Source organism: Streptomyces rapamycinicus NRRL 5491 (assembly GCF_024298965.1).
Classification (GTDB): Bacteria; Actinomycetota; Actinomycetes; order Streptomycetales; family Streptomycetaceae; genus Streptomyces; species Streptomyces rapamycinicus.
Window position 1 is genome coordinate 8564972 of record NZ_CP085193.1, and the last position, 115343, is coordinate 8680314.

103 protein-coding genes and 2 riboswitches (2 of these 105 running past the window's edge) are annotated in these 115343 nt (G+C 72.3%); of the genes, 59 read left to right on the top strand and 44 right to left on the bottom strand.

Annotation, left to right across the window (positions count from 1 at the left end; translation table 11 throughout):
• Positions 1-69: the start of a lipoyl(octanoyl) transferase LipB gene (gene lipB, locus LIV37_RS35930; protein WP_020871974.1), read on the bottom strand. Its footprint begins 756 nt before the window's first position; 69 of the gene's 825 nt are visible here — the first part of the coding sequence; the start codon lies at positions 67-69; its stop codon lies off the left edge, out of view.
• A gap of 205 nt (positions 70-274) precedes the next feature.
• Here lipB and LIV37_RS35935 point away from each other — a divergent pair, with 205 nt between their 5' ends.
• On the top strand, positions 275-1942 hold the full coding sequence (locus LIV37_RS35935) for an NsdA family TPR-like regulatory protein (protein ID WP_121824103.1): 1668 nt from the start codon (positions 275-277) through the stop codon (positions 1940-1942).
• Positions 1943-1988: 46 nt separating this feature from the next.
• Here LIV37_RS35935 and LIV37_RS35940 read toward each other — a convergent pair whose 3' ends face one another.
• Positions 1989-2750 (bottom strand): ArsR/SmtB family transcription factor, encoded by a 762-nt coding sequence (locus tag LIV37_RS35940; protein WP_020871975.1) that lies wholly within the window; start codon positions 2748-2750, stop codon positions 1989-1991.
• Positions 2751-2896: 146 nt separating this feature from the next.
• On the opposite strand from LIV37_RS35940, the gene LIV37_RS35945 reads away from it, so the two are divergent.
• Positions 2897-4339 (top strand): MFS transporter, encoded by a 1443-nt coding sequence (locus LIV37_RS35945; protein ID WP_121824102.1) that lies wholly within the window; start codon positions 2897-2899, stop codon positions 4337-4339.
• A 487-nt stretch (positions 4340-4826) separates the two neighbouring features.
• Here LIV37_RS35945 and LIV37_RS35950 read toward each other — a convergent pair whose 3' ends face one another.
• A complete protein-coding gene (locus LIV37_RS35950; protein ID WP_020871976.1) occupies positions 4827-6158 on the bottom strand; it encodes an NAD(P)/FAD-dependent oxidoreductase in 1332 nt (443 codons plus the stop codon).
• 257 nt (positions 6159-6415) lie between these two features.
• A complete protein-coding gene (locus LIV37_RS35955) occupies positions 6416-7306 on the bottom strand; it encodes a TIGR01777 family oxidoreductase (protein WP_020871977.1) in 891 nt (296 codons plus the stop codon).
• 67 nt (positions 7307-7373) lie between these two features.
• On the opposite strand from LIV37_RS35955, the gene LIV37_RS35960 reads away from it, so the two are divergent.
• Positions 7374-7931: a GNAT family N-acetyltransferase gene (locus LIV37_RS35960; RefSeq protein ID WP_020871978.1), complete on the top strand. Its 558-nt coding sequence runs from the start codon at positions 7374-7376 to the stop codon at positions 7929-7931.
• A 27-nt stretch (positions 7932-7958) separates the two neighbouring features.
• Here the strand turns inward: LIV37_RS35960 and LIV37_RS35965 are convergent, their stop codons facing one another.
• A complete protein-coding gene (locus tag LIV37_RS35965; protein WP_020871979.1) occupies positions 7959-8480 on the bottom strand; it encodes a DUF4240 domain-containing protein in 522 nt (173 codons plus the stop codon).
• Between the two features lie 174 nt (positions 8481-8654).
• Here LIV37_RS35965 and LIV37_RS35970 point away from each other — a divergent pair, with 174 nt between their 5' ends.
• A complete protein-coding gene (locus LIV37_RS35970; RefSeq protein WP_020871980.1) occupies positions 8655-9575 on the top strand; it encodes an SDR family oxidoreductase in 921 nt (306 codons plus the stop codon).
• 19 nt (positions 9576-9594) lie between these two features.
• Here the strand turns inward: LIV37_RS35970 and LIV37_RS35975 are convergent, their stop codons facing one another.
• The 6 genes from LIV37_RS35975 to LIV37_RS36000 all read right to left on the bottom strand — a co-directional run bounded on the left by LIV37_RS35975 (position 9595) and on the right by LIV37_RS36000 (position 19633).
• Positions 9595-10560 carry a helix-turn-helix transcriptional regulator gene (locus LIV37_RS35975; RefSeq protein ID WP_020871981.1) on the bottom strand — a complete coding sequence of 322 codons (966 nt, stop codon included), beginning with the start codon at positions 10558-10560 and terminating at the stop codon, positions 9595-9597.
• Positions 10561-10840: 280 nt separating this feature from the next.
• Positions 10841-13516 (bottom strand): pyruvate dehydrogenase (acetyl-transferring), homodimeric type, encoded by a 2676-nt coding sequence (gene aceE / locus LIV37_RS35980; protein ID WP_020871982.1) that lies wholly within the window; start codon positions 13514-13516, stop codon positions 10841-10843.
• A 91-nt stretch (positions 13517-13607) separates the two neighbouring features.
• The gene (locus tag LIV37_RS35985; protein WP_020871983.1) at positions 13608-14231 is read right to left on the bottom strand and encodes a GntR family transcriptional regulator; all 624 of its coding nucleotides are present in this window, start codon (positions 14229-14231) and stop codon (positions 13608-13610) included.
• A 117-nt stretch (positions 14232-14348) separates the two neighbouring features.
• Entirely contained in the window at positions 14349-16100 is a 1752-nt protein-coding gene (gene sucB / locus LIV37_RS35990; RefSeq protein ID WP_121824101.1) for a 2-oxoglutarate dehydrogenase, E2 component, dihydrolipoamide succinyltransferase, read from the bottom strand.
• A gap of 51 nt (positions 16101-16151) precedes the next feature.
• On the bottom strand, positions 16152-17540 hold the full coding sequence (gene lpdA / locus LIV37_RS35995; protein WP_020871985.1) for a dihydrolipoyl dehydrogenase: 1389 nt from the start codon (positions 17538-17540) through the stop codon (positions 16152-16154).
• A 560-nt stretch (positions 17541-18100) separates the two neighbouring features.
• Positions 18101-19633, bottom strand: coding sequence for a leucyl aminopeptidase (locus LIV37_RS36000; RefSeq protein ID WP_020871986.1), 1533 nt, complete (start codon positions 19631-19633; stop codon positions 18101-18103).
• Between the two features lie 232 nt (positions 19634-19865).
• On the opposite strand from LIV37_RS36000, the gene LIV37_RS36005 reads away from it, so the two are divergent.
• A complete protein-coding gene (locus LIV37_RS36005; RefSeq protein WP_020871987.1) occupies positions 19866-20831 on the top strand; it encodes an adenosylcobinamide-GDP ribazoletransferase in 966 nt (321 codons plus the stop codon).
• Positions 20832-21084: 253 nt separating this feature from the next.
• On the opposite strand, the gene cobT is transcribed toward LIV37_RS36005, so the two are convergent.
• Both cobT and LIV37_RS36015 read right to left on the bottom strand, forming a co-directional pair.
• Positions 21085-22134, bottom strand: coding sequence for a nicotinate-nucleotide--dimethylbenzimidazole phosphoribosyltransferase (gene cobT / locus LIV37_RS36010; protein ID WP_020871988.1), 1050 nt, complete (start codon positions 22132-22134; stop codon positions 21085-21087).
• A gap of 893 nt (positions 22135-23027) precedes the next feature.
• Positions 23028-24227 carry a bifunctional adenosylcobinamide kinase/adenosylcobinamide-phosphate guanylyltransferase gene (locus LIV37_RS36015; protein ID WP_020871989.1) on the bottom strand — a complete coding sequence of 400 codons (1200 nt, stop codon included), beginning with the start codon at positions 24225-24227 and terminating at the stop codon, positions 23028-23030.
• A gap of 140 nt (positions 24228-24367) precedes the next feature.
• Here LIV37_RS36015 and LIV37_RS36020 point away from each other — a divergent pair, with 140 nt between their 5' ends.
• Positions 24368-24571, top strand: coding sequence for a hypothetical protein (locus tag LIV37_RS36020; protein WP_020871990.1), 204 nt, complete (start codon positions 24368-24370; stop codon positions 24569-24571).
• A 151-nt stretch (positions 24572-24722) separates the two neighbouring features.
• On the opposite strand, the gene LIV37_RS36025 is transcribed toward LIV37_RS36020, so the two are convergent.
• Both LIV37_RS36025 and LIV37_RS36030 read right to left on the bottom strand, forming a co-directional pair.
• The gene (locus tag LIV37_RS36025) at positions 24723-25457 is read right to left on the bottom strand and encodes a class I SAM-dependent methyltransferase (RefSeq protein ID WP_121825067.1); all 735 of its coding nucleotides are present in this window, start codon (positions 25455-25457) and stop codon (positions 24723-24725) included.
• 59 nt (positions 25458-25516) lie between these two features.
• The gene (locus LIV37_RS36030; RefSeq protein ID WP_121825066.1) at positions 25517-26113 is read right to left on the bottom strand and encodes a DUF3043 domain-containing protein; all 597 of its coding nucleotides are present in this window, start codon (positions 26111-26113) and stop codon (positions 25517-25519) included.
• A gap of 249 nt (positions 26114-26362) precedes the next feature.
• On the opposite strand from LIV37_RS36030, the gene LIV37_RS36035 reads away from it, so the two are divergent.
• From LIV37_RS36035 to LIV37_RS36050, 4 genes are all read left to right on the top strand, one after another.
• Complete coding sequence (locus LIV37_RS36035) at positions 26363-27148, top strand: PspA/IM30 family protein (RefSeq protein WP_185058022.1); 786 nt, start codon at positions 26363-26365, stop codon at positions 27146-27148.
• 40 nt (positions 27149-27188) lie between these two features.
• Positions 27189-27467 carry a PspA-associated protein PspAA gene (gene pspAA, locus LIV37_RS36040; RefSeq protein ID WP_020871994.1) on the top strand — a complete coding sequence of 93 codons (279 nt, stop codon included), beginning with the start codon at positions 27189-27191 and terminating at the stop codon, positions 27465-27467.
• Positions 27468-27571: 104 nt separating this feature from the next.
• Complete coding sequence (locus tag LIV37_RS36045; protein ID WP_121824100.1) at positions 27572-28864, top strand: sensor histidine kinase; 1293 nt, start codon at positions 27572-27574, stop codon at positions 28862-28864.
• A complete protein-coding gene (locus LIV37_RS36050) occupies positions 28861-29538 on the top strand; it encodes a response regulator transcription factor (protein ID WP_020871996.1) in 678 nt (225 codons plus the stop codon). Before LIV37_RS36045 ends, LIV37_RS36050 begins: the two co-directional genes overlap by 4 nt.
• A gap of 260 nt (positions 29539-29798) precedes the next feature.
• Here the strand turns inward: LIV37_RS36050 and nadA are convergent, their stop codons facing one another.
• Entirely contained in the window at positions 29799-30986 is a 1188-nt protein-coding gene (gene nadA / locus LIV37_RS36055; RefSeq protein WP_020871997.1) for a quinolinate synthase NadA, read from the bottom strand.
• A gap of 228 nt (positions 30987-31214) precedes the next feature.
• Here nadA and LIV37_RS36060 point away from each other — a divergent pair, with 228 nt between their 5' ends.
• Positions 31215-31568 (top strand): HesB/IscA family protein, encoded by a 354-nt coding sequence (locus LIV37_RS36060; RefSeq protein ID WP_020871998.1) that lies wholly within the window; start codon positions 31215-31217, stop codon positions 31566-31568.
• An 87-nt stretch (positions 31569-31655) separates the two neighbouring features.
• Here LIV37_RS36060 and LIV37_RS36065 read toward each other — a convergent pair whose 3' ends face one another.
• Together LIV37_RS36065 and LIV37_RS36070 are read right to left on the bottom strand one after the other, a co-directional pair.
• Positions 31656-33128, bottom strand: coding sequence for a hypothetical protein (locus tag LIV37_RS36065; RefSeq protein ID WP_020871999.1), 1473 nt, complete (start codon positions 33126-33128; stop codon positions 31656-31658).
• A 91-nt stretch (positions 33129-33219) separates the two neighbouring features.
• On the bottom strand, positions 33220-33447 hold the full coding sequence (locus tag LIV37_RS36070; RefSeq protein ID WP_020872000.1) for a hypothetical protein: 228 nt from the start codon (positions 33445-33447) through the stop codon (positions 33220-33222).
• Positions 33448-33618: 171 nt separating this feature from the next.
• Between LIV37_RS36070 and LIV37_RS36075 the strand changes: the two genes are divergently transcribed.
• Positions 33619-34593 carry a carbohydrate kinase family protein gene (locus LIV37_RS36075; protein WP_020872001.1) on the top strand — a complete coding sequence of 325 codons (975 nt, stop codon included), beginning with the start codon at positions 33619-33621 and terminating at the stop codon, positions 34591-34593.
• Positions 34594-34719: 126 nt separating this feature from the next.
• On the opposite strand, the gene LIV37_RS36080 is transcribed toward LIV37_RS36075, so the two are convergent.
• Entirely contained in the window at positions 34720-36123 is a 1404-nt protein-coding gene (locus LIV37_RS36080; RefSeq protein ID WP_020872002.1) for a cysteine desulfurase/sulfurtransferase TusA family protein, read from the bottom strand.
• Positions 36124-36507: 384 nt separating this feature from the next.
• Here LIV37_RS36080 and ctaC point away from each other — a divergent pair, with 384 nt between their 5' ends.
• The 4 genes from ctaC (at position 36508) to LIV37_RS36100 (ending at position 41012) form a co-directional block, all read left to right on the top strand.
• Positions 36508-37470, top strand: coding sequence for an aa3-type cytochrome oxidase subunit II (gene ctaC / locus LIV37_RS36085; RefSeq protein ID WP_020872003.1), 963 nt, complete (start codon positions 36508-36510; stop codon positions 37468-37470).
• A complete protein-coding gene (gene ctaD / locus LIV37_RS36090) occupies positions 37467-39206 on the top strand; it encodes an aa3-type cytochrome oxidase subunit I (RefSeq protein ID WP_020872004.1) in 1740 nt (579 codons plus the stop codon). Before ctaC ends, ctaD begins: the two co-directional genes overlap by 4 nt.
• Positions 39203-39601, top strand: coding sequence for a cytochrome c oxidase subunit 4 (locus LIV37_RS36095; protein ID WP_020872005.1), 399 nt, complete (start codon positions 39203-39205; stop codon positions 39599-39601). Before ctaD ends, LIV37_RS36095 begins: the two co-directional genes overlap by 4 nt.
• Before the next feature lie 163 nt (positions 39602-39764).
• Positions 39765-41012: a L,D-transpeptidase gene (locus LIV37_RS36100; protein ID WP_121824099.1), complete on the top strand. Its 1248-nt coding sequence runs from the start codon at positions 39765-39767 to the stop codon at positions 41010-41012.
• A 23-nt stretch (positions 41013-41035) separates the two neighbouring features.
• Here LIV37_RS36100 and LIV37_RS36105 read toward each other — a convergent pair whose 3' ends face one another.
• Entirely contained in the window at positions 41036-41437 is a 402-nt protein-coding gene (locus LIV37_RS36105) for a hypothetical protein (RefSeq protein WP_121825065.1), read from the bottom strand.
• Between the two features lie 211 nt (positions 41438-41648).
• Between LIV37_RS36105 and ctaE the strand changes: the two genes are divergently transcribed.
• From ctaE to LIV37_RS36135, 6 genes are all read left to right on the top strand, one after another.
• Positions 41649-42269 (top strand): aa3-type cytochrome oxidase subunit III, encoded by a 621-nt coding sequence (ctaE, locus tag LIV37_RS36110; protein WP_020872008.1) that lies wholly within the window; start codon positions 41649-41651, stop codon positions 42267-42269.
• Positions 42270-42338: 69 nt separating this feature from the next.
• On the top strand, positions 42339-43148 hold the full coding sequence (qcrC, locus tag LIV37_RS36115) for a cytochrome bc1 complex diheme cytochrome c subunit (RefSeq protein ID WP_020872009.1): 810 nt from the start codon (positions 42339-42341) through the stop codon (positions 43146-43148).
• Complete coding sequence (gene qcrA, locus LIV37_RS36120; RefSeq protein ID WP_020872010.1) at positions 43145-44200, top strand: cytochrome bc1 complex Rieske iron-sulfur subunit; 1056 nt, start codon at positions 43145-43147, stop codon at positions 44198-44200. The genes qcrC and qcrA overlap by 4 nt, the downstream gene beginning before the upstream one ends.
• Positions 44197-45834 (top strand): cytochrome bc1 complex cytochrome b subunit, encoded by a 1638-nt coding sequence (qcrB, locus tag LIV37_RS36125; RefSeq protein WP_020872011.1) that lies wholly within the window; start codon positions 44197-44199, stop codon positions 45832-45834. Before qcrA ends, qcrB begins: the two co-directional genes overlap by 4 nt.
• Positions 45835-46011: 177 nt before the next feature.
• The gene (gene trpD / locus LIV37_RS36130) at positions 46012-47085 is read left to right on the top strand and encodes an anthranilate phosphoribosyltransferase (RefSeq protein WP_020872012.1); all 1074 of its coding nucleotides are present in this window, start codon (positions 46012-46014) and stop codon (positions 47083-47085) included.
• Positions 47086-47260: 175 nt separating this feature from the next.
• Positions 47261-47379: riboswitch (SAM riboswitch) on the top strand.
• A 204-nt stretch (positions 47380-47583) separates the two neighbouring features.
• Positions 47584-48972: an aminotransferase class V-fold PLP-dependent enzyme gene (locus tag LIV37_RS36135; protein ID WP_020872013.1), complete on the top strand. Its 1389-nt coding sequence runs from the start codon at positions 47584-47586 to the stop codon at positions 48970-48972.
• A gap of 692 nt (positions 48973-49664) precedes the next feature.
• Here LIV37_RS36135 and LIV37_RS36140 read toward each other — a convergent pair.
• Together LIV37_RS36140 and LIV37_RS36145 are read right to left on the bottom strand one after the other, a co-directional pair.
• A complete protein-coding gene (locus LIV37_RS36140; protein WP_020872014.1) occupies positions 49665-49946 on the bottom strand; it encodes an Lrp/AsnC ligand binding domain-containing protein in 282 nt (93 codons plus the stop codon).
• Positions 49943-50677, bottom strand: a complete 735-nt coding sequence (locus tag LIV37_RS36145) for a rhomboid family intramembrane serine protease (RefSeq protein ID WP_020872015.1) — start codon at positions 50675-50677, stop codon at positions 49943-49945. The genes LIV37_RS36140 and LIV37_RS36145 overlap by 4 nt, the downstream gene beginning before the upstream one ends.
• A gap of 153 nt (positions 50678-50830) precedes the next feature.
• Between LIV37_RS36145 and LIV37_RS36150 the strand changes: the two genes are divergently transcribed.
• The 6 genes from LIV37_RS36150 (at position 50831) to LIV37_RS36175 (ending at position 57781) form a co-directional block, all read left to right on the top strand.
• On the top strand, positions 50831-51076 hold the full coding sequence (locus LIV37_RS36150; RefSeq protein WP_020872016.1) for a hypothetical protein: 246 nt from the start codon (positions 50831-50833) through the stop codon (positions 51074-51076).
• 17 nt (positions 51077-51093) lie between these two features.
• Positions 51094-52455, top strand: a complete 1362-nt coding sequence (locus LIV37_RS36155; protein WP_020872017.1) for an NYN domain-containing protein — start codon at positions 51094-51096, stop codon at positions 52453-52455.
• A 372-nt stretch (positions 52456-52827) separates the two neighbouring features.
• On the top strand, positions 52828-53853 hold the full coding sequence (locus LIV37_RS36160) for a C40 family peptidase (protein ID WP_020872018.1): 1026 nt from the start codon (positions 52828-52830) through the stop codon (positions 53851-53853).
• Positions 53854-54073: 220 nt separating this feature from the next.
• Positions 54074-55219, top strand: a complete 1146-nt coding sequence (locus tag LIV37_RS36165) for a C40 family peptidase (RefSeq protein ID WP_020872019.1) — start codon at positions 54074-54076, stop codon at positions 55217-55219.
• 70 nt (positions 55220-55289) lie between these two features.
• Positions 55290-56525: a hypothetical protein gene (locus LIV37_RS36170; protein WP_121825064.1), complete on the top strand. Its 1236-nt coding sequence runs from the start codon at positions 55290-55292 to the stop codon at positions 56523-56525.
• Positions 56526-56638: 113 nt separating this feature from the next.
• A complete protein-coding gene (locus tag LIV37_RS36175) occupies positions 56639-57781 on the top strand; it encodes a glycosyltransferase family 4 protein (protein ID WP_020872021.1) in 1143 nt (380 codons plus the stop codon).
• A 257-nt stretch (positions 57782-58038) separates the two neighbouring features.
• Here LIV37_RS36175 and LIV37_RS36180 read toward each other — a convergent pair whose 3' ends face one another.
• Positions 58039-59835, bottom strand: a complete 1797-nt coding sequence (locus LIV37_RS36180; protein WP_020872022.1) for an AMP-dependent synthetase/ligase — start codon at positions 59833-59835, stop codon at positions 58039-58041.
• Positions 59836-60087: 252 nt separating this feature from the next.
• Between LIV37_RS36180 and LIV37_RS36185 the strand changes: the two genes are divergently transcribed.
• From LIV37_RS36185 to LIV37_RS36210, 6 genes are all read left to right on the top strand, one after another.
• Entirely contained in the window at positions 60088-60849 is a 762-nt protein-coding gene (locus LIV37_RS36185) for a metallophosphoesterase family protein (protein ID WP_020872023.1), read from the top strand.
• A gap of 66 nt (positions 60850-60915) precedes the next feature.
• Positions 60916-61356 carry an SRPBCC family protein gene (locus LIV37_RS36190; protein ID WP_020872024.1) on the top strand — a complete coding sequence of 147 codons (441 nt, stop codon included), beginning with the start codon at positions 60916-60918 and terminating at the stop codon, positions 61354-61356.
• A 129-nt stretch (positions 61357-61485) separates the two neighbouring features.
• Positions 61486-62868, top strand: coding sequence for an ArsA family ATPase (locus tag LIV37_RS36195; protein WP_121824098.1), 1383 nt, complete (start codon positions 61486-61488; stop codon positions 62866-62868).
• Positions 62869-62989: 121 nt separating this feature from the next.
• Positions 62990-63457, top strand: coding sequence for a DUF5304 family protein (locus tag LIV37_RS36200; protein ID WP_020872027.1), 468 nt, complete (start codon positions 62990-62992; stop codon positions 63455-63457).
• Positions 63458-63514: 57 nt separating this feature from the next.
• Positions 63515-64456 (top strand): ROK family glucokinase, encoded by a 942-nt coding sequence (locus tag LIV37_RS36205; protein ID WP_020872028.1) that lies wholly within the window; start codon positions 63515-63517, stop codon positions 64454-64456.
• A 16-nt stretch (positions 64457-64472) separates the two neighbouring features.
• Positions 64473-65357 (top strand): endonuclease/exonuclease/phosphatase family protein, encoded by an 885-nt coding sequence (locus LIV37_RS36210; RefSeq protein ID WP_121824097.1) that lies wholly within the window; start codon positions 64473-64475, stop codon positions 65355-65357.
• A gap of 69 nt (positions 65358-65426) precedes the next feature.
• On the opposite strand, the gene LIV37_RS36215 is transcribed toward LIV37_RS36210, so the two are convergent.
• Positions 65427-66032, bottom strand: a complete 606-nt coding sequence (locus tag LIV37_RS36215; RefSeq protein ID WP_020872030.1) for a hypothetical protein — start codon at positions 66030-66032, stop codon at positions 65427-65429.
• Positions 66025-66843, bottom strand: coding sequence for an alpha/beta hydrolase (locus tag LIV37_RS36220; RefSeq protein WP_121824096.1), 819 nt, complete (start codon positions 66841-66843; stop codon positions 66025-66027). Before LIV37_RS36220 ends, LIV37_RS36215 begins: the two co-directional genes overlap by 8 nt.
• A 124-nt stretch (positions 66844-66967) precedes the next feature.
• Here LIV37_RS36220 and LIV37_RS36225 point away from each other — a divergent pair, with 124 nt between their 5' ends.
• The 4 genes from LIV37_RS36225 to LIV37_RS36240 all read left to right on the top strand — a co-directional run bounded on the left by LIV37_RS36225 (position 66968) and on the right by LIV37_RS36240 (position 70930).
• Positions 66968-67708 carry a lysophospholipid acyltransferase family protein gene (locus LIV37_RS36225; protein ID WP_020872032.1) on the top strand — a complete coding sequence of 247 codons (741 nt, stop codon included), beginning with the start codon at positions 66968-66970 and terminating at the stop codon, positions 67706-67708.
• Between the two features lie 90 nt (positions 67709-67798).
• Positions 67799-69043 (top strand): MacS family sensor histidine kinase, encoded by a 1245-nt coding sequence (macS, locus tag LIV37_RS36230; RefSeq protein WP_121825063.1) that lies wholly within the window; start codon positions 67799-67801, stop codon positions 69041-69043.
• Positions 69040-69720, top strand: coding sequence for a response regulator (locus LIV37_RS36235; protein WP_020872034.1), 681 nt, complete (start codon positions 69040-69042; stop codon positions 69718-69720). Before macS ends, LIV37_RS36235 begins: the two co-directional genes overlap by 4 nt.
• Before the next feature lie 181 nt (positions 69721-69901).
• Positions 69902-70930 (top strand): 6-phosphofructokinase, encoded by a 1029-nt coding sequence (locus LIV37_RS36240; protein WP_020872035.1) that lies wholly within the window; start codon positions 69902-69904, stop codon positions 70928-70930.
• Between the two features lie 88 nt (positions 70931-71018).
• Here LIV37_RS36240 and LIV37_RS36245 read toward each other — a convergent pair whose 3' ends face one another.
• The 3 genes from LIV37_RS36245 to LIV37_RS36250 all read right to left on the bottom strand — a co-directional run bounded on the left by LIV37_RS36245 (position 71019) and on the right by LIV37_RS36250 (position 73693).
• Positions 71019-72950 carry an anthranilate synthase family protein gene (locus LIV37_RS36245; protein WP_020872036.1) on the bottom strand — a complete coding sequence of 644 codons (1932 nt, stop codon included), beginning with the start codon at positions 72948-72950 and terminating at the stop codon, positions 71019-71021.
• Positions 72951-73042: 92 nt separating this feature from the next.
• Positions 73043-73099, bottom strand: a complete 57-nt coding sequence (locus LIV37_RS52690) for a trp operon leader peptide (protein ID WP_121825062.1) — start codon at positions 73097-73099, stop codon at positions 73043-73045.
• Between the two features lie 18 nt (positions 73100-73117).
• On the bottom strand, positions 73118-73693 hold the full coding sequence (locus LIV37_RS36250; protein WP_020872037.1) for a hypothetical protein: 576 nt from the start codon (positions 73691-73693) through the stop codon (positions 73118-73120).
• A gap of 261 nt (positions 73694-73954) precedes the next feature.
• On the opposite strand from LIV37_RS36250, the gene LIV37_RS36255 reads away from it, so the two are divergent.
• Together LIV37_RS36255 and LIV37_RS36260 are read left to right on the top strand one after the other, a co-directional pair.
• Positions 73955-75304 (top strand): class II 3-deoxy-7-phosphoheptulonate synthase, encoded by a 1350-nt coding sequence (locus LIV37_RS36255; protein WP_121825061.1) that lies wholly within the window; start codon positions 73955-73957, stop codon positions 75302-75304.
• A 150-nt stretch (positions 75305-75454) separates the two neighbouring features.
• The gene (locus LIV37_RS36260) at positions 75455-75718 is read left to right on the top strand and encodes a (2Fe-2S)-binding protein (protein ID WP_020872039.1); all 264 of its coding nucleotides are present in this window, start codon (positions 75455-75457) and stop codon (positions 75716-75718) included.
• Positions 75719-75761: 43 nt separating this feature from the next.
• Here LIV37_RS36260 and bfr read toward each other — a convergent pair whose 3' ends face one another.
• A complete protein-coding gene (gene bfr, locus LIV37_RS36265) occupies positions 75762-76277 on the bottom strand; it encodes a bacterioferritin (RefSeq protein WP_020872040.1) in 516 nt (171 codons plus the stop codon).
• Between the two features lie 158 nt (positions 76278-76435).
• Here bfr and LIV37_RS36270 point away from each other — a divergent pair, with 158 nt between their 5' ends.
• The gene (locus tag LIV37_RS36270; protein WP_020872041.1) at positions 76436-77059 is read left to right on the top strand and encodes a sulfite oxidase-like oxidoreductase; all 624 of its coding nucleotides are present in this window, start codon (positions 76436-76438) and stop codon (positions 77057-77059) included.
• A 33-nt stretch (positions 77060-77092) separates the two neighbouring features.
• Here LIV37_RS36270 and LIV37_RS36275 read toward each other — a convergent pair whose 3' ends face one another.
• Both LIV37_RS36275 and LIV37_RS36280 read right to left on the bottom strand, forming a co-directional pair.
• Positions 77093-77614, bottom strand: a complete 522-nt coding sequence (locus tag LIV37_RS36275; protein ID WP_185058023.1) for a DUF4396 domain-containing protein — start codon at positions 77612-77614, stop codon at positions 77093-77095.
• An 83-nt stretch (positions 77615-77697) separates the two neighbouring features.
• The gene (locus tag LIV37_RS36280) at positions 77698-78573 is read right to left on the bottom strand and encodes a deoxyribonuclease IV (RefSeq protein ID WP_020872044.1); all 876 of its coding nucleotides are present in this window, start codon (positions 78571-78573) and stop codon (positions 77698-77700) included.
• Positions 78574-78699: 126 nt separating this feature from the next.
• Here LIV37_RS36280 and LIV37_RS36285 point away from each other — a divergent pair, with 126 nt between their 5' ends.
• The gene (locus LIV37_RS36285; RefSeq protein WP_020872045.1) at positions 78700-79509 is read left to right on the top strand and encodes a maleylpyruvate isomerase family mycothiol-dependent enzyme; all 810 of its coding nucleotides are present in this window, start codon (positions 78700-78702) and stop codon (positions 79507-79509) included.
• A gap of 84 nt (positions 79510-79593) precedes the next feature.
• Here LIV37_RS36285 and pknB read toward each other — a convergent pair whose 3' ends face one another.
• The 5 genes from pknB to thiO all read right to left on the bottom strand — a co-directional run bounded on the left by pknB (position 79594) and on the right by thiO (position 84651).
• Positions 79594-81534, bottom strand: coding sequence for a Stk1 family PASTA domain-containing Ser/Thr kinase (gene pknB, locus LIV37_RS36290; protein ID WP_020872046.1), 1941 nt, complete (start codon positions 81532-81534; stop codon positions 79594-79596).
• A gap of 156 nt (positions 81535-81690) precedes the next feature.
• On the bottom strand, positions 81691-82149 hold the full coding sequence (locus tag LIV37_RS36295; RefSeq protein ID WP_121825059.1) for an SRPBCC domain-containing protein: 459 nt from the start codon (positions 82147-82149) through the stop codon (positions 81691-81693).
• A gap of 182 nt (positions 82150-82331) precedes the next feature.
• On the bottom strand, positions 82332-83213 hold the full coding sequence (locus LIV37_RS36300) for a thiazole synthase (protein ID WP_020872048.1): 882 nt from the start codon (positions 83211-83213) through the stop codon (positions 82332-82334).
• Between the two features lie 8 nt (positions 83214-83221).
• Positions 83222-83422, bottom strand: a complete 201-nt coding sequence (thiS, locus tag LIV37_RS36305) for a sulfur carrier protein ThiS (protein WP_020872049.1) — start codon at positions 83420-83422, stop codon at positions 83222-83224.
• Complete coding sequence (gene thiO / locus LIV37_RS36310; RefSeq protein ID WP_167525833.1) at positions 83419-84651, bottom strand: glycine oxidase ThiO; 1233 nt, start codon at positions 84649-84651, stop codon at positions 83419-83421. The genes thiS and thiO overlap by 4 nt, the downstream gene beginning before the upstream one ends.
• An 81-nt stretch (positions 84652-84732) precedes the next feature.
• A riboswitch (TPP riboswitch) is annotated at positions 84733-84846 on the bottom strand.
• A 560-nt stretch (positions 84847-85406) separates the two neighbouring features.
• On the opposite strand from thiO, the gene LIV37_RS36315 reads away from it, so the two are divergent.
• The 5 genes from LIV37_RS36315 to LIV37_RS36335 all read left to right on the top strand — a co-directional run bounded on the left by LIV37_RS36315 (position 85407) and on the right by LIV37_RS36335 (position 90258).
• On the top strand, positions 85407-86588 hold the full coding sequence (locus tag LIV37_RS36315) for an NAD(P)/FAD-dependent oxidoreductase (RefSeq protein WP_243146256.1): 1182 nt from the start codon (positions 85407-85409) through the stop codon (positions 86586-86588).
• Between the two features lie 114 nt (positions 86589-86702).
• Entirely contained in the window at positions 86703-87068 is a 366-nt protein-coding gene (locus LIV37_RS36320; protein ID WP_020872052.1) for an Rv2175c family DNA-binding protein, read from the top strand.
• A 264-nt stretch (positions 87069-87332) separates the two neighbouring features.
• A complete protein-coding gene (gene thiE / locus LIV37_RS36325) occupies positions 87333-88007 on the top strand; it encodes a thiamine phosphate synthase (protein WP_020872053.1) in 675 nt (224 codons plus the stop codon).
• A 252-nt stretch (positions 88008-88259) separates the two neighbouring features.
• On the top strand, positions 88260-89177 hold the full coding sequence (metF, locus tag LIV37_RS36330; protein WP_121824095.1) for a methylenetetrahydrofolate reductase [NAD(P)H]: 918 nt from the start codon (positions 88260-88262) through the stop codon (positions 89175-89177).
• Positions 89178-89217: 40 nt separating this feature from the next.
• On the top strand, positions 89218-90258 hold the full coding sequence (locus tag LIV37_RS36335) for a hypothetical protein (protein WP_020872055.1): 1041 nt from the start codon (positions 89218-89220) through the stop codon (positions 90256-90258).
• A gap of 116 nt (positions 90259-90374) precedes the next feature.
• On the opposite strand, the gene LIV37_RS36340 is transcribed toward LIV37_RS36335, so the two are convergent.
• The 4 genes from LIV37_RS36340 to LIV37_RS36355 form a co-directional block, all read right to left on the bottom strand.
• Entirely contained in the window at positions 90375-91934 is a 1560-nt protein-coding gene (locus LIV37_RS36340) for a phytoene desaturase family protein (RefSeq protein ID WP_020872056.1), read from the bottom strand.
• A gap of 344 nt (positions 91935-92278) precedes the next feature.
• Entirely contained in the window at positions 92279-92899 is a 621-nt protein-coding gene (locus tag LIV37_RS36345; RefSeq protein ID WP_020872057.1) for a TetR/AcrR family transcriptional regulator, read from the bottom strand.
• 35 nt (positions 92900-92934) lie between these two features.
• Positions 92935-95019, bottom strand: coding sequence for a YhgE/Pip family protein (locus LIV37_RS36350; RefSeq protein WP_020872058.1), 2085 nt, complete (start codon positions 95017-95019; stop codon positions 92935-92937).
• A complete protein-coding gene (locus LIV37_RS36355; RefSeq protein WP_020872059.1) occupies positions 94991-95845 on the bottom strand; it encodes an ATP-binding cassette domain-containing protein in 855 nt (284 codons plus the stop codon). Before LIV37_RS36355 ends, LIV37_RS36350 begins: the two co-directional genes overlap by 29 nt.
• 192 nt (positions 95846-96037) lie before the next feature.
• Here LIV37_RS36355 and LIV37_RS36360 point away from each other — a divergent pair, with 192 nt between their 5' ends.
• The 3 genes from LIV37_RS36360 to LIV37_RS36370 all read left to right on the top strand — a co-directional run bounded on the left by LIV37_RS36360 (position 96038) and on the right by LIV37_RS36370 (position 98362).
• Positions 96038-96568, top strand: coding sequence for an SAV_6107 family HEPN domain-containing protein (locus LIV37_RS36360; RefSeq protein WP_020872060.1), 531 nt, complete (start codon positions 96038-96040; stop codon positions 96566-96568).
• Between the two features lie 347 nt (positions 96569-96915).
• Positions 96916-97698, top strand: a complete 783-nt coding sequence (locus LIV37_RS36365) for a methyltransferase (protein ID WP_020872061.1) — start codon at positions 96916-96918, stop codon at positions 97696-97698.
• A 271-nt stretch (positions 97699-97969) separates the two neighbouring features.
• Positions 97970-98362 carry a DUF3040 domain-containing protein gene (locus LIV37_RS36370; RefSeq protein ID WP_020872062.1) on the top strand — a complete coding sequence of 131 codons (393 nt, stop codon included), beginning with the start codon at positions 97970-97972 and terminating at the stop codon, positions 98360-98362.
• 271 nt (positions 98363-98633) lie between these two features.
• Here LIV37_RS36370 and LIV37_RS36375 read toward each other — a convergent pair whose 3' ends face one another.
• From LIV37_RS36375 to LIV37_RS36390, 4 genes are all read right to left on the bottom strand, one after another.
• A complete protein-coding gene (locus tag LIV37_RS36375; protein ID WP_020872063.1) occupies positions 98634-101066 on the bottom strand; it encodes a transglutaminase TgpA family protein in 2433 nt (810 codons plus the stop codon).
• Positions 101063-102451, bottom strand: a complete 1389-nt coding sequence (locus tag LIV37_RS36380; protein ID WP_185058024.1) for a DUF58 domain-containing protein — start codon at positions 102449-102451, stop codon at positions 101063-101065. Before LIV37_RS36380 ends, LIV37_RS36375 begins: the two co-directional genes overlap by 4 nt.
• Positions 102451-103503 (bottom strand): AAA family ATPase, encoded by a 1053-nt coding sequence (locus LIV37_RS36385; protein ID WP_020872065.1) that lies wholly within the window; start codon positions 103501-103503, stop codon positions 102451-102453. Before LIV37_RS36385 ends, LIV37_RS36380 begins: the two co-directional genes overlap by 1 nt.
• Before the next feature lie 220 nt (positions 103504-103723).
• The gene (locus LIV37_RS36390) at positions 103724-104278 is read right to left on the bottom strand and encodes a beta-class carbonic anhydrase (protein WP_020872066.1); all 555 of its coding nucleotides are present in this window, start codon (positions 104276-104278) and stop codon (positions 103724-103726) included.
• A 409-nt stretch (positions 104279-104687) separates the two neighbouring features.
• On the opposite strand from LIV37_RS36390, the gene rsmH reads away from it, so the two are divergent.
• The 9 genes from rsmH to ftsW all read left to right on the top strand — a co-directional run.
• Entirely contained in the window at positions 104688-105650 is a 963-nt protein-coding gene (gene rsmH, locus LIV37_RS36395) for a 16S rRNA (cytosine(1402)-N(4))-methyltransferase RsmH (RefSeq protein WP_121824094.1), read from the top strand.
• Entirely contained in the window at positions 105647-106210 is a 564-nt protein-coding gene (ftsL, locus tag LIV37_RS36400; protein ID WP_121824093.1) for a cell division protein FtsL, read from the top strand. Before rsmH ends, ftsL begins: the two co-directional genes overlap by 4 nt.
• Before the next feature lie 8 nt (positions 106211-106218).
• On the top strand, positions 106219-106407 hold the full coding sequence (locus tag LIV37_RS36405) for a hypothetical protein (RefSeq protein ID WP_148717766.1): 189 nt from the start codon (positions 106219-106221) through the stop codon (positions 106405-106407).
• Positions 106404-108392, top strand: a complete 1989-nt coding sequence (locus tag LIV37_RS36410; protein ID WP_121824092.1) for a peptidoglycan D,D-transpeptidase FtsI family protein — start codon at positions 106404-106406, stop codon at positions 108390-108392. Before LIV37_RS36405 ends, LIV37_RS36410 begins: the two co-directional genes overlap by 4 nt.
• A 12-nt stretch (positions 108393-108404) precedes the next feature.
• A complete protein-coding gene (locus LIV37_RS36415) occupies positions 108405-110165 on the top strand; it encodes a UDP-N-acetylmuramoyl-L-alanyl-D-glutamate--2,6-diaminopimelate ligase (protein WP_121824091.1) in 1761 nt (586 codons plus the stop codon).
• A 62-nt stretch (positions 110166-110227) separates the two neighbouring features.
• The gene (locus LIV37_RS36420) at positions 110228-111658 is read left to right on the top strand and encodes a UDP-N-acetylmuramoyl-tripeptide--D-alanyl-D-alanine ligase (protein ID WP_020872070.1); all 1431 of its coding nucleotides are present in this window, start codon (positions 110228-110230) and stop codon (positions 111656-111658) included.
• A gap of 8 nt (positions 111659-111666) precedes the next feature.
• Positions 111667-112734 carry a phospho-N-acetylmuramoyl-pentapeptide-transferase gene (gene mraY / locus LIV37_RS36425; protein WP_044582076.1) on the top strand — a complete coding sequence of 356 codons (1068 nt, stop codon included), beginning with the start codon at positions 111667-111669 and terminating at the stop codon, positions 112732-112734.
• Positions 112719-114182: a UDP-N-acetylmuramoyl-L-alanine--D-glutamate ligase gene (gene murD / locus LIV37_RS36430; RefSeq protein WP_020872072.1), complete on the top strand. Its 1464-nt coding sequence runs from the start codon at positions 112719-112721 to the stop codon at positions 114180-114182. The genes mraY and murD overlap by 16 nt, the downstream gene beginning before the upstream one ends.
• A gap of 54 nt (positions 114183-114236) precedes the next feature.
• On the top strand, positions 114237-115343 hold the 5' portion of the coding sequence (gene ftsW, locus LIV37_RS36435; RefSeq protein WP_121824090.1) for a putative lipid II flippase FtsW. 345 nt of this gene lie beyond the right edge of the window; only the first 1107 of its 1452 coding nucleotides appear in the window; the start codon lies at positions 114237-114239; its stop codon lies off the right edge, out of view.

Below are 115343 nucleotides of genomic sequence, written 5' to 3' on the forward strand. Positions count from 1 at the left end.
CAGGTGGACGTAGGCAAGCGCCGATGAACCGGGGGCGCACCCCGGGGAAGACGTGGTCACGGCGGTCACGGCAAGCTCCTTCTCGACCCGCGTCGGATGGGGTGGCGGAGCCTCGCGGCGGCGCCCCCGCCACTGTACGACCGTGTCCCCTTACGTCCGCACCCGGCTCGTTCTCACACGATCGGATGAATGGAGCCGGAGGGCCGCGATCAGCCCTCGAGCGACGGTTACATTCGCGCCGTTCCACAGAGCGATCAGGGAGACCGGCAGGCTGATGACGGAACGACCCCCGCAGCGCATTCCCAATCGTCAGCTCGCCGCGCTCATCGCAGAGGCGGGCTTCTCCAACGCCGGGCTCGCCCGGCGGGTGGACCAGCTCGGACTGGAGCACGGCCTGGACCTGCGGTACGACAAGACATCGGTGACACGGTGGCTGCGCGGACAGCAGCCGCGCGGCACCACCCCGGCGCTGATCGCCGAGGTGTTCACCCGGCGGCTGGGACGCCGGCTGACCGCCCAGGACCTGGGCCTGGACGCGTGTGCGCCCGTCTACGCGGGGCTGGAGTTCGCCGCCACCCCGCAGGAGGCGGTGGACATCGTCAGCGGGCTGTGGCGCAAGGACTCCGGGAGCCATGCGGAGCTGCGGAAGATCGCGTTCACCCCGGCGGGTCTCGTCGTCCCCAGCCGCGACTGGCTGATCGGACGGCCCGACGACCGGGTGGCGCGCGGCGATCCACCGGCGGGGGCCGCTCCGGCGGGGGCGGCGGTGGGCGCCGGGGCCGGCCCGGGAGCCGGTGCCGCCGGGGCGGCCGGGGTCGGGCGGCTGCCCGCACAGGGCGGCCGGGCGGGCGGCCCGGTGGGCGGCCCCGCGGGGGCGGCAGTGGGGCGCGCCGTCGGTCAGGGCGCCCAGGGACCTCACGGTCCGCATGGCACCCATGGCACCCATGGCCCGCACGGCGCCCATGGCGCCCACGGCCCGCAAGGCCGGGCGCCGCTGCCCCGCCAGCGGCGCCACGACCGCGACCGGCGCGGGCCGGGCTACCGGGTGACCTCCGGCGACATCGCGGCCCTGTGCTCGGTCGGGGAGCTGTTCGCGGCGCTGGACCAGACGTACGGCGGCGGCCACGCCCGGCAGGCCCTGGTGCGCTATCTGGAGCACGAGGGCGAGCCCATGCTGCGCGGCTCGTACAACGAGGCGACCGGGCGGCGGCTGTTCGGCGCGATCGCCGATCTGACCCGGCTCGCCGGATGGACCTCGTTCGACATCGCCGCCCACGGCCTGGCGCAGCGCTACTTCGTCCAGGCGCTGCGGCTGGCGCAGGCGGCCGGGGACCGCACATACGGCAGCTATGTGCTGGTGACGATGAGCCGCCAGGCCGTCTACCTCGGCCATGGGCGGGAGGCCGTACAGCTGGCCCGGGTGGCCCAGCAGGGGGTCGGCGGCGGAGCCCCGCCGGTGCTCCAGTCGCTGCTGCACGCGATCGAGGCGCGCGGCCACGGCGTGCTGGGCGAGGTGCGCGCGTGCACCGCCTCGCTCGCCCGCGCCGAGCGGTCGCTGGAGGCGGCCCGGCCGGGGGACGAGGTGCCGTACTGGGCGCGGCTGTTCGACGAGGCACAGCTGGCCGACGAATTCGGCCACTGCCACCGCGATCTGCAGCAGTACCGCGCCGCCGCCCAGCACGCGGAGCGCTCGCTCCAGCTCCACGGCGCCGGTTTCGTGCGCAGCCGGCTGTTCTGCCGGGTGGTGCTGGCGACGGCGCGGCTGGGCCTCGGCGAGCTGGAGCAGGCGTGCCAGCTGGGCGCGGAGGCGGCGCAGCAGGCGTCGGAGATGCGGTCGGTGCGGGCGGCGGAGTACGTACGGGACTTCGAGCGCCGCCTGGAGCCGTACCGCGACGCGGCGCCGGTACGGAGCTACCGGGTGCGGGTGGCGGCGCTGGGATAGGGGGCCTGCCCGCCGCCGCTCGGGCGAGGGGCCTGCCCGCCGCCGCTCAGGCGTCCAGCACGACGCCGAAGGTGCGCTCCAGACCGGTGCGACCGGCATCGGTCAGGTTGATCACGCGGCGGCGGCTGCCACGGCGGATCCAGTCCAGCGCGAAGAGCCGGTCCGTCAGGGCGGCGCCCAGCGCCCCGGCGAGGTGGTGGCGCTGCTCGGTCCAGTCCACGCAGTAGCGGATCAGCTGGCGGCGCCCGGCGAGCTCGTCCGCGTCCACGCCGAACGCCGCCAGCTCCGCGCGCCCCGGGGCCGTCAGCCGGTACGTGGTGTCCTTGCCCGGGGCGGAGAGCCGGTCGCCCTCCGCCGCCTCCGGGTGGAAGCGCCCGTCGCCGCCCTCCAGCACCCCGCGCTCCAGCAGCGCCGCCATAAGGGTCACGCCGAGGGCGCCCGCGACATGGTCGTAGCAGGTGCGCGCCCGGCGCAGGGCGTGTGCGTGGGTGCTCTGCCGCAGCGAGGTGACGGGCAGCGGCGGGGCGATCCTGGCCAGCGCCTCGAGCGCCTCGCCGACGGCGGGACCGGTCAGCCGGTAGTACCGGTGCCGCCCGTGCCGCTCGACCCGCACCACCCCGGCCTCCAGCAATTTGGCCAGATGCCCACTCACCGTGGACGCGCTGACCCCGGCCTCACCGGCCAGCACGCTGGCGGGCAGCGCACGCCCCTCCAGCAGCGCCCGCAGGACGCGGGCACGGGACGGGTCGGCGATCGCGGCGGCCGCGCGGGCGATGTCGGCGTCACGGGCATCCGTGGTGGTGGCCATGGTTCCAGCGTAGGACGGGGTCGCTTCGGCGAGGGCCGAAGTGTGGCGGGGCGGCCACGTGCGCCCTCGGCGGGTGGCGCGGGCCGCGGTTCCGGGCACGCCATGGTTCGGTCCGTACCGAAGCGATCAGGAGTGAGGCTGGGGGCATGAGGACGTACCGCTCCACACACCGGCCGCCGCGATCCTCGGACCCGCCCGTGGCGGGCGCCGTGCGGAAGGGGCCGCTGCTCGCCATCTGCCTCGGCTACTTCCTGGTCATCCTCGACGTCACCGTCGTCAACGTGGCCGTGCCCCGCATCGGGGCCGGGCTGGGTGCCGGGCAGGGGGCGCTGCAGTGGATCGTGGACGGGTACACGCTCGTCTTCGCCGGGCTGTTGCTGCTCTGCGGGGGACTGGGGGACCGGCTGGGCCACCGGCGGGTGTTCCTCGCCGGGCTCGGGCTGTTCACGGTGGCCTCCGCCGCGTGCGCGCTCGCGCCGACCGCCGGCTTTCTGATCGGCGCGCGGCTGGCGCAGGGGGCCGGGGCGGCGACCATGGTGCCCGCCTCGCTCGCGCTGCTCGGGGCGCTGCATCCCGAACCCGGCGCGCGGGCGCGGGCGTTCGGGGTGTGGGGCGGGATCGCCGGGGTCGCCGCCGCGGCCGGTCCGGTGCTCGGCGGGGTGCTGGTGTGGGGTGTGGGCTGGCGGACCGTGTTCCTCGTCAACATCCCGCTGGGCGCGCTCGCCATCTGGCTCACCGTCCGCCATGTGCCCGCCACGCGGCCGCGCGCGGAGCGTCCGTCGCTGGACCTCGCCGCCCAGCTCACCGGCGTCGGCGCGGTGGCCGCCCTGACGGCCGGGCTGAACGAGGCGGGCGGGCGCGGCTGGACCGATCCGCTGGTGCTCGGCGCGCTGGCGGCGGCGCCGCTCGCGGGGGCGCTGTTCCTGTGGCTGGAGCGGCGCGCGGCGGCGCCCGCGCTGCCACCGCGGCTGCTGACCGGTTTCCGGTTCCCGGCCGCCCTGGCCGTCGGGGTGCTGCTCAACCTCGGCTTCTACGGGCTGCTCTTCCTCACCACCCTCTACTTCCAGCGCCACCGCGGCTGGGACCCGCTCGCCACCGGTCTGGCGCTGCTGCCGATGGGCGCGCTGGTGGCGGCCGCCTCGCCGCTGTCCGGCCGGGTCGCGGCGCGCGCCGGCACCCATGTCCCGGCCGTGGCAGGGCTGCTGACCGGGGCCGTGGGGCTGCTCGGCTGGGCGGCCGTGGGGCCGCATACGCCGTATGCGCTGCTGGTCGTGCCGCTGCTGCTGACCGGGTTCGGCACCTCGTTCACCATGCCGTCGGCGACGATCGCGGCGATGGAGGCCGCGCCGCACGAGGTGCGCGGCGCGGCGTCGGGCGCGTTCAACGCGGCGCGGCAACTGGGCAGCGCCATCGGCGTGGCCCTGTTCGGAACCCTCGCGGCGGCGTCCGCCAACTCCGCCTTCTACGCCGGGATGCGGCTGTCCGCCGTGATCGCGGCCGGATGCTTCGTATGCGGCGCGATCCTGGCGGCACTGTCGGGACCCGCTGCCCGCACCATGCCCAACCCCGCTGCCACGGACGGGTCTTGACGCACAGTCGCGCCGCACGCGGGCCCCAGTGGTCCTGCCGCCCCGCGGGCGCGCGCAGGCCACCACGGCGGCACGGGCCGGGGCTCGGGCCGGACCCGGCTCCTGGCGGGGCGCCCAAGCCGAACCAGCCGCGTGCCGCGAGTGGGCCAAGGGGTGTCCGGCGGATCTTGACGCCTGCGGCGCGCCACGCGGCGGAGCCGCATATCGATGCTGTCCCCTCCCCGCCCCTTTCCACAACTGGGGCTGAAGCCCCAGACCCCGGGGGCCCAGGGGCGAAGCCCCTGCCACGCGGTGGCCACCCCGTGAGCCCGGCCCGCGCTCCGCGTCGGCTCAGCCCATGGGCTTCGGGGCGATCAAGGCGAACGGCGCCCCTGCGGACCGCGCGGATGGCGCCGGTCGGGCCGCCGTGGCGCGGGTGCCGGTCTTCCCTGGCCGTGGGCCGTAACGGGAGCCTGGCCTCAGCGGTGAGCCCCCGCAGGGGCCCGGGTCAGGCCGCTGCGGCGGGCAAGGTGCCCGTATGTGTGTCGGAGCCCGAGTCCGGTGGGGCGCCGAAGTCGCTGAGGACTGCTCGGGCGGCTCGGCGGCCGGAGGCCAGGGCGCCTTGGACCGTGCTGGAGTCGCGGTGGTCGCCGCAGACGTACAGGCCGGACAGCAGTCGCACTGGGCGGCGTGGGTCGTGGGGTGCGGGCATGGCCGGGACGGCGTACGGGTCGTGGTGGGCGGCCAGCAGGTCCCAGCCCGCCGTCGGTGTTCCGTACACCGCCGCCAGTTGGGCCCGGACGGCCCGGTCGAGTTCGGCGGTCGGCAGTGCGGCGGAGGTGCCCAGCACCGTGGAGGTGATCAGTACCCGGCCGGGCGGGGTGCGCGAGGGGTCCACCTCGCTGGCCACCATGGTGTGGGCCACCGGGCCCGGCCCGCCCGCGGCGAGTATCAGCGCGGGCTCGCGCAGCGGCGGCCGGTCGGCGGTGTGGTGCACCACCGTGACCGGGTGGAAGGCCGGCACCCGCAGCCCGGGCAGCAGCCCGGCCGCGTCGTGCGCCCCGGTGGCCACCAGCACCGCTCGGCAGCCGAACTCGCCGTGTTCGGCGGTGGCCACGGCGGTGGTGGAGGCCGATACGGCCCGGACGCCCGTACGGACCGTCCCCGGCGGCAGCGCGGCCGCGAGCAGTTCGGGGACGGTGGACGCGCCGCCCGCCGGGAGGCAGAGGCGGCCGCGTGCGTAACCGCGCAGCGCGAGGTCCGCGCAGCGGCTCGAGGTGGTGAGGTCCGGGTCGCTCAGCAGTGAGACGAGCAGCGGACGCAGCACCCCCTCGACCGTACGAGCAGGTAGGCCCCGCCCCCCCAGGGTCTCGGAGACCGGCCGGTCGGGGCGGGCGAGCAGGCGGTCCGCGGGCAGGGCGGCGAGCCTGCCGAGCGCGGCACCGAGTCGGGCCTGGTCGAGCCCGCTGCCGAGCGGCGCGCGGGCGGCGTTCGCGAGGGCGCGTGCCGTGGTGAATGCGCCCCTCATGCTCCGGGGCGTGTCCACCCGGTGCGTACGGCCCTCGCTGTGGACCAGCACCCCCTGGGCGAAGGGGCGCAGGGCGAGGGCGCCGAGCCCCGGAGTGCGCCGCAACTCCGGGAACGAGGTGTTCATCAGATGGCCGGTGCGGTCCAGCCGGAAGCCGTCCACGGTCTCGGTGGTCATCCGTCCGCCCACGTGGGGCGCGGCCTCGAGCACCGTGACCGCGACTCCCGCGCCGGTCAGCCGATGGGCCGCGGCCAGTCCCGCGAGCCCGGCGCCGACGATGACGACGTCCGTGCGGTGCGCGCGCTTGAGCACGTGTCCTCCCCGAGGTCGGTGCGTCCGTCACGGGGGCTGCTGCCCCGACCGGCGGCCCGGATGCGTGGGTCCCGCGAGTCGGCTCGGCGAGACGGTCTTGACAGTACGGACAAAAACGGTCGATGCCAGACGCGCATCGACCGGGCACGGGCGCACACCGGTCGCACACCAGTCGCACACCGCCATCGAACGGTCCGCGGCCGGGGGAGGAGAGAGAGCGGGGGAGAGCGGGAGGGGGCGCGGAACGCCCAACTCCCTTACCTGAGCGCCGCCTTGATCGCCTCTTCCACATGCGGGCAGGCGAACGTGAAGCCGGAGTCCAGAAGGCGGCGCGGAACGGCCCGGACGCTGCCGAGGACGTCCCCGGACATCTCGCCCAGGGCGATCCGCAGCGCGGGCGCCGGGACCGAGAAGAGCGTGGGGCGGCCCAGCACCCGGCCCATGGCGGCCGTGATCTCGCGGTTGGTCACCGGCGTCGGCGCCGTGAGGTTGACCGGCCCGCTGAGCTCGGACGTGTCGAGGATGTGGCGCAGCGCGGCGATGTGGTCCCGCAGCGCGATGAAGCTCCAGTACTGCCGGCCGCTGCCCATCCGCCCGCCGAGCCCCAGCTTGAACAAGGGGAAGAGCTTCCCCCACGCCCCGCCCTCGGCGGAGACCACGAGACCGGTCCGGGCGAAGACCGTACGGACGCCCGCCTCCTGCGCCGCGGTCGCCGCCTCCTCCCAGTCCTGGCAGAGATCCGGAAGGAAACCGTGGCCGGGGGGCGCACTCTCGTCGACCGCGCGCTCCCCGGTGTCACCGTAGAACCCCACCGCGCTCCCGCTCACCAGCACCCGCGGCGGGGTGTCCAGCGAGGCGATCGCCTCGGCGATGGCGGCGGTGCCCAGCACCCGGCTGTCCCGGATCTCCTTCTTGTACGCGTCGGTCCAGCGCCGGTCGCCGACGCCCGCGCCCGCGAGATGGAACACGGCCTCACAGCCCATCAGCCCGGAGGCGTCGACCCACTGCCGCCGCGGGTCCCACTCCACCTCGTCCTCCGCACGCGGCGGGCGCCGCACCAGACGCACCACCTGGTGGCCGTCCTCGCGCAGCGAGCGGACGAGTGTCGTGCCGATGAGCCCGGAGGAGCCGGTGACCGCGATACGCATGGCCCCATCCTGCCCTCGATCACGGGAGGGATGTCGGACAACGGGCGGGCGTGGCACAGTGATCCGCATGCCCCAGCCCTGCGACCTGCCCCAACCGCCCCAACCGTCCCGGCGGCCCGAGCGGTCCGAGCGGCCCGGGCTGATCATCCGACCCGCCGTGCACGACGACGACACGGCGCTGGCCGAGCTCGACCGCCGCACCTGGTCGCCCCTGCACGCCGTACAGCCGAAGCCGCGGCCGCCGTACGACCCCTTCTTCACCCTCCACAACCGCGTCGAGCAGATCATCGTGGCCGAGCTCGCCGGGTCCCCCGTCGGCTACCTACGGCTCGTGCCGCCGACCCCGCTGGCCTGCAACGCCCATGTCCGCCAGATACAGGGGCTCGCGGTGGACGAGCGGATGCGGGGCAAGGGCGTGGCGCGGGCGCTGCTCGGCGCCGCGTACCAGGAGGCACGGCGGCAGGGCGCGACCCGCATGACCCTGCGGGTGCTGGGCCACAACACGCCCGCACGGCGGCTGTACGCGTCGGAGGGGTTCGTGGTGGAGGGCGTGCTGCCGGGGGAGTTCCTGCTGGAGGGGGAGTACGTGGACGATGTGCTGATGGGGCGCCCGCTGGACCGCTGAGGCGCTGCCGGGTGCCGGGCGGTCACATCAGGCCCTGAAGCGCTCCCACAGCCGCGGATACCGCTCCGCCAGCACCGCCTCGCTCTCGAAGTCGAGGGGCTCCCCGACCGGTTCCCGGGGCGTGGGCGGGAGCCCCAGCTCCGGCAGGGGCGCGCCGGTCAGCCGCTCGTACGCCTCGTCCGCCGCGTACCCCAGGTCCTCGCAGTCGCCGTCCACCTGCTCGTCGAAGTCCTCGAGCAGCTCGGCGAGCGCGTCCGGATCGTGCAGCGCGCCCTCGAAGATCTCCCGGCCCTGGCCGATCAGCCAGTAGCGGAACGCCTCGAAGGCGTCGTCGCTGACCCCGCCGAGCAGCACCCAGGCGGCGCCCCACACATCCCAGCGGTACGCCCGGTTGGAGCGGGCCTCGAAGTGCCGGGCGAAGTCCAGCACCGCGTCGGGGTCGAGCCGTGACAGCTGCTCGACGAGCAGGTCGGACTGGTCCTCGGGGTCGCCGTCCGCGGCCTCCCGAGCGCTGTCGACCAGCCCCCAGAACTCCGTCTCGTCCATCATCACGGGACCAGGATCGGCCCTCCCGCGCACCCCCGCACGCGGAACGGGCCGGATGCGGCCGCCCCGCAATACCGGACAGCAGGTGTCGGGTTTCCCTGCGAAGGTCGACCCGTGGCCGACCCGGGTCGGCCACGTCACCCAACACGGCATTCACACCGAGAGGACGTATTGGACGTGAGCACACAGGGCGCACTGGCGGGCCGGGTAGCGCTCGTCGCGGGGGCGACGCGCGGCGCGGGCCGGGCGATGGCCGTCGAGCTGGGGGCGGCCGGGGCCACCGTCTACGCGACGGGGCGCACCACCCGGGATCGGATCAGCGAGGTGGGGCGGGCCACCGAGACCATCGAGGAGACGGCGGAGCTGGTCACGGCCGCCGGAGGCACGGGCATCGCGGTGCCGACCGACCACCTCGAGCCCGAGCGGGTCCGGGCGCTGGTGGAGCGGATCGACCGGGAGCAGGGCCGGCTGGATGTCCTGGTCAATGACGTATGGGGCGGTGAGGCGCTGATCGAGTTCGGCAAGAAGAGCTGGGAGACGAGTCTGGCGGGCGGGCTGCGGATGCTCCGGCTCGGCGTCGAGACCCACCTCATCACCAGCTACTACGCGCTGCCGCTGCTGATCCGGCACCCGGGCGGGCTGGTGGTCGAGGTGACCGACGGCAACGCGGAGTTCAACAAGACCTACCGTGAGAACCTCTTCTACGACCTCGCCAAGAACGCCCCGATCCGCACCGCCTTCGGGCTCGCGGAGGAGCTGAAGGAGTTCGACGGCACGGCGGTCAGCGTCTCACCGGGCTTTCTGCGCTCCGAGCAGATGCTGGACCACTTCGGGGTGACGGAGGAGAACTGGCGGGACGCGGTGGCGAAGGAGCCGCACTTCGCCATCGCCGAGTCGCCGCACTTCGTCGGGCGCGCGGTCGCCGCGCTCGCCGCCGATCCGGACCGGGCGCGGTGGAACGGCAAGTCCGTCTTCAGCGGGGAGCTGGCCAAGGTCTACGGCTTCACCGATCTGGACGGCTCGCGGCCGGATGCCTTCGGCTACTTCCGGGACGTCGTCTTCGGCGGCAAGGAGGGCACGGCGGCCGACTACCGGTAACACCGCTGACGCCGCACGGTCACCGGTACAGCTCCGCCGTACGGCACGCCGCCTCCGCGAAGAGCGCCCGCAGCTCCGGCGGCCCCAGCACCTCCGCCTCCGGGCCGAGCCCGAGCAGCTGGGCGAGGGCGACCTCGTACGACTCGACGGGCAGGGTGACGGTGAGCCGCCCCTGTCCGTCGGGCTTCCCGGCCTCGCGTACGGCCTCCTCGGCCGCCACCCGGTCCGTGACATGCGGCAGCAGCCGGGCCCCGGCCGGGGTCAGCCGTACGACGGCCCGCTCCCGCAGGATCGAGCGGGCGAACTGCTCGGCCCGCTCCTCCCAGAAGGCGGGCAGGTCGAACCCCTCGTCCCGGATGAAGCGGGCGCCGGTCGGTTCGACGGCGGCGAAACGATCCACCCGGTACACCCGGAAGCCGCCCTCCGCGCGGGCCGCGAGATACCAGACGCCCGCCTTGAGCACGAGCCCGTACGGTTCCAGCTCCCGCCGGACCTCCGTGTCCCGGCGCCGGTAGCGGACGGCGATCCGCAGATCGTCCCAGACCGCGTCGGCGACGCCCGGCAGCAGCTCCGGCGCCTCCGGCTCGCGCCACCAGCCCGGGGCGTCGAGGTGGAACCGCTGGGCCACCGTGTGGGAGGCGTCCCGCAACTCGGGGAGCAGCGCGGCGGACACCTTCAGCCGGGCCGCGGAGGCGGCGTCCGCGAGCCCCATCTCGCGCAGCGCGGAGGGCACACCGGACAGGAACAGCGCCTCGGCCTCGGTCCGCCCGAGGCCGGTCAGCCGGGTGCGGTAGCCCCCGATGAGCCGATAGCCCCCGGCCCGGCCCCGGTCCGCGTAGACCGGGATCCCCGCCTCGGACAGCGCGGCCGCGTCCCGCGTCACGGTGCGCTCGGAGACCTCCAGCTCCCGCGCCAGCTCGGCCCCCGTGATCGAGGGCCGAGCCTGGAGCAGGAGCACCATCTTGATGAGCCGAGCAGCACGCACGGCCCCATGATGCCGTGCCCTCCGGGCGCGTGCCGGGCCATGGCCTGCGGCGGCTCTTTCCCCTACCCGCCCCTTCCCACAACCAGGGGCTCCGCCCCTGGACCCCGGACGGGCTGGAATCAGCCCCTCCAGGGGGCACCTCCCAGCGGTAGCTGGGGGAGCTTGAGGAGCGGGGTCTGGGGGGGGGAGCCCCAGTTGAGGGAAGGGGCGGGTAGGGGGAAGCATCGATGTGCGGCTCCGCCGCGTGGCCCGCCGCAGGCGTCACCGGGCGTCGGCGACGTCAGATGCCGTAGCGTTCCGCGGCCTCCTTGGGGGCCGTGGCGCGGACCGCGCCCTGGCGGGCGAGGCGGGACAGGGCGGCCACCACGATGGCCGGGGCGTCCACGCCGAAGTGGCGGCGGGCGGCCTCGCGGGTGTCGGAGAGGCCGAAGCCGTCCGTGCCCAGCGAGTACCAGTCCTGCTCGACCCACTGGCTGATCTGGTCGGGGACGGCACGCATCCAGTCGCTGACGGCGAGGACCGGGCCCGGTGCGCCTGCCAGGGCACGGGTGACGTACGGGACCCGGTCTTCGCCGTTGAGCTGCGCCGCGTCACAGGACAGGGCGTCGCGGCGCAGCTCGCTCCAGGAGGTGGCGGACCACACGTCGGCGGCCACGCCCCAGTCGTCGGCGAGGAGTTTCTGGGCCTCCAGCGTCCAGTGGACGGCGGTGCCGGAGGCGAGGAGCTGGATACGGGGGGAGTCCCCGGCCGGGGCCGTGGCCTCCTGGTAGCGGTAGAGGCCCTTGAGGATGCCCTCCTCGACGCCTTCGCCCGAAGGCATCGCCGGCTGGACCTTGGGCTCGTTGTAGACCGTCAGGTAGTAGAAGACGTCCTCGGCCTCGGGGCCGTACATCCGCCGCAGGCCCTCCCGCACGATCGCGCCCACCTCGTAGGCGAACGCCGGGTCGTAGGTGAGCGCCGCCGGGTTGGTGGAGGCGATCAGCGGGGAGTGGCCGTCGGCGTGCTGGAGGCCCTCGCCGGTCATCGTCGTACGGCCCGCCGTGGCGCCGACGAGGAAGCCGCGGCCGAGCTGGTCGGCCAGCGCCCACATCTGGTCGGCGGTGCGCTGCCAGCCGAACATCGAGTAGAAGATGTAGAAGGGGATCATCGGCTCGCCGTGGGTCGCGTACGACGTCGCGGCGGCGGTGAAGTCGGCCATCGAACCGGCCTCGGTGATCCCCTCGTTGAGGATCTGACCGTTCGCGGCCTCCTTGTAGTACAGGAGCTGATCGCGGTCGACCGGGTCGTAGGTCTGGCCGAGCGGGGAGTAGATCCCGGCGGTGGGGAAGAGCGACTCCATGCCGAAGGTCCGTGCCTCGTCCGGCACGATCGGCACCCAGCGCCTCCCGGTCTCCTTCTCCCGCATCAGGTCCTTGACCAGCCGGACGAAGGCCATGGTGGTGGCGATCTCCTGGCTGCCGGAGCCCTTGGCGAGCGCCTGGAACGGCTTCGCGGACGGCTCGGGCAGGGCCACCGGGTGGACCCGGCGGGCCGGGGCCGGGCCGCCGAGGGCCGCCCGGCGCTCCTGGAGGTAGCGCACCTCGGGGGAGTCGGGGCCGGGGTGGACGTACGGCACGAGGGCGTCGTCCAGCCTGCTGTCCGGGATGGGGAGTTCGAGGAGGTCCCGCATGGCGCGGAACTCCTTGCCGGTCAGCTTCTTCATCTGGTGGTTGGCGTTGCGCGACTCGAAGCCGGGGCCCAGCGTCCAGCCCTTGACGGTCTGGGCGAGGACGACGGTCGGGGCGCCCTTGTGCTCCACGGCCGCGCGGTACGCCGCGTACACCTTGCGGGGCTCGTGGCCCGCGCGCGAGGTGTGGAAGCACTCGGTGAGCTTGGCGTCGGTGAGCCCCTGGGCCAGCCGGGCCAGCTCGGGGTCGGCGCCGAAGAAGTGCTCGCGGATGTAGGCCGCGTCGCGGGTCGCGTACGTCTGGAACTGGCCGTCCGGGACCTCGCGCAGCCGGCGGGCCAGTGCGCCCGAGGCGTCCAGCGCGAACAGCTCGTCCCAGGCGGAGCCCCACAGCGACTTGATCACGTTCCAGCCCGCCGCGCGGAACTGGGCCTCCAGCTCCTGCACGATCTTGAAGTTGGCCCGCACCGGGCCGTCGAGGCGCTGGAGGTTGCAGTTGATGACGAAGGTGAGGTTGTCCAGGCCCTCGCGCCCGGCCAGGGCGAGCGCGGCCGTCGACTCCGGCTCGTCCATCTCGCCGTCCCCGAGGAACGCCCATACGTGGGAGTTCGCGGTGTCCTTGATGCCGCGCGCCGCCAGATAGCGGTTGAAGCGGGCCTGGTAGATCGCGGAGATCGGGCCGAGCCCCATCGAGACGGTGGGGAACTCCCACAGCCACGGCAGCCGGCGCGGATGCGGATAGGACGGCAGACCGTCGCCGCCCGCCTCGCGGCGGAAGTGGTCCAGGTGGTGCTCGGTCAGCCGCCCGTCGAGGAAGGCGCGGGCGTAGATGCCGGGGGAGGCGTGGCCCTGGATGTAGAGCTGGTCGCCGCTGCCGTCCGCCTCCTTGCCACGGAAGAAGTGCTGGAAGCCCGTCTCGTAGAGCCAGGCGGCGGAGGCGAAGGTGGCGATGTGGCCCCCGAGGCCGTCACGGCTGCCGCGGGTGACCATCGCCGCCGCGTTCCACCGGTTCCAGGCGGTGATGCGGCGCTCCATGGCCTCGTCGCCCGGGAACGCGGGCTCGGCGGCGGTCGGGATGGTGTTGAGGTAGTCCGACTCCAGCAGGGGCGGCAGCGCGAGCCCGGCGCTCTCGGCGCGCTCCAGGGTGCGGCGCATGAGGTACGAGGCGCGGTGCGACCCGGCCGCCCGGGTGACGGCGTCCAGGGAGGCGCCCCATTCGGCGGTCTCCTCGGGGTCACGGTCGGGAAGCTGGTCGAGCGCACTCGGCTGCGTGCGTGCGAGATCGGTCATGAGGCAACCGTAAGACTGATCGATGATCGATCAAAGACCCCTCAAGCAAAAACTGCTCCGCAGGCCGAAATTGGCATTCCGTGCCGCGAAACTAGGCACGCGGTGCACAGCCGAGGACATGTTCCTTGACCAGTTCGCCGACCCGCGGGTCCCGCCGCCTGAAGGCGTCCACCACGGCCTGGTGCTCCTCGGCGTACGACTGCTGGACGGTGCCCAGCCAGCGGATCGACAGCGTCGTCCAGATCTCGATGCCCAGCGACTCCCAGGTGTGCAGCAGCACGCTGTTGCCCGACGCCCGCACCAGCTCCCGGTGGAACGCCACGGTGTGCCGGACCTGCGCCTCCCCGTCGGCCGTGCGGTCCGCCTCGTACAGCGCCCGCACCTCGGGCTCCAGGGCGGAGGTGTCCTCGGCCAGCACGGGCGCGGCCAGCTCCGCCGCCATCTGTTCGAGCCCGGCCCGCACCGGATAGATCTCCTCCAGGTCGGCGGCGGTCAGGTTCCGCACCCGGACGCCCTTGTTCGGCGCCGACTCGATCAGCCGCAGCGACTCCAGCTCCCGCAGCGCCTCCCGTACGGGCGTCTGGCTGACCTCCAGCTCGGTGGCGATCCGGCGCTCCACGATCCGCTCGCCCGGCTTCCAGCGGCCGCTGACGATGCCCTCCACGATGTGCTCGCGGATCTGCTCGCGCAGCGAGTGGACGACGGGCGCGGCCATGGGGGACTCCTTAGAACCAGCGGTGAACAGCTGCCATTATCCCGGCTGTGCGGTAATGAAAACCGCGCCCCGCACGGGAAGCCCGTGCGGGGCGCGGCAGGGAAACCGAGGCGCGGATCAGAGCCCGAGGTCCACCTCGAACTCGCCGGCCTCCAGGATCTCCTTGACGGCCGTCAGGTAGCGGGCCGCGTCGGCACCGTCCACCAGGCGGTGGTCGTAGGAGAGCGCCACGTACGTCATGTCGCGCACCGCGATGGTCTCGCCCAGCTCCGGGTGGTCGATGACCACCGGGCGCTTGACGGTCGCGCCGATGCCCAGGATGGCGACCTGGTTCGGGGGCACGATGATCGTGTCGAACAGCGCACCGCGCGAGCCGGTGTTGCTGATCGTGAAGGTGGCGCCGGACACCTCGTCCGGGGTGATCTTGTTGGAGCGGACCTTGCCCGCCAGCTCCGCCGTCTTCTTGGACAGACCGGCGATGTTGAGGTCGCCGGCGTTCTTGATGACCGGGGTCATCAGGCCCTTCTCGGCGTCCACCGCGATCCCGACGTTCTCCACGTCGAAGTACGTGATGGTGTTGTCGTCCTCGTTGATCCGGGCGTTGATGGCCGGGTGGGCCTTCAGCGCCTGGACGGCGGCCTTCACGAAGAACGGCATCGGCGAGAGCTTGACGCCCTCGCGCTGGGCGAACGCCTCCTTGGCCCGGGCGCGCAGCCGCATGACCTTGGTGACGTCCACCTCGACCACGCTGGTGAGCTGGGCCTGGCTGTGCAGGGCCTTCATCATGTTGTCGCCGATGACCTTGCGCATCCGCGGCATCTTGATGGTCTGGCCGCGCAGCGGGGACACCTCCTGCGGGGCGGCCTTCGGCGCGGCGGCGGCCGGCGCCTGGGCCTGGGCGGCCTTGGCGGCCTCCGCGGCGGCGATGACGTCCTGCTTGCGGATGCGGCCGCCGACGCCGGTGCCCTTGACCGTGGACAGGTCCACGTTGTTCTCGGCGGCGAGCTTGCGCACCAGCGGGGTGACGTAGGCGCCCTCGGCCTCGGGGGCCGCGGGAGCCGGGATGGTGGCGGCCGGAGCCGGGGCGGGCACCGGAGCGGCCGGGGCCGGCTCGGGGGCGACCGGCTCCGGGGTGACGGCCTGCGGCGCCGGGGCGCTCGGGGCCTGCGGGGCCGGGGCGGGCGCCGGGGCCTCCTGGACCGGCTCGGGAGCCGGGGCGGGGGCGGCCGGGGCCTCGGCGGGCGCGGCGGCCGGAGCGGCACCGGCGGCGCCGATCACGGCCAGCTTGGCGCCGACCTCGGCGGTCTCGTCCTCGCCGACCAGGATCTCCAGCAGGGTGCCCGCGACCGGGGCCGGGATCTCGGTGTCGACCTTGTCGGTGGAGACCTCGAGCAGCGGCTCATCGGCCTCGACGGACTCGCCGACCTCCTTGAGCCAGCGGGTCACGGTGCCCTCGGTCACGCTCTCGCCGAGCGCGGGAAGGATCACATCGGTGCCCTCGGCGCCACCGGCCGGAGCCGCGGCGGCAGGAGCGGGGGCGGGGGCCTCGGCGGCGGGCGCCGGGGCGGGCTCGGGCTGAGCCGCCGGAGCGGGCTCGGCCGCGGGGGCGGGGGCTTCGGCCGGGGCCGCGCCGCCGTCGTCGATGACGGCCAGCTCGGCGCCGACCTCGACCGTCTCGTCCTCGGCCACCTTGATGGACGTCAGCACACCGGCCGAGGGGGCCGGGATCTCGGTGTCGACCTTGTCGGTCGACACCTCGAGCAGGGGCTCGTCGGCCTCGACGCGCTCACCTTCGGCCTTGAGCCAGCGGGTGACGGTGCCCTCGGTCACGCTCTCGCCGAGCGCCGGCAGGGTTACGGAAACCGCCATGGTGTTCGGTTGCTCCTTAACGATCTTTGGATGGTTCGCGCTCGGGATGAGTCAGTCGTGGGAGTGCAGCGGCTTGCCGGCCAGGGCCAGGTGGGCCTCGCCGAGCGCCTCGTTCTGGGTCGGGTGGGCGTGGACGAGCTGCGCGACCTCGGCAGGCAGCGCCTCCCAGTTGTAGATCAGCTGAGCCTCGCCGACCTGCTCGCCCATCCGGTCACCGACCATGTGGACGCCGACGACGGCACCGTCCCGTACCTGCACGAGCTTGATTTCGCCCGCGGTCTTGAGGATCTTGCTCTTGCCGTTGCCCGCGAGGTTGTACTTCAGGGCGACGACCTTGTCCGCACCGTACAGCTCCTTGGCCTTGGCCTCGGTGATGCCGACGGAGGCGACCTCGGGGTGGCAGTAGGTCACCCGCGGCACGCCGTCGTAGTCGACCGGCACCGGGCTCAGACCGGCCAGCCGCTCGGCCACCAGCATGCCCTCGGCGAAGCCGACGTGGGCCAGCTGGAGGGTGGGGACCAGGTCGCCGACGGCGGAGATGGTCGGCACGTTGGTCCGCATGTACTCGTCGACGAGGACATAGCCGCGGTCCATGGCGACCCCGGCCTCCTCGTAGCCCAGCCCCTGCGAGACCGGGCCGCGGCCCACGGCCACCAGCAGCAGCTCGGCCTCGAAGGTCTTGCCGTTCTCCAGCGAGACCTTGACGCCGTCGGCGGTGTACTCCACGCCCGAGAAGCGGGAGCCGAGGGAGAAGTTGATGCCGCGCTTGCGGAAGGCGCGCTCCAGCAGCTTGGAGCTGTTCTCGTCCTCGACCGGGACGAGGTGGGGAAGCGCCTCGACGATGGTGATGTCGGCCCCGAAGGACTTCCACGCGGAGGCGAACTCGACGCCGATGACGCCGCCGCCCAGCACGATCGCGGACTTCGGCACGCGGTCGAGCACCAGCGCGTGGTCGGAGGAGATGACGCGGTTGCCGTCGATCTCCAGGCCGGGCAGGGACTTCGGCACCGAACCGGTGGCCAGCAGGATGTGGCGGCCGGTGTAACGCTCGCCGTTCACATCGACGGAGGTCGGGGAGGACAGCCGGCCCTCACCCGTCACATAGGTGACCTTGCGGGACGCGATCAGGCCCTGCAGACCCTTGTACAGGCCCGAGACCACGCCGTCCTTGTACTTGTGCACACCCTCGATGTCGATGCCCTCGAAGGTGGTCTTCACACCGAATTCCGAGCCCTCGCGGGCCTGGTCGGCGAGTTCACCGGCGTGCAGCAGCGCCTTGGTGGGGATGCAGCCACGGTGCAGACAGGTGCCGCCCAGCTTGTCCTTCTCGATCAGGGCGACGTCCAGACCCAGCTGCGCCGCGCGCAGGGCAGCGGCGTAACCGCCGCTACCGCCTCCGAGGATCACTAGGTCGAAAACGGTGCTGGCGTCGTTCGCCACGTCACGTCCTCCATGCATGGTGCGCCGGGGCCGGCCGTTGGTCGGCCGGGCGGCGGCGTGTGTTCGGCCGCTTCTTACGTCGGCCCTGGTGTCGGGGGCCCTGTCCTGCCGGGACAACATCTTCGCACTTGTTGGGAGGAGGCGGGACGCGGGGCCGCTGTGTGAGAAATCTCCAGACCCCAGTTCAGGGGTTACCGCTGCGTATCCGGAACGCGAAGCCCCGTCGATTTCGTTGAGGGCGAAATCGACGGGACTTTCGGCCTATGGCGGCGGCGTCTCATACGGTCGCGATGCGTTGCCGCGACATGCCGCTGTGTCGCGGGCTCACGTGGGTGTCCGGCGGATCACGCGGCGGAGCCGCATATCGACGCTGTCCCCTCCCCGCCCCTTCCCGTGGCATCGAGATGCGGCTCCGCCGCGTGGCAGGGGCTTCGCCCCTGGACCTTGGGGTCTGGGGCGGAGCCCCAGTTGTGGGAAGGGGCGGGGAGGGGAGCAGCCCGCCGCAGGCGTACGCGTACCGCCGGACACTCCTCCGGGCCTCGCGGTTTCTGGGTCTGGGCTCAGCCGAGGTCGCCGTCGGCGGTGCGCTCGGCCAGCCGCACCAGGGTGCGGACCGCGGTGCCCGTGCCGCCCTTGGGGGTGTAGCCGAACGGACCGGACTCGTTGAAGGCCGGACCCGCGATGTCCAGGTGGCCCCAGGTGATCCCGTCCGCCACGAACTCCTTCAGGAAGATGCCGGCCACCAGACCGCCACCCATGCGCTCGCCCATGTTCGCCAGATCGGCGACCGGCGAGTCGATGCCCTTGCGGAGGTGGTCGGGCAGCGGCATCGGCCACGACGGCTCACCGGCCTCCTCCGCGACCTCGTGCAGCGCGGTGCGGAACGCCTCGTCGTTCGTCATGATCCCGAACGTGCGGTTGCCCAGCGCGAAGACCATCGCCCCGGTCAGCGTCGCCACGTCCACGATCGCGTCCGGCTTCTCCTCACCGGCCCGGGTGATCGCGTCGGCGAGCACCAGCCGGCCCTCGGCGTCGGTGTTCAGCACCTCGACGGTCTTGCCGCCGTACATCGACAGCACATCGCCGGGGCGGGTGGCCGAACCCGACGGCATGTTCTCGGCGAGCGCCAGCCAGCCAGTCAGATTGACCCGCAGGCCCAGCTTCGCGGCGGCGACGATCGCGGCGAACACGGCGGCGGCACCGCTCATGTCGCACTTCATCGTCTCGTTGTGACCGGCCGGCTTGAGGGAGATGCCGCCCGAGTCGTAGGTGATGCCCTTGCCCACCAGGGCGAGCGTCTTCTCGGCCTTGGGGTGGGTGTACGCGATCCGGACCAGCCGCGGCGGGGCATCCGAGCCCTGGCCGACGCCGAGGATGCCGCCGTACCCGCCCTTCTTGAGCGCCTTCTCGTCCAGCACCTCGGTCTTGAGGCCGTGCTCCTTGGCGGCCGCGACCGCCTCGGCCGCGAAGGCGGCCGGGTTGAGCAGGTTGGACGGGGTGTTGATCAGGTCACGGGCGCGGTTGACCTCCGCGACGACGGCGCCGGCGCGCTCCACGGCCGCCTTGTACGCCTTGTCGCGCGGCTTGCCGCCGACGAGGGCGACCTCGGCGAGCGGCCCGTTCTTCTTCTTGTCCTTGTCCTTGGCGTTACCGCCGTTGCCGTTGCCCTTGTCGTACGTGTACGCCCCGAGCAGCGCGCCCTCGGCCACGGCGGTGGCGGCGGCCGGGTCCTCGATCGGCAGCGCGAACGCGCCCTTCTTCGAACCGGACAGCGCGCGGGCGGCCGCGCCCGCGGCCCGGCGCAGCGTCTCGGCGTCATAACCGTCGCCCTTGGCCGGGACCTCGCCCAGCCCGACCGCCAGCACGACTGGGGCCTTGAGGCCGGACGCGGCGGGCAGTTTGGTCACCTCGCCCTCGGCGCCGGTCGCGCCGAGCGTCTCCAGGACGGCGGCCAGCTTCCCGCCGAACGCCTTGTCCACGGCCTCGGCGCCGACAGCGACGACAGGGCCCTTGGGCCCCTTCGCCACACCGACGACGACGGCGTCCGCGCGCAGTGCCGCGGCGGACGAGGTGCTGAGAGTCAGAGCAGTCACAGTGGTCGGGTCCCTCTTCCGGTATTTCGTCGGCCGTCATGGATTGGTAGGCCGCGCCCCTCCGCATCGTATGCCCAGGCCCTAATCAGGGCTCAGTTCTCCCCCGGCCACCGCCGGGAGGCGGCCCCGGCCGGAAGAGCCGGGCGCCGGGGCGCGCCTTGGCACTCAGGGCTCCACAGGGGCGTGCCCTGGGGCTTACCCGCTACGGGTGACCGGGATAGCCTTCCGCGCGATGGACACCACGCCGGAGCCGCCGCAGCCGCAATCGCAGCCGTCCGCACGCCCGCCGGAGGCCGAGCCCGGGCCCGAGCGGCCGGAGAGCCCTGAGCGCTCCGAGTCCTCTGAGGGCGCGGAGCGGCAGCCCGACCGGCCGGAGCATCCGCCGCGGCCCGACTACGACCCGCCGCCCGCGCACGCTCCGCGTGCCCCCTGGGGCGACGGGCTCCGCTTCGCGTTCGGCACGCTCACGGTGTTGCCCGTACGGGGCACGCGATGGGACCGGGAGGCGGCGCACACGGGGATGCTGTGCGCTCCGCTGGCCGGGCTGACCGTGGGGCTGTGCGCGGCCGCGGTGGGCGGGGTGCTGCTGTTCCTGGGCGGCGGCCCGCTGCTCGCGGCCGTGGCCACCGCCGCGATACCCGCCGTACTGACCCGCGGCCTCCACCTCGACGGGCTCGCCGACACCGCGGACGGGCTCGGCAGCGGCAAGCCCGCCGAGGACGCGCTGCGCGTGATGAAGCGGTCGGACATCGGGCCGTTCGGCGTGATCACGCTGCTGTTCGTCCTGCTCGGGCAGGTGGCGGCCCTGGCCGAGCTCTACGGGCAGGACTGGGCGCACGGCGCGGTCGGGGCGGCCGTGGCCGGTGTCGCCGCGCGCTGCGCCCTGACGCTCGCGGCCCGCGTGGGGGTTCCGGCGGCGCGCCCGGAGGGGCTGGGCGCGGCGGTCGCGGGCAGTGTGCCGTGGCGTTCCGCCGGTGTCGTGGCGGCGGTGACGGTGGTGGGCTGCGCGGTGGTGGCCGTCCCGTTCGGCCCGTACGCCGTCGTCCGTAACGCCTTCGCGGCCCTGGCCGCCCTGGCGGCCGCCGAACTCCTGCTGCACCACTGCCGCCGCCGGCTCGGCGGGGTGACCGGCGATGTCTTCGGCGCGCTGGCGGAAACGGCCGCCACCACCGCCCTGGTGGTCCTGACCTTCGGCTGATCGGCTGGTCGGCTGAGAGGTGTTCGGCGGGTCGTGGCGCCTGCGGCGGCCACGCGGCGGAGCCGCATATCGATGCTTCCCCCTCCCCGCCCCTTCCCGACACCTGACGATATGCGGCTCCGCCGCGCGGGGGGCTCCGCCCCAGACCCGGCTCCTCAATCGCCGGAGGGGCTGGAAGGCGGGGCTCCGCCTCAGACCCCGGGGCCGGGGGCGAAGCCCCTGCCACGCGGCGGGCACCCCGTAGGGCCGGCCCTTAGCCGTCGCGCTCCGGGAGTTCCGCGTGCAGGGCCGCGGCCGCCTGCACGAGCGGCAGGGCGAGCAGCGCGCCCGTGCCCTCGCCGATCGTGACGCCGTGGTCGAGCAGCGGGGTGAGGGCGATGCGGTCGAGGGCCTTCTCCTGGCCCGGTTCGCCGCTGGCCTGACCGGCCAGCCACCAGTCCGGGGCGCGGAACGCCACCCGCTGGGCGACCAGCGCGCAGGCAGCCGAGACGACGCCGTCGAGGATCACCGGAGTGTGACGTACGGCGCTCTGCAGCAGGAAGCCGGTGATCGCGGCGAGGTCGGCGCCGCCGACGGTGGCCAGCAGCTGGAGCTGATCGCCGAGCACGGGGCGGGCGCGGCGCAGCCCGTCGCGGATGGCGGCGCACTTGCGCATCCAGGCGAGGTCGTCGATGGCGGCCCCGCCGCGGCCGGTGACCACGGACGCGTCCGTACCGCACAGCGCGGCGATGAGCGTGGCCGCGGCGGTCGTGCCGCCGACGCTGAGGTCGCCGAGGACGAGGAGGTCCGTGCCGGAGTCCGCCTCCTCGTCGGCGATGGCCATCCCGGTGCGGAAGGCCCGCTCGGCCTCGTCCGGGGTGAGCGCGTCCTCGACGTCGATCCGGCCGGACCCGCGGCGTACGCGGTGGCGGGTGACGTCTTCGGGGAGGTCCTCGGGGTCGCAGTCCAGCGACATGTCGATGACGCGGACGGGCGTGCCGAGCCGGGCGGCGAGGATGGCGGCCGGGCTCTCGCCGTCGAGCACGGCGCGGACCAGACGGCGGGTGCTCCTGGCGGGGCGGGCGGAGACGCCGAGGTCGGAGACGCCGTGGTCGCCCGCGAAGAGGACGACGCGGGGCTGCTCGATGGGCTTGACCGGCACCCGCTGCTGAGCGGCGGCCAGCCACTCGCCCAATTCGTCCAGCCGCCCGAGCGCGCCCGGCGGCAACGCGAGCCGCTCGCGGCGCTCCTCGGCGTCACGCCGGATGCCCCCGTCGGGGCGCTCGATCAGGTCGACGAAGTCATCGAGATTGAGAGCACTCACCTGCCGAACCCTACCGGGCGCCCCGGGAACCGGTACGGCGTCCGCCCGTTGAGCCCTGCGCGGCCCCTGCGCGGCCCCTGCGCGGCCCCTGCGCGGCCCCTGCGCGGCCCCTGCGCGGCCCCTGCGCGGCCCCTGCGCGGCCCCTGCGCGGCCCCTGCGCGGGCAACGGGCCGGGGCACGGCCGGGGCACGGCCGGGGCACGGCCGGGGTCCGCGTCGGCCTACTCGGCTCGGCTGCCCGCGCCGCCGTCTCGCGCCTTCGGCGCAATTGAGCAGCGGGGGAGGGGGTGGGGGGCGAGGGCCGCGTCGCCGGGCGCCGGGCCGGTGGGTCGCGGGGACCGTAGCGGCTCGGGCCTACGGGGGCTGGGACCCTTGCCGGGCTGCGGGGCTGGCGGGGCTGCCGGACTGCCGGACTGCTGGGCTGCGGGGCTCCCGGGCTGCCGGGCGCTGGGCCGCCAGGTCGCCCGCCGCCGGGTCGCCGGGGGGCGGGGTATCCGCTGCGAAAACGTTTGACAAATTAGTTGCGCCAGATCAAGTGTTTTCGAGAGGGGTACCCGGAGGGGCCGCCCTGGGACCACCGGCCCGCAGTCCGGAGGGACCTCGGCCGCCGAAGCGGGAGGCCGCCACCGGCGCTCGCCTCCGCCGACCCGGCGCCCGGCGGCGGCGCCGCGCCCCCCACCCCCTGCCCCGCTGCTCAATTGCGCCGAAGGCGCGAGACGAAAGCCGCACCCAACCGAACCGAGCAACCCCGCACGCCCAGGCACGCCCCCGCACGCCCCCGCACACCCCCGCACGCCCAGGCACGCCAAGCGCCCAGGCGCGCCCAGCGTCCAGGCGCGCCCAGCGTCCAGGCGCGCCCAGCGTCCAGGCGCGCCCAGCGTCCAGGCCTCGCGATCAGCCGCGCAGCGGCAAGGGCTGACCCGCCACCACCAACAGCACCTGCTCGCACTCCTCGGCGAACGCCGCGTTCAGACGGCCCAGTTCGTCGCGGAAGCGGCGGCCGGAGGCGGTCGCGGGGACGATGCCCGCGCCGACCTCGTTGCTCACCGCGACGACCGTACGGGTCGTGGCGCGGACCGCCGTGACGAGGGCGGAGACCCGTTCGTGGAGGGCGCGTTCGCCGCCGTGTGCCCACTTCTCGTCGTCCCAGGCGCTCACGGAGTCCATCGCGTCGGTGAGCCACAGCGCCAGGCAGTCGATGAGCAGCGGTGGGCCGTCCTCGGCGAGCAACGGGGGCAGGTCGCAGCTCTCGGTGGTGCGCCAGGAGCCGGGGCGGCGGTCGCGGTGGGCGGCGACGCGGGCGGCCCACTCGGGGTCGCCCTCACGGGTGCCGCCCGTCGCGACGTACAGGACGTCGGGGAACGCGGCCAGCCGCCGTTCCGCCTCGAGGGACTTGCCGGACCGGGCGCCGCCCAGCACCAGCGTGCGGCGCGGCAGGTCCGGCACCGCGTGGTACTCGCCGACGATCAGCGTCTGCCCGTCCGGCACCGCCCGCGCGCCCACCGTGGCGAGGCGGCGGTGCAGCTCCCGGCCGGGCGGGGTGGTGTGGTCGAGATGGACGGCCAGGACATCGGTGGTGGCGCCCACGGCGCCCGAGGAGCGCAGGGCGGCCAGCGCGTCGGGGCGGCCCAGTACGTCGAGCAGCACCATGTCGTACGGCTCGGCCGGGTTCGGGAGTCCGGCGGCGGCCGCGCCCGGCGGGAGGTACAGCAGCCGGGTGCCGTCGGGCCCGGTGACCTCGTAGCCGGTACCGGGGGAGTCCAGCGCGACCGCCCGTACCCGGTGGCCGCTGATCAGGGACAGCGCGCGGCCGTCCGGCACCCGCCCCGGCGCCGGCAGCCCGGCCGGGAACTCGACGGCCGGACCCGCGTGCGGATGGGAGAGCAGCACCTGGCGGACGCCCACCAGCGAGTACCCGGCCCGCGCGGCGGCGAAGGCGGCCCCCGGGGTGAGATCGATCAGCAGCGCGCCGTCGATCAGCAGCGAGGTTGCGGCCCGTGCCTCCTCGCCGACGGCGGCGGCACAGGCGGCGCAGGGACAGCCGTGGCGCGGCAGCCCGTCGGGGGCCCCGGTGCCCAGAAGAGTGAGTTCCACGCCCCGATCGTCTCGCGTCCGTTCCCACGGGTCGCGCGGGGCCACCCCGTACGGAGTGATCAGTCACCTAGGCTGCGGGCAGACATCAGCTGTGGACCGGCGGGTATCACCCGTGGGTCGGCGGGATGGAGGAGGCTGGAATGGCGTGGACATGGCGGTTCGAGAAGTCCGACGGGGCGGAGACGAAGCCCGCGGTGCAGCCGGAGGAGTTCCCGACCCAGGGGGACGCGGAGTCGTGGATCGGCGAGGAGTGGCGGGAGCTCCTCGAGGGAGGCGCGGAGCAGGTGACGCTCTTCGAGGACGGTAAGAAGATCTACGGCCCGATGAGCCTGCGCGCCGAATAGGCAAAGGCCGAACAGGCAAAGGCCGAATAGGCAAAGGCCGAACAGGCAAAGCCGAACGGACAAGGCCGAACAGACAGAGCCGAACAGACAAAAGCGCGGGGTGGCGGTCCCGACCGTCACCCCACCCCGGCCCCGGATCAGCGGCCCCTGATCAGCCGCGCACCCCGCACAGGTGCAGCAGCGCCGCCACCGCCCGGTAGGGATCCGTGCGGCCGGCCCGCTCCTCGGCCGTCAGCAGCCGCTCCCACTCCGGGGAGCCCGGCGGCTCCGCGTCGTCCGGGGCGAGGTCGGTGAAGACCCGCACGCCGTACCAGGCGCGCAGCGGCGCGCCGATCGCGGTGAGGGTCTCGGTCAGCTCCTCGCGCCGGTCGGCGCGCACCGGCAGCCCGATCCGGTTGGTGTACGAGGGGGAGTCGAAGGCGGCCAGCGCGGTGTCGAAGTCCCCGGCCAGACCGGGCCGCATCGCCAGCGCGTCACCGTTGCGCACCAGCAGCGAGAGCAGACCGCCGGGGGCCAGCACCCGGGCCAGCCCGGCGAGCAGCGGATCCGGTTCGGGCACGTACATCAGCACGCCGTGGCACAGCACCACATCGAAGGTGCCCGGCAGGAAGTGTGCCCCGGTCTCCCGGCCGTCGCCCTCGAGCAGCCGCACACGTCTTCGGATGCCCTCGGGCTCGTCGGCGAGCGCGGTGCGGGCCGCCTCCAGCATGGTGGCGTCGGACTCCAGCCCGGTCACCTCATGGCCCGCGCGGGCCAGCCGCAGGGCCTGGGTGCCCTGGCCGACGCCCACGTCGAGGATCCGCAGCCGCTGCCCCACCGGGAAGCGCGCGGTGATCTGCTCATCGAGCTGATGGGCGACCAGCGCCTGCCGGACGGTGTTCCGCAGGCCCCCGAGGTGGCCCAGCCAGCCGGCCGCCCCGCCGGTGAAGCCGGAGGGTTGGCCGCTCAGGGCCGCTCTCCGCGCTTGACCTGCGGCTTGGGCAGCCGCAGTCGGCGCATCTGGAGGGTGCGCATCAGGGCGTACGCCACCGCGCCGCGCAGATTCTCGTCGGGGAAGCGCTTGCGCAGCTGCCGCTTGAGCTGGACGCCGAGGACGAGGGAGTTGACCACGATGAGGACGATGACCACCATCCACACCAGCAGCACATAGCTCTGCATGGCGCCGGCCCGGACCATGCTCAGGACCAGGATGACCACCGCGAGCGGCAGGAAGTACTCGGCGACGGAGAACCGCGAGTCCACGTAGTCACGGGCGAACCGCCGCACCGGACCCTTGTCACGGGCCGGCAGATACCGCTCGTCACCCCCGGCCAGCGCCTGGCGCTGCTTGGCCAGATCGGCGCGGCGGGCCTCGCGCGCACGCTTCGTGGCGTCCTTACGGTTGGCCGGCGTCTTCGCCAGGCTACGGCGCTGCGACTGGGCCTCGCTCCGCTTGGGAGTGGGGCGGCCCTTGGGCGCCTGCGGGTCACGGGTCTGCTGCGGCTGGTCCGCGGTCACCTTGGTGGTAGCGGCCTGCTCATCCTTGGAACGGCTTCGGAACACAAAGCCCAAGGGTACGGGTTGCGGGGTGTGCGCCCCAGCCTCTGGGGGAACGATCAGGCAACGGAGTCCCGCCCTAATCGGGACACAGGGGGCGCACTCCTCCTTGCGCCGGAGGCTCCGACCGTCTGATCGTCCCTGCGGAGGAGCGCGGGCGGGCTCGAACAGTGCGGTAATGGAAGCAGGCCCCGTAGGCTGGGTCTGTTGGAGTGCCGGAGTCACACGTCCGTCAGAAGGGGGCGCGCGAGGCCCATGAGCGGTGTCATGAAGCGTATGGGGATGATCTTCCGCGCGAAAGCCAACAAGGCCCTGGACCGGGCCGAGGACCCGCGCGAAACCCTTGACTACTCGTACCAGAAGCAGCTGGAGCTGCTCCAGAAGGTGCGCCGCGGTGTCGCCGACGTGGCGACCTCGCGCAAGCGCCTGGAGCTGCAGCTCAACCAGTTGCAGGGCCAGTCCACCAAGCTGGAGGACCAGGGCCGCAAGGCGCTCGCGCTCGGCCGGGAGGACCTGGCCCGCGAGGCGCTGTCCCGCCGCGCCGCGCTGCAGCAGCAGGTCACCGACCTGGAGACCCAGCACCAGACGCTCCAGGGCGAGGAGGAGAAGCTGACCCTGGCCGCCCAGCGGCTCCAGGCCAAGGTCGACGCCTTCCGTACGCGCAAGGAGACCATCAAGGCCACCTACACCGCGGCCCAGGCCCAGACCCGCATCGGCGAGGCGTTCTCCGGCATCTCCGAGGAGATGGGCGACGTCGGCATGGCGATCCAGCGTGCCGAGGACAAGACGGCGCAGCTCCAGGCGCGCGCGGGCGCGATCGACGAGCTGCTGGCCTCCGGCGCCCTGGACGACCAGTCCGGTATGGCCAAGGACGACATCGCGGCCGAGCTGGACCGGATCTCCGGCGGTACGGACGTGGAGCTGGAGCTTCAGCGGATGAAGGCCGAGCTGGCCGGCGGCAGCCCGCAGCAGGCGATCGAGGGCGGCAAGACGGACGAGTCCCAGCAGTCCCGGACCCAGCACAAGTTCGACAAGCAGTAGCCCGCGCCCCCGCCTGGGCGAGGTCTCCAAGGAGGTCGTCATGATCGTGCGGATCATGGGGGAGGGCCAGGTGCTGGTGGCCGAGAGCCATCTGCCCGGACTGAACAGGCTGGACGACGAGCTGCTCGCGGAGATCGAGGGCGGTGATCACGAGGGCTTCCGGAGGACCCTGGGCGCGCTGCTGGACGCGGTGCGCTCGGCCGGTGAGCCCCTGCCCGACGACGCGCTCCAGCCGTCCGAACTGATCCTCCCCGCCGCCGACGCGACCCTCGAGGAAGTCAAGGCCATGCTCAAGGACGACGGCCTCATTCCGGGCTAGTGCGGCGCGCTCCCGGATCCACACTCCAGCACAGGTCGTACCTCCCTTCACCGGCCGGGTACGGGCCGCCCGCGAAGCCGGGCGGCTCCCCGCGGCCCTTACCGTTGGATTCCGTGACTCCCCTCGCCGTCGGGCCGGGCCTGGCCCGTCCGCACCGCTGGCTGTGCGCCCACCCCCGTGCCCTGGACACCCTGGTGGCGCTGGGGGTCCTCGCGCTGATCCTGATCGGCGCGGTGGCCGGCCCGCGCATGCGCGACCAGTCGCTGGGCGCCTTCTTCGTGCTGCTGGCCGTCCTCGCGGCCGCCTCACTGGTGCTCCGCCGCGATCTGCCCCGCGGGGTGCTCGCCTTCAACGTCGCCCTCACCCTCACCGAGCTCGTCACCAATGACGTGGGCCCGCCGCGCACCTCGATCGTGTTCGGGGTCGTGGTGGCGCTCTACACCGTGGCGGCCCGCACCGACCGCCCCACCACCTGGCGGGTCGGCGCCGCCACGGCCGTGCTGCTCACCGGCGCCGGGATGCTCTTCGCGCTCAACCCCTGGTACTCACAGGAGAATTGGGGTCTGTTCGCGTGGACCGGGCTGGCCGCGGCCGCCGGCGACGCGGTGCGCAGCCGGCGCGCCTATGTGGCCGCCATCGAGGAGCGGGCGGTCCGCGCCGAGCGCACCCGCGAGGAGGAGGCGCGCCGCCGGGTCGCCGAGGAGCGGCTGCGGATCGCCCGTGAGCTGCACGATGTCGTGGCGCATCACATCGCGCTGGTCAACGTCCAGGCCGGGGTCGCCTCCCATGTCATGGACAACCGCCCGGACCAGGCCAAGGAGGCGCTCGCGCACGTACGGCAGGCGAGCCGCTCGGCGCTGGAGGAGCTGCGGGCCACGGTCGGCCTGCTGCGGCAGTACGGCGACCCGGCCGCCCCCACCGAACCGGCCCCCGGCCTCACCGTGCTGGACCAGCTCGTGGACGGCTTCGTACGGGCCGGGATGCGGGTCCGGGTCCGGGCGGAGCCACCGGAGGAGCTGGGTCCGCTGCCGGGCTCGGTGGACCTCACGGCCTACCGGGTGGTCCAGGAGGCGCTGACCAATGTGCACAAGCACGCCGGGCCCGGGGCCACGGCCGAGATCCGCATCGCCCGGGTCGCGGACGCGCTGGAGGTCACGGTCGAGGACGACGGGGCGGGGACGCGGACCGAGGGCCCCGAGGAGGCGCCGGACGGCGCGGACGGGTCCGGGCAACCCCGGGCGGACGGGACGGAGCCCGGCGGCGGACACGGCCTGCTGGGGATGCGCGAGCGGGTGACCGCGCTGCGCGGCAGCTGCGAGGCGGGAGCCCTGCCCGAGGGCGGTTTCCGGGTGCGGGTGAGACTTCCCCTGCAGCCGCGTAGGGGAGGGGACTCATGACGATCAGGGTGCTGCTGGCGGACGATCAGGCGCTGCTGCGCAGCGCGTTCCGCGTCCTGGTGGACTCCGAACCGGACATGGAGGTGGTGGGCGAGGCGTCCGACGGGGCGGAGGCGGTGGACATCGCCCGGGCCCGGGGCGCCGACGTCGTCCTGATGGACATCCGGATGCCCGGTACGGACGGGCTGGCCGCCACCCGCATGATCACCGAAGACCCGCAGCTCAAGGACGTCCGGGTGGTCATGCTGACGACCTTCGAGGTGGACGAGTACGTAGTGGACTCGCTGCGGGCGGGGGCCAGCGGCTTCCTCGGCAAGGGCGCCGAACCCGATGAACTGCTCGCGGCGATCCGTATCGCGGCGGCGGGCGAGGCGCTGCTGTCCCCGGCCGCGACCAAGGGGCTGATCGCCCGCTTCCTTGCCCAGGGCGACGGGAGCGGCGACCAGGGCGCCTATGACGCCTCACGGCTGGACGCCCTGACCGTGCGCGAGCGGGAGGTCCTGGTCCAGGTGGGCGGCGGGCTGTCCAACGACGAGATCGCCGCCCGGCTGGAGGTCAGCCCGCTCACGGTCAAGACGCATGTCAACCGCGCGATGGCCAAGCTGAGCGCCCGCGACCGCGCCCAGCTGGTGGTGATCGCCTACGAGACGGGGCTGGTCCGCGCGGGCGCGTAGGGCTGTCCGCCGGACCTTTCCCCTCCCCGCCCCTTCCCACAACTGGGGCTCCGCCCCAGCCCCCGAAGGGGCGCGGGGAACTGCGCGACCAGCCACGATGGTGCCGCAGATGATCGACGGCACTGGCCCCCGGGGTCTGGGGCGGAGCCCCCCACGCGGCGGAGCCGCATATCGTCAGGTGTCGGGAAGGGGCGGGTAGGGGACCAGCCCGCCGCAGGCGTCACGATCGTGCGCCCCGCCCCATCGCCGGACGACGCCGCCTATGGCAGCGCCAACATCCGCTCCAGCGCCAGCTTGGCGAAGTGCTCGGTCTCCTTGTCGACCTGGATGCGGTTGATCACCTTGCCGGCCACCAGCGACTCCAGCGCCCACACCAGATGCGGCAGGTCGATCCGGTTCATGGTCGAGCAGAAGCAGACCGTCTTGTCGAGGAAGACGATCTCCTTGTCCTGGTCGGCGAAACGATTGGCCAGGCGCCGTACGAGGTTCAGCTCGGTGCCGATCGCCCACTTCGAACCGGCGGGGGCGGCCTCCAGGGCCTTGATGATGTACTCGGTCGAGCCCACGTAGTCGGCCGCCGCCACGACCTCGTGCTTGCATTCGGGGTGCACCAGCACGTTCACACCCGGTATGCGCTCGCGCACATCGTTGACCGAGTCCAGTGAGAAGCGGCCGTGCACCGAGCAGTGGCCGCGCCAGAGGATCATCGTGGCGGCGCGCAGCTGCTCGGGGGTGAGCCCGCCGTTCGGCTTGTGCGGGTTGTAGACGACGCAGTCCTCCAGCGACATGCCCATGTCGCGGACCGCCGTATTGCGCCCCAGGTGCTGATCGGGCAGGAACAGCACCTTCTGGCCCTGCTGGAACGCCCACTCCAGCGCCCGCCGGGCATTGGAGGAGGTGCAGATGGTGCCGCCGTGGCGACCGGTGAACGCCTTGATGTCGGCGGAGGAGTTCATGTACGAGACGGGCACCGTCGCATCCGCCACACCGGCCTCGGTGAGCACCTCCCAGCACTCGGCGACCTGCTCGGCCGTGGCCATGTCGGCCATCGAGCAGCCGGCCGCCAGATCGGGGAGGACGACCTGCTGGGCGTCGCCTGTGAGGATGTCGGCGGACTCGGCCATGAAGTGCACACCGCAGAAGACGATGTACTCCGCGTCCGGCCGCGCGGCCGCGTCCCGGGCGAGCTTGAAGGAGTCTCCGGTGACATCAGCGAACTCGATGACCTCGTCGCGCTGGTAGTGGTGGCCGAGCACGAAGACCTTGTCCCCGAGCTTCTCCTTGGCCGCGCGGGCGCGTGCCACCAGATCCGGGTCGGAGGGCGCCGGGAGGTCTCCCGGACACTCCACGCCGCGCTCGCTCCGGGGGTCGGCCTCCCGGCCGAGAAGCAGCAGAGCGAGCGGGGTCGGCTGCACGTCGAGGGGCTGGGCGGTGGTCACGTCACGCACCCTTCTTTCTTCGCTGGGAACCCTAATCGTCAGAATGACGCTATCTATCATAGCCGCTTCACGTCACGTTGACGAGAGGCATTGTGTCTATGTGACGCATTCCAGTGTGTCCGCCCGTATGCGAGCATGAAGGGCAACAGGAGACAGGCGCTTGGGCCCGGAATGAATCCGGGACGCCGTTGGTTTGTGCCATCGGCAAGCAGTCCGTACGACCCGGGAGAGAAGCAGATGACCGTTCAGGACGAGACCACCGCGAGCGAGGGCATCATCCTGTCCGACGCCGCCGCGTCGAAGGTCAAGAGCCTGCTGGAGCAGGAGGGCCGCGACGACCTCGCGCTGCGCGTCGCCGTCCAGCCCGGCGGCTGCTCCGGCCTGCGCTACCAGCTCTTCTTCGACGAGCGCTCGCTCGACGGCGACGTCGTCAAGGACTTCGGCGGCGTGAAGGTCGTGACCGACCGCATGAGCGCCCCGTACCTGGGCGGTGCCTCGATCGACTTCGTCGACACCATCGAGAAGCAGGGCTTCACCATCGACAACCCGAACGCCACGGGCTCCTGCGCCTGCGGCGACTCCTTCAGCTGAGCCCCCGGGCGCGGCGGAGCAGACAGCGTGACGGAAGGGGGCGGGCCCAGTGGGCCCGCCCCCTTCCGGCTGTCCTGAGCTGTTCGCTCACTTCCGCAGCGGCACCGTCTCACCGGTGGACCCGTCCACGACCTTCCGGCCGTCCAGTGGCTCCTTCAGCGTCACCTTCCGCTCCAGCTGCTTGGCGATCAGGATGCAGGCCCGCCCCGGATGCTTCGGCTTGCTCTCGAGGTCCAGCGTCACCTTGTCGGAGGTCTCCTTCGCGGAGACCGAGTAGGTGTTGCAGACCCCGCCCCAGAAGCGCAGCGTCAGGGCCTTGCCGTCCACGCTGTACGAGGTGAGGTGATCCGGCTTGGAGGTGCCGTCCCCCTTGCCCGGCGAGGGGGAGTGGCCCGGCTCCTTCGCCTTCTTGATGAACTCCGGCTTCACCGCGGGGTAGGGGAGGGTGACCGCCACCCGGTTGGTCCCGGTCGGCTTGGTCTCGAAGATCCACGACGGCACCAGCGCCCGTCGGCCGTCCACCATGTGCGAGGCGAGGCCGAACGTCACCTTGCGCACGCTCACCTTGCCCGAGGGGCCGTCGCTCCTGCCCGACGTCGAGTTCAGCCGCTGCAGCGCCTGCTCCGCGCCGAGCACCGGATAGCTGTCGTCCTCCTTGGGCTTCGACAGTGTCCCGCTGCCGCCGACCAGCTGGCCGTCGGCGCCGACCTGCAGATTGGTGCCCCAGCCGTAGGTGGGCAGATCGCCCACCTTCGGGTCCGCGTTCACCATCCGCACGGCGCCGTAGAGGCCGCTCGCGTCCAGCTTGGCGTCCGACAGCCCGAGCGCCTTGAGCACCGGCTCGGCGGCGCTCTGGGCCTTCTCCTCGGAGACGGCCTTGTCGCGGCCCTCGGCGGCGCCGTTGTCACCGCGCTTGTCGCCGTCGCGGTAGGTGGGGCAGCTCTTGTCGGGCTTGTCCGCCCCGTCGCCCTTGTCGGTCCGGGTGCTCTGGGGCGCCTTCTTCCCGTCCGGGTGGACGCAGGAGGTGTCGCCCGGCGCCCCGTAACGGGAGTAGGACCAGCTGCCCGGCCCGGTCCGGCTCACCCGCAGCGTCGGGCCGCTCGCGTCCGGGGTGCCGCCCACCTTCCAGTACCCGTGGTCGGCGCGGGGGCTGCCGGAGACGTCCAGGGCCTTCGCCAGCCGTGCCACATCGGCCTTGGTGACCTTCGGGTCGGTCAGATAGACCGGGGCCTCGTCGGGCCCGTCCGGCAGCTTGCCCGTCACCACATAGCGGCCGCCGCGCGGGTCGGGCTCACCGGGCGCGATGCCCTCGTTCCCGCCCCGCTCTCCGCCCGGGGAGGCGTAGGCGTCCAATGCGAGGGGTTTCGGCGCTCCGTCCTCGCCCGACGCGCCCGGACCCCGGGTGCCGCCGTCCGCCGCGGTGGAGGCCCAGTAGGCGCCGCCACCACCGGCGACCAGCACCGCTGCCGCCACCGAAACGACGGCCAGCGGCGAACGCCGGCGTGCACGGGAAGTGTCGTCGTCGGGGGTCTGCGGGGTGTCGGTGTCCTCGGTGCTCACCGTTTCGCTCCTTCGGCTCCGCTCACGTTCTACGGTCCCATCCCTCGCGAGGAGATGCCGATGAGACGGAGCCGGGGCGCGGCCGGTTCCTTCAATCGCCGTAATCGGACATGCCGGCCAGCAGATCGGCCGAGGTGGCGGGCACTGTGATCCCCCGGATGCGGGAGGCGGCGACCGGGGAAACGGGCCTGGTGGGAGCGGCCGATACGGTGACCGTCCAGTGCGGCGCCATCCGCGCGCCGTCGCCGCGCAGCTCCTCCAGATATTCGGGCTCGATGGCCCCGGTGGCGGGAAACGCGGGGGTGAGGTGCTGGGGCATGATGCCTCCCGGTCCTTGTCTTTCGCCGACGCGTCCCCCGTGTCCACGCACCGTATTCAGCTGGTCTCGGCGAAAAAAGACCTACTATTGGGTAGTTTCTTCCGTTCGTATGGACCGGGCCGAACAGATAGCGTGAAGCGTCCGATCTCTCCGCCCCGCAGGAGCGACTCAGTGCGTATCGCCGTAACCGGCTCCATCGCCACCGACCATCTGATGTCCTTCCCCGGCCGTTTCGCCGATCAGCTGGTCGCCGATCAGCTGCATACGGTCTCACTCTCCTTCCTTGTCGACACCCTCGACGTCCGCCGCGGCGGAGTCGGCCCCAACATCTGTTTCGGCATGGGCGTGCTGGGTCTGCGCCCGATCCTGGTCGGCGCGGCCGGCGAGGACTTCGCCGACTACCGCGCCTGGCTGGACCGGCACGGTGTGGACACCGCGTCCGTCCATATCTCCGAGGTCCAGCACACCGCGCGGTTCGTCTGCACCACCGACGCCGACCACAACCAGATCGCGTCCTTCTACACCGGCGCCATGAGCGAGGCCCGCCAGATCGAGCTCCAGCCGGTCGCGGAGCGCGTCGGCGGCCTCGACCTGGTGCTGATCAGCGCGGACGACCCGGAAGCCATGGTCCGCCACACCGAGGAGTGCCGCTCGCGCGGCATCGCCTTCGCCGCCGACCCCTCCCAGCAGCTCGCCCGCATGGGCGGGGAGGACATCCGGCTGCTGATCGGCGGCGCGGAGTACCTCTTCACCAATGAGTACGAGGCCGCGCTGATCGAGACCAAGACCGGCTGGACCGCGGACCAGATCCTCGCCAAGGTCGGCACCCGCGTCACCACGCTCGGCGCGCAGGGCGTGCGGATCGACCGCGAGGGCGAGGAGCCCGTGGTCGTCGGCTGCCCGGAGGAGGAACAGAAGGCCGACCCGACCGGCGTCGGCGACGCCTTCCGCGCGGGCTTCCTCTCCGGCCTGTCCTGGAACCTCCCGCTGGAGCGGGCCGCCCAGGTGGGCTGCATGCTGGCGACGCTGGTGATCGAGACGGTCGGCACGCAGGAGTACGAGCTGCGCCGCGGCCACTTCATGGAGCGCTTCGCCAAGGCGTACGGCCATGACGCGGCGGGCGAGATCGCGGCCCACCTCCCCTGAACCCGCGGGACGCCCGGGGGGCCATTGCCCCCTGGGCGCCACCTTCCAGCCCCTCCGGCGTTTGAGGAGCGGGGTCTGGGGCGGAGCCCCAGCCCGCCGCAGGCGTCACAACCCGCCGGACAACGCCTACGCGCGGCGGCGCACCCGGTACGCCACGCCCCGCTCGGCCGGGCGCTCGCCCTCGTAGGTCTGGCCGCGCATCTCGCACCAGGCCGGGATGTCCAGCCGGGCCGCCTCGTCGTCGGCCAGGACCGTCACCACCCCGCCCACCGGCACCTCGCCGATCACCTTGGCCAGCTCGATCACCGGGATCGGGCACCGCTTGCCGAGCGAGTCGACCACCAGCTCGGGTTCGGGCTCGGGGGCCGGGCCGGCGGCGGCTTCGGCCGGTTTCGGCGCGCCCAGGCGCTCCCGTACGCCCGCCACCACCCCCGGCAGCGCCTCCAGGAACCGGTCCACGTCCGCCCCGGCCGTACCGCGTGGGAGCGAGACCCGCACATTGCCCTCGGACAGCACCCCCATGGCCCGCAGCACATGGCTCGGGGTCAGCGTGGAGGAGGTGCAGGAGGAGCCGGACGAGACCGAGAACTCCGCGCGGTCCAGCTCATGGAGGAGCGCCTCTCCGTCGACATAGAGACAGGAGAAGGTCACCAGATGCGGCAGCCGCCGCTCCGGGTCGCCGACCACCTCGACGTCCGGCACCAGCTCCGGCACCCGTGCCCGGATCCGCTCCACCAGCCCCCGCAGCCGCTCCGCCTCGGCGACGCCCTCCGCCCGGACGGCCCGCAGCGAGGCGGCCGCGGCGACGATGGCGGGGAGGTTCTCGAACCCGGGGGAGCGGCCCGACTCCCGCTCGTCGGCGGGCTGGACGGTACGGAAGCGCACCCCCTTGCGCACCGCGAGCAGCCCCACCCCCGCAGGGCCGCCCCATTTATGGGCACTTGCGGTCAGAAGCGACCAATTGCCCTCCGTGGGGCCCCAGCCGAGCGACTGCGCCGCGTCCACCAGCAGCGGTACGTCCGCCGCCGCGCACTCCTCGGCGGCCTCGGCCACCGGCTGAAGCGTGCCGACCTCATGGTTGGCGGACTGCAGACAGGCCAGCGCCACCCCGCCCGGGGCCTCCCGCAGGGCCGCCGCGTACGCACCCGGCGCGACCCGTCCCGTACGGTCCACCGGGACCTCGGTGACCGTGCCGCCGTCCGCCTCGTGCGCGGCCGCCGCGTGCAGCACCGAGGAGTGCTCCACGGCGGAGACGATCAGATGGTGACCGGCGCGACGCCGTCCCGCGAGCGCCCCCGCGATGCCGTCGTGCACCGCTCGGGTCCCCGAAGGGGTGAAGACGAGCTCGTCCGGGCGGCACCCCACGGCCTCGGCGGCCGCCTCCCGCGCGGCGTCCAGCAGCAGCCGGGCCCGCCGCCCCTCCCGGTAGAGGCGCGAGGGGTCGGCCCACCCCTCGTCGAGCGCGGCGAGGAGCGCCTGCCGGGCGACGGGGTGGAGAGGAGCGGATGAGGCCGCGTCGAAGTAGGGCACGTATGGAACGCTAGTCGCCACGACCGACGAACGGACGGGTACGGCCCCGTCTGGGATCGCACCGGGACCGGAGTCGGGATCGCACCGTCCCCGGGACCGGGATCGCACCGTCCCCGGAACCAGGGTCGCACCTGCCCTGAGCCGGGCCCGGACCGGGGCCGGAACCCAGGCCGCGCCCGGCCGGAACAGGCCGCCGGAGCCCGGGATTCCACCCCTTCGTGGAGCGCCCCGGCGCGTTGGGCACCCTCCCCGCGCGACCCCAAATGGCGTCCAGTAGGGTTTGGTCCGCATAAACATCCAAACCCCTGCCCGCACCGGGCCGGCGACCGACCAGACAGACGGCCGCGGCGGACCGCGCGGGCGAGACTCTCGGGAAGGCGCTACGTGAGTCCCAACGGCTCCGACCGCTCGTCGCGGCGCCCGGTGCGGCGGAAGCTGCTGCAGGCGCTGGCCGCGGGCTTGGTCCTGGCGACCGCCACCGGTTGCACATCAAAGGACTTCCCCCGCCTCGGAATGCCTACCCCCGTCACGGAGGAGGCGCCGCGGATCCTCTCCCTGTGGCAGGGCTCGTGGGCGGCGGCGCTCGCCACGGGCGTCCTGGTCTGGGGCCTGATCATCTGGGCGGTCATCTTCCACCGTCGCAGCAGGACCAAGATCGAGGTTCCCGCGCAGACCCGGTACAACATGCCGATCGAGGCGCTGTACACCGTGGTCCCGATCATCATCGTCTCGGTGCTGTTCTACTTCACCGCACGCGATGAGAACGCGCTCCTCAAGACCTCCAAGAAGCCCGACCACGTGGTCAACGTGGTGGGCTACCAGTGGAGCTGGGGCTTCAACTACATGGAGAACGTGGACGGGTCCACCGCCACGCCCAAGCAGGAAGCCAAGGAGATCTCCGCGATCCCCCAGCGCATGCTGAAGGCGGTCCCCAAGGGCGCCGAGGGCGTCTACGAGGCGGGCACGCCCGGTGAGCGGAACCCGCAGACCGGCAACCCGGGTCCGACCCTGTGGCTGCCGAAGGGCGAGTCCGTCCAGTTCATCCTGACGTCCCGCGATGTCATCCACTCGTTCTGGGTGGTCCCCTTCCTGATGAAGATGGACGTCATCCCGGGTCACACCAACCGCTTCGAGGTCACTCCGAACCGCGAGGGCACCTTCAAGGGCAAGTGCGCCGAGCTGTGCGGCGTCGACCACTCCCGGATGCTCTTCAACGTCAAGGTCGTGTCGCCGGAGCGTTACCAGCAGCACCTCAAGGAGCTGGCGAAGAAGGGCCAGACCGGCTACATCCCGGCGGGCATTGAGCAGACGGACGCCGCCAAGAACGCGGAGACCAGGACATCGTGAGCATCCTCAACGAACCCCAGGGTGCCGGCACCACCGCCTCGCAAGAGCGGGAAGCGCCGGTACGTCGGAAGCAGCCGGGCAATGTCGTCGTCAAGTGGCTGACCACCACTGACCACAAGACGATCGGCACGCTCTACCTCGTCACGTCGTTCGCGTTCTTCTGCATCGGCGGCCTGATGGCGCTCTTCATGCGCGCCGAGCTGGCCCGTCCGGGTACGCAGATCATGTCGAACGAGCAGTTCAACCAGGCGTTCACCATGCATGGCACGATCATGCTGCTGATGTTCGCCACCCCGCTGTTCGCGGGCTTCACGAACTGGATCATGCCGCTGCAGATCGGTGCGCCCGATGTGGCGTTCCCGCGGCTGAACATGTTCGCGTACTGGCTGTACCTCTTCGGTTCGCTGATCGCGGTGGGCGGATTCCTGACTCCGCAGGGCGCGGCCGACTTCGGCTGGTTCGCCTACTCCCCGCTGTCGGACGCGGTCCGTTCGCCGGGTATCGGCGCGGACATGTGGATCATGGGTCTGGCCTTCTCCGGCTTCGGCACGATCCTCGGTGCGGTCAACTTCATCACCACGATCATCTGCATGCGCGCTCCGGGCATGACGATGTTCCGGATGCCGATCTTCACCTGGAACGTGCTGCTGACCGCGGTGCTGGTCCTGCTCGCCTTCCCGGTGCTGGCCGCCGCGCTGTTCGCCCTGGAGGCGGACCGAAAATTCGGGGCGCATGTCTTCGACGCGGCCAATGGCGGAGCGTTGCTCTGGCAACACCTCTTCTGGTTCTTCGGCCATCCAGAGGTGTACATCATCGCGCTGCCGTTCTTCGGCATCATCTCCGAGGTCATTCCGGTCTTCTCCCGGAAGCCGATGTTCGGTTACATCTCCCTGATCGCCGCGACCATTTCGATCGCCGGTCTCTCGGTGACGGTGTGGGCCCACCACATGTATGTCACCGGCGGAGTGCTACTGCCGTTCTTCTCGTTCATGACGTTCCTCATCGCGGTGCCGACCGGTATCAAGTTCTTCAACTGGATCGGCACGATGTGGAAGGGGTCGCTGAGCTTCGAGACCCCGATGCTCTGGGCGGTCGGCTTCCTGATCACCTTCACCTTCGGTGGTCTGACCGGTGTGATCCTGGCGTCGCCGCCGATGGACTTCCACGTCTCCGACTCGTACTTCGTGGTGGCCCACTTCCACTACGTGGTCTTCGGCACCGTGGTCTTCGCGATGTTCGCCGGATTCCACTTCTGGTGGCCGAAGATGACCGGCAAGATGCTGGACGAGCGGCTCGGCAAGATCACCTTCTGGACGCTGTTCGTGGGCTTCCACGGCACCTTCCTGGTGCAGCACTGGCTGGGCGCCGAGGGCATGCCCCGCCGGTACGCCGACTACCTGGCGGCCGACGGCATCACCACGCTGAACACCATCTCGACCATCAGCTCCTTCCTGCTGGGCCTGTCGATCCTGCCGTTCCTCTACAACGTCTGGAAGACCGCCAAGTACGGCAAGAAGGTCGAGGTCGACGACCCCTGGGGCTACGGCCGTTCGCTGGAGTGGGCGACCTCCTGCCCGCCCCCGCGGCACAACTTCCTCACCCTCCCGCGGATCCGCTCCGAATCCCCGGCGTTCGACCTGCACCACCCGGAGATCGCGGCGCTCGACCAGCTCGAGAACCACGGTGCGCCTGACGATGACAAGGCCCTCGCGGGTGGTAAGGAGGCCAGCAAGTGAAGGTCCAAGGCCGGATGTTCATCTGGCTCTCCGTCTTCATCCTCGCCACGGCGGTCGTCTATGGCGTGTGGTCGAAGGAGCCGGCCGGCACCACCGCGCTCTTCCTCGCCTTCGCGCTGAGCATCATGATCGGCTACTACCTGGCCTTCACGGCCCGCCGGGTGGATGTCGGTGCGCAGGACAACAAGGACGCGGATGTCGCGGACGACGCCGGCGAGCTGGGATTCTTCTCCCCGCACAGCTGGCAGCCGCTCTCCCTGGCCGTCGGTGGCGCCCTGGCCTTCCTGGGCGTGGTCTTCGGCTGGTGGCTGCTCTTCTTCTCGGCCCCGATCATCATGATCGGCCTCTTCGGCTGGGTCTTCGAGTACTACCGCGGCGAGAACGCCAACCAGTAGCCCTGACCGGCTGATACGAGCGGGGCCCGGACACCTCCCCAGGTGTCCGGGCCCCGCTCGGCGTCGCGGGCCCGCACGGCCCCGCACGGCCCCGCCGGGCCCCGGTTCACTCCGGTGCCTCACTCCGCGCGCCGTTCCCGGACCCCGTTCTTACGTTGGCTCCATGAGCCACACACCTCGATCACTCAGAAGCCGGGCGGTGCTGACCTGCGCCCTGCTGGTGGCGCCGCTGATAGCGGGTCTGAGCGGATGCGGGGGATCTCCCGACCCCCTGTCCGCCAAGCCGTACGACGCCGCCGATCAGATCTCGTTCAGCGGTGACGGCGAAGGCCGCAAGGCCAATCCGGACAAGCCGCTCGAAGTGACGGCCAAGGACGACGACAGCCGGATCACGGATGTCACGGCCACCGACGCCGCGGGCCGCTACGTACGGGGTGAGCTGACCGACGACGGCAGGCACTGGCGCAGCACCGTGCCGCTGGCCGCGGGCGCCCACTACACGCTGAAGGTGTCCACGGAGGACGGAGGCGGCGCTCCGGGCCGCCGTACGGTCGACTTCACCACCAGCTCCGCCCACCGGCTGCTGAAGGTCACCTTCGGCCCCAAGGCGGGGGAGTACGGGGTGGGGCAGCCCATCACGGCCAAGCTGAGCCGGGCCGTCAAGGATCCCTCGGCCCGCGCCGTGATCGAGCGCGCCCTGAAGGTGGACTCACGGCCCGCGGTGGAGGGCGTCTGGCACTGGGTGGACAGCCGGAACCTGCACTACCGTCCGCAGGAGTACTGGCCCGCCCACGCCACCATCTCGGTGCACTCCAACCTCAAGGGCATCCGGATCGGCGGCGGGCTCTACGGCGGCGCGGCCAAGTCGCTGCGGCTGACCACCGGCGACCGCCTCGAGGCACTCACCGACTCCGGCACCCACCAGATGACGGTGAAGCGCAACGGGGTGCCGATCCGGACCATCCCGATCACCACCGGGATGCCCGGATTCGACACCCGGAACGGCATCAAGGTCATCCTGGCCAAGGAATCCGCCGTACGGATGACGGGCGCCAGCATCGGGCTCGGCGCGGGCTCCTACGACCTGATGGTCTACTGGGCCGCCCGGGTCACCAAAAGCGGTGAATACGTCCATGCCGCGCCCTGGTCCACCGGTTCGCAGGGCTACGCCAACGTCAGCCACGGCTGCACGGGCATGAACACGGCGAACGCCCAGTGGTTCTTCAACACCGTGCGCCTGGGCGACATCGTCCAAGTGGTGCACAGCAATGGAGACGACATGGCGACATTCGACAACGGCTACGGCGACTGGAACATGGCCTGGGCGGACTGGCGCAAGGGCAGCGCCGTCGCCTCCGGCCAGTCCGACGCCACCCCCGCCGACTCCGCCCGGCTCCGGCCCCAGGTCTGAGCGGACGGTGCGAGACGGTGAGGTCAGGCGTCCACGGCGAGCCGCTTGCGGAGCAGCCCGGCCAGCGCGTCCGCCAGGGCCACCGGGTCCACCGGATGCGTGACCGCGGCCTCCGCGCGGCTCCAGGTGGCCAGCCAGGCGTCCTGCGGGCGGCCGATGAGCAGCAGTACCGGCGGGCACTGGAAGATCTCGTCCTTGATCTGCCGGCACACGCCCATCCCGCCCGCGGGCGCCGACTCACCGTCCAGCACACAGGCGTCGATGCCGCCCTCCTCCAGCGCCGAGAGAACGGCCGGGAGGGTGGCGCACTCCAGGAACTCCACCGGGGGCACATCGGCGGCGGGCCGGCGCCCGACCGCCAGGCGCACCTGCTCGCGGGTGCTCACGTCATCGCTGTAGACCAGCACCGTTGCGGTGGGCCGCATCATGACCTCCGGACGAAGTAAGTGATCTGCCGGGCTCCTGAGGCGGATGCTACTCCCGTACAGCCGTCCGGAGGAGGGGGTGTACGGATCTCTCCCTCCTTCGGGGGACTGTCCGGAACAGCCCCGACGAGCAGGGTCGATGTCCTCGACGCGGCCCTTGACACTCCGAACGGGACCCCCGGGAGTGAGCGCTGGATAAGCGACCGACATAATGTCGGTCGTGGCGACAGCAACAGCAGTAGAAACCGGGCACGCGCACCCGTCGGTCAACCGGCCGAACCTCACCAGCGTCGGAACCATCATCTGGCTGAGTTCCGAGCTGATGTTCTTCGCGGCCCTCTTCGCGATGTACTTCACCCTGCGATCGGTGACCGGAGCCGAGCACTGGAAGGAAATGGCGTCCTCGCTGAACTTCCCGTTCTCGGCGACGAACACCACGATCCTGGTGCTCTCCTCCCTCACCTGCCAGCTCGGCGTCTTCGCCGCCGAGCGCGGCGACGTGAAGAAGCTGCGCTCCTGGTTCGTGATCACCTTCATCATGGGCGCGATCTTCATCGGCGGTCAGATCTTCGAATACACCGAGCTGGTCAAGAAGGACGGGCTTTCGCTCTCCTCCGACCCCTACGGCTCGGTGTTCTACCTGACCACCGGCTTCCACGGCATGCATGTGACGGGCGGCCTGATCGCCTTCCTGCTTGTCCTGGGCAGGACGTACGCGGCCAAGAGGTTCACCCACCAGCAGGCGACGGCGGCCATCGTCGTGTCCTATTACTGGCACTTCGTCGATGTCGTCTGGATCGGCCTCTTCGCCACGATCTACATGATCAAGTAAGCCGGTCACCGCACCGGAACCACGTCCTTAACAGCATCGACGCAGAAGATCCTGACACCGGGGTAATCCGTGAAAAAGCTCTCCGCACGACGGCGCCATCCGCTGGCTGCGCTCGTCGTCCTACTCTTCGCGCTGGCGGTCACTGGGGGGCTGTACGCCGCGTTTTCGCCGAGCGAGGCGAAGGCCGACGACAGCTCCGCCCAGTCCCTCGCCATCGAGGAGGGCAAGAAGCTCTATGCCGTCGGCTGCGCCAGCTGCCATGGCACGGGCGGTCAGGGGACCTCTGACGGCCCGAGCCTGGTCGGCGTCGGCTCCGCCGCCGTGGACTTCCAGGTCGGCACCGGCCGCATGCCCGCGCAGCAGCCGGGCGCCCAGGTGCCGAAGAAGAAGAAGATCTACTCGGACGCCGAGACCGAGCAGCTCGCGGCCTACATCGCGTCGCTCGGCGCGGGTCCGGTGACGCCCACCAAGAGCGAGTACAGCCCGGACGGCGCGGACGTCGCGAAGGGCGGGGAGCTCTTCCGTACGAACTGCGCGCAGTGCCACAACTTCGCCGGTAAGGGTGGTGCCCTCACCAACGGCAAGTTCGCGCCGGCTCTCGACGGGGTCAGCCCCAAGCATCTCTACGAGGCCATGCAGACCGGCCCGCAGAACATGCCCTCCTTCCCCGACACCGTGATGCCGGAGAAGAACAAGCAGGACATCATCGCCTACCTCGACACGGTCAACAGCGACAAGAGCAAGACCCCCGGTGGTCTTGAGCTCGGCGGGCTCGGCCCGGTGAGCGAGGGTCTGTTCGGCTGGGTCTTCGGCATGGGCGCGATGATCGTCCTCACCATCTGGGTCGCCGCCCGGACCGCAAAGGCCAAGAAGTCATGAGTAGCCACGAGATTTCAGAAGCAGAAGACAAGCTGCCGGAAGGGCGGGGGGCCGAGAGCGCCGTAAGGCCGGCCGAGGACCCGTTCGCCGACCCGGGGCTGCCCCCGCACGAGCACCGTAAGCAGGACATCGACGAGCAGGCCGCGAGGCGCTCCGAGCGCACCGTCGCCCTGCTCTTCACGGTCTCGATGCTGGCCACGATCGCCTTCATCGCGGCGTATGTGGCGCTCCCGGTCGACAGGTACATCTACGTCTTCCCGATCGGGCACATCAGCGCGCTGAACTTCGCGCTGGGGCTGACGCTCGGCATCGCGCTGTTCGCCATCGGCGCGGGCGCGGTCCACTGGGCCCGCACCCTGATGTCCGATGAGGAGATCGCCGACGAGCGCCACCCCATCGAGGCCAGCCCCGAGGTCAAGTCGAAGGTCCTCGAGGAGTTCGCCACCGGCGCCAAGGAGTCCGGCTTCGGCCGGCGCAAGCTGGCCCGCAACACCCTCTTCGGCGCGCTCGCGCTGGTGCCGCTCTCCGGCATCGTGCTGCTGCGGGACCTCGGTCCGCTGCCGGGCACCAAGCTCCGGCACACCAAGTGGGCCAAGGGCAAGCGGCTGATGAACTACAACACGATGCAGCCGCTGCGCCCCGAGGACATCGCCGTCGGCTCGCTCACCTTCGCCATGCCCGAGGGCATGAGCGAGGAGCAGCACGACTTCCAGACGGAGATCGCCAAGGCCGCCCTGATGCTGGTCCGGCTCCAGCCGGAGAACATCAAGGACAAGCGCGAACTGGACTGGTCGCACGAGGGCATCGTCGCGTTCTCCAAGATCTGCACCCACGTCGGCTGCCCGATCAACCTCTATGAGCAGCAGACCCACCACGTCCTGTGCCCCTGCCACCAGTCGACCTTCGACCTCTCCGACGGTGGCCGAGTGATCTTCGGTCCGGCCGGTCACGCGCTGCCGCAGCTGCGGATCAAGGCCAACGACCAGGGGTACCTCGAAGCCATGGGCGACTTCTCGGAGCCCGTCGGTCCTGCTTACTGGGAGCGCGGATGAGTACTACAAGCGACAGCGCCGCGCAGCGCCGGGGCAAAGCGCCCGCGGGTGAGCGCGTCGCGGACTGGGCCGACGGCCGGCTGGGCATCTACAGCCTGGCCAAGGCCAATATGCGCAAGATCTTCCCGGACCACTGGTCCTTCATGCTGGGCGAGGTCTGCCTCTACAGCTTCATCGTCATCATCCTCACGGGTGTGTACCTGACGCTGTTCTTCCACCCCAGCATGTCGGAGGTCGTCTACGAGGGCCCGTACGTCCCGATGCAGGGCGTGCGGATGTCCGACGCGTTCAAGTCGACCCTCGACATCAGCTTCGAGGTACGCGGCGGTCTGCTGATCCGGCAGATCCACCACTGGGCCGCGCTGGTCTTCCTCGCCGGCATGTTCACGCACATGATGCGCGTGTTCTTCACCGGTGCGTTCCGCAAGCCGCGTGAGATCAACTGGCTGTTCGGCTTCCTGCTGTTCTTCCTCGGCATGCTGACCGGCTTCACCGGCTACTCGCTCCCCGACGACCTGCTCTCCGGCACCGGTCTGCGGTTCATCGAGGGTGTGTTCCTGTCGATCCCGGTGGTCGGCACGTACATCTCGATGTTCGTCTTCGGCGGCGAGTTCCCCGGCACGGACCTCATCGCGAGGCTCTACCCGGTCCATGTCCTGCTGCTGCCGGGCATCATGCTCGGTCTGCTGGTGGCGCACCTGATCCTGGTCTTCTACCACAAGCACACGCAGTACCCCGGGGCCGGAAAGACCGAGAAGAACGTCGTCGGCATGCCTCTGCTGCCGGTCTACATGGCCAAGGCGGGCGGCTTCTTCTTCCTGGTCTTCGGTGTGATCGCGGTCCTCTCCGCGGTCGCGACCATCAACCCGATCTGGACCATCGGCCCCTACCGGCCCGACCAGGTGTCCACCGGCGCCCAGCCCGACTGGTACATGGGCTTCGCCGAGGGTCTGGTCCGTGTGATGCCCGGCTGGGAGATCACCGCCTGGGGCCACACGCTCGTCCTGGGCGTGTTCATCCCGATCGTGCTCTTCCCGCTGGTCCTGTTCGCGATCGGGCTCTACCCGTTCATCGAGTCCTGGATCACCGGCGACAAGCGTGAGCACCACATCCTGGACCGCCCGCGCAACGCCCCGACCCGTACGGCCTTCGGCGTCGCCTGGCTGACCGCGTACTTCGTGATGCTGATCGGTGGCGGTAACGACCTGTGGGCCACTCACTTCCACCTGTCGATCAACTCGATCACGTGGTTCGTGCGGATCGGCTTCTTCGCCGGCCCGGTCCTGGCGTTCATCGCCACCAAGCGGGTCTGCCTCGGCCTCCAGCGGCGCGACAAGGACAAGGTGCTGCACGGCCGCGAGACCGGCATCATCAAGCGGCTGCCGCACGGTGAGTTCATCGAGGTCCACGAGCCGCTCTCGCAGGAGCAGCTGCACACGCTCACCCAGCACGACCAGCCCGAGCCCTACGAGATCGGCCCGGAGGTCGACGAGAACGGGGTCAAGCGGAAGATAAAGCGTTCCCAGAAGCTCCGTTCGAAGCTCTCCAAGGGCTACTACGGCGGGGACAACGTCATTCCGAAGCCGACCCGCGAGGAGCACCACGAGATCACCAGCGGCCACGGCCACCACTGATCTCCCGGTACCTCCGCAGCGACCGGTTTCTTCATACAGCTACGCCACAGACCAGGGCCCCGGCCCGGACCACACGGTCCGGCCGGGGCCCCGGCCGTGCGGCCGATAGGCTTGCGACGGGCCGCTGAAGTGCGCGGACCCCTTCCCTGCCCACCCCCACGGATCCAGGAGCGGACCATGGACGTTGTGACCCCCGCCGGAGGCGACAGCACCGCGACGGCCCGCACCTGGCCGGACGTACTGAGCTCGCTGATCGCCGGCCGGGACCTCGATGCCGACGACACCGCCTGGGCCATGGACCGGATCATGCGGGGCGAGGCCACCGACGCCCAGATCGCCGGTTTCGCGATCGCGCTGCGTGCCAAGGGCGAGACGGTCTCCGAGGTGGCCGGTCTGGTGCGGGCCATGTACGAGCACGCCCGGGTGATCGAGGTGCCCGGGGCGACCGTGGACATCGTGGGCACCGGCGGCGACCGCGCCAGGACCGTCAACATCTCCACCATGTCCGCGCTGGTCGTCGCCGGTACCGGCGCACGGGTGGTCAAGCACGGCAACCGCGCCGCGTCCTCCGCCAGCGGCGCCTCCGACGTGCTGGAGAAGCTCGGCGTCAACCTGGACATCACCCCCGAGCGGGTGGTCGAGGTCGCCGAGGAGGCCGGGATCACCTTCTGCTTCGCGGTGAAGTTCCACCCCTCGCTGCGGCATGTCGCCTCGGCCCGCCGCGAACTGGGCGTCGCCACCCCGTTCAACCTGCTCGGCCCGCTGACCAACCCGGCGAAGGTCACCTGCCAGGCGACCGGGGTCGCCGACGCCCGTATGGCGCCCATCATCGCAGGGGTGCTGGCCGAGCGGGGCTCCTCCGCGCTGGTCGTCCGGGGCGACGACGGGCTGGACGAACTCACCGTGACCACGACCTCCCAGGTGTGGGAGGTCCGGGACGGCGCCGTGCGCCAGGAGACGTTCGACCCCCGGGACGTGGGCGTCGAACGGGCCCCCGTGGAGGCCCTGCGCGGCGCGGACGCCTCGTACAACGCCGATGTGGCACGTCGGCTGCTGGCGGGCGAGCGGGGCCCGGTCCGGGACGCGGTGCTGCTGAACTCGGCGGCGGCGCTGGTGGCGCTCGAACCGGACCCGGGGGACAAGCCCCTGACGGACCGGATCGGGGCGGGTGCGGCGCGGGCCGCCGAGTCGATCGACTCGGGCGCGGCGCGCGACGTCCTGGAGCGGTGGGTCCGGGCCACCCACGCCTAGGCGGTCCGGCGGGTCTTGGCGGCTGGGGCTCCGCCCCTTGACCCCTGGGGTTCTGAGGTCTGGCAGCCCTTGCCACGCCGGACGCCCCTGCGCGGGCCCCTTACGGTGCCCATGGTCTGTCCGGGATGCGGACAGACCATGGGCACCGGCGTCTGACATGGCATACTCCTGCCCAGGTCACGAGCGACAGCGACTACGGCCCCGGCCCGCTGTCCGGCAACCCTCCGTCCGTGGCGGGGTGCCCCGGGTGATGACCAGGCCGCCAGGCAGCGAGGCCGGCGGCAAGCGCGGACCCCTCGCACTAGGGGTCCTGGTGGTCGAGGGAGTTCTTCCGTGATGCAGCGAATGCGCTAGGGCCGAGCGGCCCGTCTCTCCTCCATGTGCTCCGCGCGGTGCGGCCGTGCGTCGAGCGATTTCCCGCGCCCTTTTTCGGCCGGCTCGCCGCCGCCGTTTCCGTGCGCGTCACGCATTCCTTCGACCCCCTCGGGAGACTTCGCCATGTCCGCGCGCCCCGCTGCCACCACCGCCACCTCTTCCTCTTCCGCCACCGCCTGTGAGCCGCTGCCCGTGCTGGGCGACGATGTCCTGGTCCCCCTGGTCACCGGCGGTGAGGTGAGCTACGCGGCGCTCGACTACGCCGCCAGCGCCCCCGCGCTGCGGCGGGTCTGGGACGACATCGCCGCGTACGCGCCCTACTACGGCAGCGTGCACCGCGGGGCGGGCTACCTCTCGCAGCTGTCCACCGACCTCTTCGAGAACAGCCGTAAGGACGTCGCCGCCTTCCTGGGCTGCCGCGAGGACGACCAGGTCGTCTTCACCCGCTCCACCACCGATTCGCTCAACCTCCTGGCCGCCGTGGCGCCCCTGGGCACCGAGGTCTTCGTCTTCGAGACCGAGCACCACGCCTCGCTGCTGCCGTGGGAGCAGCGGGAGGACATCACCGTCCGCTACCTCAGCGCCCCGCGCTCCCCGCGGCAGGCGGTGCAGACGCTGGAGAAGGCGCTCGCGGGGCGCGCCGGGGGCCCGGCGCTGGTGTGCGTGACCGGCGCGTCCAATGTGACCGGCGAACTGTGGCCGGTGCGGGAGCTGGCAGAGGCCGCGCACGCCCACGGCGCCCGTATCGTCCTGGACGCCGCGCAGCTGGCCCCGCACCATCCCGTGGACATCGCCGGGGCGGACGTCGACTGGGTGGCCTTCTCCGGACACAAGCTGTACGCGCCCTTCGGGGCCGGAGTGCTGGCCGGGCGGGCGGACTGGCTGCGCGAGGCCCGGCCGTATCTCGCGGGCGGCGGCGCCAGCCGTAAGGTCACCCGCAGGGACGACGGCGGCGTCGACGTCGAGTGGCACACCACCGCCGCCCGGCACGAGGCGGGCTCGCCGAACGTCATCGGCGTCTACGCGATCGCGTCGGCCTGCAAGGCGCTGACCGAGGCCGGTTTCGAGGGCCTGGTCGCCCGTGAGCGGCAGCTGATCGAGAAGGTGCGGACGGGGCTCGCCGAGGTGCCCGAGGTGCGGGTGCTCTCGCTGTTCGGCGACGACGCGCCCCGGGTCGGCGTGCTGTCGTTCGTGGTGGAGGGGTGGAACAGCTCCCACTTCGCGGCGGCGCTCTCCGCGGAGTACGGCATCGGCGTACGCGACGGGCTGTTCTGCGCCCATCCGCTGGTCCGCACCCTGCTGGACAGCGAGCCCGACGAGCCGGGCGAGTGCGGCGCGCCCGAGGCCGCGCCGGGGGAGCGGTCGCTGAACGCGATCCGGGTCAGCTTCGGGGCGGGCACGCCCGACGAGCATGTGGAGCGTTTCGTGGGCGCCGTGAAGGAACTGGTGCGCGACGGCGCCCGCTGGAACTACCGCACTGAGGACGGCCGCTGCGTCCCGGACCGCGGCTGAGCCCGTTTGGCCCAGCAGCCCGGCGCGCGCCGGGCCCTGCCGGGGCCCTTTCCCCTCCCTGCCCCTCCTCGCAACCAGGGGCTCCGCCCCTGGACCCCAGGAGACCGACGAGCCGACCGCCGCCGCCGTGAACACCTGCACCGGCGAGCCGGTCGCGGGTGGCGCGGCGGATGACCGGGCGCGTCCGGGCGTCCGGCCGGGGTCTGGGGCGGAGTCCCGGTCTCGCTTCGTTCCTGGACCCGGGGGTCGATGAGCCGACCGCGGCCGCGATCAGCTGACCGGCCAGGGTGCCGACCGCGTCACCTGTGAGGCGGTGGTCGAGTGGCCGGCCGGTGAGCGGGGCCAGGGGGTCCGTGGGGCGGGTAGTGAGGGCGTGAATACCTGCACCGGCGGGCTGGCCGCGTCGCCGCGCCGACGCGGCGGATGACTGGGCGGACGCCCGCGCGCTTCCGGGTTGTCCGGCCGGGGTCTGGGGGAGCGCCGGTTTCGCGTCGCCCCTGGGTTTCGGGGGTGACGAGGCGGCCGTCGTCGTGAGCGCTTGCGGCGGTGGGTTGATCGCGGTCGGCGGGCCGACGGGGCGGATGGCCGGGCGGGCCTTCGCGCGCGTCCGGGGTCTGGGGTGGAACCCCAGTTGCGGGAAGGGGCGGGAGGGGAATGGCCCGCCGCAGGCGTCACGAGCCGCCAGACACCCTCTAGCCGTCCAGGCCGATCGCGAACGCCGCCTCCAGGTCGTGCTGCGAGTACGTCCGGAAGGCGATGTGGGTCTCGGTCGAGGCGACCCCCGGCAGCTTGCTGATCTGGCCCGTGATGATGTCCGCGAGGTCGTCGTGCCGTGCCACCCGCACCATCGCGATCAGATCGTGCGCGCCGGTGACCGAGTAGACCTCGCTCACACCCTCCAGCGCGGCGATCTTCTCGGCGGTCTCCGGGATCTGGTCCACGTTGGTCTTGATGAGCACGATCGAAGTGATCACGGCTGGCTTTCTCCCTCACTGGGCCTGGCTGCGCCGCCCACTCTAGCCGTCCGCCCGAACCGGGCCCACGCGTAGAGAAAGCCGAGCGTGAAGCCCACGAGATGGGCGAGATAGGCGACGCCGGGGCGGTCGTCGGCCTGCCGGGCGGCCAGCCACTGGAGGGCCACCCAGAAGATCAGCACGGCCCAGGCCGGAAAGCGCAGCGGGAGGAAGAGCAGGAACGGGAAGAGGCTGGTCACCCGGGCGCGGGGGAACAGCCACAGAAAGGCGCCGAGCACCCCGGAGATGGCCCCGGAGGCGCCCACCAGGGACTGGGCCGAGTCGGCGTGCGCGGCGGCGTAGCCGAGGAGTGCCAGATAGCCGGTGGCGAGGTAGAAGACGGCGAACTGGAAACGGCCCATCCGTTCCTCGGTCATCGCGCCGAAGACATAGAGGAACAGCATGTTGCCGAGCAGGTGCAGCCAGTTGCCGTGCACGAACAGCGCGGTCAGCGGCGCGAGCGGCTGATCGGGGTCGCCGCTCCACAGGGCGCTGGGCACCACCCCCCAGCGCTCGAAGTAGGTGGACTGGGCCTCCACCAGCCGCCCGCCCGAGCCATAGCCGGGGTTGAGCCCCGAGGCCGGTCCGAGGACGAAGATCAGGCAGCAGCTGACGATCAGGCCGTACGTCATCCAGGGGCGGCCGGGCCCCGCCATCCAGGGGCGGTGGCGCCCCGACGACGTCTCGATCATGGGCAGATCATTCCGTACCGGGCGCAACCTCCACAGAGCGCCTCGCCGCGCTGCGCCGGGTCGTGGCAGCGGACCGGGCCCGGCGCGGGCCAGGGCTCAGGCCGTAGGGTTACAGGACGCCGCCGACGAGCCGAGAAGCGAGGATCCGCAACCATGGCCGTGCCACTGCCGACCACCCAGACCCGCTGGCGTTGCACACTGTGCGGCAATCTCACCCGGTTCGATGTGACCCGCTCGACCAGAGCCGTGGAGTATGTGCACCTCGACTTGGCGGGGGAACCCAGAGTCGAGGAACGCGAGGTGCTCAGTGAGACCATTGAGTCAGTGCGTTGTCGCTGGTGCAACGCGGTCGACCAGGTAGAACTCGTGGATCGTCCGAGCACCGGCCAGAGCGCCTGAGAACGGAGCGGTGACAGGTGGTGGAGCGGACCGGTGACCCCGGGGCGGCCGGTGACGCCGAGGGCGTCCCCGAGGCGCTGGACCGCCCCCTGCCGGAAGGGGTGCGACGGCGCGTGGTGGCGCTGGTCGCGGACGCCTTCGGCGGTCTGACGGTCACCGAGCTGCCCACCCAGCTGCGGCAGTACGCCCGGTTCACCCCGACCCGCCGCGCCAAGTTCGCGGGCAACGCGATGGCCGCCGCGGTGGAGAGCGACCCCGTCTTCCGGCAGCGGATCGCGGGACGGCTGCGGGAGACCCAACGGGAGCTGGCCGAGGCGATCGAGGGCGGTTCGCCGCCCGCCGCGGCCGATCCGGTGGATGTCGCGGCGGTGGCGTATGTGCTGCGCCCGGTGGGCTGGGTCAAGCTGGTCGAGGCGGCGGGCGAGGAGGCCCAGCGGGCCTCCGCCGAGCGGGCCGGTGAGGAGGCGGCGCGCGAGCTCCAGCGGCTGCGCGACGAGCTCGCCGAGGCCAAGGCGGCCACCCGGCACGAGACGGAGCGGACGCGCACCGAGCTGGAGTCGGCCCGCAAGGAGAACGACGTGCTCCAGCGCAAGCTGCGCAGCGCGCAGAGCGATGTGAAGCGGGGCGCGGCCGCGCTGCGCAAGATCGAGGCGGAGCTGGACTCCGTACGGTCGGAGGCGGCGGCCCGTCAGGCCACCGCGGACAGCGAGGCACGGCGGCTGCGGGCCCGGCTCGCGGAGGCGGAGTCGGCGCTGGAGGCCAGCCGGCGGGCGGTGCGCGAGGGGCGCAGCGTGGAGGACATGCGGCTGCGGCTGCTGCTGGACACGGTGCTGGACGCGGCGCAGGGGCTGCGGCGCGAACTGGCCCTGCCGCCCGCGTCGATGCGCCCGGCGGACACGGTGGACGCCGTGGAGCCGGGGAAGATGACGCCGAAGGACATAGCGACCAGGGCGCTGTCGGAGATGGACCCGGCGCTGCTGGACCAGCTGCTCGCGCTGCCCCAGGCGCATCTGGTGGTGGACGGCTACAACGTCACCAAGACCGGCTATCCCACGATGCCGTTGGAGAAGCAGCGGCTGCGGCTGCTGGGCGGTCTTGCGGTGCTCGCGGCCCAGACGGGCGCGGAGATGACCTGTGTCTTCGACGGGGCGGAGCTGGCCGCTCCGGTGCTGCTCGCGCCGCCGCGCGGGGTGCGGGTGCTGTTCAGCAAGCCGGGTGTGACGGCCGACGAGTTGATCCGGCAGCTGGTGCGGGCCGAGCCGCCGGGCCGTCCGGTGGTGGTGGTGTCCACCGACCGCGAGGTGGCCGACGGGGTGGCGCGCGCCGGAGCGCGCCCCGTGGCATCGGCGTTGCTGCTGAAGCGACTTGCCCGTTCCTGAGCCGTCATGGCCCGGTCGTCCCTCCCTGCGCCCCGGTTGCCCCGTTTCTCCGTTCCACGGCCGAAGTGCCCGAATCACTTCGAATGGCTTCACAAGTCTGACCCGGGGCACTTGTGGTGTCAGCGGAGCGTCATCGACCATCACTGCCTGTACGATATTTGTAAAAGATGCGCTCGCGGACCGACTTTTTTGCCGTCGGGATTTGAACGGATCACGGCGGGGTCACTATCGTCAGCTCGAACCTTCGCGCGGTTGATCACCCATCCGGGGTGACAGCGGAGGTACCGCCGAGTCCGCGCCCTGTCGCGGAGCCGGGGCTTCACAACCCCCCAACTCCCGGTAGGCGGCTGGAGGAAGAAGGAGCTCGCCTTCGTGGCGTCCCACCGTCGACCCAAGCAGCCGAGCCGCACTCGGGTAACCGTCCTCACCGCGACCGCGGCAGCCGCCGTCGCTCTCACGTCCCAGGCCGCCCAGGCCGCTCCGAAGCAGGACAAGAAGGACGTCAAGGAGCAGGTCGACAAGCTCTACGAAGAGGCGGAGCAGGCGACCGAGAAGTACAACGGCGCCAAGGAGAAGCAGCAGAAGCTGGAGAAGCAGGTCGGCGAGCTCCAGGACAAGGTGGCGCGCGGCCAGGAGGACCTCAACAAGCTGCGCAACGGCCTCGGTTCGATGGCCACCGCCCAGTACCGCTCCGGTGGGATCGACCCCTCGGTGCAGCTGCTCCTCTCCTCCGACCCGGACACCTACCTCGAGAAGGCGTCCACCCTCAGCCAGCTGAGCGGCAAGCAGGCCGAGTCCCTGCGGAAGATCGCCGACAAGCAGCGCACCCTCAAGCAGCAGCGCGAAGAGGCGTCCACCAAGCTCAAGGACCTTGCCGACACCCGTAAGGCGCTCGGCAAGAAGAAGGACGAGATCCAGGGCAAGCTGTCCAAGGCCCGGAACCTCCTCAACACCCTCACGGCCAAGGAGCGCGCCAAGCTGGCGGCCCAGGACGCCGAGCGCGCCAACCGCTCCAGCGAGCGCGTCGATCTCGGCAACGAGGTGCCCGAGTCGGGGCGTGCCGCCGCCGCGCTGGCCGCCGCCAAGACGAAGATCGGCCTCCCGTACGTCTGGGGCGCGACCGGTCCGTCCTCCTTCGACTGCTCCGGACTCACCGGCTGGGCCTACCAGCAGGCCGGGGTGCAGCTGCCGCGGATCTCCCAGGACCAGGCCAACGCCGGTACCCGCATCAGCCGGGGCGAGCTCAAGCCGGGCGACCTGGTGCTCTTCTACGGCGACCTGCACCACATAGGCCTCTACGCGGGCGGCGGCCAGGTGCTGCACGCGCCCAAGCCCGGTGCCGGTGTGCGCTACGAGTCGATGGACAACATGCCGTTCCAGTTCGGCGTCCGGGTCTGATCCGGAAGTCCTGCGAACCAGGCTTCAAACCGTCTCAACCGCAATCCTTTCGGGCGAATCTCCAGCGCCCTCGCTGATCCTCCGCCCCGCCGGTGACCTGCGTCAGTCGGCGGGGCGTCAGTGTGCCCGCACCTCACGGCCGTTGGACCGTGGGTGGCGCCGCGGCTACTGTCTGCCCGCAGTTCTCAGCCCGACACTGCGGAAGGGAGTGCGGCTTCCCATGGCGTCCTGTCGCCGCGTCGCGAAACCCCGGTCCGGCCGGGCCACCGTCTGGACCGCCGCCTCGGCGGCCGCGGTGGCCTCCGCCGCCGCGCTGTCCGCCGTGCCGGCCGGTGCCGAGCCGCACGACCCGGCGGGCCGTCCGTCCGCCCGGTCCGCCGGCGACCGGATCGCCACGCTCTACGCCCAGGCCGAGCGGGCCACCGAGCGCTACAACGCGGCCGAGACGCGCGCCCGGGCCCTGCGCCGCCAGGTCGGCCGGGTCCAGGACCGGGTCGCCCGCGGCCAGGAGCGGGTCAACCGGATGCGGACGGCGCTCGGCGCCCTCGCGGGCGGCCAGTACCGCACCGGTGGGATCGACCCGGGCCTCGCCCTGCTGCTGTCCGGGGACCCGGCCCAGTACCTCGACCGGGCCGCCACCCTGGATCGGATCACCAGCCGTCAGACCGCCCAGCTGCGGGTGGTCCAGGGCGCCCAGCGGACGCTGCGGCAGGAGCGCGCGGAGGCCGCGGCCAAGCTGGTGAAGCTGGAGCACAGCCGTAAGGAGGTGGCCCGTCACAAGCGGGCGGTCCAGCGCCGGCTGGCCACGGCGCGGCGGTTGGTGAACGCGCTGCCGCCGGGGGAGTGGGAGAGCTACGCGCGCCGCGCCTCGCGGGCGGGCGGACGGGAGCACGGCGCCCTCGCCGGGCTGGTGCCGGGCGCGCTGCCCGGCGGCCGCTCCGCTTCCGGTTCCGCTTCCGGTTACGGCCTTGACGAGCTCGCCGGGGGCCTGCCGGGCGGGCCGCACGCCGGGCCGTCCTCGGGGCGTGCCGCCACGGCGTTCGGCGCGGCACGGGCGGCCCTGGGGCTGCCGTACGCATGGGGCCAGGCCGGTCCCAGCGCCTTCGACTGCTCCGGGCTGATGCAGTGGGCCTACGCCCACGCCGGGGTGGCCATTCCGCGGACCTCCCAGGCCCAGGCGCACGCCGGGCAGTCGGTGCCGCTGTCCCAGGCCCGGCCCGGCGATCTGGTGGTCTACCGCTCCGACGCCAGCCATGTGGCCATGTACGCGGGCAACGGGCAGGTGATCCACGCCCCTTACCCCGGGGCGCGGGTCCGCTACGACCCCGTGGGCATGTTGCCGATCTCTTCCATCACTCGCGTCTGAACCCGGCGCGCGGGCTCGTACGATCTAAGACGTGGCGGGTCGGTGGAGATCGGGCGGATGGCGGGCGCTGCTGTGCCTGCCCCTGGTGGGCGCGTTCTTCCTGACCGCGCTGAGCGGCTGCGGCCCCGTCCCCGCGCCCGACGACCCCGAGGGGCGCGACGGCCGGGCCGTGCAGCGCATGCTGGACCAGCGGGCGGCGGCGGTCCGGGAGCGGGACGCGGACGGCTTCCTCGCCACCGTCGACCGCGGCTCGGCCGGGTACCTGGCCGAGCAGCGCCGGGTGTTCCGGCAGATGTCCGCCGTACCGCTGCGCTCCTGGACCTACCGCCTGGTGCGCACCGGCGGCTTCGAGCCCGCGCGGGTCGGTGGCCGCAGCCTCGCCGCGCAGGTCGAACTCCGGTACCGGCTGAAGGGGTACGACACCGCGCCGGTCGTCTCCGCCCAGTACCTCACCCTCGCCCGGCGCGGCGGGCAGTGGTACGTCGCCTCCGACGACGGTGCGGTGGACGGCAAGCGCGGTATGGAGCAGCTGTGGGACCAGGGCACGGTCGACGTCGTGCGCGGCGCCCACAGCCTCGTCCTCGGCGTCGGCCAGGACCGGCGGGTGCTGCGCGCGGTCGCCGACACCGCGGACCGGGCGGTGCCCGTCCTGGGCAAGGTCTGGCCCCATGAGTGGGCCGGGCGCGTCGTGCTCGAGGTCCCCGCCTCCCTGAGCCGGATGGCCGCCCTGCTCGGCGCCTCCGCGGACGGCTACCGCGGGATCGCCGCCGTCACCACGGGCGAGGTCGGCGGGGCCGGTGACGAGACCCCCGCCGACCGCGTGATCGTCAACCCGGAGGCGTACCAGGTCCTCGGCGACTTCGGCCGGCGCGTCGTGATCACCCATGAGACGGCCCATGTGGCCACCCGCACCGCCACCAGCGCCGCCACCCCGCTCTGGCTCTCCGAGGGCTTCGCCGACTGGGTGGGCTACCGCACCCCGGGCCGCACCCCCCGCCAGATCGCCCCCGAACTCACCGACGCCGTCACCGCCGGGCACCTGCCCGCCGCGCTCCCGCGCGACGACGACTTCCGCTTCGGCAGCGACCCCGACCGCCTCTCCCGCGCCTATGAACAGGGCTGGCTCGCCTGCCGCCTGATCGCCGACACATGGGGCGAGAAGAAGCTGGTCGACTTCTACCGCGCGGTGGGCCGGGCGCACGAGCGCTCGGGCGCGGTGGAGCCGGCGCTGCGGAAGGTGCTCGGGGTGAGCGTGCGGGACTTCACGTCGCGGTGGCGTAAGTACGTGGCGACCGAGCTGGGCTGAGCCCCGGGCCCGTACGCGGCGACCGAGCTGGGCTGAGCCCCGCGCGCTGTATGTGGCGACCGAGCCGATCCCCGGGCCCGTACGCGGCGACCGAGCCGGTACTGTCGGCCAGGATGGACAAGACCCTGCTCGTGACCAACGACTTTCCGCCCCGCCCCGGCGGCATCCAGGCGTTTCTGCACAACATCGCGCTGCGCCTGGACCCGGACCGGATCGTCGTCTACGCCTCCACCTGGAAGCGCGGCCGGGAGGGTGCCGAGGCCACCGCCCGGTTCGACGCCGAGCAGCCGTACCCGGTCGTCCGGGACCGGACCACCATGCTGCTGCCCACCCCGCGCGTCACGCGCCGCGCGACCGCGCTGCTGCGCGAGCACGGCTGCACCTCGGTGTGGTTCGGCGCCGCCGCGCCGCTGGGGCTGATGGCCCCCGCGCTGCGCGCGGCCGGGGCGCGGCGGCTGGTGGCGACGACACACGGCCACGAGGCGGCCTGGGCGCAGCTGCCCGCCTCACGGCGGCTGCTGCGGCGGATCGGCGGGGCCACGGACACACTCACCTATCTCGGTGAGTACACCCGCTCCCGTATCGCCGCCGCGCTCGACCCCCGGGACGCCGCCCGCATGGTCCAACTCCCGCCCGGTGTGGACGAGAAGACCTTCCACCCCGGCTCGGGCGGCGATGAGATCAGGGCCCGGCTGGGCCTGGCCGAGCGGCCGGTCGTGGTCTGTGTCTCCCGGCTGGTGCCGCGCAAGGGGCAGGACACGCTGGTCCGGGCCATGCCGCGGATCCTGCGGCGGGTGCCGGACGCGGTGCTGCTGATCGTCGGCGGCGGGCCGTACGCGAAGGATCTGCGCCGTCTAGCGGAGACCACGGGCGTGGCCGAGTCGGTGCGGTTCACCGGCCCCGTCCCCTGGGAGGAACTGCCCGCCCACTACGGCGCGGGCGACGTCTTCGCCATGCCCTGCCGCACCCGCCGCGGCGGGCTGGACGTCGAGGGCCTCGGCATCGTCTATCTGGAGGCGTCCGCGACCGGTCTGCCGGTCGTCGCCGGGGACTCGGGCGGGGCGCCGGACGCGGTGCTGGACGGCGAGACCGGATGGGTCGTACGGGGCGACTCCGCCGAGCAGGGCGCCGAGCGCGTCGTGACCCTGCTGGAGGACGCGGAGCTGCGCCGCCGTATGGGCGAGCGGGGCCGCGCCTGGGTGGAGGAGCGCTGGCGCTGGGATCTGCTGGCCGACCGCCTGAAGTCGCTGCTGTGACGGCTTGGGCGGTGTCCGGCGGTACGCGTACGCCTGCGGCGGGCTGTTCCCCGCCCCTTCCCGTTACCAGGGGCTTCGCCCCTGGACCCCGGGTCTGGGGCGAAGCCCCGCCTTCCAGCCCCTCCAGGGGGCACCTCCCAGCGGTAGCTGGGGGAGTTTGAGGAGCGGGGTCTGGGGCGGAGCCCCAGTTGAGGGAAGGGGCGGGGAGGGGAAAGATCCACCGGGGCGCGCCCCCGGACCCTGCGGCCCTGTGGCCGTCAGCCCCGGTAGAGCGCCTCGATCTCCGAGGCGAAGTCCTTCGCCACCACGTTCCGCTTGAGCTTCAGCGAGGGCGTCACATGCCCGGAGTCCTCGGTGAACTGCGTCGCCAGGACGCGGAACTTCCGGATCGACTCCGCCTTGGACACCGCCGCGTTGCCGTCGTCCACCGCCTGCTGGATCTCCGCCAGCAGGTCCGGGTCCTCCCGCAGTTCGGCCACCGTCACGCCCTCGGGCTTGCCGTGCTCGGCCGCCCAGCGCGGCAGGAACTCCTCGTCGACCGTGACCAGCGCGCCCACGAAGGGACGGCCGTCGCCGACGACCATGCACTCGGCCACCAGGGCATGGGCCCGGATCCGGTCCTCTATCACCGCCGGGGCGACGTTCTTGCCGCCCGCGGTGATGATGATCTCCTTCTTCCGGCCGGTGATGGTGAGGTAGCCGTCCTCGTCGAGCGTGCCCACGTCCCCGGTGTGGAACCAGCCGTCCGACAGCGCCTCCGCCGTGGCCGTCTCGTTGTTCCAGTACTCGGTGAAGAGGTGCTCACCGTGCAGCAGCACCTCGCCGTCGTCGGCGATGCGCACCACCGTGCCGGGCATCGGCTGCCCGACCGAGCCGATCTTCTGCCGGTCCCAGGGGTTGAAGGTGGTCGCCGCGCAGGACTCCGTCAGGCCGTACCCCTCCAGGACCGTGAAGCCGATGCCCCGGTAGAAGTGGCCCAGCCGCTCGCCCAGCGGCGCCCCGCCGGAGATGGCGTGGGTGGCCCGGCCGCCCAGCACGGCCCGCAGCTTGCTGTAGACCAGCCGGTCGAAGACCTTGTGCTTGAAGCGGAGTCCGAAGGACGGCCCGCCCGGGGCGTCCAGCGCCTTGCTGTACTCGATGGCGGTGTCGGCCGCCTTGTCGAAGATCTTGCCCTTGCCCTCGGACTGGGCCTTCGCCCGCGCCGAGTTGTAGACCTTCTCGAAGACGCGCGGCACGCCCAGCACCAAGGTGGGCCGGAACGCGGCGAGTTCGTCGGTCAGGGACTTCACATCCGGCACATGGCCGAGCTTGATCGGCGCCAGCACCGCCGCGATCTCCACCAGCCGCCCGAAGACATGGGCCTCGGGGAGGAACAGCAGCACCGACGACTCACCGGTGTTGAAGATCGGCTTGAGGCGCGCCACCGCGTTGCCGCACTCGGCGAAGAAGCTGCGGTGGGAGAGCACACAGCCCTTGGGGCGGCCGGTGGTGCCCGAGGTGTAGACGATGGTGGCGGGGGAGTCGGCGTTGGCGATCGAGGAGCGCTCGTCCACCTTCTCCTCGGGGACGTGCTCGCCCAGCTTCCGCAGCGTCCCGATGGCGTCGCCCTCGATCCGCCAGACGTGCTTCAGGTCGGGCAGGGTGTCCCGGACGGCCTCGACGGCGGCCTCGTGGACGCCGGTCTCGACCAGCGCGGCAACCGCGCCCGAATCGCTGAGGATCCACTGGACCTGCTCCGGTGAACTGGTCTCGTACACCGGCACGGTGACCCCGCCCGCGCTCCAGATGGCGAAGTCGAGCAGCGTCCACTCGTAGCGGGTCCTGGACATCAGGCCGACCCGGTCGCCCGGTTCCACACCGGCCGCGATCAGACCCTTGGCGGCGGCGCGCACCTCCGCCAGGAACACGGTCGCGGTCACGTCCTCCCATCGGTCGTCGACCTTGCGGCCGACCACGGCGACATCGGGATGCTGTGCGGCATTGCGGCGGATGAGATCCGTCAGATTGCCGTCGGCCGGAACCTCGTACAGGGCCGGAAGGCTGAACTCGCGCAAGACTGCTGCTCCTCGTGGGGCGCCGGCGCCGCTACAGGGCATGGGGGGTGGTGGACGGCCCGGACGTTACCCATCGGTACGCTTCCGGGATAGGGGTTCCTGCCCAGATGTTTGATGCGTCACACACCGCCTTCGTGCTGCCCGCAGACTAGTCGACGGGCGCCACGTCCGCTAAGGAACCGCAGGTAGACGCGGGGCGGTGCAGGCAGAACACCTTACGGGCGCGGGCCCTTACGTCTTAGGGTGACACGCATGCGAGTCCACGTGGTGAGTGACGTGCATGGCAACAGTGAGGACCTCGAGAAGGCCGGTGACGGGGCGGACGCCCTGATCTGCCTCGGTGACCTCGTTCTCTTCCTCGACTACGCCGATCACTCACGTGGCATCTTCCCCGATCTCTTCGGGGTCGAGAACGCCGACCGGCTGGTCGAACTGCGCACCGCCCGCCGCTTCGAGGAGGCCCGGGCGCTCGGCAACCGGCTGTGGGAGGGGCTCGACCGCCATGCGGCGATAGAGGCCGGGATCCGCCGCCAGTACGCCGAACTCTTCGCCGCGTTCCCCACCCCGACGTACGCCACCTACGGAAATGTCGATATGCCGTCACTGTGGCCGGAGTACGCCCAGTCCGGAACCACCGTCCTGGACGGCGAGCGCGCCGAGATCGGCGGGCTGGTCTTCGGTTTCGTGGGCGGCGGGCTGCGCACGCCGATGCGCACCCCCTACGAGATCGACGACGAGGCCTACGCGGCGAAGATCGCGGCGCTCGGCGAGGTGGACGTGCTCTGCACCCACATCCCGCCGGACGTGCCCGACCTCTGCTACGACACCGTCGCCCGCCGCTTCGAGCGCGGCAGCGCCGCCCTGCTGGAGGCGATCCACACCGTCCGTCCCAAGTACTCCCTCTTCGGCCATGTCCATCAGCCGCTCGTCCGCCGTATGCGGATCGGGGCCACCGAGTGCGTCAATGTCGGACACTTCGCCTCCTCCGGCACCCCCTGGACCCTGGAGTGGTGACCCGCGCGCGGTAGCCTTCAGCCGCAGAGGACCCATGCGGCGGACCGGTACGGAGGAGCCACGGCGATGGCGGAACACACCAGCTCGAGCATCACGATCGAGGCGGCCCCGGCCGACGTGATGGAGGTGATCGCCGACTTCGACCGTTACCCGGAGTGGTCCGGTGAGGTGAAGGAGGCCGACATCCTCACCAAGGACGCCCAGGGGCGCGCCGAGCAGGTGCGGATGCTGCTCGACGCCGGCGCGATCAAGGACGACTACACCCTCCAGTACAGCTGGACCGGGGCCGACCAGGTCAACTGGTCCCTGGTCAAGTCCCAGATGCTGCGCACCCTTGACGGCTCCTACCGGCTGTCGGCGCGCGACGGCGGCAAGAGCACCGAGGTGACGTACCAGCTCACGGTCGACGTCAAGATCCCCATGCTCGGCATGATCAAGCGCAAGGCCGAGAAGGTCATCATCGACCGCGCGCTCGCGGGCCTGAAGAAGCGCGTCGAGGGCGCCTGACCCGCCCGGACCGCCCCGGGCCCCACGGTGCCCGGGGCGATCCACGGTGCGGGGTACGCTCCGGCGGGTGCGGATCACCGGACCCGCGCCGCGCACACCGACGTAACCCCCCTGCCGGAGGCTCTCTTCATGCGTACGGTCCTCGTCACCGGCACCGGCGGCGCGGGCCGCACCACCGTGGCCGCCGCGACCGCCCTCGCCGCTGCCCGTGAGGGGCAGCGGACCCTGCTGCTCACCGCGGACTCCGACGGCACCCCCGAGGCGCTGCTCGGCATCGGCACGCCGCGGTCCGTCCCCGGGCGCTCGGCGGACCGGCTGCCGTGGTCCGTACCCGCCGAGCTCGCGCCGGGGCTGTGGGCCGCGCGGATCGTCACGGACGAGTGGTTCCGCGGTGAGCTGACCGCCCTCCAGGACCGCGGCCACGGCCTGCTCGACCTGCTCGGCGCCACCCCGCTGGACGGCGAGGAGCTGACCGCCCTGCCCGGGGTGGCGGCCATCGCGCTGCTGCGAGCCCTGCGCGCCGCCCAGACCGCCCCGCCCGGCACCGGCTGGGACGTCCTCGTCGTCGACATGCCGCCCGCGCCGGACACCGTCGCGCTGCTCGCGCTGCCCGAGCAGCTGCGGCGCTATCTGCGGCGGCTCATGCCCGCCGAGCGGCAGGCGGCCCGCGCGCTGCGGCCGATGCTCGCCCAGCTGGCGGGGGTGCCGATGCCCGCGCAGAAGCTGTACGAGACGGCCGAGCGCTGGGAGCGCGAGCTGGCCGCCGTCCAGGGGGTGATCGAGTCCGAGGCGACCACCGTACGGCTGGTCGTGGAGCCCGGACCGCTCGCCGACCGGGCGCTGCGCACCGCCCGCGCCGGTCTGGCGCTGCACGGCTGCCGGGTGGAGGCGGTGATCGCCAACCGGCTGCTGCCCACCGGCACCGCCGACCCGTGGCTCGCCGCGCTGTCGGGCCAGCAGCAGGACGCGCTCAAGGAGCTGTACGAGCAGTGGGCCCCCGCCGTCCCGGTCCGTGAGCTGCCGCATCTGGGCCGCGATCCGCATGGCTTCGGCGAACCGCGGCCCGCCGAGCCGCGCCTTGCCGAGCCGCGCCTTGCCGAGCCGCGCCTTGCCGAGCCGCACCCCGCCGAGCCGCACCCCGCCGAGCCGCACCCCGGCGACGGCGTCCGGCGCGCCCCGGACGGGCTCGCGGATCTCGCCGATCTCGCCGGGGCCGTCGGGGCGCCCGGGGCGCGGCCCGACCGGCCCGCGCCCGACCCCTGGACCGTCGAGGACCGGCTGGCCGAGGACGGGGTGCTGCTGTGGCGGCTGCCGCTGCCCGGCGCCGACCGCGACGGGCTCTCCCTGGTGCGCCGGGGCGATGAACTGATCGTCACCGTCGCGCCGTTCCACCGGGTGCTGCCGCTGCCGTCCGCGCTGCGCCGCTGCACCGTCTCCGGCGCCGGACTGCGCGACGGATGGCTCCAGGTGCGCTTCACTCCCGACCCGGACCTGTGGCCGAAGCGGCTCTGACGCCCGCGTCCACGACGGCCGGTCTCCGGCTCTGACCCCGCCCCCTTCCTTCGGGTAACGTCGGTCACAAGCCCGGATGAACGTCACCGGGCAGCCAGCATCCCCGCCGCAGGAGTTCGCCATGAGCGATGCCACCGAGCGCCCCCCGGAGCCCCCGGCCACCGATGTGCCGGTCACCGAGATCGACCCCGATGCCTGGGAGCGGGCCTGTGAGGAGGACCTCGCCGCCGAGCGGGCCAGGCAGCGGGCCCGGCAGACCACCGAGGAGCCGGGAAGCGTGGCCGAGGAGTTCCTCAAGCTGGCCGACGCGCTCGCCGAGAAGGTCGCCCAGACGCCGATCGCCGGAGCGGCGGTTCAGGGCGCCGTACAACAATTGATCGCACAGGCGAAAGCCAACGTAGAACCGGTCATAGAGCGCAATCCAGAGGTTTTCGAACACCTCGCCAGCGCCGGATCCGAGCTGCTCGCCGCCTATCGCGCCGCCGTGACCGGCCAGGAGCGACGCTGGACCCAGGGTGCCGAGGGCGACTCCAAGGGTGGCGGCGAGGAATCCGAGAGTTCGAGTAGTGAACACATCGACCTCGACTGAGCGCTACCTCCGGTACCGTTAGCCTCGGCGGGGTTCGACCAAATAACTGAGGGACTCATGGGACTCACCATCGGCGTCGACATCGGCGGCACGAAGATCGCGGCCGGCGTGGTCGACGAAGAGGGCTCGATTCTCGAGACGAGCCAGGTTTCGACCCCGCACACCCCCGAGGGAGTCGTCGACGCCATCGCGGACGCGGTGCGCATCGTCAGCGAGGGGCATGAGATCGAGGCCGTCGGCATCGGCGCGGCCGGATATGTGGACGACAAGCGCGCCACGGTGCTCTTCGCGCCCAACATCAACTGGCGGCACGAGGCGCTCAAGGACAAGGTCGAGCAGCGCGTCGGCCTGCCCGTCGTGGTGGAGAACGACGCGAACGCCGCGGCCTGGGGCGAGTACCGCTTCGGCGCCGGGGTCGGCCATGACGACGTCGTCTGCATCACCCTCGGCACCGGCCTCGGCGGCGGCATCATCATCGGCGGCAAGCTGCACCGCGGCCGGTTCGGCGTGGCGGCCGAGTTCGGCCACATAAGGGTCGTCCCGGACGGACTGCTGTGCGGCTGCGGCAGCCAGGGCTGCTGGGAGCAGTACGCCTCCGGCCGCGCCCTGGTCCGCTACGCCAAGCAGCGCGCCGCCGCCACCCCGGAGAACGCCACGGTCCTGCTCGGCCTCGGCGACGGCACCTCCGAGGGCATCGAGGGCAAGCACATCAGCGACGCCGCCCGCCAGGGCGACCCCGTCGCCATCGACTCCTTCCGCGAACTGGCCCGCTGGGCCGGGGCCGGGCTCGCCGACCTCGCCTCGCTCTTCGACCCCTCGGCGTTCATCGTCGGCGGCGGGGTCTCGGACGAGGGCGATCTCGTCCTGGAGCCGATCCGCAAGTCCTTCCGGCGCTGGCTGGTGGGCAATCAGTGGCGTCCGCACGCCCAGGTGCTCGCCGCCCAGCTCGGCGGCAAGGCCGGGCTCGTCGGCGCCGCCGACCTGGCCCGCCAGGGCTGAGACGCGAGGGGGGAACGTGCCGCTCGTGGACCTGCCCGGATCCACCACCGGTCCGGACGCGGCGGTGGTGCGGGTGCTCAGCTACAACATCCGCTCGATGCGGGACGACCGTGCGGCGCTGGCCCGGGTGATCCGGGCCTGTGCCCCCGATGTCGTCTGCGTCCAGGAGGCGCCGCGCTTCTTCCGCTGGCGCAAGGCCGCCGCCTGGCTGGCCCGGGAGACCGGCCTCGTCTACACCACGGGCGGGGCCCCCGCCGCCGGCCCGATGATCCTCACCTCGCTGCGCGCCCATGTGGAGCACGCCGAGGACACCCTGCTGCCGCGCGTCCCCGGGCTGCACCGGCGCGGTTTCGCCACCGCCGTGCTGCGCTTCGGCGGCGGCCACCGCGACACCGGCCTGCGCGGACCGGGCCTGCGCGACACCGGCCTGCGCGACACCGGCCTGCGCGACACCGGCCGCCCGGCGAGCGGCCGCCCGGCGAGCGGCGACGGCGATGGCAACGCCGTCCGGCTCGGTGTGGTCAGCTGCCATCTGAGCCTCGCCGAGGCCGAGCGCTACGAACAGGCCGGGATGCTGCTGGACCACCTGACCGCGCTGGACGTCCCGTACGCCATCGCGGCCGGTGACATCAACGACCGGCCGGACGGCCGCGCCTTCCGCCGGATCGCGGGAAAGCTGCGGGACGGCTGGGCCACCGAGCCGTGGGGGAGCGAGGCCACCTTCTCCCCCAAGGACCCGCGCCGGCGCATCGACGGGGTCTTCGCCTCGGAGGGCATCGAGATCATCGGCTGTGGGGTCCCGGCCGGGCTGCCGGGCGTCACCGACGCGGACCTCCGCGCGGCCACGGACCACCTGCCGGTGCTGGCCGCGCTCAGGCTGCCCCGGGTGTCCCCGGTCTGAGCGGGCGGGGGTCTGAGCGGGCGGGCATGAGGCCGGAGCCGGGGCGCGCCCGGCTCCGGAGCGCCGGGGTCAGACGACGGCGCCGCGGCCCGGGTCGTCGTCCTCTTCCTCGCCGTCGTCCTTCATCCGCAGCACCAGCGTGACGAAACCGCCGAGGAAACCGCCGACGCCCAGCGTGGCGATCCACCAGACCATCTCCACCTGGAACAGCACCACACCGAGCAGCAGCAGCGGCCCGCCCAGCACTCCGAGCCAGGCGAAGCGGGAAGTGGTGTCGGACTCGGGCAGCGGAGGCGGCTCGGGCGGGACGAAGTGGCCCTCGTCGGTCTCGTCGAAGTCGTCCTCGGACGGCTCTTCGGGCTCCCAGTCGCGGGGGCCCACGCCCGGTGCGTAGACGATGAAGCCGCCCGGCTTCTCGGTCTTGTCGGGCTTGGCCAGCCCGCCCGTGGCCGCCTCGCCGTCACCGGACCCGTCGGCGTCGGTGTCGGTGTCGCCGTCCGCAGCGGACCGGCGGTCCCGGTCCCGCTCCTCGTCGAGGTTCTCGGCGGCGGGCCAACGCTCGGCGCCCGGCGGGTCCTGCGGCTCCTCGCCGTACGCGGCGACGATCGCGGCGAAGGCGGCGTCGTCGTCCCGCCGCGCGTCCGCCTCGTTCTCATTCGAGTCGCGCTCAGCCACTGGCCGCCGCCCCCTCCCTTCCGCTGCCCTTCCCGAGGCCGGTCCGGGTGGTGTCTTCACCCATACCCGCCGTCAGCCGGGTGATGAACGTGTCCGTCTCCTCGAAGATGAACTCGGCGTCGTGGTCCAGCGTCGCCACGTGGTAGCTGCGCTCGAGCAGCCGCTCGGTGACATCCCGCGAGGACACCTGACTGAGGATGCGCTCGGAGTCGGCCGGCGGCACCACATGGTCCTGGGGGCTGTGCATCACCAGCAGCGGCTGGGTCACCTGTGGCAGTTCGGCGTCGACCACCCGGTAGAAGCGGCGCATCGAGTGCACGGCGTGCAGCGGCATCCGCTCGTAACCCGACTCCCGCGACCCTGGCTTGGCGATGTCGCTCACGATGCCCTTCACCGACGGCACCAGATGACGCAGCACCGGAAGGGCCACGGCCAGCGGATCGTGGATGCGGTTGGCCGGGTTCACGACGGCCACGCCGCTGATCGCCGCGCCGTGCTGGGCGGCCAGCCGCAGCGCGAGCGCCCCGCCCATCGACAGACCGCAGACGAACACCCGCTCGCACTCCCGGGAGAGCCTGGCCAGCTCGCGGTCCACCTCCGCGTACCAGTCCTGCCAGCCGGTGACGGCGAGATCCTGCCAGCGCGTGCCATGGCCGGGAAGCAGCGGCAGTGAGACGGTCAGACCACGGGCCGCGAGATGGTCGGCCCAGGGCCGCACGGACTGCGGGGAGCCGGTGAATCCGTGACAGACGAGGACGCCGATCTCTCCGCCGTCGTGGCGGAACGGCTCGGCTCCGGGCAGGAGCGGCACCACGGATCTCCGTTCGCTGGGGAAGCGGGCTCGGGTCCTCAGCGTACGCGGCGCGCCGCATACGGGGTAGGCAGGTTAAGGTCTCCTCGTCGGATACAGGAGGTCCCGGTTGTTCTACAGCGCAATGAAGCTGTCGGTGGGTGGCGCGTTGAAGCTCACCTTCCGGCCCTGGGTGGAGGGGCTGGAGCACGTCCCCGCCGAGGGTCCGGCCATCCTCGCGAGCAACCACCTCTCCTTCTCCGACTCCTTCTTCCTGCCCGCGGTGCTCGACCGCAAGGTCACCTTCATCGCCAAGCAGGAGTACTTCACCACCCCCGGCGTCAAGGGGCGGCTCACGGCGGCCTTCTTCAAGGGCGTCGGGCAACTGCCGGTGGACCGCTCGGGCTCGCGCGGGGCCGGCGAGGCCGCCATCAAGGCGGGCATCGATGTGATCAAGCGCGGTGAGCTCTTCGGCATCTACCCCGAGGGCACCCGGTCGCCCGACGGACGGCTCTACCGGGGCAAGCCGGGGGGTCTGGCAAGGGTCGCGCTCGCGACCGGCGCTCCGGTGATCCCCGTGGCGATGATCGACACCGAGAAGATCCAGCCCCCCGGCAAGGTCATGCCGAAGCTGATGCGGCCCGGCATCCGGATCGGCAAGCCGCTGGACTTCAGCCGCTACCACGGCATGGACGGCGACCGCTTCATCCTGCGCTCGGTGACCGACGAGGTCATGTACGAGATCATGAAGCTCTCCGGCCAGGAGTACGTGGACGTCTACGCCACCGCCGCCAAGCGGCAGATCGCGGATGCGGAGGCGGCCCGGAAGCAGGCCGAGAAGAAGCAGGCCGAGAAGGAGAAGGACAAACACAAGTCCGGCGCCTAGCCGCGCCGGCACCGGGGGTGGGGGACGTTGACGGAGCGGTCCAGGGAGCGGTCCGGACGGGAGCGCGCCGGGGGCGAGCGCGTGGTGCGGATGTCCGTCGAGCAGCCGCTGTGGCAGGCGTTGACCGCCTACCGCGTGCTCACCCTGCTCTACGCGCTAGGCCTGTGCGTCTACTCCTTCGACGACTACGACCATCCGATCGGCGCCGTCGTCTACATGGCGGTGCTGACGCTGTGGACGGCGCTCACCTTCCGGATGGTCGCCTCGGCCGAGCGCTGCACCCGGCGGTTCCTCGTCGGCGACCTCGGCATCGCGGTGACCGGCATTCTGCTCACCCCGCTCGTGGACAGCCACGACCGGATCGCCGAGGGCACCCCCACGCTGCCTTCCATATGGACGATGGGCGCGGTCCTCGGCTTCGCCATCAAGGGCGGCTGGCGCTGGGGCGCCTCGGCATCCACCGTGGTCTGCGCCGCCAATGTGATCGAGCGCGGCGGATTCGCCCAGGACACCGTCCACATGCTGTCGCTGGTGTGGGTGGCGAGCGTGGGCATCGGCTATGTGATCGAGGTGGCCCGTGCCAGTGAGCGCACCCTCGCCCGCGCGCTGCGCATCGAGGCGGCCACCCGGGAGCGGGAGCGGCTGGCCCGCGACATCCACGACAGCGTGCTCCAGGTGCTCGCCATGGTGCAGCGGCGCGGCGCCGCGATCGGCGGCGAGGCGGCCGAACTGGGCCGGATGGCGGGGGAGCAGGAGATCGCGCTGCGCACCCTGGTCTCCACCGGTCTGGTGACCCTGCCGCGCGCCGGGGACGGGACGGAGGCCGCGGCCGACCCGGGCGGCCTGCCGGACGTGGTGGACCCGCCGGTCCCGCCCTGCCCGCCCGACCCCGAGAGCTCCGACGGCGGCCCCTGCGATCTGCGGGCCCTGCTGGCCCCGCACGCGGGCTCCCGGGTCACCTTCTCCGAACCGGGCGCCCCGGTGCTCCTCCCGGCGGGCGTCGCCGGGGAGTTGGCCGCCGCCGTCGGCGCCGCCCTGGACAACGTACGGGTCCACGCGGGAGAGGCCGCCCACGCCTGGATCCTGCTGGAGGACGAGCCGGACGCGGTGATGGTGACCGTACGGGACGATGGACCCGGCATCCCGGAGGGGCGGCTGGCGGACGCGGAGGCGGAGGGCCGTCTGGGGGTGGCCCTGTCGATCCGGGGACGGCTGCGCGACCTCGCCGGCACCGCCGAATGGATCTCGGCGCCGGGGCAGGGCACCGAAGTGGAGTTGACGGTTCCGAAGGGGTCGGCGAAGAAGGCGAAGCAGAAGGGGGAAGCGGCACGATGACCGCTCAGCACGACGGTCGCCCGGTGACGGTGATGGTGGTCGACGACCATCCGATGTGGCGCGACGCGGTGGCCCGGGACCTGTCCGAGGCCGGGTTCGACGTGGTGGCCACGGCCGGGGACGGACCGCAGGCGGTCCGCCGGGCCAAGGCCGCCGGGCCCGACGTCCTGGTGCTCGACCTCAACCTGCCCGGGCTGCCGGGGGTCGAGGTGTGCAAGGAGGCCCTCGCCGAACGCCCCGAGCTGCGGGTGCTGGTGCTGTCCGCGAGCGGTGAGCACGCGGACGTCCTGGAGGCGGTCAAGTCCGGGGCCACCGGCTATCTGCTGAAGTCGGCCAGCACCGGGGAACTGCTGGACGCGGTGCGCCGTACGGCGGCCGGCGACCCGGTGTTCACCCCCGGCCTCGCGGGCCTGGTGCTGGGCGAGTACCGGCGGCTCGCGGGCGAGCCCGCCCCCACCGCAGCCGACCAGCCCGCCGCCCCGCAGCTCACCGAGCGTGAGACGGAGGTGTTGCGGCTGGTGGCAAAGGGGCTTTCGTACAAGCAGATCGCCGAGCGGCTGGTCATCTCGCACCGCACGGTGCAGAACCACGTCCAGAACACCCTCGGCAAGCTCCAGCTGCACAATCGCGTGGAGCTGGTCCGCTACGCCATCGAGCGCGGCCTGGACGACGCCTGACGCCGTCAGCCCGGGTCCGGTGACACCGCGTCACCCCCTCGTACGGGTGAAGTTCAAAACCAACTCCCTTGATTCGCGCGGGAATCGTCCGACGCCCCATCCCGTGTGACCTGGATCACCGTTAGCGTGGCTCTCCGTACCGGGCCCAATCACGGGATTCCACGGGAGAAGGGAAGAAACGATGCGGGTCGGAGTGCTGACCGGCGGCGGTGACTGCCCCGGGCTCAACGCGGTCATCCGCGCCGTCGTACGCAAGGGCGTACAGGAATACGGCTATGACTTCATCGGCTTCCGGGACGGCTGGCGCGGCCCTCTCGAGAACGACACCGTTCCCCTCGACATCCGCGCGGTGCGCGGCATCCTGCCACGCGGCGGCACCATCCTCGGCTCCTCCCGCACCAACCCCCTCAAGAGCGAGGACGGCATCCGCCGGGTCAAGGAGACCCTGGTCAAGCAGGAGGTCGACGCGCTGATCGCGATCGGCGGCGAGGACACCCTCGGCGTCGCCGCGCGGCTCTCCGGCGACTACGGCCTCCGCTGTGTCGGCGTCCCCAAGACCATCGACAACGACCTGTCCGCCACCGACTACACCTTCGGCTTCGACACCGCCGTCAACATCGCCACCGAGGCCATCGACCGGCTCCACACCACCGCCGAATCACATATGCGCGTGCTCGTCGTCGAGGTGATGGGCCGTCACGCCGGGTGGATCGCCCTGCACTCGGGGCTCGCCGGCGGCGCCAACGCCATCCTCCTCCCTGAACAGCGCTTCGATGTCGACCAGGTCTGCGCCTGGGTCGAATCCCGCTTCAAGATCCGCTACGCCCCGATCGTGGTCATCGCCGAGGGCGCGATGCCCAGGGACGGCGACGCCGTCCTCAAGGACGACACGCTGGACTCCTTCGGCCACGTCCGGCTCTCCGGGGTCGGCGAGTGGCTGGCCAAGGAGATCGAGAAGCGCACCGGTAAGGAGGCCCGCACCACCGTCCTCGGCCATGTCCAGCGCGGGGGCACGCCCAGCGCCTTCGACCGCTGGCTCGCCACCCGCTTCGGGCTGCACGCCATCGACGCGGTCCGGGACGAGGACTTCGGAAAGATGGTCGCGCTGCGCGGCACCGACATCATCCGGGTACCGCTTGCCGAGGCGACCGCACGGATCAAGACGGTCGATCCCTCGCTCTACGCCGAGGCCGAGGTCTTCTTCGGCTGAGGCCGTCTGGGTGCAGTACGGCGATGGGCCGGGCGCGGAAGTCGCACCCGGCCCATCGTCACGCCGCCCTGAAGGGCCCGCGGGCCCGTCAGACCAGGACGGCCGCCAGCAACTCCGCCACCAGCGCCGCCCCGTCCCGCGACAGCACCGACTCCGGGTGGAACTGCACCCCGGCGAAGCCCGGCCCGCGCAGCGCGTGCACATCGCCGGTCGCCCGGTCCCGGCTCAGCTCCACGCGGTGCATCGCCAGCTCCGTCTCCGCCGCCTCGTCGCAGCGCGCCGTGAAGGTGTTGTAGAAGCCGACGGTCTCCTCGCGCCCGAAGAAGTCGATCCGCTCCTGGGCACCCTGGAACGGCACGTCCTTGCGCACGATCTCCAGCCCCAGCTCGGCCGCGATCAGCTCGTTCCCCAGGCACACCCCCAGCAGTCCGTGCCGGTGCCCGGCCACCAGCCCGGCGGCCAGCGCCCGCAGGAACCGCATCTTCGGGTCGGCCCTGTCGTTCGGGTCGCCGGGGCCGGGACCGAGCACCACGGGCCCCCGATGCGCCAGCGCCGCCTCCCGCACCCCCGGCTCGTCGTACCGTCGCACGGTCACGGTCAGCCCCGAGGTGCGCAGCAGATGCGCGAGCATCGCGGTGAAGGTGTCCTCGGCGTCGATCACCAGGGCATGCCCGGACAACGCCCCGGCCCGGGGCTCCTCGGGGGCCTGCATCCGCAGCCAGAACGGCGCCAGGTCCGCCCGCCGCGCGTCCAGCGCCGCCCGTACCCGCGGATCGTCCGTGAGCCGCGGCCGCGGGACCTCCGCCTCCGGCCGTACGGGCGCGGGCCGCACGCCCAGCGCGGTCAGCACCCCGGCCGCCTTCGCATGTGTCTCGGCCACTTCGCCGCGCGGGTCCGAGTGGCGGACGAGCGTGGCGCCGACGGCCACCTTCAGCGACCCTCCGGCGTCGATGTCGGCGGTGCGGATGAGGATCGGCGAGTCCAGGGTCTGGGCGCCGCCGCCGTCTCGGCCGATCAGGGCGAGCGCCCCCGCGTAGTAGCCGCGGCCACCGGGCTCGTACCGCTCGATCACCCGGCAGGCGTTCTGCACCGGGGACCCGGTGACGGTCGCCGCGAACATCGTCTCGCGGAGCACCTCACGGACGTCCCAAGAGGAGCGGCCGCGCAGCTCGTACTCGGTGTGCGCGAGGTGCGCCATCTCCTTGAGCCGGGGCCCGATCACCGTCCCGCCCATGTCGCCGACGGTGCACATCATCTTCAGCTCCTCGTCCACGACCATGGACAGCTCCTCCACCTCCTTGCGGTCGTGCAGGAACTCCAGCAGCCCCTCGGCGCTCGGCCCGCCCTCGGGGTAGCGGTACGTCCCGCTGATCGGGTTCATCACGACCGTCCCCCCGGACATCCGCACATGCACCTCCGGACTGGCCCCCACCAGCGTCCGCCCGTCCGCCAGCCGCACCACATACGTCCAGTAGGCGCCCCGCTCCCCGGCCAGCAGCCGCCGGAAGAGCGCGAGCGCGTCGGTACTCGCGAACCCCGGGATCTCGCCCCGGAAGGTCCGTCGGATGACGAAGTTGGCGCCCTCGCCGGTGCCGATCTCGTCCTCGATGACCCGGCTCACGATCTCCGCGTACGCGTCGTCGTCCACGTCGAACGCCCCGTCCTCGACCCGCACCGGATGCCCGGGCAGTGCCTCCAGCGCCTCGGCGAGCGGCAGCTCGTAGCGCTCCTCCGGGCGCAGCACGGCCAGCGGCGTCCCGTCGTCGCGCACCTCGAACCCGCGCTCGCGGATCTGCCGGAACGGCACCAGCGCGAGGGCGTCCGCCACCGGGGCGCCGTCCCGCGGGGCCCCGGTGGGCAGCGGGATGTCGGTCAGCCGCGCCACCTCGCCGACCGGTCCGAGCAGCACCTCGACGGTGTCGGGCGCCCGGCCGGGGGTGCGGCGGTGCAGCAGGGCGAAGGGCGGCGCGTCGTCGGAGAGCAGCCGTGCGACGACGGCCTGGGCATGGGGGTTCTGCATGGGGGTGATTCCTTCCGGAATGAGGAACGACCCGCGGAAACGCCGAAGGCCGCCCCTCGGGCGGCCTTCGCGAGATCTTGGGAGTGCGCGATTCAGTGGGCCGCCGGATGAGCGGTCCACCACCAGGTCATGGTCAGTCGCGCGTACATGTCGAGAACCCTACAGGATCAGTTCCAGGGGTTCGCGGGCTGATCGTTGATCGCGGTCCAGAAGCGGGTACCTTCGGGCACATAGCCGTACGCCCAGAAGGACCAGCCACCGCTCGCCTCCAGGTTGGCGCCGTACCGGCCGTCGTGGAACTCGGCCTCCCGCCAGTCCGCTCCGTAGTACTGCGCACAGATCGCGTCCGCCGCGGCCCGGCTGGTCAGCGACTTGCCCAGGACGGGCGGCGTCGCCGCCACGGTGCCGCGTGCCCAGCCCGCGTAGAAGTCCGGGGTGATCCCCGCGGGCACGGCGCTGCCGTTCACTCTCAGGCACAGTAAGGGAAGCGTCGCGGTGGCGGCGGTGTCGCCGTTGTAGGCGTCGGTCGCGGAGTCGGCGCCCACGCGGATCGTGCCGTCGGTCCCCTTCGCGAGCACGGTCCAGGTCATCCCGGACGGGATGGCCGAGGGTGCCGCCTGGGCGGGGGAGGCGGCGAACGGCAGCAGGACGAGCGAGGCGACGGCCGCGAGGGCGGTCGCGCCGCCGTGGAGCCACGTCCTCAGGTGCCTCGGGGCTTTCGGGGCCTTCGGGGTCTTGCTCATGGCGTCTCTCCTTCGGGTGTCGGCACCGGCCCGGGTGGACCGGCCTCGAACAGCGTCCGAGGAGGGCACGCTTCCATCACGTTCTCTTCACGACATGGCCGTAATCTGCCGCAGGATGCCCGAACGCCCGTTCTTGCGGCCCGGCTTCCGGATGTGCCGGGGCGAGGTCGCGGGAGCGAGGTGGTCCACGGCGTGACGGATGGTGTCTCATCCTTTGGGCAGCGGGCTGGACGGCCGTGGAGACCCCGTAACCTTGTGCGGGTGACCGTGAACGCTGAAACCCACGCCGGTGGCCACACCTGGCAGTCTCTTCCCGCGGCGCAGCAGCCCGACTGGCCGGACCGAGCGGCTCTGCGCGATGTGATCGCTGAGCTCGAGTCCTATCCGCCGCTCGTCTTCGCGGGCGAGTGCGACGCGCTGCGGCACCGCCTGGGGGCCGTGGCACGGGGCGAGGCGTTTCTGCTGCAGGGCGGTGACTGCGCCGAGGCATTCGACGGCGTGGGCGCCGACCAGATCCGCAACAAGCTCAAGACGCTCCTCCAGATGGGCGCCGTGCTGACCTACGCCGGGTCCGTGCCGGTGGTGAAGGTGGGCCGGATCGCCGGGCAGTACAGCAAGCCGCGCTCCAAGCCGACCGAGACCCGGGACGGGGTGACCCTGCCCACCTACCGCGGCGACTCCGTCAACGGGTTCGAGTTCACTCCCGAGGCGCGGATCCCGGACCCGCAGCGGCTGAAGCGGATGTACCAGGCGTCGGCCTCGACGCTGAACCTGGTGCGTGCCTTCACCACCGGCGGCTACGCGGACCTGCGGCAGGTGCACGCCTGGAACCAGGACTTCGTGAAGTCCTCGCCCTCGGGCCAGCGCTACGAGGCGCTGGCGCGCGAGATCGACCGGGCGCTGGCCTTCATGAACGCCTGCGGGGTGGACCCGGAGGAGTTCAAGACCGTCGAGTTCTTCTCCTCGCACGAGGCGCTGGTCCTGGACTACGAGACGGCGATGACCCGCACCGACTCGCGCACCGGTGAGCTGTACGACGTCTCCGGGCACATGGTCTGGATCGGCGAGCGCACCCGGCAGCTGGACGGGGCGCATATCGAGTTCGCCGCCAAGGTCCGCAACCCGGTGGGCGTGAAGCTGGGCCCGACGACCACGCCGGAAGAGGCGCTGTCGCTGATCGAGCGGATCGACCCGGACCGCGAGCCGGGTCGGCTGACCTTCATCACCCGGATGGGCGCGGACAAGATCCGCGACAAGCTGCCCAACCTGGTGGAGAAGGTGACCGCCTCCGGTGCGCAGGTCGCCTGGGTCTGCGACCCGATGCACGGCAACACCTTCGAGGCGGCGTCCGGGCACAAGACCCGCCGCTTCGACGATGTGCTGGACGAGGTCAAGGGCTTCTTCGAGGTCCACAAGGAGCTCGGCACCCATCCGGGCGGCATCCATGTGGAGCTGACCGGCGACGATGTCACGGAGTGCGTGGGCGGCGGTGACGAGATCTTCGTCGACGATCTGCACCAGCGTTACGAGACGGCGTGCGATCCGCGGCTCAACCGGAGCCAGTCGCTGGACCTGGCGTTCCTGGTGGCGGAGATGTACCGGGACCAGTAGGGCCCGGCCGGTAAAGATCATAAAGACGCAGGTGGGGCGCGGATCACACGGATCCGCGCCCGCTGTGCGTTGTGGGGGTCCGGCGTGGCAGGTAAGGTAAGGGTTACCTCACTGATCAATGCCATCGTCGACGCCACCGCTGGAGAGTCCGTGTACGTCTGCTCATGCTTCGGGATCACCGAGCAGCAGGTGCGTCAGCACGCGGAAACGGGCGCGTGCACCCCGCGCCAGATCGCCGGTGCCTGCAAGGCGGGCACGGACTGCGGATCGTGCGTGCGGAAGATCCAGGCGCTGCTGGGCCGCGGCGCCTGCCCCCGGCGCGAGGCGCTGGACCCGGTCGTCCTGACGACGGCCGTGACGACGGCATCCGCTGCCGCTTCCCTCCCGGGGGCGACGGCGGCCGAGGCGGCCTGACCGGCGGGCCGGTCCGGTCGCCGCGAGTTCCGCCGCCGCGGACTCAGTGGCCCTTGCCGCTCCCGGAGTAGTTGTCGCCGTTGTCGCTGGGCTGCTCGATCTGCTGGGCGATGTAGAGGGGCTCACCGAGCTTCTCGATCAGCTCCAGCTGGGTGTCGAGATAGTCGATGTGGAGTTCCTCGTCGGCGAGGATGTACTCGAAGAGATTCGCCGAGGTGATGTCCGACTTGGACCGCATCAGCTCGATGCCCCGCTTGAGGCGGTCGATCGCCTCGATCTCCACCTGCCGGTCGGCCTGGAACATCTCGGTCAGGGTCTGGCCCACCCGGACATGGAAGAGCCGCTGGTAATTGGGCAGTCCATCCAGAAGAAGGATGCGGTCGGTGAGGATCTCCGCATGCTTCATCTCGTCGAAAGACTCCGACCGGGTGTATTTGGCAAGCCGAGTCCAGCCAAAGTGGTCCTGCATCTTTGAGTGCAGAAAGTACTGATTGATCGCGGTCAGCTCGCCGGTCAACTGCTCGTTGAGGAACTCGAGGACCTCGGGGTCACCCTGCATCGGAGGGGCTCCTTCCAATCCGATCGGGAACGGCAGGTTCCGCGCATCGTCGCACCGCGCCTGTTGGGGCGTCCAGTAAGTGCATGCTTAGTACGAGTTGTGCCCGTCCCCGATGCCCTGGTCACGACCACCCCCGGCGGTCTGAGACCATGGAGCCCATGGGTCAGTCGGAAAGCCGCGAGGGGGAGCTCGCGAAGCTGCCTCCTGGGCAGCGACTGCAGCGCGGTTGGCCGGTTACGCACTATGGGCCGGTCCCGAAGTTCAAGCCGGACCGATGGGAGTTCCGGGTCTTCGGCGCCACGGCGGACGGCGAAAAACACTGCTGGACGCATGAGGAGTTCTCGGCCCTGCCGTACTCGACGGTCGTGGCCGATCTGCACTGCGTCACCAAATTCAGCATGCTCGACGCCGAATGGGGCGGGGTTTCCTCGCTGGAGATCGCGAAGCTCGCACCGCCGGCGCCCGATGTCACCCATGTGATGGTGTGGGCCGAATACGGGTTCAGCTCGAATCTGCGGCTGTCGGACTTCATGGCGGAGACCACGATTTTCGCCACCCACAAGGACGGCGAGCTGCTCACCGCCGAGCACGGCTTTCCGGTGCGGCTGGTGGTGCCCCATCTGTACGCCTGGAAGGGCCCGAAATGGGTGCGCGGGGTGGAGTACATGACCGCCGACCGCCGCGGCTTCTGGGAGGAGCGCGGCTACCACAACATCGGCGACCCCTGGACGGAGAAGCGCTACTCCTACCAGGAGGAGCCGGGCGACGGCCCGGAGCTCTAGGGGCTTCTGATGGCCGGGCCGCCGTGGGCCCGATCAGTGGTACTGGTGGACCACCGCATGCCCCTTGCCCCGCCCGATCATCCACTTGTTGACCGGCGTGGTGACCAGGAACGCCACCACGAACGACAGGGCCAGGCTGAGCCAGAAGAGAACGTCCGGCAGCGTCGCGTCCATCGCGCCCGGGAAGACGACGATCGTCGCGTTGTCGGCCAGCTCCATGATCGTGATCGATACGGTGTCGGCCGCCAGCGCCACCCGCAGCGCGCTGCGCACATCCAGCCCAGCCCGCAGCACGCCCCGCATCGTCAGGGAGTAGCCGAAGGCGAAGGCGAGCACGATCGCAAGGATCATGGTCGGGACGTTGTGCCAGGCCAGGGCCGTGCCGATGGCCATGCCCACGACCTCGCCGATGGCGCAGCCGGTGAGGCAGTGCAGGGTCGCCTGGGCGGCCATCGACCAGCTGGTAGTGCCCTCATGGTGCTGATGGCCATGGTCTTGGTGCTCATGAGGTCCATGAGGTCCGCTCTGCGTGTGCTCATGCTGTCGCATGTCCATACCCCCAGCGGTGATCGCGGATTCGTCGACCACCGTCAACGTTATACCCCCTAGGGGTATTCCTCAATGCGCCGGGCGCGTTCTCAGGCCGCCCCGGCGCGCAGCTCCTTCAGCCGGGCCACATCCGTCGCGTGCCCCTCCGTACCGCCCGGTGTCTCGATCACCAGCGGCACCCCGTCGGTCGCGGGGTGGGTGAACAGCTCGCGGAACGGCTCCGCCCCGATGTGCCCGGCGCCGATGTTCGCGTGCCGGTCCTTGTGGGCGCCGACCACGTCCTTGGAGTCATTGGCGTGGATCAGCCTGAGCCGCCCCTCACCCGCGACGGCCACCAGCTCGTCCAGCGTCTGCTTCACACCGCCCGGGGCGGCGAGGTCATGGCCCGCCGCGAACACATGGCAGGTGTCCAGGCAGACGCCCAGCCGGGGATGCCGGTCCAGCGCCTCGACATACGGGCCCAGATCCTCCACCAGCGCGCACAGCGAGGTGCCCTGCCCGGCGGTCGGCTCCAGCAACAGCCAGGGGTCGTCGTCCCGGGTCAGCTCGTCCAGCAGCGGCAGCACCCGCTCCCGTACCTGCGCGATCGCGGTGGCACGCGGACGTCCCCCGGTCGCCGAGCCGGTGTGGACGACCACGCCGAGCGCGCCGATCTCCCGGCCGCGCCGGAGCGAATGGCGCAGGGACGCAACGGAGCGTTCGGCCGTGGCCTCGGTGTGCGAACCGAAGTTGATCAAGTAGGGGGCGTGGACGTACACCGGTACCGACCGCTCGGCGCAGCCGGCGCGGAACGCCTCGTCCTGGGCGGGCGTACCGGCCGGGGTGGCCCAGCCGCGCGGATTGGCGACGAAGACCTGGACGGTCTCGGCGCCGATGTCGGCGGCGTGCGCCAGACCGACGGTGGCCAGGCCGCCGGCCACACGGATATGGCCACCGATGGGGTTGCGGATGCGATGCGTACTCACGCCATCAAGGGTCCCAGGTGCGAAGGGCCCCCTGTCGCCCCCGTTGCCCCTCGTGGTCACCCCTCGGCGAGGTCACGGTCCCCGGGCCGGGGCCCGCTGTCGGTGGGCGCCCCTACTGTGACGTACATGACTCTGCTGAGCTTTGACCGCCGCTGCTCCGAGATCGTCGCGCAGACCCAGCTGCTGCGGGGCTCGATCGAGGGCGCGGATCTGACCCGCCCCGTGCCCACCTGCCCCGGCTGGAACGTCGGGCAGCTGCTGCGTCATATCGGCGGAACCCATCGGTGGGCCGAGGAGACGGTGCGCACCCGGGCCACGGAAGCGCTGCCGGATGAGCACTTCCGCGATCTGTCGCCGTACGCGGCGGAGGACCCCGCCGAGCTCGCCCCCTGGCTGGTCGAGGGCGCCCGGATGCTGGCCGACACGCTGCGCGAGGCGGGGCCCGAGGCGCGGCTGTGGACTCCGGTGCCGGACTTCGGGCAGGTCGCCGGAGGGCGCGCGGACTTCTACGCCCGCCGCTTCACCCATGAGACGGCGATCCACCGGGCCGACGCGGTCCTCGCCCTCGGCGCGGAGTACACCCTCGACCAGGAGGTGGCCCTGGACGGCTTCGACGAGTGGCTGGCGCTCGGCTCGCTGCCGATGCACTTCGAGGTCCACCCCTGGATGCGCGAGCTGCTCGGCCCCGGCCGCACCCTGCACTTCCACGCGACCGACACCGCGCCGGAGGTGGCGGCGGAGTGGGTGGTCGACCTCACCGGCGACGCGATCATCTGGCGGCGGGCGCATGAGAAGGCCGCGGTCGCGGTGCGCGGGCCGCTGACCGACCTGCTGCTGATCATCTACAAGCGGCGCCCGGCCCGCGGCGCGGGCGTCGAGATCCTGGGCGATGAGAAGCTGCTGGACTTCTGGCTGGAGCGGGTCAGCTTCGGATGAGCCGCCGGGCTGGTGGCGTTCGCCGGATGAGCCGCCGGACGGATGGCGTTGGCCGTCCGGCCGCGGCCATCCGTCCCCGGGCCCTCAGAACACGCCGCCCTTGGTCCTGATGGTGATCGTGCTGCCCTTGGGCGCCTCGTCGCCGCCCTCCACCGACTGGTCCTGCACCTTGTCCCCGGGGAACAGCAGCGCCTTCTCGACGTCCACCTCGAACCCGGCGTCCTCCAGCTCGGCCTTGGCGTCGTCGACGTTCATCCCCGTGACGTCCGGCACCTCGACCATCTGCACGCCCTTGGAGACCGTCAGCGTCACCGTGTCGCCCTTGGCGCCCTCGCCGTCCGCCGACGGGGACTGCTCGGCGACCGAGCCCTTGTCCTCCTCCGAGAACACCTGCCGCTCGGCGATCTTCACCTTGAAGCCCTCGTCCTCCAGCGTGGACTGTGCCTCGTCGACCGAATCGCCCACCACATCCGGGATGTCGACCGGCCGGCCCTTGCTGACCACGATCGACACCGGCGTCTCGGGGCGGCGCACGGAGTCGGGGCCCGGGCTGGTGGAGAGGACCGAGTCCTGGGCCGTCTCACTGCTGAAGCGGCCGGTGACCTTGCCGACCGTCAGCCCCTGGTCCGCGATCTTCCGCTTGGCCTCGGCGAGCGGCATCCCCACCACATTGGGCACCTCGGCCCGCGGGCGCCCCTGGGAGACCCGGATGGTCACGGTGCCGGTGTCGCGGACGCGCTCGCCCGGGCCGGGCTTGGAGCCGATGACCTTCCCCTTGGGAATGACATCGCTGAACTCGTTGACGACCTTCACATCGAGGCCCGCGCCGTGCAGCTTCTTCTCGGCCTCCGCCTGGGTCTTCCGCAGCACCGGCGGGACCTCGGTGAACTGGCCGGCGCTGATGTACCAGATCCCGACGCCGAGGGCGATCGCCAGCAGCACCGCGGCGGCGATCGTCACGATCCCGCGGCGCGGCAACCGGCCCCGGCCGCCGCGTTCGCCCCTGCGGTGCCCCTCCTGCCGGGGCGGTTCCGGGGGCAGCTCCAGACGGCTGGTGTGGTTGAGCCGGTCCTGGTCGTCGGCGGCCGCCGCCGGGCGCGGAATCACCGCCGTACGGTTCTCGGACCCGGCCGAGTGGTCCTCCCTGGCCTGCGGCGGCACCGCGTCCAGCTGCTCGTCGGTCAGCGCCGCCCGCACCGCGCGGGTCGTGCTCAGCAGCGCTACGGCGTCGGCGGGGCGCGCCTCGACGGCGCGTGCGGTGGCCGAGGCCACCAGCGCGTCCAGCTCCGGGGCGACCCCGGGCGCGAGGGCGGAGGGCGGCGGGACGTCCTCGTTCAGATGCTGGTAGAGGATCTGCGCCGGGGTGCTGCCGCCGTGCGGCTTGGCGCCGGTCAGCATCTCGTACAGCACCACACCGCAGGCGTAGACATCGGCGCGGGTGTCGGCCGTGCCGTGCTCGATCTGCTCGGGCGCGAGATACGAGACGGTGCCGAGGACGCTGCCGGTGGAGGCGCTGGTGTTGGTGTCCACCGCCCGGACCAGGCCGAAGTCGGCGACCTTGACCCGGCCGTCGTCCCCGATCAGCACGTTCTCGGGCTTCATGTCGCGGTGGACGAAACCGGCGCGGTGGGCCGCGCCGAGCGCGGCCAGCACCGGCTCCAGGATGTCCAGCGCGGCGCGCGGATGCAGCGCCCCGCGCCCGCGGAGCACATCGCGCAGGGTGCAGCCGGGGACGTACTCCATGGCCAGATAGACATGGCCGCCGTCCGCTCCCTGGTCGTAGACGGCGACCACATTGGCGTGCGCGAGTCTCGCGACGGACTTGGCCTCCCGGATGAAGCGCTCGACGAAGGCGGCGTCGGAGGCGAGGTTCTGATGCATCACCTTCAGCGCGAGCACACGGTCCAGCCGGGTGTCGACGGCCCGGTAGACCGTCGCCATCCCGCCAACGGCGATGCGCGCCTCAATGCGGTAGCGGCCGTCGAGCTCCTGCCCGACGAGGGGGTCCTGGAGGGTCGTATCCACGGGGGAAGTCTACGAGGCGCCGATATCGGCCAGGACCGCCCGCTCCAGGTGGGGCGGGTACTGCAGCGGAACGGTGACACCGGCGGGTCAGTAACCGTGACACCGGCGGGTCAGTAACCGTGACACTGGCGGGTCAGTAACCGTGACACCGGCGGGTCAGTTGTGCGACGCGGCGGCGATCGCGGCCAGCTCCTCCAGCGCGGAGGTCCAGGACAGCGCGGCGTACTCGGCGTGCTTGGCCTTGGCGTCCTCGGGGACGGCCAGGGCGCGGATACCGCTCTCCGCGAACCGCAGCCGGGTGCCCCGCCCCTCGGGCGAGAGCGCGAACTCCACGAGGGTGGCTTCGCCGGGGTCCGAGGGGGCGTGATCGGGCTCCAGTGCCAGCCGGAAGCGGAAGAGGGCGTCCGGGACCGCCCGCTCGACCATGCCGTGGAACTCTCCGTGCTCGTCCCAGCGGAACCGGAGCCGCCCGCCCGGGTGCGGATCGATCTCGCAGCCGCCGGGGGCGTACCAGGCGCGGATGTGCTCGGGCGTGGTCAGTACCCGCCACACCCGGTCGATCGGCGCCGGTACGTACACCTCGCGCTCGATCCGGTCGTCCACGGTCACGGTCACGGCGACCACCTCCGGGCTGTGGGCTGCTCCCTCCCTCCACGGTAGGGCCCCGAGGGGCCCGGAGACCGGTCGGCCGAACGCGCTGGGCCTGGCCGAACGCGCGGGGCTCGCCGCACGCCCGGGGCCTCGCCGAACGCGCTGGACCCAGCCGAAGGCCCGTGGCCCAGCCGAAGGCCCAGGGCCTAGCCGAAGGCCGGGCGCTCGGGGTCCAGGGCGGCCAGGCCCTCGGCCGGGCTCGACGCCTCGGCGAAGTGACGGCGCGGGATCCGGCCCGCCCGGTGGGCCAGCCGCCCCGCCTCCACGGCGTGCCGCATCGCCCCCGCCATCAGCTCCGGCTCCTGGGCCCGGGTGACGGCCGAGGCCAGCATCACCGCCGCACACCCCAGCTCCATGGCCAGCGCGGCGTCCGACGCCGTGCCCGCGCCCGCGTCCAGGATCACCGGAACGGTGGCGCGCTCGGTGATCAGCTGGAAGTTGTGCGGATTGCGGATGCCGAGCCCGGAGCCGATGGGGGAGCCGAGCGGCATGATCGCGGCGCAGCCGACGTCCTCCAGCTTCCGGGCCAGGATCGGATCGTCATTGGTGTACGGCAGGACCGTGAACCCGTCGTCCACCAGGATCTCGGCCGCGTCCAGCAGCTCGATCGGATCGGGGAGCAGGGTGCGCTCGTCGGCGACCACCTCCAGCTTGACCCAGTCCGTGCCCAGCGCCTCCCGGGCGAGGCGGGCGGTGAGTACGGCCTCACCGGCGGTGAAACACCCGGCGGTGTTGGGCAGCGGACGGATCCCGTGCCGGTTGAGCACGGAGAGCACCGACCCCTGCACCGTGGGGTCGAGCCGCCGCATCGCGACGGTCGTCAGCTCGGTGCCGGAGGCCAGCAGCGAACGCTCCAGGATTTCCAGACTGGGCGCGCCGCCCGTGCCCATGATCAGCCGGGAGCCGAAGTCGGTCCCGGCGATGGTCAGCGGGTCGGGCGCGGCGAGCGACGCGCGGTCGGCGGCGCGGTGGGCCGCCGTGGCGTCGGGGGCGGCCGCGACGGCTGTGGTGGTCGTGGTGGGAGCCATGGGTGGGATCAGCCTCCTTGGACCGCGGTGAGGACCTCGACGCGATCACCGTCGCCGAGCGAGGTCGCGGACCACTGGGTGCGCGGGACAACCGTCTCGTTGACGGCGGCGGCGACACCCGAGGGCGCCTGGGTGAGGGTCGCGACGAGCCGGTCGAGCGTGGTGCCCTCGGGCACCTCGCGAGGCTCGCCGTTGACGGAGACGGTCATGTGTGCTGCTCCTGTGCTGGGGAGTGCGCGGCGCCGGGGGCGCCGGGGGCACCGGGAGAGGACGCTGCCGAGCCGGGCGAGGGGGCGGCCGGGGCGGCCGGGGCCGCCGAGGTGTCCGCGGGGGCCGCGAAGCGCCGCGGGCTGAACGGCTGGGCCTCCGGGGGGAGTTCTCCGCTGGTCAGGGCCTCGGCCATGACATCGCCGGTGATCGGGGTGAGGAGCACGCCGTTGCGGAAGTGGCCGCTGGCCAGCAACAGCCCCGGCAGCGCGGTCGGGCCGAGCATCGGGGCGTTGTCGGGGGAGCCGGGGCGCAGCCCCGCGGACGTCTCCACCAGCGGCAGTTCGGTGATGCCGGGCACCACCTCATGGGCGTCCCGCAGCAGTTCGTACACCCCGCCCGCGGTGACCGTGGTGTCCCAGCCCAGCTCCTCGCTGGTCGCGCCGATGACCAGCTCGCCGTTCTCGCGCGGCACCAGGTAGACCGGTCCGCCGCGCACCACGGCCCGTACGGTCCGTGAGAGGAACGGCGCGTACCGCTCGGGCACCGACAGCCGCACCACCTGCCCCTTGACGGGCCGTACGGGCGGCAGGACGTCCTCGGGAACGCCCGCGAGCCGTCCGCTGAGGCTGCCCGCGGCCAGTACGGTCCGCTCGGCGGCCAGGCGCGTGCCCCCGGTCAGCTCGACCCCGGTGGCGCGGTCGCCGTCCAGCAGCAGCCGCTCCGCGCGGTCGCGGTGGAAGGCGACCCCGGCCCGCTCGCACGCGGTCAGCAGCGCCGCCGTCAGCCGCCGCGGATCCACCTGGTGGTCACCGGCGACGCGCAGCCCGCCGTGTACGCCCGGCGAGAGCATCGGCTCCATACGGCGGCATTCACGCCCCGTCAGCCACTCGGACTCCAGCCCGAGCCCCTGCTGGAAGGTGTGGAGCTCGCGCAGATGGGCGCGGTCGTCGGCGTCGAACGCGACGGCGAGCGTGCCGCACGCGCGGTGGCCCACGTCCTGGCCGCCCGCCTCCTCGAGCTCGGCCACGAAGTCCGGATAGCGGCGTGCGGAGGCCATGTTGAGGCCGAGCAGGGTCTGCTCGCCGTAGTGCAGTTCGGTGACGGCCGCCAGCATCCCGGCCGCGACCCAGGCGGCTCCGCCGCCGGGCGCGGGGTCGACGAGCGCGGTACGCAGCCCCCGCTGGGCCGCCCGCCAGGCCGTGACCAGCCCGATGATGCCGCCGCCGATGACGAGGGCGTCGTAGCGTCCGCCGGGTGGCGGCCCGCCTGATGTGTGAGGTCCGTCGTCGTGACCGTGACCTGGTGCGTGCGTGGACACGCTGCCCCTCCCTTCGCCGGCATGACCCGGATCAGGTTCGTACGGTCGGAGGCCGTTCCAGCCTCCCTCTCAGCCCGGTCCGCCCGGGCTCCCGCGAGTGCTCTGTCCCGCCACCCTAGTACGCGCCCCGAATCACCCGAAAGACCGGCCGCACACCAGCAACCCCAGCCCAGTCGGCTCCCACTCCAGCCCCGGCGGTTCCCATTCCAACCCTGGCGGTTTTCAATCCAGCCCTGGCGGTTCCCATTCCGGCCCCGGCGGTTCCCATTCCAGCCCCCGGCGGTTTTCAATCCAGCCCCTCCGGCGTTTGAGGAGCGGGGTCCGGGGCGGAGCCCCGCAACCCCAGCCCCTCCGGCGCTTGAGGAGCGGGGTCGGGGGCGGAGCCCCGGCGGGGGCCGAGGGGGCGGAGCCCCATCGTTTCGGGAAGGGGCGGGGTGGGGGCTCCCCGCCGAAGGCGCCCACAACCCGCACCCCGCCGCCCTGCCCAACCCCCCCCCCACCCCCTCCCACCCCCGCCCGTCCCCCCCACTCTGTGTCCGACCTCTCGTAAGCCACTCTCCAGTCCGCCCCACCAGCCGCAATACAGTGATCGTGTGAGCGATGAGACGACGACGAAGCCGTCCTCGAACGGCGCCGGACAGCGCGTGGTGATCGTCGGCGCGGGCATGGCGGGGGTGCAGACCGCCGTCGCACTGCGCGAACAGGGCTGGACCGGGGAGATCGTCCTGCTGGGCGCGGAGCCCCACCAGCCCTATGACCGGCCCCCGCTGTCCAAGGCCGTACTGCTCGGCAAGGCCGAGGGCTCGACGCTGGACGTGGACTTCGCCGGGCTCGGCATCGGCCTGCGGCTCGGCGTCGAGGTCACCGGCCTGCGCCCGGACAAGCGGCTCGTCGAGACCGCGACCGGCCAGCTCCCGTACGACGTCCTGGTGATCGCCACCGGCGCCGAGCCGATCCCGCTGCCGGGCAGCGAAGGAGAGCCCGGCGTCCATCTGCTGCGCACGTTGGACGACGCCGAGCGACTGCGCCCGGTGCTCGCCCGGCAGCGCGAGATCGCGGTCGTGGGGGCGGGCTGGATCGGCGCCGAGTTCGCCACGGCGGCGCGCGAGGCGGGCTGCGCCGTGACCGTCGTCGAGGCCGCCGACCGGCCGCTGGCGGGCGCGCTCCCGGCCGAGGTCGCGGCCCCCATGGCGGCCTGGTACGAGGACTACGGCGCCCGGCTGGTCACGGGCGCCCGGGTGGCCTCCGCCGACGAGAGCGGGCTGCTGCTCGGCGACGGCACCCGGCTGCGCGCGGGCGCGGTGGTCGTCGGCATCGGGGCCCGGCCCGCCACGGGCTGGCTGGCGGGCTCGGGCGTGGAGCTGGCCGAGGACCGGTCCGTCGCCGCCGACGACCGGCTGCGCACCTCCGCGCCGGACGTCTACGCGGTCGGCGACTGCGCCTCCTTCCCGTCCGCCCGCTACGGAACGCGGCTGCTGGTGCACCACTGGGACAACGCGCTCCAGGGGCCGCGCACCGTCGCCGCCAATGTGGTGGGGAGCCGGACGGCCGCCCACTTCCCGGGTGTGGTCTACGACCCGGTGCCGTACTTCTGGTCCGAGCAGTTCGGGCGCTTCGTGCAGTACGCCGGGCACCACTCGGAGGCCGATGAGCTGGTCTGGCGCGGCGATCCGGCCGGTGCCGCCTGGTCGGTGTGCTGGCTGCGCGAGGGCGCCCTGGTCGCCCTGCTGGCCGTCGGCCGTCCGCGCGATCTGGCCCAGGGGCGCAAGCTGATCGAGCGCGGCGCCCGGCTGGACCGGACGCGGGCCGAGGACCCCTCGGTGCCGCTGAAGTCGGCCGTCCTCTGACCGGCGGGCCGACCGCCGGTCGGCCGTCGGCCGGGGAGCTCGGGGGCGGGGCGGGCGGCCCGCGCGGCGGACGCCCGGCTACCCACTGTCAGTCCCAGATGGCAGGCTTGTTCCGTGACCGAGATTGACGCAAAGATCGATGCTCTCGTCCCCGCCTGGCTCACCCTCCCCGACGTCGCCGAGCGACTGAGGGTCGATGTGACGCGCGTCCGGCAGCTGGTCAAGGAGGGCCAGCTGATCGCCGTGCGCCGTGGCGAGAACAGGGTCCTTCAGGTGCCCGAGGAGTTCATCGGTGACGGAAAGGTCGTCAAGGGCCTCGTGGGGACCTTGACGCTTCTGAAGGACGACGGCTTCAGCGACGAAGAGATGCTGGAGTGGCTCTTCACCCCCGACCCAAGCCTGCCCGGCACCCCGGCACAGGCGCTGAGCGAGAATCGCGGTACGGAAGTGAAGCGGCGCGCTCAGGCCCTCGCCGTGTGACGTGGCCCTCGCCGTCTGACGCCGTCAGCGCCAGCTTTCCGTGGCTTTCCGTACGGGGCTCGTACACAGTCCGTACGGGGCCTGTACAGGGCTGGTCGTTTTCGCACGGACTTCGCGTGGGCTTCGCGTGGGCTTCGCGCTCTCGCCGCCGTCATCGCACCTGACCGCACTCTGATCGCAACCTGATCGAACCCTGATCGCACCTGGCGTACGGGCCGGGCTCCACTGACGGCCCGTACGCCGCCCGACCCTCCAGGGGGCCCCATGTCCACCGCCACCACCGTCACCGCCACCGCGACCGCTCGCGAGCAGCTGGCCGACGCCCGCCTCTATCTGTGCACCGACGTCCGGAAGCGCCAGGGCGATCTGCCGGAGTTCCTGGACGCCGTTCTGGGGGCGGGGGTGGACATCGTCCAGCTCCGGGAGAAGGACATGGAGGCGGCCGAGGAGTTGGAGCACCTCCAGGTCTTCGCGGACGCCTGCCGTCGGCACGGCAAACTGCTGGCCGTCAACGACCGGGCCGATGTCGCGCATGCCATCGGCTCGGACGTGCTCCATCTGGGCCAGGGCGATCTGCCGGTGCCCGCGGCGCGCGCGATCCTCGGCGAGGACGTGCTGATCGGGCGCTCCACCCATGCGGAGGCGGAGGTGGACGCGGCGGCCGTCCAGCCCGGTGTGGACTATTTCTGCACCGGCCCTTGCTGGCCCACCCCCACCAAGCCGGGCCGTCACGCCCCGGGGCTGTCCCTGGTGCGTTACGCGGCCGCGCTGGGCACGGAGCGGCCGTGGTTCGCCATCGGCGGAATCGACGCCTCCAACCTGGATCAGGTCCTGGAGGCGGGCGCCCGCCGCATCGTCGTGGTCCGGGCCATCACGGCCGCCGACGACCCGGCGGGGGCGACGGCTGAGCTGGCGAAGCGGGTCCGCGCGGCGGCCTGACCGGGTCCGGCCCGACCGGGATCCTGACCGGGTCCGGCCCGACCCGGGTGGGGTCCGGCCCGACCGGGGTGGGGCCCGCCCCGCGGCCCGGTCCGGCCCTTCACCTGGGCTTCACCCACCTTTCATCCGGTCCGGCCCGTCCGCCGGTCGAAGGCGTACGGAACTGTCCGCACTGCGGACAGGAAGCTGGCAAAACCCCCATATCTCCGAGGTCGGGTGGGCGTAGCCGGGCCGGGTCGATAGCCTGCACGTATGGCCCTAGGCACCGCTTCCACCAGGACCGATCGCGCCCGTACCGTGCGCGATCTGCTCGCGTCGGGCGAGCAGTCGTATTCCTTCGAATTCTTCGCCCCCAAAACGGCGAAGGGCGAGCAGACGCTGTGGAACGCCATCCGCAGGCTGGAAGCCGTCTCGCCCACCTTCGTCTCCGTGACCTACGGAGCCGGCGGTTCCTCCCGCGAGGGCACCGTGCGTGCCACCGAGCGCATCGCGACGGACACCACGCTCACCCCCGTCGCCCATCTGACCGCGGTCAATCACTCCCGGGCCGACCTGCGCAACATCATCGGGCAGTACGCCGGCGCCGGGATCCGGAACATGCTGGCCCTGCGCGGCGACCCGCCGGGCGATCCCATGGGGGAGTGGATCCAGCACCCCGACGGTCTCAACTACGCAGCGGATCTGGTCCGGCTGATCAAGGAGTCCGGCGACTTCTGCGTCGGCGTGGCCGCGTTCCCCGAGATGCACCCCCGCTCGACGGACTGGGACACCGACATCCGTCACTTCATCGACAAGTGCCGCACGGGTGCCGACTTCGCCATCACGCAGATGTTCTTCTACCCCGAGGACTATCTGCGGCTGCGCGACCGGGTCGCCGCCGCGGGCTGTACGACACCGATCATCCCTGAGATCATGCCGGTCACGAACGTCAAGCAGATCGAGCGGTTCGCGCAGCTCAGCAATGCGGCGTTCCCGCCCGAACTGGCCGAACGGATTCTGGCGGTGAAGGACGACCCGGCGGCTGTACGCTCGATCGGGATCGACTACGCCACGAAGCTGTGCGCGCGGTTGATGGCCGAGGAGATCCCCGGGCTGCACTTCATTACCCTGAACCACTCCACGGCGACGCTGGAAATCTACGAGAATCTGGGACTGCATCAGCGGTCCTGATGACGGCAGCCGACGGGCGGCCGCATTGAGAGGGGCGGGCATGGGCTGGACGGTCCTCTACATCGCTTTCGGCGTCGTCGCGCTATGGCTGCTCGGAGAGGTCCTCCTGCAGTACAAGGCGCGGCTCCGCTGGCGGCTGCTGGCCTTCGTGGGTTTCCTGGGCGTGGTCCTCGGTGTGCTGATCCCGTCGGTTCTGGTTATCGGGGTGGGGGCGATCGCCTTCGCCGTCGGCCAGACGTATGTGACGCTCTCCTTCCGGCGCGGTTTCGCCGCGGGCTGGGCGCTGAGCGGCGGGCTGCCGGGGCTGCTCGGGCGCGAGGGGAGGAGCGCCCGGCCGGACGACGCGGACAAGGAGCCGATCCTCGAGGTCTCCGACCTGGAGGCGGTCCCGGCGGCGCGGCCGGAGCCGCCCGCGTATCAGCCGGAGCCCCCCGCGTATCAGCCGGAGCCGCCCACCTACCAGCCGCAGCCGATGCCCGACGACACCGGCGAGTACGGCGTCTACGAGGAGCCGTCCCCCTTCACCCCGGCCTCGGGCGCGTACAGCGAGGCGACGGCGGACGGCTACAGCGCGTACGAGACGTACGGCGGCTACGGCGCGCAGCAGGACCACAGCCAGGGGCAGGGCCACAACTACGGCCAGGACGTCTACGCGGACCAGATGAGCCAGGCCGGGCAGTACGGCTACGGGAACGAGGCGTACGCGGCCTACGGCCAGGATCCGTACGGCGGTGCCCAGCCCCAGGCCCAGCCCTACGACCAGCAGGCTTACGATCAGCAGGCGTACGGCCAGCAGCAGTACGCCGACCAGTACGCGGCCTACGGCCAGCAGGATCCGTACGGCGGGACCTACGGCGGCGGCGACCACTGGGCGGCCGAGGCCGGTTACGCCTCCCCGGACCCGGCGTACGACGTGATGCAGTCCGGCGGGCCCTGGGTGCCGCAGCAGCGCGAGGGCGACGCCGCGCCCCCGGCGGACCAGCAGGCGTACCCGTACCAGCAGCAGGACCAGCAGCAGGGCCAGCAGCCGGGCCAGAACCAGGGCTACCCCCAGGGCTTCGACGACCAGTACCGCTACTGAGCTCCGCCGACAGGTGGGTGCCGCTCCCGGGGCGGTACCCACCTGCGCGTTTCCGGGCCCGCGCTACTCGTTTCCCGGGCCCGCGATACGGCTGGGACGTGCCGCTCGGGCCCGCGCTACTGGGAGCCGCGCCAGTCCCCGCCCTCGACGATCAGCCCGGCCACCAGCGCGCCCGACATCCCCGCGTGGGCGAGCCCGCCGCCCGGATGGGCCCAGCCGCCCGCCAGATACAGACCCGGTATCCGGGTGGCGTTGGCGGGCCGCAGAAACGCGCCGTCCGCCCCGGCGAGCACCGGGCCCGGAACGCCACCGCCCCGGGCGCCCGTCTCCGCCGCGGTGTCGGCGGGTGTGCGGACCTCATGCCACAGCAGCCGCCCCCGCAGATCCGGTATGGCGGCCCCGGCGGCCGTGATCAGCCGCTGGGCGTCCTGCTCCGCCGCCGCGCCGTCCGTCCAGTCCACCGGGCCGTGCGGGGCGACGACGGCGGTAAGGGTGACGGCCTCGTGCTCCGCGTCCGGGCGCACCGTGGGGTCGTCCGGGCGCAGCACGGTCACCGTGGGGCGGGGGCAGGGCTCGCGGAGCCCCTGGCCGTCGCCGAAGACGGCGGCCAACTCCGCGTCGCGGTCCGGGGCGTGGACCACGGTGCGGTGCGCGGTGTCCGCGGGGCGGGCGCCGCGCAGCGCCAGGAAGACGGTCAGCCGCCCCGGTGTGCCGCCGCCCGCGCCGGGCTCCGGCCGCACGTCCCCGTCCCGCCAGGGCCGCTGCCCGCCGAGCAGTGGGGGCAGCAGCGCGGGGTCGATGCCCGAGACCACCGCGTCGGCCTCCGCGACGCCGCCGTCGGCCAGCTCCACACCCGCCGCACGGCCGTCCTTCTCCACGATGCCGGTGACCTCGGCCTCGAAGTGGAATTCCACCTTCCGCTGACGGCAGCGCTCATGGAGCGCATCGGCGAGCGCCCGCATCCCCCCGCGCACGTACCAGGTGCCGAAGGTCTGCTCGACATAAGGCAGCACGGTGGCCGCGGCGGGGGCCGAGCGCGGGTCCAGGCCGTGTGCCAGCGCATGGCTCTCCAGGAGGGCCACGGCGCGCGGATCCCCCAGCTCACGGCGGGCCACCTCGGCGAGCGTGGGCGGCCCGGCGGCGCCACCACCCCGGCGGAAGAGGCCGCCGAGCCCCCTGCGCCGCACGGGGGCGGCCGGATAGGGGTCGCGGCCCAGAACCCGCCAGTCGGCGCGCAGCGGCTCCTCCAGGAGCGGTCTGCGGGTGGCGTCCCACACCTCGCGCGCCCGGTTGACCAGATCGCTCCAGCGCTCGCCCGCGCCCGCGCCGAAGGCGCCGTCCAGCGCCTGGAGCACTCCGGCCCGCGAGGCGTTGGGCAGCCGGACGTCCGTGCCGTCGGCGAAGAGGTGCCGGCTCGCCGGGTCGACCTGGACGAGCTCCACGCTCTGCTCCAGGGTCTGCTTGCCGGTCTTCACGAACAGATCCCGGTGGACGGCGGGCAGATGCAGCAGCCCCGGGCCCGTGTCGAAGCGGAAGCCGTCCCGCTCGAAGCGGCCGACCCCGCCGCCATGGGCGCGCCCGCGCTCGTACACCACCACCCGGTGGCCCGCCACGGCCAGCCGGGCGGCCGCCGCCATGGCGCCCATCCCGGAGCCGATCACCACAATCCGTGCCATGACCGTGACTTTATCCGCCCCCACCGACAGCCGGGTCACCGTGCCTGGGGACGAACGCGCAGAGCTGAGTACGCGTACTCAGCCGGGGAGATGAGTAGCCACGCGGATGGACCGCCACCTGCGTGGACGAGAGAGTGGAGCACACGGAAGGGCGCGCGCCGCACCGCCGGCACGGGGCGGCGGAACGGCGCGGGCCCGGACGAAAGGTGGGAGTCACCGGGAGTCTCCGGACCAGGAGCCTCCAACGGGGGAAGTACGGGGGAGTTACGGGGGGAGGCGCTGTTCCGGTCAGGTCGATGAAGGTCGATCTGCCGGAACAGCGCCTTCTGCTTTCACCCCGGGTTTCACCCCGAGGCCACGGTCCCGCCGACGCGGCCCTGGAGCAGCCGTGACAGCGCCGCGTGCACATCCTCCAGCGACCGCTCCGGCTGATAGGACTGCCAGTCCAGCGCGGCCACCAGCACCATCCCGAACAGTGCCGAGGCCGTCAGCGGGATGTCGATGTCCTCGCTGAGCTCGTGCGTGGCCACCCCGGCCCGCAGCTCGGCCTCGATCACCGCTATGGCCCGCTGCCGGACCATCATCAAGGTGGACTGCCAGGCGCGGTTGGTGCGCCACAGCTCGGCCACGTACAGCTGGGTGAGCGACGGATAGCGGGAGATGAAGTCCAGCCCGGCCCGGACCATGGCGTCCAGCGCGTCCACGTGGCTGCCGCCGCGCTCGGCGTTCTCGTCGGCGGCGGTCTGGAGCGAGGCGGTCAGCAGCTCGATGCCGTGCTGCAGCAGCTCCTCGAAGAGCACGGTCTTGCTGGCGAAGTTGTAGTACACCGTGCCCTTGGCCACCCCCGCCCGTTCGGCGATCTCGTCCACGGTGGTGGAGGAGAAGCCCTGTTCCGCGATGAGGGTGACCGCTGCCTCGAAGAGTTTCTGCCGGGTGGCCTGGCGGCGCGTGCTGCTGCTGTCCATGGCGCCGATTCTGCCCGTTGTCGATGTTATCCCGCTCACAGGCTCAGCTCCGGGTGCAGCCGGTCCACCGTCCACACCTGCCGGCGCCGCGCCGACCACGCGGTGAGCGCCAGGGCGGCCGCGGTGAATCCGATGAGCACTCCGCAGGCCAGCCACACCGGTCCGAGCCCGCCGCCGGTGATCAGCCGGCGCAACCCGTCCACCACGTAAGTCATCGGCAGGAAGGGGTGGATGGCGTTGAAGAAGCGCGGACTCGTCTGCACCGGATAGGTGCCGCCCGCCGAGGTCAGCTGGAGCATCAGCAGGGCCAGTACCAGGATCCGGCCGGCCGGTCCGAAGCGGGCGTTCAGCCACTGCACGATCGCCGCGAAACAGGCCGTCACCAGCATCAGGAAGCCGAGCGTGCCCGCGGCCCGCACCATCTCGAGGCCGATCGCCCAGTGCAACACCGCCATCAGGGCCAGCGTCTGGAGCACACCGATCGCGGCGACCGGCAGCCAGCCCGCGAACGCGATCCGCCAGGAGGACGCGCCCGCCGCCAGCGCGCGCCCGTTGAGCGGCTGGATCAGCATGTAGGCCACCATCGCGCCGACCCACAGGGAGAGCGGGATGAAGTACGGGGCGAAGCCCGTGCCGTAGTTGGGCGCCTTGTGCAGCGCCTGGTTCACCAGCCGCACCGGATCCGACATCACCTCCGTACGGGCGTCCCGGTCCTGCTCGCCGTAGTCGGGGATCTTGGCCGCGCCGTCGTGCAGACCCCCGGAGAGCTTCCCGGAGCCGTCCACGAGCCGGTACATCCCGCCGCCCAGGGTGTCCGCGCCGCCGCGCGCCTTACCGACGCCGCTGTCGAGATCGGACGCGCCGGTCTTGGCGCTGCTCAGCCCGGTGTGCAGGGTTCCGGCGCCCTTGGCGACCTTCCGCGCCCCGGAGTTGAGGGTGTTGATCTTCCGTACGGCGGAGTCGAGGTCGGTGTCCAGGTGCGGGGCGTTGTGCGCGAGCCAGAGCGCCTGGCCGTGCAGATCGTCCAGATGGCCGCCGAGGGTGTCGAGTTGGCCGGTGTGGTCCTGGACCAGCTTGTTGACGTCCTCGGCCACATCGGCGGCGGTGCCGGCCGCCGCCACCGACTTCTTCAGCGCGGGGCAGTCCGGGTCGGTGGGCACCGCGCCCTCGCAGCGGGTCCGGTAGTCGGCGGCGAGGTCGTCGGACGCCTTACGGGCCTTGGTGGCCGCCGTGGAGGTCTTCTCGGGCAGGGTGTCGAGGTTGTCGGACGCCTTCTGGGAGGCGTCGGCGACCAGTTGGGAGATGTCCCCGATCTCCTTGCCGTGCTCCTTGAGGAACGGGCGGACCTTGGCCGCCACGTCGTTGACCTTGTCGGACAGGGACTGGGTGCCGTCGGCGACCCCGCCCGCGCCGGTCTCGAGCGTCCCGGAGCCCTTGTAGAGCGAGCCGAGCCCGGACTTCAGATCGCGGCTGCCCTCCTTGGCCTTGGCCAGGCCCTTGGCGAGGTCGTCCGCGCCCTTCTTGGCCTTGCCGATGCCCTTACCGAGCTTGTCGGCGCTGTTGGCGGCATTCTCCGTCTCGCCGTGGATGTCGGCGAAGGAGATGAAGATGTTGTCGTAGAAGCCGCGGGACGCCTTGGTGGAGGCCGCGGCGCGCACCTCGGAGAAGACCGAGCGGGAGATCTGGCCGACGATGTAGTTGTTGGCGTCGTCGGTGCGCACCTTGAGGGCGCCGGTCTCCGGTGACTTCCCGGAGCTTGAGGCGATCTGCCGGCTGAAGTCCTGGGGGACGGTCAGCGAGAGGTAGTACGTGCCGTTCGCGACGCCCTTACGGGCTTCGGCGGCGCTCGTGGGGTGCCAGTCGAAGGTCTCGCTGTCGAGCAGCTTGTCGGTGATGTCGTCGCCCGCGGTGAGGTGCTCGCCCTTCACGGTGGCGCCGGTGTCCGAGTTGACGAGGGCTACCGGGATCTTGTTCAGCTTGCCGTACGGATCCCAGAAGGACCACAGGTACAGCGCGCCGTAGAGCAGCGGCAGCAGGAGCAGGGCGGCGAGCGCCGCACGCGGCAGCTTGCCCCTTCCGAACCGCTTCAGCTCAAGCGCGGCGAGTTTCGGCGAGCGCATCCGCCGACCCCTCCTCGTTCTCGTCGTGTTCGTGTCCTTCGGCGGCGGGCGCGTCGGCCTGCTGGGTCCGGCGGGCCTTCTCGCCGTTCTCACCGCTCTCGCCGTTCTCGGCGGCGCTGGTGCGTGCGGTGCGGACCACGACCGCCCCGGGCGGGGCCTGGCTGCACACCGCGAGGACCGTGGTGCCGTCCTCCGCGATCTCCCGCAGCAGCGCCCAGGCCCGCTCGCGATCGTCGTCCGAGAGCTTCAGGTCGGCGTCGTCGACGGCCAGCAGCCGCGGACGGGAGATGAGGGCGAGCGCGATCGACAGCCGCAGCGCCTCCAGCCGCTCCAGGTCCCGTACGGCCGTACGCGGCCCCTTGGGCAGCGTGTCGAGGTCCAGCCCGGCGGCAGTGAGGGCGGCGTCGATCGCGGCCCGGGACGCGGCGGCCCGCTCCCGGCGCGGGCGCAGCAGCCCGCGGGGGGAGTCGGCGAACCGGCGCCGCAGCATCGCCCGCTCGCGCAGGTGCTCGGCGACGGTGAGCACCGGGTCGAGCTCGGTGACGCCCGGCACATGCGCGAGCGCGCTGATCCGGCGTATGCGCGCCATCTGTTGGGGCACTCGGAAGCCACCGACACCGCCGTGTCCCTCGGTGGGGCGCATCCGGCCGGTGAGCGTGAGCAGCAGGGAGGTGCGGCCCGAACCGGACGGGCCCTCGACGGCGATCAGCGCACCCGGGTCGGCGGTGATGTCGGCACCGCGGAACGCCCAGCCGTGCGACCCCCTGACGCCGAGCCCCTCGGCCGTCACCGCCGCCCCGGTCTCCGCTTCTGGGGTGCCCCCCACACAGATCACTTCCTTGATTTTTGAACTGACTGGTCAGTGCAAAAACCAGTATGGGGCATGGCGGAGCGAGGCGTGGCGCCGGGGGCGTTCGCGCTGGTCAGGGCCGATTGTCAGTGGTGTGCCCCACGATGGCCCCATACGGCGGTCGCTTTACCACACGAGCGGCCGCCACGCGACGACAGGAGGTTCGTCATGGCCAGTACCGCCGCAGCGCGCCGGCACCGTGCCGCCGCCCCTGCCCCCTCGTTGACCGGTCCCGCGAGCGATGTCCACCCCGTGCTGCGCCGCGCGTCCGCCCCGCCCGCCGCCGCGGCCCTGCTCACCCAGGCCCATGAGGGTCTGGAGGAGGCCGCCGTGCTCGAGACCCCCAACGAGCGCTTTGCGACCGCACATCTGGCCGCCCTGCGCACGGCCGCCGTCGTGCTCGCCGTGCGCGGCCGCCCCGAGCCCACCGCGCGCCGCCGCGCCCGGATCCGCAGTGCCTGGGAGGTGCTGCCCGAGGTCGCTCCCGAACTGGCCGAGTGGAGTGCCCTGTTCGCCTCCGGCGCCGAGCGCCGGGCCCGCGCCGAGGCGGGGATAGAGGGCGCCGCGAGCCCGCGGGACGCGGACGATCTGCTGCGCGCCACCGCGATGTTCCTGCGCCTGGTGGAGCGCATGCTGATGCTGCAGCCCGCCCTGCCCCACCAGAGGCCGGACGACGAGCCGGGCCCGTCGGGGGCCTGAGGGGCGGCCCGGTATCGGCGTGGGGGTGGTCCGGTACGGGCGTGGGGGCGGCCCCTGCGTCCGCGCGGGGGTGGTCGGGTGTCCGCGTGGGGCTTGTCGGGTGTCCGCGCGGGGGTCGTCCGGCGTTCGCGTGGGAGCGGCCCCGTGTGCGCGTGGGGTGGTCCGGTATCGCGCGGCGGGGGTGGTCGGGTGACCGCTGGGGAACCGGTATCCGTGTGGCGCCGGTCCGCCGGCCGCCTCGGCGCGGCCCGCCCCCCCGGAGGCAATAGGCTGGGAGCGCCGACGTTCAGCAAGCCGTCGTCACCGCCTCCGGGCGGTGGCGGCACCGCGCCGAGGAGCCACCCGCCGTGTCAGACCCGCAGCGCCCCCGTGCGTCCCTCCGTACCGCCGTGGTCTGGGAGGTCCTGAAAGACGCCCTGGAACGGCGGGCCAAGGCCGCGGGCCGGGAGCCCACCGGGGGCGAGGCCGTGCACGGCGCGCTGGACGTCCTGGACACCGGCGGCGGCAGCGGCAATTTCGCCGTCCCCGTGGCCCGCCTCGGCCACCGCGTCACAGTGGTCGACCCGAGCCCGAACGCGCTGTTCGCGCTGGAGCGGCGGGCCGCCGAGGCCGGGGTCGCCGACCGGGTGCGCGGGGTCCAGGGCGATGCCCACGGGCTGTTCGACGTGGTCGAGCGCGGCGGTTACGACGTAGTGCTCTGCCACGGCGTGCTGGAGTACGTGGACGACCCCGCCGAGGGCCTGCGGAACGCGGCTGCGGCGCTGCGCTCCGCCGGGACCCTCAGCGTGCTCGCCGCGGGCCTGGGCGGCGCCGTGCTGGCCCGCGCCCTGGCCGGTCATTTCACCGAGGCCCGGCAAGCGCTTACCGACCCCGAGGGCCGCTGGGGCTCCGGGGACCCGATGCCGCGCCGTTTCACCGAGGACCAGCTGTCCGGGCTGGTGCGCGCGGCCGGTCTGGAGATCGCCGCGGTACACGGGGTGCGGGTCTTCGCCAATCTTGTCCCCGGAGTGCTCGTGGACACCGAGCCCGGGGCGCTGGACGCCCTGTTGCAGCTGGAGGAGGCCGCCGCCGAACTGCCCGCCTTCCGCTCCGTCGCCACTCAGCTGCACGTTCTCGCCGAGCGGGACTAGAGCGTTCCTCCCGCCCCACCCGACGACGGGCGGCGCAGGTGGAGTCGGCCACAGGAGACCCGATCGGACGCCCGGCGCCGTATGATCGGGGTACACCGTCCGGCATGGCCAATCGGCGGGAGGGGAATGGACGTCTCAGCGTCAACTTTCGCCACGCTCGAAGGGGTGGGCGAATTGGCGTTGAGGGGCGGGTTTCACGGGGGCGATTCCCTGCCTATCCTGAAAGGGTCGCACCCGGTCGCCCCCCGCGACCGACGAGTAGGAGGACTCCGTGCCGCTCTCGGAGCACGAGCAGCGCATGCTCGAGCAAATGGAGCGAGCGCTGTACGCCGAAGATCCCAAGTTCGCGACAGCGCTTGAGGGAAGCGGCCTGCGAACGTACACCCGGCGACGGGTCTACCAGGCGGTCGCGGGTTTTCTGGCGGGCATCGCACTCCTCATGGTCGGGGTGATCGTTCCCCAGATCTGGATCAGCGTGGTGGGCTTCCTGATCATGCTGGGATGCGCGGTGCTCGCGGTGACCGGTTGGCGCAAGGCTCCCAAGCCCGGCGAGGCACAGCGTGGCGGCGGGGCGGCTCCCCGCCGTCAGGGCCGTCAGCGCCGCTCGATGATGACACGCATCGAGGAGCGGTGGCAGCGGCGCCGTGATGAGCAGGGCCACTGAGAATTCGCGGATGAGCGGATAAGCGGTTTGAGGGGCGGTCGCCGACTGGCGACCGCCCCTCAACCGTGCGGTGCGCTGCTGGAGTGCGCTTTCGCGGAGCGTTTCCGCGCTGTAGCCCTCGGGCCGGGGTCCGGCCTTCCGGCCGCGCTGTAGCCCTCTTCCCTTTCCGCCTGTGGCCGGGCCCGGGCCTGCCGCAGCCCCTCCCACTCACGACCAAGCCCCCGCGCCATGCGCGGGGGCTTGGTCACAGGCGCTCAGGGCCGCCCGGGGATCAGTTCTCCTGCTGGCCGCGCGGGGTCCGGAGCTGGGAGGCCCAGCGGACCCAGCGGGGCGCTCCCCACCGCTCGACCAGCGCCGACCAGCGCTGTCCGGCCGCCCACGCCAGCTGGGCCGCGGACCGCGGGGCCAGCAGCGCCCGCAGCCGCTCCCGCCGCCCCGCCTTGGCCCGGAATCCGGCCAGCACCAGCCGGACGTCGTCCGCGACGCCCGTGACCGGGCGCGGCTGTGGTGCGTACAGCACCTGCTCGACCGCCTCGGCCACCCGCTGCGCCGCCCGGGCCGGTTCGTCGTCGAGCCCGGCGATCCGCACCATCCGGGCCACCGCTCTGCGCGAGGTCAGCGAGTCGTCCGGCAGTACGCCGAAGTCCCAGGCCGAGTCGGTGAGTTCACGCCATGCGGCGAGCACCCGGTCGACGGCGTCCTGCTCGGTGCGCCCGCCCGAGCCGTTCAGTCTGCGGGCCCGTATCCGCCGCCGCCACAGCATGGGCAGCAGGGGCACGACGGCCAGCAGCACCGCCAGCGAACTCCAGCTGGTGACCTTGGTGGCCGACCAGCCCCCGCCCGAGGCGCCGTTGTCCGGCTGCTGGGCCGCGGCGCCGCCACAGGTACCCAGCTTCTTCATGTCCGGGGAGCAGCTGTCGGACGCGGTCGGCGCGGCCGTCGGCTCGGAGGTCTCGGTGGGCTCGGTCGTGGGCTCGTCGGTCGGGGTGCCCGAGGGCGTCTGGTCCATCGTGTAGTCGGGCTGGGTGCCACGGCTCGGGGTGGGCTCGAAACGGGTCCAGCCCACGCCCTCGAAGTACAGCTCCGGCCAGGCGTGCGCGTCCTTCAGACCCACCGACACCGAGCCGTCCGCCTGGGCGGTGCCGGGAGTGAACCCGACCGCGACCCGCGCCGGAATGCCCAGCGTCCGGGCCATCGCCGCCATCGAGAAGGAGAAGTGGACGCAGAAGCCCTCCTTCTGCTTCAGGAACCGGACGATGGCGGCCGAGCCGCTGCCGGACTGCACCTGGGTGTCGTAACGGAATCCTCCGTTCACCGCGAACCAGTCCTGGAGCTTGACCGCCTTCTCGTACGCGTTCGTCGCGCCTGCGGTCACCTCCCGCGCCGTGCGGGCCACCACGGACGGCAGCGAGTCCGGCACCTCGGTGTACTCGTTCCGCAGCCGGGAGGGCGGTGCCGGGGCGGCCGCCAGCTGGTCGGCCGTCGGCTCCACCAGCAGACTGGTGACCCGGTAGCGCGCGCCCCGGGTGGTCTGGCCGCGGTCGCCGACCAGCGTGCGGCCCTCCGGCTCATAGCGCCAGCGCCCGTCGATCTCGACCTTGGACGCGGGGTAGGGGAGGGGCAGCCAGTTCTGCGCGTACCAATCGGCGGCCGAGATCGAGGTGTCGATCGACGAGACCCGGAGCGAGGGGCCGAGCCCGGCGGGCGAGGGAAGCTGACTGGGCACATCGGTGACATGCCGCTCGGACGACTTCCACGAGGTGCCGTCGAACCGGTCCAGCGCCACGATCCGCAGATAGAGGTCCTGGGTGGTCTGCGAGGAGGTGCGATAGCGCAGCACCTCCTTGTTCTCCGGCTGGTTCAGGCTGTCCTGGAGCGACACCAGCGGATTGACCGCCGAGATCGTGCCGCCGCCGCTGCCCGCCCCACCGCTGCCGCCCTGCCGGTCCAGCAGCCCGCCGTCCAGGGACGGCAGCACCGCGGGCACCGCGAGCGCGATGCCGAGCGCCAGCACGCCGATCCTGCGGCCGGTGCGGACCGGGGCGAGCGCCGGGCTGCCTCCGGCCCCGGCCAGGCCCGAGGGCGGCATCCCCGACGGATGCGGGGCTCCGCCGCTGAACACCCGGCCCCACTGGGACAGCCGGTCCCGGCCCTCGGCCAGGAGCAGCAGCAGATACCCGGCCGCCGCCAGCAGGAACCACAGCCAGTCGCTCCCGTCGTCGGACAGGCCGGCCGCGACCGAGTAGAGCGCGAGCAGCGGAAGCCCGGCGGGGGCCGCGCTGCGGTACGTGACCGCGAGCGCGTCGACCACCAGGCCGATCACCAGCACCCCGCCCACCAGCATCAGCCGGATGCCGTCGGTGAGCGGCGCGGGGATCGCGTACTGCCCCACGTCGTCGGCGCCGTCGCGCAGCAGCAGGGCGAACTCGTGGAGCGCCTGCGGGCTCGGCAGCAGCCCGCCCAGCGCCTGATCGTGCGCGAAGGCCAGGGTGAGCAGCAGCAGCGTCACCACGGCCTGCGCGGCCAGTGTCAGCGGGCGGGCCAGCGGCACCCGGCGGGCCACCACGCCCGCGGCGCTCTGGACCGTCAGCAACAGGACGGCCTGCAACAGCCAGCTCGCCGGATCCACCAGCGGCAGCAGCGCACAGCCCGCCGCCACCGTGGCCAGCGCCGCACATATCGCGAGCCGAACGCTTCCACTCATGTCCAGCTCCCTGTCATGCCGCCGACCGCGCGGCTTCCGGCGTCCGCCCGGGTGGCGCCCTGGGCGTCGGCCTGCCGCCACAGCTGCGCCAGCGAGGCCCCGGGGCCGACCGGCAGCGCCGTCCACCCCGCCTCGCGCAGCCGCCGCAGCCGGTCCTCCAGCTCCTGTGTGCCGCCGAACTCCGCCCCGCGCGACCAGGCGGCGCCGTCCAGCACGAAGGCCACGGCGGCCGTGGTGCGGTGGCGCATCCGGGCGGCCATCACCGCCTGCTCCTCGTCCAGATCGCCCAGGAAGGCCACCAGCAGCCCCTCGCCGCCGCCGCGCAGCACCTCATAGGCGGGCGAGAGCCCTCCGCCGTCGGAGTGGTCCACCACGGCGAGGGTGTCCAGCATCAGCCCGGCCGTCTCCGCCGAGTCATGGGTGGAACCGGTGAAGCCGCCTCCGCCGTCCGGGCCGGGCACCGAGCTTCCGGTGTCGGTCAGCAGCCGGACCGCATAGCCCCGCTCCAGCAGGTGGACCGCGGCCGAGGCCGCCCCGGAGACCGCCCATTCGAAGGCCGAGTCCGGCCCGGAGCCGTAGTGGGCGGTGCGCCGGGTGTCCAGCAGCACCGTGCAGTGGGCCCGCTGCGGCTGCTCCTCCCGGCGGACCATGAGCTCCCCGTAGCGCGCGGTGGAGCGCCAGTGCACCCGGCGCAGATCGTCGCCTATGCGGTAGCCGCGCGGGATGACGTCGTCCTCACCGGCCAGGGCCAGCGAGCGGTGCCGCCCGTCCCCGTACCCCGCGGCCTCGCCGGTCAGGCGCACCGGGGGGAGCGGCTCGACCCGGGGCACCACGGTGAGCGTGTCGTAGGCGCTGAAGGCGCGGGTGAGCTCGCACATCCCGAACGGATCGCTCAGCCGCAGCTGGAGCGGGCCCAGCGGATAGCGGCCGCGCAGATCGGAGCGGACCCGGTAGGAGACCTCGCGGCGGCCGCCCGGCTCCACCCGGTCCAGGACGAACCTGGGGCGCGGCCCCAGCACGTACGGCACCCGGTCCTGGAGCATCAGCAGCCCGGTGGGCAGCCGCGAGACATTGTCCATCCGCAGGTGCACCCGGGCCTCGGAGCCCGCGGGCACCCGCGCGGGCGCGAGCCGTCGGCTGCCCGCCACCCGGTACCGGGTGCGGTAGACCACGGCCACACAGACCAGCGGCAGCGCGGCCAGCAGCAGCCCGACCCGGAGCAGATCCGCCTGGCCCAGGACATAGCTGCACACCGCGGCCGCCACCCCGGCGGCCAGGAAGGAACGGCCGCGGGTGGTCAGACCGGCGAGGGCGGCCCGCAGCCCGCCCGGCTGCTCGCCGGCGCCGGGCCCCTCGGGGCCCATGTCCGTCCCCCCTGCGGCCATCACAGCCTCCGCGCGCCCGGCTGCTGCCGCCCGAAGTCGGCCGGGGGCATGGGCGGCATGGGTGGCATCCCGCCCGCGCCGCGCTGGGCGGAGGTGGGCACCGGGGTGCGCTGCACGATGTCCGCGACGACCTGCTCGGAGGTGCGGCGGTTCAGCTGGGCCTGCGCGGTGGGCAGCAGCCGGTGGGCCAGCACCGCGACGGCGAGGGTCTGCACATCGTCCGGCAGCGCGAAGTCCCGCCCGGCCAGCGCGGCCGACGCCTTGGCGGCCCGCAGCAGATGCAGCGTGGCGCGCGGCGAGGCGCCCAGCCGCAGGTCGGGGTGGTTGCGGGTGGCGGTCACCAGGTCCACCGCGTAACGCCGGACGGCCTCGGCGACGTGCACCGAGCGCACCGCCTCGATCAGCTTGACGATCTCATGGGCGTGCGCCACGGGCTGCAGGTCGTCCAGCGGGGACACCCCGCCGTGGACGTCCAGCATCTGGAGCTCGGCCTGCGGGCTCGGGTACCCGATGGAGACACGGGCCATGAAGCGGTCGCGCTGCGCCTCGGGCAGCGGATAGGTGCCCTCCATCTCGACCGGGTTCTGCGTGGCCACCACCATGAAGGGGTTGGGCAGCTCATAGCTTTCGCCGTCGATGGTGACCTGGCGCTCCTCCATCGACTCCAGCAGCGCCGACTGGGTCTTGGGCGAGGCGCGGTTGATCTCGTCGCCGATCACGATCTGGGCGAAGATGGCGCCCGGTTTGAACTCGAACTCCTTGCGCTGCTGGTCGAAGATGCTCACGCCGGTGATGTCGGACGGCAGCAGGTCCGGGGTGAACTGGATCCGCCGCACGGAGCAGTCGATGGACCGGGCGAGCGCCTTGGCCAGCATCGTCTTGCCCACGCCCGGGACGTCCTCGATCAGCAGATGCCCCTCGGCGAGCAGCACGGTCAGCGAAAGCCGTACGACCTCGGGCTTGCCCTCGATCACACCCTCCACCGACCTGCGGATCCGATCCGCTGTGGTGGTCAGATCGCTGAGGCTCGCTCGCTCGTCATAGGTCGTCACCCGGCCCTCCTCGGCCCGTTCTCAGGGCCGTTGCCCTCGGAACGGACCGGCCCACCGCAAACGCTGACATCGGACCCCCGCGTGGTTGCGGGGGACGATGTCACCTATGCATTCTTGCGGTCTCCGCGGCCTCGCGTCACTCGGCTGTGGATAACCCGGGGTTATTTGTCACGCTTGTACGAGTTCGAGTGCTGAATCCCTTCCGTATCTCCAGCACGTCTCACGTCCGCGGCGCGACCTCCCGCAGCAGACCCGTCGTCACGTCGAAGACGAAGCCGCGGACGTCGTCGGTGTGCACCAGGAACGGCGAGGTGCGCACCCGCTCCATCGACTGGCGGACGTCGGCGTCGAGGTCCTTGAACGCCTCGACCGCCCACGACGGCCGCTGTCCCACCTCCTCCTCCAGCTCGTGCCGGAAGTCCTCGGTGAGGCTCAGCAGACCGCAGCCGGTGTGGTGGATGAGCACGACGCTGCGGGTCCCGAGGGCCCGCTGGCTGATGGTCAGGGAACGGATGATGTCGTCGGTGACCACACCACCGGCGTTGCGGATGGTGTGGCAGTCCCCCAGCTCCAGGCCGAGTGCCTCGTGCAGGTCCAGACGGGCGTCCATGCACGCGACGACGGCGACGCGCCGCACCGGCCGCGCGTCCATCCCCGGGTCGGTGAACTTCTCGGCGTAACTGCGGTTGGCCTCCACGAGGCTGTCGGTGACCGTGTCTCCCGTACGGGCGTCGCGGTCGGTGGACGGGTTCGGCTGCGGCGCTGATATCGACATGATGACGACGCTACCTCTCACCAGGGAATTTTGTCTTCTCTTTAGGTAGGGCAAACGGGGGCAACGGGGTGGGCCGAAGGGGTGATGTTAGGCACTCCACAACCCCCCGCGCCCCTCGGTCCGGTGCCCGGGGGAGGGGATACCACCCCTGGGGCGGGACGCGCAGGCCGGTTGGTTGACCGAAGGGACGAGTGGACTAAAGTGGCGCGAAGTGGGAGGCGTGACGCTCCCCTCGGATCCCGGAATTTCGCGTGAGCGCGGTGCGTACGTACCCCTCGGCCTCCTCCCGCTCCGGTCGCCTGACGTCACTTCCCCGGCGCCAGTAGGCCACTTCCCCTTCAGAGCGGGCGGGGACCCGGCGGTGCGTATCATCCTCGCCCGATCCTCAGAAGGGCGCACGAGCAGCGCAATGAGCAGTAACGCTCTCCATGTTCCCGTCATGCTCCAGCGCTGTCTGGACATGCTGGCCCCCGCTCTCGCCCAGCCCGGCGCGGTCGCGGTCGACTGCACCCTGGGCCTCGGCGGCCACAGCGAGGCGCTGCTGCGCGACTTCCCCGAAGCCCGACTGATCGCCCTGGACCGCGACCCGTCCGCGCTGCGGCTCGCCGGGGAGCGGCTCGCCCCTTACGGCGATCGGGCGACGCTGGTCCACGCGGTCTACGACGAGTTGCCCGAGGTCCTCGACCGGCTCGGCGTCCCGCGCGTCCAGGGGATCCTCTTCGACCTCGGAGTGTCGTCCATGCAGCTGGACGAGGCCGGGCGCGGCTTCGCCTACGCCCAGGACGCCCCGCTGGACATGCGGATGGACCAGACCACCGGAGTCAGCGCGGCCGAGGTGCTCAACACCTATCCGCCGGGCGACCTGGTGCGCATCCTGCGGACGTACGGCGAGGAGAAGTTCGCGAGGAAGATCGTGGACGCGGTGGTGCGCGAACGCGCCAAGGAGCCGTTCACCAACAGCGCCCGGCTCGTCGAGCTGATCCGCGATGCGCTGCCGCAGGCCGCCAAGCGCACCGGGGGCAATCCGGCCAAGCGCACCTTCCAGGCGCTGCGGATCGAGGTCAACGGTGAGATCGCGGTCCTGGAGCGGGCCATCCCGGCGGCCGTGAGGGCGCTCGCGGTCGGCGGGCGGATCGCGGTGCTGTCGTATCACTCGCTGGAGGACCGCCTGGTCAAGCAGGTGCTCGCGGCCGGTGCCGGCAATACGGCACCCCCGGGGCTGCCGGTCATCCCCGAGCAGTACCAGCCCCGGCTGAAGCTGCTCACCCGTGGCGCGGAGCTGCCCACCGAGCAGGAGATCGCCGAGAACCGCCGGGCCGCCCCGGCGCGGTTCCGGGGGGCGGAGCGCATCCGGGAAGAGGTCGCCCCATGAGCGCGCGGGGGCCGGGCCCGAAAGGACGGCCGGCGCTGGGCGCCACCACGGCCAGGCGCACGCCCTTCGTGCTGCTCGTCGTGGTCCTGCTCGGCTCCGGCCTGATCGCCCTGCTGCTGCTGAACTCCTCCCTCAACCAGGGGTCGTTCGAGCTCACCAGGCTGGAGAAGCAGACCAAGGAGCTCACCGACGAGCGCCAGGCCCTCCAGCAGGACGTGGACAAGCTCTCCGCGCCCGCCGAGCTCGAGCGGCGCGCCCGGGAGCTGGGGATGGTGCCCGGCGGCACCCCTGCCTTCCTCAACCCGGACGGCTCGGTCAGCGGGGTGCCCGCCCCCGCCACGGGGCAGCCCTCGGTGCTCGGCGGCCCCGGCCGGGTGCTGCCGCCCTCGCTCGGCACCACGCCGTCCGAGGCGTCGCCCGTCCTGTCCGAGGCGTCGACCACTCCGTCCGCCCTCGCGCCGCCGGCGCCGCCGTCCGCCACGGCCTCGGTGACCCCATGGGGGCTGCCCGCAGGCCCCTCCGCCTCCGCCTCCGCGAACTCCACCCCGGCCCCTCAGTAGGTGACACGGTGACGCGATCCCCAGCCTGCGCCCAGCCCACTCCGCCCGCGCGGACGACCGCCCGCGCGCGGTGGACGGCCACCGAGCCGTGGACGGCCACCGACCGGAGGGCGGTCGCCGAGCCGTGGACGGCCACTGACCCGAGAACGGTCGCCGACCCGAGGGCGGCCATCGAGCCGAGGGCGGCCGTCGCGTGAGCGCGCCCCAGGACCCCCGCCGCCGCGGGGTGCCCGGCCCGGCCGGACCCCGCGGCGACCGCCGCCCGCGCCAGGACCCGGGGCGGCGCCCCGATGAGCGCCGCCGCCAGGGCGGACCGTCCGGCCGCCCGGCCCCGCGCCCCCGCCCCGGCGCTCCCCAGCAGCTGCGACTGGGCAGCCCGCGCCCCCGGCTGCGGCTGATCAGCCTCGGCCTCACCCTCGTCATGCTGGCCTTCGTCGTACGGCTGCTCCAGGTGCAGGCCGTCGACGCCAGCGCCTACGCGGCCAAGGCCAACGTCAACCGCTACATCCCGGTGAAGCTGTCCGCCGAGCGCGGCTCCATCACCGACCGCAACGGTGTCGACCTGGCGACCACGGTGGACGCCTACGACATCACCGCCGCCCCCGACCTCCTCACGCCCAAGACGGCCAAGTCCCACGACGCGCCCCGCCAGGCCGCGGCCCTGCTCGCACCGATCCTCGGCAAGGACGAGGCGGACCTGGAGCAGAAGCTCACCGACAACCCCAGGTCGCAGTACGTCGTGCTCGCCCGGCAGCAGTCCCCGCAGGTCTGGAACCAGATCAAGGACCTGAAGAGCGCCCTGGACGACGCGGCGGCCAAGGGCAAGGGCACCAACGTCCTGGCCGGGGTCAACCGCGAGGCGCACAGCAAGCGGGTCTATCCGAACGGGGACCTCGCCGCCGGGATACTGGGATTCGTGGGCGCCGACGGACGCGGCTCCGCCGGGCTCGAGCAGCAGCTCAACAGGAAGCTCGCGGGCAAGGACGGCAAGCGCGTCTACGCCCAGTCCGGCGGCCACCAGGTGCCCACCGGTGACGTCAGGGAGCAGCCCGCGGTCCCCGGCAGCGACTACGAGCTGACCATCGACCGGGACATCCAGTGGGCCGCCCAGAGCGCCATCGCCGACCAGGTGCGCAAGTCCGGGGCCGACCGCGGCTACGTCATCGTCCAGGACACCCGCACCGGGCAGCTGCTGGCCATGGCCAACGCCCCCGGCTTCGACCCCAACGACATCACCACCACGGACGCCGACGCCCTGGGCAACGCCGCGGTCACCGACGCCTACGAGCCCGGCAGCGTCAGCAAGCTGATGTCCATGGCCGCCGTCCTCCAGGAGGGCGTGGCGCGCTGGGACACGCATGTGGTGGTCCCCAACCGGCTGCCCCGCGCGGACCGGGCCTTCGCCGACGACATCGACCATTCGACCTGGTACCTCACGCTCAACGGCGTGCTCGCCAAGTCGAGCAACATCGGCACGATCCTCGCCACCGAGCAGCTGGCCAAGACCAAGCGGCAGAAGAACCAGATCCTCTACTCCTACCTGCGCAAGTTCGGGATCGGCCAGCCCACCGGGCTCGGCTTCCCCGGCGAGACCCCGGGCATCCTGGCCAAGCCGCAGGACTGGAGCACCTCGCAGCAGTACACCATCCCCTTCGGCCAGGGGCTTTCGCTCAATGCCATCCAGGCGGCCTCGGTGTACTCCACCATCGCCAACGGGGGCGAGCGCATCGCGCCCACCCTCGTCCGCGGCGCCAGGGGGCCCGGTGGCGACTTCACCGCCGCGCCCGCCCCCAAGAAGACCCGTGTCGTCAGTAAGAAGACCGCGAAGACGCTCGCCGAGATGCTGGAGTCGGTCGTCGACGATCAGCAGGGCACCGGTGCCAAGGCGAAGATCCCGGGCTATCTTGTCGCGGGCAAGACCGGCACCTCCAACCGGGTGGACCCCAAAACCGGCCGCTACCGCGGCTACACCGCGTCCTTCGCCGGCTTCGCCCCGGCCGACAAACCTCGGCTGACGGTCTACTGTGCCGTTCAGAACCCGACCAAGGGCAGCTACTTCGGCGGTCAGGTCTGCGGACCGGTCTACAAGAAGGTCATGGAGTTCGGCCTCAAGGCCCTGCAGGTCCCGCCCTCCGGGAAGCAGCCCAAACGGCTCCCGGTGAGCTACAACCCGGGCCAGTGAGCGGGCCCAGCAGTGATGACGATCACGCCGGACCCCGGGAACCACGGTCCGGTACGGCCCCGCACCGCCGCCTCATTTCGCGGGGGAGCGGGTGTCCCGGGTACGCTCACCGCCGTGCCCCACGCTGATCAGTCCCAAACCCCTCAGAAGGACGTTTCTGTGGAATACCCGGGAGCGCCCCGTCCTCTCCAGGTCCGCCCGATCCCGCTGGCGGAGCTGGCGGATCAGCTGGGCGTCGAAGCCCCCGAAGCCTCGGAAGGGGCCGCGGTCACCGGGATCACCCATGACTCGCGGGCCGTACGCCCCGGCGATGTGTACGCCGCGCTGGCCGGTGCCCGCCTCCACGGCGCGGACTTCGCCGCCCAGGCCGCCGACCTCGGCGCGGTCGCGGTGCTGACCGACCCGGCCGGCGCCGAGCGCGCCGCCGCCACCGGGCTGCCGGTCCTCGCGGTGGACAACCCGCGCGGCCGGATGGGCGCGCTGGCCGCCACGATCTACGGCGAGCCGGGTCACGACCTGCTCCAGATCGGCATCACCGGCACCTCCGGCAAGACCACGACCGCGTATCTCATCGAGGGCGGCCTCAAGGCCGCCGCGAAGCACGACGGCGGCCTTACGGGTCTCATCGGCACCGTGGAGATGCGGATCGGCGACGAGCGCATCAAGTCCGAGCGCACCACCCCCGAGGCCACCGACCTCCAGGCCCTGTTCGCGGTGATGCGGGAGCGCGAGGTCCGCTCGGTCGTCATGGAGGTCTCCAGCCACGCCCTGGTCCTCGGCCGCGTCGACGGCTGCGTCTTCGACGTCGCGGTCTTCAACAACCTCAGCCCGGAGCACATGGAGTTCCACTCCGGTATGGAGGACTACTTCCAGGCCAAGGCCCAGCTGTTCACCAAGGCCCGCAGCCGTCTCGGAGTGATCAACTACGACGACGAGTACGGCCGCCGCCTGATCGAGCAGTCCGAGGTGCCCGTCACCACCTTCTCCGCCGAGGGCCACCCCGACGCCCACTGGCGCGCCGCGGACGTCGAGGTGGGCCCGCTCGGCTCGACCTTCACCGCCGTCGGCCCGAACGGTGAGTCCGTACGGGCCGCCGCGCCCCTCCCCGGACCCTTCAACGTGGCCAACGCGCTCGCCGCCGTAGTCGCGCTCGCCGTCGCCGGGATCGACCCGCAGACGGCCGCCGACGGCGTCGCCGCCGTCCCCGGCGTACCGGGCCGGCTGGAGCGGGTCGACGTGGGCCAGCCCTATCTCGCGGTCGTCGACTACGCCCACAAGACCGACGCCGTGGAGTCGGTGCTGCGTGCCCTCCGTAAGGTGACCGACGGCAGGCTGCACGCCGTCCTCGGCTGCGGCGGGGACCGCGACCGGCTCAAGCGCGGCCCCATGGGCGCCGCGGTGGCCCGGTACTCCGACACGGCCGTCCTCACCTCCGACAACCCCCGCTCCGAGGACCCGCTCGCGATCCTCGCCGCCATGCTGGCGGGCGCCGCCGAGGTGCCCGCGCACGAGCGCGGTGATGTGCTGGTCGAGGAGGACCGGGCCAACGCCATCGCGGCCGCCGTCGCCCGCGCCGAGCCGGGTGACACCGTCATCGTGGCGGGCAAGGGCCACGAGCTGGGCCAGGACATCGCGGGCGTCATCCGGGCCTTCGACGACCGCCAGGTACTCCGCGAAGCCATCGAGCTCAGTGAGCGAGCCCACGGGCGCGATGCCACGCGCCCGGAGGCGAGCCCACAGCACCGGGACAAACACCTAGACGACCAGGGATGACAGACCGCCATGCGCGCACCAGCCCTCTCCAGGCAGCTCTCCCACACGGCCGGAGGTGATCAGTGATCGCACTGTCCCTCACCGAGATCGCCGACCTAGTCGGTGGACAGCCGCACGACATACCGGACCCGGACCTGAAGGTCACGGGCCCTGTCGTGATCGACTCCCGTGAGGTGCGGCCCGGCAGCCTCTTCGCCGCGCTCCCCGGGGAGCGCGTGGACGGCCACGACTTCGCCAGGGGCGCGGTCGAGGCGGGCGCCGCGGCGGTCCTGGCCGCCCGCCCCGTCGGCACTCCGGACGCCCCCGTACCGGCGATCGTCGTCCCCGACGTCATCGCCGCCATGGGAGCGCTCGCGCGCGCCGTCGTGGAGCGCCTGGGCACCACCGTGGTCGCCCTCACCGGCTCCGCGGGCAAGACGAGCACCAAGGACCTCATCGCCCAACTGCTCCAGCGCCGCGGCCCCACCGTATGGACGCCGGGCAACTTCAACAACGAAATCGGGCTGCCTGTGGCCGCGCTCAGCGCCGACGAGGCCACCCAGCACCTGGTGCTGGAAATGGGCGCCCGCGGTAAGGGCCACATCCGGTACCTGGCCACTCTCACCCCGCCCCGTATCGGACTCGTGCTCAACGTCGGCACCGCCCATATCGGGGAGTTCGGCGGCCGGGAGCAGATCGCCGAGGCCAAGGGCGAGCTCGTGGAGTCCCTGCCGTCCGCCGTGGAGGGCGGGGTGGCGGTGCTCAACGCCGACGATCCCTTCGTGCGCGCCATGGCGTCGCGCACCAAGGCCCGCACCGTTCTGTTCGGCGAGGCCGAGGACGCCGATGTGCGTGCCGGGAATGTCCGGCTCGCCGATGGCGGCCGTCCCGCCTTCACGCTTCACACCCCTACCGGGTGCAGCGAAGTGACCATGCGCCTGTACGGTGAGCACCACGTGTCGAACGCGCTCGCCGCGGCCGCCGTCGCCCATGAGTTGGGCATGTCCGTCGACGAGATCGCCGTGGCGCTCTCCGAGGCGGGGCAGCTCTCCCGCTGGCGGATGGAGGTCACCGAGCGCTCGGACGGCGTGACGGTCGTCAACGACGCCTACAACGCGAACCCCGAGTCCATGCGAGCAGCGCTGCGCGCGCTGGTCGCCATGGGCGCTGCCACACCGGGGCGTCGCACGTGGGCGGTGCTCGGCCCGATGGCCGAGCTGGGCGAGGAGTCACTGGCCGAGCACGACGCGGTCGGGCGGCTGGCCGTCCGGCTCAACGTCAGCAAGCTCGTGGCGGTCGGCGGCCAGGAGGCCGCCTGGCTGGACATGGGCGCCAAGAACGAGGGTTCGTGGGGTGAGGAGTCGGTGCACGTGTCCGACGTGCGGGCAGCGGTCGATCTGCTGCGCAGCGAGCTGCGACCGGGGGACGTCGTGTTGGTGAAGGCATCCAGGTCGGTGGGGCTGGAGCAGGTCGCGCAGGCGTTGCTCGAGGGCGAGGGTGAGGGCATCCACTAATGGGTGGCATGAGGCAGATCCTCTTCTCGGGAGCCATCGGGCTCTTTCTGACCCTGATCGGCACCCCGCTGCTGATCAAGCTGCTGGCGCGCAAGGGCTACGGCCAGTTCATCCGGGACGACGGCCCGCGCACCCACGGCAGCAAGCAGGGCACGCCCACGATGGGCGGAATCTCCTTCATCCTGGCCACGCTGATCGCCTACGCCCTGGCGAAGGTGATCACGGGCAGCCAGCCGACCTTCTCGGGCGTGCTGGTGCTCTTCCTGTTCGCGGGCATGGGCTTGGTCGGCTTCCTCGACGACTACATCAAGATCGTCAAGCAGCGCAGCCTGGGCCTGCGGGCCAAGGCCAAGATGGCCGGTCAGCTGATCGTCGGTATCGCCTTCGCGATCCTCGCACTGAACTTCGCCGACGCGCGCCAGCAGACCCCCGCCTCCGACCGGCTCTCCTTCGTCCAGGACTTCGGCTGGTCCTTCGGCCCGGTGATCTTCGCGATCTGGGCGCTGTTCATGATCCTGGCGATGTCGAACGGCGTGAACCTCACCGACGGTCTCGACGGTCTGGCCACCGGCGCCTCCGTGATGGTCTTCGGCGCCTACACCTTCATCGGCGTCTGGCAGTACCAGGAGTCCTGCGCCAACGCGGAGACCCTCACCAACCCGGCGTCCTGCTTCGAGGTCCGCGACCCGCTCGACCTGGCCGTCGTCGCCTCCGCCCTGATGGGCGCGTGCTTCGGCTTCCTGTGGTGGAACACCTCGCCCGCCAAGATCTTCATGGGTGACACCGGTTCGCTCGCGCTCGGTGGCGCGCTCGCCGGCCTCGCCATCTGCTCCCGTACGGAGCTGCTGCTGGCCCTCCTCGGCGGTCTGTTCGTCCTGATCACCATGTCCGTGGTCATCCAGGTCGGCTCCTTCCGGACGACCGGGCGACGGGTCTTCCGGATGGCACCGCTCCAGCACCACTTCGAACTCAAGGGGTGGAGCGAAGTCCTTGTGGTGGTCCGGTTCTGGATCATCCAGGGCATGTGCGTGATCGTCGGTCTCGGCCTCTTCTACGCGGGGTGGCGGGCCTCGTGACGCCGGGCGCCGCCTCCCCCGACGTGGCCGACCTCGCCGGACGGCAGGTCACCGTCGCCGGACTCGGCGTCTCCGGGCTCCCCGCAGCGCGTGCGCTGCGGGGCCTCGGGGCCTCGGTGACCGTGGTCAACGGCAGCGACGGCGAACCGCAGCGCGCCCAGGCGGCCGAGCTGGAGCCACTGGGCATCACGGTCCGCCTCGGCGACGGGGCGACGCTTCCCGACGGCACCGAGCTGATCGTGACCACCCCCGGCTGGAAGCCCACCAGCCCGCTCTTCCTGGCCGCCGCCGAGGCGGGCGTGCCCATCTGGGGCGATGTGGAGCTGGCGTGGCGGCTGCGCGGTGAGGACGCCCCGCCCTGGCTCGCGGTCACCGGTACCAACGGCAAGACGACCACCGTAAGGATGCTGGCGGCCATCCTGGAGGCGGCCGGGCTGCGCACCGCAGCCGTCGGCAACATCGGCGTCTCGCTCCTGGACATCGTGCTGGGCGACGAGCCGTACGACGTACTGGCCGTCGAGCTCTCCAGCTACCAGCTGCACTGGGCGCCCTCGCTGCGCGCCCACTCCGGGGCGGTGCTCAACCTCGCCCCCGACCACCTCGACTGGCACGGCTCCATGGCGGCCTACGCGGCCGACAAGGGCCGGATCTACGAGGGCAACCAGGTGGCCTGTGTCTACAACGTGGCCGACCCGGCCACCGAGGACCTGGTGCGCGCGGCCGACGTCGAGGAGGGCTGCCGGGCGATCGGCTTCACTCTCGGCACCCCGGGCCCCTCCCAGCTCGGCGTCGTGGAGGACATCCTCGTCGACCGGGCCTTCGTGACGGACCGGCAGAAGCAGGCGCAGGAGCTCGCCGAGGTCTCCGATGTGAACCCGCCGGCCCCGCACAACATCGCCAACGCCCTCGCGGCGGCCGCCCTGGCCCGCGCCTACGGCGTCCCGCCGACGGCCGTACGGGACGGCCTGCGCGCCTTCCGGCCCGATCCGCACCGGGTGGAGCACGTGGCGGACGTCGGCGGCGTGGCCTACGTCGACGACTCCAAGGCGACCAACACCCATGCCGCGGAGGCGTCGTTGGGCGCCTATGAGCACATCGTGTGGATCGCGGGCGGCCTCGCCAAGGGGGCCACCTTCGACGAACTCGTCCTCACGGCGGCCAAGCGGCTGCGCGGCGTGGTGCTGATCGGCGCCGACCGCGCCCTGATCCGGGAAGCGCTCGCGCGACACGCAGCAGATGTCCCGGTCGTGGACCTCGACCGGACCGACACTGGGGCGATGGCTGCGGCTGTGCGCGAAGCGGCGCGGCTCGCCCGGCCGGGCGATACCGTCCTGATGGCCCCGGCCTGTGCCTCGATGGACATGTTCACCAACTACAACAAGCGGGGCGACGCCTTCGCCGCGGCGGTTCATGACCTGGCCTCCGGCCGGGTCCCGGACGATCAGTAGCCCGCCGGTCCCCCGCGAGGACCGCCCGCGCGGGGAAACCGGAGGGGATACGACATGACGCCCGACCAGCCCGCCGCCCCCCGCTCCCGGACGGCCCGCCCCGGCACCGGCCGCCCGGTGCCGCGCTCGGGCGGCGCCCCGCGGCTGCGGGAGGCCGTACGGGGCAAGGGCCGGGCGGCGTCACCGGCCCGTCCGCGCGGCACGGCGGGCGCCTCCCGGCCTCCGCGCCGCCCGCCGAGGGTGAGCGTCCCCGAAGCCCTGCGCGGGCTTCAGCAGCGTCTCAGGCGGGCCTGGGACCGGCCGCTGACCGCGTACTACCTGCTGCTCGGCGGCTCGCTGCTGATCCTGGTGCTCGGGCTGGTGATGGTCTACTCCGCCTCCCAGATCAAGGCGCTGCAGTCCGGGCTCTCACCGTCGTACTTCTTCCGCAAACAGCTCTTCGCCGCCGCGCTCGGCGGCGGGCTGATGCTGCTCGCCGTGCGGATGCCCATCAAACTGCACCGCGCCTTCGCCTACCCGCTGCTCGCGGTCTCGGTCTTCCTGATGTGTCTTGTGCAGGTCCCGGGCATGGGCATCGCGGTCAACGGCAACCAGAACTGGATCTCCTTCGGCGGCCCGTTCCTGCTCCAGCCCAGTGAGTTCGGCAAGCTCGCGCTGGTCCTGTGGGGCGCCGATCTTCTCGCCCGCAAACAGGACAAGCGGCTGCTGGCCCAGTGGAAGCACCTGCTGGTCCCGCTGGTGCCCGCGACCGGCATGCTGCTCGGCCTGATCATGCTGGGCGGGGACATGGGTACCGCGATCATTCTCACGGCGATCCTTTTCGGCCTGCTGTGGCTGGCCGGCGCCCCCACCCGGCTCTTCGTGGGCGTCCTCGCCTTCGCCGGGGTCATCGGCATGCTGCTCATCAAGACCAGCGCCAACCGGATGTCCCGGCTCGCCTGCATCGGCGCCACCGAGCCCGGTGCGCACGATCAGTGCTGGCAGGCGGTGCACGGGATCTACGCGCTCGCCAACGGCGGATGGTTCGGCTCAGGACTCGGGGCAAGTATGGAGAAATGGGGCGAACTGCCCGAACCGCATACCGACTTCATCTTCGCCATTACCGGGGAGGAACTCGGTCTGGCGGGGACGCTGTCGGTTCTCGTTCTCTTCGCGGCTCTA

Excerpts from the sequence above, each read along its gene's own strand:
- LIV37_RS36315 (WP_243146256.1), top strand. The coding sequence starts at position 85,407 with ATGGCGGGGGTGCAGACCGCCGTCGCACTGCGCGAACAGGGCTGGACC.
- LIV37_RS36185 (WP_020872023.1), top strand. The coding sequence starts at position 60,088 with ATGCGAGTCCACGTGGTGAGTGACGTGCATGGCAACAGTGAGGACCTC.
- LIV37_RS36240 (WP_020872035.1), top strand. The coding sequence starts at position 69,902 with ATGCGGGTCGGAGTGCTGACCGGCGGCGGTGACTGCCCCGGGCTCAAC.
- LIV37_RS36335 (WP_020872055.1), top strand. The coding sequence starts at position 89,218 with ATGGGCTGGACGGTCCTCTACATCGCTTTCGGCGTCGTCGCGCTATGG.
- LIV37_RS36245 (WP_020872036.1), bottom strand. The coding sequence starts at position 72,950 with ATGCAGAACCCCCATGCCCAGGCCGTCGTCGCACGGCTGCTCTCCGAC.
- LIV37_RS36060 (WP_020871998.1), top strand. The coding sequence starts at position 31,215 with ATGACCGTTCAGGACGAGACCACCGCGAGCGAGGGCATCATCCTGTCC.
- LIV37_RS36350 (WP_020872058.1), bottom strand. The coding sequence starts at position 95,019 with ATGCGCTCGCCGAAACTCGCCGCGCTTGAGCTGAAGCGGTTCGGAAGG.
- LIV37_RS36390 (WP_020872066.1), bottom strand. The coding sequence starts at position 104,278 with ATGTCGATATCAGCGCCGCAGCCGAACCCGTCCACCGACCGCGACGCC.
- LIV37_RS36195 (WP_121824098.1), top strand. The coding sequence starts at position 61,486 with ATGCGTACGGTCCTCGTCACCGGCACCGGCGGCGCGGGCCGCACCACC.
- LIV37_RS35960 (WP_020871978.1), top strand. The coding sequence starts at position 7,374 with ATGCCCCAGCCCTGCGACCTGCCCCAACCGCCCCAACCGTCCCGGCGG.
- LIV37_RS36145 (WP_020872015.1), bottom strand. The coding sequence starts at position 50,677 with ATGATCGAGACGTCGTCGGGGCGCCACCGCCCCTGGATGGCGGGGCCC.
- LIV37_RS36375 (WP_020872063.1), bottom strand. The coding sequence starts at position 101,066 with ATGAGTGGAAGCGTTCGGCTCGCGATATGTGCGGCGCTGGCCACGGTG.
- LIV37_RS36150 (WP_020872016.1), top strand. The coding sequence starts at position 50,831 with ATGGCCGTGCCACTGCCGACCACCCAGACCCGCTGGCGTTGCACACTG.
- thiE (WP_020872053.1), top strand. The coding sequence starts at position 87,333 with ATGTCCACCGCCACCACCGTCACCGCCACCGCGACCGCTCGCGAGCAG.
- pspAA (WP_020871994.1), top strand. The coding sequence starts at position 27,189 with ATGATCGTGCGGATCATGGGGGAGGGCCAGGTGCTGGTGGCCGAGAGC.
- LIV37_RS36020 (WP_020871990.1), top strand. The coding sequence starts at position 24,368 with ATGGCGTGGACATGGCGGTTCGAGAAGTCCGACGGGGCGGAGACGAAG.
- LIV37_RS36300 (WP_020872048.1), bottom strand. The coding sequence starts at position 83,213 with ATGGCTCCCACCACGACCACCACAGCCGTCGCGGCCGCCCCCGACGCC.
- qcrA (WP_020872010.1), top strand. The coding sequence starts at position 43,145 with ATGAGTAGCCACGAGATTTCAGAAGCAGAAGACAAGCTGCCGGAAGGG.
- LIV37_RS36100 (WP_121824099.1), top strand. The coding sequence starts at position 39,765 with ATGAGCCACACACCTCGATCACTCAGAAGCCGGGCGGTGCTGACCTGC.
- LIV37_RS35935 (WP_121824103.1), top strand. The coding sequence starts at position 275 with ATGACGGAACGACCCCCGCAGCGCATTCCCAATCGTCAGCTCGCCGCG.
- LIV37_RS36050 (WP_020871996.1), top strand. The coding sequence starts at position 28,861 with ATGACGATCAGGGTGCTGCTGGCGGACGATCAGGCGCTGCTGCGCAGC.
- LIV37_RS35965 (WP_020871979.1), bottom strand. The coding sequence starts at position 8,480 with ATGATGGACGAGACGGAGTTCTGGGGGCTGGTCGACAGCGCTCGGGAG.
- LIV37_RS36250 (WP_020872037.1), bottom strand. The coding sequence starts at position 73,693 with ATGAGCAAGACCCCGAAGGCCCCGAAAGCCCCGAGGCACCTGAGGACG.
- LIV37_RS35945 (WP_121824102.1), top strand. The coding sequence starts at position 2,897 with ATGAGGACGTACCGCTCCACACACCGGCCGCCGCGATCCTCGGACCCG.
- LIV37_RS36270 (WP_020872041.1), top strand. The coding sequence starts at position 76,436 with ATGGGTCAGTCGGAAAGCCGCGAGGGGGAGCTCGCGAAGCTGCCTCCT.
- LIV37_RS36175 (WP_020872021.1), top strand. The coding sequence starts at position 56,639 with ATGGACAAGACCCTGCTCGTGACCAACGACTTTCCGCCCCGCCCCGGC.
- LIV37_RS36380 (WP_185058024.1), bottom strand. The coding sequence starts at position 102,451 with ATGGCCGCAGGGGGGACGGACATGGGCCCCGAGGGGCCCGGCGCCGGC.
- LIV37_RS35985 (WP_020871983.1), bottom strand. The coding sequence starts at position 14,231 with ATGGCCGCGCCCGTCGTCCACTCGCTGCGCGAGCAGATCCGCGAGCAC.
- qcrB (WP_020872011.1), top strand. The coding sequence starts at position 44,197 with ATGAGTACTACAAGCGACAGCGCCGCGCAGCGCCGGGGCAAAGCGCCC.
- ftsL (WP_121824093.1), top strand. The coding sequence starts at position 105,647 with ATGAGCGCGCGGGGGCCGGGCCCGAAAGGACGGCCGGCGCTGGGCGCC.
- thiS (WP_020872049.1), bottom strand. The coding sequence starts at position 83,422 with ATGACCGTCTCCGTCAACGGCGAGCCTCGCGAGGTGCCCGAGGGCACC.
- LIV37_RS36340 (WP_020872056.1), bottom strand. The coding sequence starts at position 91,934 with ATGGCACGGATTGTGGTGATCGGCTCCGGGATGGGCGCCATGGCGGCG.
- LIV37_RS36165 (WP_020872019.1), top strand. The coding sequence starts at position 54,074 with ATGGCGTCCTGTCGCCGCGTCGCGAAACCCCGGTCCGGCCGGGCCACC.
- LIV37_RS36275 (WP_185058023.1), bottom strand. The coding sequence starts at position 77,614 with ATGGACATGCGACAGCATGAGCACACGCAGAGCGGACCTCATGGACCT.
- macS (WP_121825063.1), top strand. The coding sequence starts at position 67,799 with ATGTCCGTCGAGCAGCCGCTGTGGCAGGCGTTGACCGCCTACCGCGTG.
- LIV37_RS36105 (WP_121825065.1), bottom strand. The coding sequence starts at position 41,437 with ATGCGGCCCACCGCAACGGTGCTGGTCTACAGCGATGACGTGAGCACC.
- LIV37_RS36070 (WP_020872000.1), bottom strand. The coding sequence starts at position 33,447 with ATGCCCCAGCACCTCACCCCCGCGTTTCCCGCCACCGGGGCCATCGAG.
- rsmH (WP_121824094.1), top strand. The coding sequence starts at position 104,688 with ATGAGCAGTAACGCTCTCCATGTTCCCGTCATGCTCCAGCGCTGTCTG.
- bfr (WP_020872040.1), bottom strand. The coding sequence starts at position 76,277 with ATGCAGGGTGACCCCGAGGTCCTCGAGTTCCTCAACGAGCAGTTGACC.
- sucB (WP_121824101.1), bottom strand. The coding sequence starts at position 16,100 with ATGGCGGTTTCCGTAACCCTGCCGGCGCTCGGCGAGAGCGTGACCGAG.
- aceE (WP_020871982.1), bottom strand. The coding sequence starts at position 13,516 with ATGACCGATCTCGCACGCACGCAGCCGAGTGCGCTCGACCAGCTTCCC.
- LIV37_RS36235 (WP_020872034.1), top strand. The coding sequence starts at position 69,040 with ATGACCGCTCAGCACGACGGTCGCCCGGTGACGGTGATGGTGGTCGAC.
- LIV37_RS35955 (WP_020871977.1), bottom strand. The coding sequence starts at position 7,306 with ATGCGTATCGCGGTCACCGGCTCCTCCGGGCTCATCGGCACGACACTC.
- LIV37_RS36225 (WP_020872032.1), top strand. The coding sequence starts at position 66,968 with ATGAAGCTGTCGGTGGGTGGCGCGTTGAAGCTCACCTTCCGGCCCTGG.
- LIV37_RS36345 (WP_020872057.1), bottom strand. The coding sequence starts at position 92,899 with ATGGACAGCAGCAGCACGCGCCGCCAGGCCACCCGGCAGAAACTCTTC.
- LIV37_RS36360 (WP_020872060.1), top strand. The coding sequence starts at position 96,038 with ATGGCCAGTACCGCCGCAGCGCGCCGGCACCGTGCCGCCGCCCCTGCC.
- LIV37_RS36205 (WP_020872028.1), top strand. The coding sequence starts at position 63,515 with ATGGGACTCACCATCGGCGTCGACATCGGCGGCACGAAGATCGCGGCC.
- ctaE (WP_020872008.1), top strand. The coding sequence starts at position 41,649 with ATGTCGGTCGTGGCGACAGCAACAGCAGTAGAAACCGGGCACGCGCAC.
- LIV37_RS36135 (WP_020872013.1), top strand. The coding sequence starts at position 47,584 with ATGTCCGCGCGCCCCGCTGCCACCACCGCCACCTCTTCCTCTTCCGCC.
- LIV37_RS36190 (WP_020872024.1), top strand. The coding sequence starts at position 60,916 with ATGGCGGAACACACCAGCTCGAGCATCACGATCGAGGCGGCCCCGGCC.
- LIV37_RS36285 (WP_020872045.1), top strand. The coding sequence starts at position 78,700 with ATGACTCTGCTGAGCTTTGACCGCCGCTGCTCCGAGATCGTCGCGCAG.
- LIV37_RS36200 (WP_020872027.1), top strand. The coding sequence starts at position 62,990 with ATGAGCGATGCCACCGAGCGCCCCCCGGAGCCCCCGGCCACCGATGTG.
- LIV37_RS36005 (WP_020871987.1), top strand. The coding sequence starts at position 19,866 with ATGGACACCACGCCGGAGCCGCCGCAGCCGCAATCGCAGCCGTCCGCA.
- mraY (WP_044582076.1), top strand. The coding sequence starts at position 111,667 with ATGAGGCAGATCCTCTTCTCGGGAGCCATCGGGCTCTTTCTGACCCTG.
- LIV37_RS36035 (WP_185058022.1), top strand. The coding sequence starts at position 26,363 with ATGAGCGGTGTCATGAAGCGTATGGGGATGATCTTCCGCGCGAAAGCC.
- LIV37_RS35940 (WP_020871975.1), bottom strand. The coding sequence starts at position 2,750 with ATGGCCACCACCACGGATGCCCGTGACGCCGACATCGCCCGCGCGGCC.
- metF (WP_121824095.1), top strand. The coding sequence starts at position 88,260 with ATGGCCCTAGGCACCGCTTCCACCAGGACCGATCGCGCCCGTACCGTG.
- trpD (WP_020872012.1), top strand. The coding sequence starts at position 46,012 with ATGGACGTTGTGACCCCCGCCGGAGGCGACAGCACCGCGACGGCCCGC.